The 115,343-nt window shown below is 52.4% G+C and carries 92 protein-coding genes and 3 pseudogenes (2 of these 95 only partly in view); 53 read left to right on the forward strand and 42 right to left on the reverse strand.

All coding sequences use genetic code 11. The features are described from left to right. From AC2FCQ_RS02675 to dsdC, 5 genes are all read right to left on the reverse strand, one after another. A protein-coding gene (locus AC2FCQ_RS02675; protein WP_490307505.1) for a fimbria/pilus outer membrane usher protein crosses the window boundary here: on the reverse strand, window positions 1–1,038 show its beginning. Its footprint begins 1,371 nt before the window's first position; 1,038 of the gene's 2,409 nt are visible here — the first part of the coding sequence; its start codon is at window positions 1,036–1,038; its stop codon lies beyond the left edge, outside the window. Then, window positions 1,028–1,804: a fimbrial biogenesis chaperone gene (locus AC2FCQ_RS02680; RefSeq protein WP_490307506.1), complete on the reverse strand. Its 777-nt coding sequence runs from the start codon at window positions 1,802–1,804 to the stop codon at window positions 1,028–1,030. The genes AC2FCQ_RS02675 and AC2FCQ_RS02680 overlap by 11 nt, the downstream gene beginning before the upstream one ends. Before the next feature lie 869 nt (window positions 1,805–2,673). Continuing rightward, a complete protein-coding gene (locus AC2FCQ_RS02685; protein ID WP_490307734.1) occupies window positions 2,674–4,674 on the reverse strand; it encodes a TonB-dependent copper receptor in 2,001 nt (666 codons plus the stop codon). A gap of 307 nt (window positions 4,675–4,981) precedes the next feature. Continuing rightward, on the reverse strand, window positions 4,982–5,449 hold the full coding sequence (locus AC2FCQ_RS02690; protein ID WP_265553255.1) for a DUF2946 domain-containing protein: 468 nt from the start codon (window positions 5,447–5,449) through the stop codon (window positions 4,982–4,984). A gap of 321 nt (window positions 5,450–5,770) precedes the next feature. After that, a complete protein-coding gene (gene dsdC, locus AC2FCQ_RS02695) occupies window positions 5,771–6,712 on the reverse strand; it encodes a DNA-binding transcriptional regulator DsdC (protein ID WP_265553253.1) in 942 nt (313 codons plus the stop codon). A gap of 207 nt (window positions 6,713–6,919) precedes the next feature. Here dsdC and dsdX point away from each other — a divergent pair. Further along, window positions 6,920–8,256: pseudogene (dsdX, locus tag AC2FCQ_RS02700) on the forward strand (D-serine transporter DsdX). A 478-nt stretch (window positions 8,257–8,734) separates the two neighbouring features. Further along, a complete protein-coding gene (locus AC2FCQ_RS02705) occupies window positions 8,735–9,343 on the forward strand; it encodes a class I SAM-dependent DNA methyltransferase (RefSeq protein ID WP_490307507.1) in 609 nt (202 codons plus the stop codon). Between the two features lie 681 nt (window positions 9,344–10,024). On the opposite strand, the gene AC2FCQ_RS02710 is transcribed toward AC2FCQ_RS02705, so the two are convergent. The 8 genes from AC2FCQ_RS02710 to AC2FCQ_RS02745 form a co-directional block, all read right to left on the reverse strand. Next, the gene (locus AC2FCQ_RS02710) at window positions 10,025–10,420 is read right to left on the reverse strand and encodes a nuclear transport factor 2 family protein (RefSeq protein WP_490307735.1); all 396 of its coding nucleotides are present in this window, start codon (window positions 10,418–10,420) and stop codon (window positions 10,025–10,027) included. A gap of 563 nt (window positions 10,421–10,983) precedes the next feature. Beyond that, window positions 10,984–11,313 (reverse strand): cupin domain-containing protein, encoded by a 330-nt coding sequence (locus AC2FCQ_RS02715; RefSeq protein WP_490307508.1) that lies wholly within the window; start codon window positions 11,311–11,313, stop codon window positions 10,984–10,986. Window positions 11,314–11,384: 71 nt separating this feature from the next. Further along, the gene (locus tag AC2FCQ_RS02720) at window positions 11,385–14,447 is read right to left on the reverse strand and encodes an efflux RND transporter permease subunit (RefSeq protein ID WP_490307509.1); all 3,063 of its coding nucleotides are present in this window, start codon (window positions 14,445–14,447) and stop codon (window positions 11,385–11,387) included. After that, window positions 14,440–15,540 carry an efflux RND transporter periplasmic adaptor subunit gene (locus AC2FCQ_RS02725; protein ID WP_490307510.1) on the reverse strand — a complete coding sequence of 367 codons (1,101 nt, stop codon included), beginning with the start codon at window positions 15,538–15,540 and terminating at the stop codon, window positions 14,440–14,442. Before AC2FCQ_RS02725 ends, AC2FCQ_RS02720 begins: the two co-directional genes overlap by 8 nt. A gap of 80 nt (window positions 15,541–15,620) precedes the next feature. Then, a complete protein-coding gene (locus tag AC2FCQ_RS02730; RefSeq protein ID WP_490307511.1) occupies window positions 15,621–16,223 on the reverse strand; it encodes a TetR/AcrR family transcriptional regulator in 603 nt (200 codons plus the stop codon). 340 nt (window positions 16,224–16,563) lie between these two features. Continuing rightward, window positions 16,564–16,881, reverse strand: a complete 318-nt coding sequence (locus AC2FCQ_RS02735) for a cupin domain-containing protein (RefSeq protein ID WP_209633448.1) — start codon at window positions 16,879–16,881, stop codon at window positions 16,564–16,566. 261 nt (window positions 16,882–17,142) lie between these two features. Then, window positions 17,143–17,394 carry a CsbD family protein gene (locus tag AC2FCQ_RS02740; protein ID WP_209633446.1) on the reverse strand — a complete coding sequence of 84 codons (252 nt, stop codon included), beginning with the start codon at window positions 17,392–17,394 and terminating at the stop codon, window positions 17,143–17,145. Window positions 17,395–17,524: 130 nt separating this feature from the next. Next, window positions 17,525–19,021 carry a PAS domain S-box protein gene (locus tag AC2FCQ_RS02745; RefSeq protein ID WP_490307512.1) on the reverse strand — a complete coding sequence of 499 codons (1,497 nt, stop codon included), beginning with the start codon at window positions 19,019–19,021 and terminating at the stop codon, window positions 17,525–17,527. A 237-nt stretch (window positions 19,022–19,258) separates the two neighbouring features. Between AC2FCQ_RS02745 and AC2FCQ_RS02750 the strand changes: the two genes are divergently transcribed. After that, complete coding sequence (locus AC2FCQ_RS02750; protein WP_490307513.1) at window positions 19,259–20,230, forward strand: hypothetical protein; 972 nt, start codon at window positions 19,259–19,261, stop codon at window positions 20,228–20,230. 304 nt (window positions 20,231–20,534) lie between these two features. On the opposite strand, the gene flhA is transcribed toward AC2FCQ_RS02750, so the two are convergent. The 6 genes from flhA to hypA all read right to left on the reverse strand — a co-directional run bounded on the left by flhA (window position 20,535) and on the right by hypA (window position 26,280). Further along, window positions 20,535–22,601 (reverse strand): formate hydrogenlyase transcriptional activator FlhA, encoded by a 2,067-nt coding sequence (gene flhA / locus AC2FCQ_RS02755; RefSeq protein ID WP_490307515.1) that lies wholly within the window; start codon window positions 22,599–22,601, stop codon window positions 20,535–20,537. Window positions 22,602–22,691: 90 nt separating this feature from the next. Next, window positions 22,692–23,705: a hydrogenase expression/formation protein HypE gene (hypE, locus tag AC2FCQ_RS02760; RefSeq protein ID WP_265557090.1), complete on the reverse strand. Its 1,014-nt coding sequence runs from the start codon at window positions 23,703–23,705 to the stop codon at window positions 22,692–22,694. Continuing rightward, entirely contained in the window at window positions 23,702–24,829 is a 1,128-nt protein-coding gene (hypD, locus tag AC2FCQ_RS02765; protein ID WP_490307517.1) for a hydrogenase formation protein HypD, read from the reverse strand. Before hypD ends, hypE begins: the two co-directional genes overlap by 4 nt. Then, window positions 24,816–25,109: a HypC/HybG/HupF family hydrogenase formation chaperone gene (locus AC2FCQ_RS02770; protein WP_265557092.1), complete on the reverse strand. Its 294-nt coding sequence runs from the start codon at window positions 25,107–25,109 to the stop codon at window positions 24,816–24,818. Before AC2FCQ_RS02770 ends, hypD begins: the two co-directional genes overlap by 14 nt. Continuing rightward, entirely contained in the window at window positions 25,100–25,894 is a 795-nt protein-coding gene (hypB, locus tag AC2FCQ_RS02775; protein ID WP_209633432.1) for a hydrogenase nickel incorporation protein HypB, read from the reverse strand. The genes AC2FCQ_RS02770 and hypB overlap by 10 nt, the downstream gene beginning before the upstream one ends. A gap of 41 nt (window positions 25,895–25,935) precedes the next feature. After that, entirely contained in the window at window positions 25,936–26,280 is a 345-nt protein-coding gene (gene hypA, locus AC2FCQ_RS02780) for a hydrogenase maturation nickel metallochaperone HypA (RefSeq protein ID WP_490307519.1), read from the reverse strand. A gap of 263 nt (window positions 26,281–26,543) precedes the next feature. Here hypA and hycA point away from each other — a divergent pair, with 263 nt between their 5' ends. From hycA to AC2FCQ_RS02845, 13 genes are all read left to right on the forward strand, one after another. Continuing rightward, window positions 26,544–27,011, forward strand: a complete 468-nt coding sequence (gene hycA, locus AC2FCQ_RS02785; protein ID WP_490307520.1) for a formate hydrogenlyase regulator HycA — start codon at window positions 26,544–26,546, stop codon at window positions 27,009–27,011. An 87-nt stretch (window positions 27,012–27,098) separates the two neighbouring features. After that, entirely contained in the window at window positions 27,099–27,713 is a 615-nt protein-coding gene (locus tag AC2FCQ_RS02790) for a 4Fe-4S dicluster domain-containing protein (protein ID WP_265557095.1), read from the forward strand. After that, window positions 27,713–29,581, forward strand: a complete 1,869-nt coding sequence (locus AC2FCQ_RS02795) for a proton-conducting transporter transmembrane domain-containing protein (RefSeq protein ID WP_490307521.1) — start codon at window positions 27,713–27,715, stop codon at window positions 29,579–29,581. The genes AC2FCQ_RS02790 and AC2FCQ_RS02795 overlap by 1 nt, the downstream gene beginning before the upstream one ends. Window positions 29,582–29,590: 9 nt before the next feature. Then, window positions 29,591–30,526 carry a respiratory chain complex I subunit 1 family protein gene (locus AC2FCQ_RS02800; RefSeq protein ID WP_490307522.1) on the forward strand — a complete coding sequence of 312 codons (936 nt, stop codon included), beginning with the start codon at window positions 29,591–29,593 and terminating at the stop codon, window positions 30,524–30,526. 22 nt (window positions 30,527–30,548) lie between these two features. Further along, window positions 30,549–32,252, forward strand: a complete 1,704-nt coding sequence (locus AC2FCQ_RS02805; protein ID WP_209633421.1) for a hydrogenase large subunit — start codon at window positions 30,549–30,551, stop codon at window positions 32,250–32,252. A gap of 12 nt (window positions 32,253–32,264) precedes the next feature. Further along, on the forward strand, window positions 32,265–32,810 hold the full coding sequence (locus AC2FCQ_RS02810) for a formate hydrogenlyase complex iron-sulfur subunit (RefSeq protein WP_209633418.1): 546 nt from the start codon (window positions 32,265–32,267) through the stop codon (window positions 32,808–32,810). Continuing rightward, a complete protein-coding gene (locus tag AC2FCQ_RS02815; protein ID WP_209633417.1) occupies window positions 32,807–33,604 on the forward strand; it encodes an NADH-quinone oxidoreductase subunit B family protein in 798 nt (265 codons plus the stop codon). Before AC2FCQ_RS02810 ends, AC2FCQ_RS02815 begins: the two co-directional genes overlap by 4 nt. Then, entirely contained in the window at window positions 33,601–34,017 is a 417-nt protein-coding gene (locus AC2FCQ_RS02820) for a formate hydrogenlyase maturation HycH family protein (RefSeq protein WP_209633415.1), read from the forward strand. The genes AC2FCQ_RS02815 and AC2FCQ_RS02820 overlap by 4 nt, the downstream gene beginning before the upstream one ends. Beyond that, window positions 34,010–34,480 (forward strand): hydrogenase maturation peptidase HycI, encoded by a 471-nt coding sequence (gene hycI, locus AC2FCQ_RS02825; protein WP_209634204.1) that lies wholly within the window; start codon window positions 34,010–34,012, stop codon window positions 34,478–34,480. Before AC2FCQ_RS02820 ends, hycI begins: the two co-directional genes overlap by 8 nt. Window positions 34,481–34,641: 161 nt before the next feature. Then, window positions 34,642–35,184, forward strand: coding sequence for an electron transport protein HydN (gene hydN / locus AC2FCQ_RS02830; RefSeq protein ID WP_209633413.1), 543 nt, complete (start codon window positions 34,642–34,644; stop codon window positions 35,182–35,184). Between the two features lie 11 nt (window positions 35,185–35,195). Continuing rightward, window positions 35,196–37,352: a formate dehydrogenase subunit alpha gene (gene fdhF, locus AC2FCQ_RS02835; protein ID WP_490307523.1), complete on the forward strand. Its 2,157-nt coding sequence runs from the start codon at window positions 35,196–35,198 to the stop codon at window positions 37,350–37,352. A 97-nt stretch (window positions 37,353–37,449) separates the two neighbouring features. Beyond that, window positions 37,450–39,747 (forward strand): carbamoyltransferase HypF, encoded by a 2,298-nt coding sequence (gene hypF, locus AC2FCQ_RS02840; RefSeq protein WP_490307524.1) that lies wholly within the window; start codon window positions 37,450–37,452, stop codon window positions 39,745–39,747. Between the two features lies 1 nt (window position 39,748). Continuing rightward, a complete protein-coding gene (locus AC2FCQ_RS02845) occupies window positions 39,749–40,780 on the forward strand; it encodes a HoxN/HupN/NixA family nickel/cobalt transporter (RefSeq protein ID WP_490307525.1) in 1,032 nt (343 codons plus the stop codon). A gap of 115 nt (window positions 40,781–40,895) precedes the next feature. Here the strand turns inward: AC2FCQ_RS02845 and AC2FCQ_RS02850 are convergent, their stop codons facing one another. After that, complete coding sequence (locus AC2FCQ_RS02850; RefSeq protein WP_490307526.1) at window positions 40,896–42,773, reverse strand: diguanylate cyclase domain-containing protein; 1,878 nt, start codon at window positions 42,771–42,773, stop codon at window positions 40,896–40,898. Between the two features lie 662 nt (window positions 42,774–43,435). Here AC2FCQ_RS02850 and AC2FCQ_RS02855 point away from each other — a divergent pair. Then, entirely contained in the window at window positions 43,436–44,827 is a 1,392-nt protein-coding gene (locus tag AC2FCQ_RS02855) for a diaminobutyrate--2-oxoglutarate transaminase (protein ID WP_404760275.1), read from the forward strand. A 5-nt stretch (window positions 44,828–44,832) separates the two neighbouring features. Then, window positions 44,833–46,305, forward strand: coding sequence for a pyridoxal phosphate-dependent decarboxylase family protein (locus AC2FCQ_RS02860; RefSeq protein WP_265557103.1), 1,473 nt, complete (start codon window positions 44,833–44,835; stop codon window positions 46,303–46,305). A gap of 108 nt (window positions 46,306–46,413) precedes the next feature. On the opposite strand, the gene AC2FCQ_RS02865 is transcribed toward AC2FCQ_RS02860, so the two are convergent. Then, window positions 46,414–47,121 carry an SDR family NAD(P)-dependent oxidoreductase gene (locus AC2FCQ_RS02865; protein ID WP_490307527.1) on the reverse strand — a complete coding sequence of 236 codons (708 nt, stop codon included), beginning with the start codon at window positions 47,119–47,121 and terminating at the stop codon, window positions 46,414–46,416. Window positions 47,122–47,258: 137 nt separating this feature from the next. Here AC2FCQ_RS02865 and AC2FCQ_RS02870 point away from each other — a divergent pair, with 137 nt between their 5' ends. The 7 genes and pseudogenes from AC2FCQ_RS02870 to AC2FCQ_RS02900 all read left to right on the forward strand — a co-directional run bounded on the left by AC2FCQ_RS02870 (window position 47,259) and on the right by AC2FCQ_RS02900 (window position 57,903). Beyond that, window positions 47,259–48,179 carry a LysR family transcriptional regulator gene (locus AC2FCQ_RS02870; protein ID WP_404759621.1) on the forward strand — a complete coding sequence of 307 codons (921 nt, stop codon included), beginning with the start codon at window positions 47,259–47,261 and terminating at the stop codon, window positions 48,177–48,179. Window positions 48,180–48,689: 510 nt separating this feature from the next. Further along, on the forward strand, window positions 48,690–49,547 hold the full coding sequence (bla, locus tag AC2FCQ_RS02875; RefSeq protein WP_404759622.1) for a class A beta-lactamase: 858 nt from the start codon (window positions 48,690–48,692) through the stop codon (window positions 49,545–49,547). A gap of 138 nt (window positions 49,548–49,685) precedes the next feature. Continuing rightward, a pseudogene (locus tag AC2FCQ_RS02880) lies at window positions 49,686–49,880 on the forward strand (Tn3 family transposase); the annotation flags it as partial. A 549-nt stretch (window positions 49,881–50,429) separates the two neighbouring features. Next, window positions 50,430–52,865, forward strand: a complete 2,436-nt coding sequence (locus tag AC2FCQ_RS02885) for a glucose/quinate/shikimate family membrane-bound PQQ-dependent dehydrogenase (protein ID WP_490307528.1) — start codon at window positions 50,430–50,432, stop codon at window positions 52,863–52,865. 290 nt (window positions 52,866–53,155) lie between these two features. After that, window positions 53,156–55,243, forward strand: coding sequence for a putative bifunctional diguanylate cyclase/phosphodiesterase (locus AC2FCQ_RS02890; RefSeq protein ID WP_490307529.1), 2,088 nt, complete (start codon window positions 53,156–53,158; stop codon window positions 55,241–55,243). A 914-nt stretch (window positions 55,244–56,157) separates the two neighbouring features. Then, the gene (locus tag AC2FCQ_RS02895) at window positions 56,158–56,790 is read left to right on the forward strand and encodes an AidA/PixA family protein (RefSeq protein ID WP_490307530.1); all 633 of its coding nucleotides are present in this window, start codon (window positions 56,158–56,160) and stop codon (window positions 56,788–56,790) included. 186 nt (window positions 56,791–56,976) lie between these two features. Further along, on the forward strand, window positions 56,977–57,903 hold the full coding sequence (locus tag AC2FCQ_RS02900; RefSeq protein ID WP_209633384.1) for an ABC transporter substrate-binding protein: 927 nt from the start codon (window positions 56,977–56,979) through the stop codon (window positions 57,901–57,903). Between the two features lie 39 nt (window positions 57,904–57,942). On the opposite strand, the gene AC2FCQ_RS02905 is transcribed toward AC2FCQ_RS02900, so the two are convergent. Further along, window positions 57,943–59,742: a sigma-54-dependent Fis family transcriptional regulator gene (locus AC2FCQ_RS02905; RefSeq protein ID WP_490307531.1), complete on the reverse strand. Its 1,800-nt coding sequence runs from the start codon at window positions 59,740–59,742 to the stop codon at window positions 57,943–57,945. A gap of 280 nt (window positions 59,743–60,022) precedes the next feature. Here AC2FCQ_RS02905 and exaC point away from each other — a divergent pair, with 280 nt between their 5' ends. The 3 genes and pseudogenes from exaC to AC2FCQ_RS02920 all read left to right on the forward strand — a co-directional run bounded on the left by exaC (window position 60,023) and on the right by AC2FCQ_RS02920 (window position 63,357). Beyond that, window positions 60,023–61,543: an acetaldehyde dehydrogenase ExaC gene (gene exaC / locus AC2FCQ_RS02910; protein ID WP_265556857.1), complete on the forward strand. Its 1,521-nt coding sequence runs from the start codon at window positions 60,023–60,025 to the stop codon at window positions 61,541–61,543. 237 nt (window positions 61,544–61,780) lie between these two features. Beyond that, window positions 61,781–62,380, forward strand: coding sequence for a DUF2239 family protein (locus AC2FCQ_RS02915; RefSeq protein ID WP_265556858.1), 600 nt, complete (start codon window positions 61,781–61,783; stop codon window positions 62,378–62,380). A gap of 183 nt (window positions 62,381–62,563) precedes the next feature. Next, window positions 62,564–63,357: pseudogene (locus AC2FCQ_RS02920) on the forward strand (alpha/beta fold hydrolase). Between the two features lie 99 nt (window positions 63,358–63,456). Here AC2FCQ_RS02920 and adhP read toward each other — a convergent pair. Both adhP and AC2FCQ_RS02930 read right to left on the reverse strand, forming a co-directional pair. Next, window positions 63,457–64,470, reverse strand: coding sequence for an alcohol dehydrogenase AdhP (gene adhP / locus AC2FCQ_RS02925; RefSeq protein WP_209633373.1), 1,014 nt, complete (start codon window positions 64,468–64,470; stop codon window positions 63,457–63,459). A gap of 154 nt (window positions 64,471–64,624) precedes the next feature. Then, window positions 64,625–64,831, reverse strand: a complete 207-nt coding sequence (locus tag AC2FCQ_RS02930) for a hypothetical protein (protein WP_209633371.1) — start codon at window positions 64,829–64,831, stop codon at window positions 64,625–64,627. Between the two features lie 319 nt (window positions 64,832–65,150). On the opposite strand from AC2FCQ_RS02930, the gene AC2FCQ_RS02935 reads away from it, so the two are divergent. The 5 genes from AC2FCQ_RS02935 to AC2FCQ_RS02955 are packed head-to-tail and all read left to right on the forward strand — an operon-like array spanning window position 65,151 to window position 70,276. After that, window positions 65,151–66,257, forward strand: a complete 1,107-nt coding sequence (locus tag AC2FCQ_RS02935) for an ABC transporter ATP-binding protein (RefSeq protein ID WP_490307532.1) — start codon at window positions 65,151–65,153, stop codon at window positions 66,255–66,257. 32 nt (window positions 66,258–66,289) lie between these two features. Continuing rightward, the gene (locus AC2FCQ_RS02940) at window positions 66,290–67,576 is read left to right on the forward strand and encodes an ABC transporter substrate-binding protein (RefSeq protein ID WP_209633367.1); all 1,287 of its coding nucleotides are present in this window, start codon (window positions 66,290–66,292) and stop codon (window positions 67,574–67,576) included. Between the two features lie 11 nt (window positions 67,577–67,587). Next, window positions 67,588–68,499 (forward strand): carbohydrate ABC transporter permease, encoded by a 912-nt coding sequence (locus AC2FCQ_RS02945; protein ID WP_490307533.1) that lies wholly within the window; start codon window positions 67,588–67,590, stop codon window positions 68,497–68,499. Then, complete coding sequence (locus AC2FCQ_RS02950) at window positions 68,496–69,338, forward strand: carbohydrate ABC transporter permease (RefSeq protein ID WP_209633363.1); 843 nt, start codon at window positions 68,496–68,498, stop codon at window positions 69,336–69,338. The genes AC2FCQ_RS02945 and AC2FCQ_RS02950 overlap by 4 nt, the downstream gene beginning before the upstream one ends. Before the next feature lie 17 nt (window positions 69,339–69,355). Beyond that, window positions 69,356–70,276 (forward strand): metallophosphoesterase, encoded by a 921-nt coding sequence (locus tag AC2FCQ_RS02955; protein ID WP_490307534.1) that lies wholly within the window; start codon window positions 69,356–69,358, stop codon window positions 70,274–70,276. Window positions 70,277–70,320: 44 nt separating this feature from the next. Here AC2FCQ_RS02955 and AC2FCQ_RS02960 read toward each other — a convergent pair whose 3' ends face one another. From AC2FCQ_RS02960 to AC2FCQ_RS02970, 3 genes are all read right to left on the reverse strand, one after another. Next, the gene (locus tag AC2FCQ_RS02960; RefSeq protein WP_490316605.1) at window positions 70,321–72,093 is read right to left on the reverse strand and encodes an ATP-binding cassette domain-containing protein; all 1,773 of its coding nucleotides are present in this window, start codon (window positions 72,091–72,093) and stop codon (window positions 70,321–70,323) included. 236 nt (window positions 72,094–72,329) lie between these two features. Beyond that, complete coding sequence (locus AC2FCQ_RS02965; RefSeq protein ID WP_490307536.1) at window positions 72,330–73,109, reverse strand: Fic family protein; 780 nt, start codon at window positions 73,107–73,109, stop codon at window positions 72,330–72,332. A 149-nt stretch (window positions 73,110–73,258) separates the two neighbouring features. Continuing rightward, window positions 73,259–74,365, reverse strand: a complete 1,107-nt coding sequence (locus tag AC2FCQ_RS02970; protein ID WP_404759630.1) for a succinylglutamate desuccinylase/aspartoacylase family protein — start codon at window positions 74,363–74,365, stop codon at window positions 73,259–73,261. A gap of 14 nt (window positions 74,366–74,379) precedes the next feature. Between AC2FCQ_RS02970 and AC2FCQ_RS02975 the strand changes: the two genes are divergently transcribed. Next, the gene (locus AC2FCQ_RS02975) at window positions 74,380–74,835 is read left to right on the forward strand and encodes an Lrp/AsnC family transcriptional regulator (protein ID WP_265556865.1); all 456 of its coding nucleotides are present in this window, start codon (window positions 74,380–74,382) and stop codon (window positions 74,833–74,835) included. A 6-nt stretch (window positions 74,836–74,841) separates the two neighbouring features. Here AC2FCQ_RS02975 and AC2FCQ_RS02980 read toward each other — a convergent pair whose 3' ends face one another. From AC2FCQ_RS02980 to AC2FCQ_RS03000, 5 genes are all read right to left on the reverse strand, one after another. Continuing rightward, window positions 74,842–75,564 carry an ABC transporter permease gene (locus tag AC2FCQ_RS02980; protein ID WP_209633351.1) on the reverse strand — a complete coding sequence of 241 codons (723 nt, stop codon included), beginning with the start codon at window positions 75,562–75,564 and terminating at the stop codon, window positions 74,842–74,844. Next, window positions 75,564–76,256 (reverse strand): ABC transporter permease, encoded by a 693-nt coding sequence (locus AC2FCQ_RS02985; protein WP_209633349.1) that lies wholly within the window; start codon window positions 76,254–76,256, stop codon window positions 75,564–75,566. The genes AC2FCQ_RS02980 and AC2FCQ_RS02985 overlap by 1 nt, the downstream gene beginning before the upstream one ends. A gap of 55 nt (window positions 76,257–76,311) precedes the next feature. Further along, a complete protein-coding gene (locus AC2FCQ_RS02990; RefSeq protein ID WP_490307537.1) occupies window positions 76,312–77,085 on the reverse strand; it encodes an ABC transporter substrate-binding protein in 774 nt (257 codons plus the stop codon). Between the two features lie 27 nt (window positions 77,086–77,112). Then, entirely contained in the window at window positions 77,113–77,874 is a 762-nt protein-coding gene (locus AC2FCQ_RS02995) for a dimethylarginine dimethylaminohydrolase family protein (RefSeq protein WP_490307538.1), read from the reverse strand. Between the two features lie 147 nt (window positions 77,875–78,021). Then, the gene (locus tag AC2FCQ_RS03000; RefSeq protein ID WP_490307539.1) at window positions 78,022–78,960 is read right to left on the reverse strand and encodes a LysR family transcriptional regulator; all 939 of its coding nucleotides are present in this window, start codon (window positions 78,958–78,960) and stop codon (window positions 78,022–78,024) included. Window positions 78,961–79,056: 96 nt separating this feature from the next. Between AC2FCQ_RS03000 and AC2FCQ_RS03005 the strand changes: the two genes are divergently transcribed. Next, window positions 79,057–80,265 (forward strand): MFS transporter, encoded by a 1,209-nt coding sequence (locus AC2FCQ_RS03005; protein ID WP_490307540.1) that lies wholly within the window; start codon window positions 79,057–79,059, stop codon window positions 80,263–80,265. A gap of 48 nt (window positions 80,266–80,313) precedes the next feature. On the opposite strand, the gene AC2FCQ_RS03010 is transcribed toward AC2FCQ_RS03005, so the two are convergent. The 3 genes from AC2FCQ_RS03010 to AC2FCQ_RS03020 all read right to left on the reverse strand — a co-directional run bounded on the left by AC2FCQ_RS03010 (window position 80,314) and on the right by AC2FCQ_RS03020 (window position 84,672). Beyond that, complete coding sequence (locus tag AC2FCQ_RS03010) at window positions 80,314–82,029, reverse strand: amino acid ABC transporter ATP-binding/permease protein (RefSeq protein ID WP_490307541.1); 1,716 nt, start codon at window positions 82,027–82,029, stop codon at window positions 80,314–80,316. Next, the gene (locus AC2FCQ_RS03015) at window positions 82,019–83,716 is read right to left on the reverse strand and encodes an ABC transporter ATP-binding protein (RefSeq protein WP_490307542.1); all 1,698 of its coding nucleotides are present in this window, start codon (window positions 83,714–83,716) and stop codon (window positions 82,019–82,021) included. The genes AC2FCQ_RS03010 and AC2FCQ_RS03015 overlap by 11 nt, the downstream gene beginning before the upstream one ends. 101 nt (window positions 83,717–83,817) lie before the next feature. Then, a complete protein-coding gene (locus AC2FCQ_RS03020; protein ID WP_209633334.1) occupies window positions 83,818–84,672 on the reverse strand; it encodes a helix-turn-helix domain-containing protein in 855 nt (284 codons plus the stop codon). A 262-nt stretch (window positions 84,673–84,934) separates the two neighbouring features. On the opposite strand from AC2FCQ_RS03020, the gene AC2FCQ_RS03025 reads away from it, so the two are divergent. Continuing rightward, window positions 84,935–85,228 (forward strand): Rdx family protein, encoded by a 294-nt coding sequence (locus tag AC2FCQ_RS03025; protein ID WP_209633332.1) that lies wholly within the window; start codon window positions 84,935–84,937, stop codon window positions 85,226–85,228. Here AC2FCQ_RS03025 and AC2FCQ_RS03030 read toward each other — a convergent pair. The 3 genes from AC2FCQ_RS03030 to AC2FCQ_RS03040 all read right to left on the reverse strand — a co-directional run bounded on the left by AC2FCQ_RS03030 (window position 85,225) and on the right by AC2FCQ_RS03040 (window position 90,275). Next, complete coding sequence (locus tag AC2FCQ_RS03030) at window positions 85,225–86,043, reverse strand: heme/hemin ABC transporter substrate-binding protein (RefSeq protein WP_490307543.1); 819 nt, start codon at window positions 86,041–86,043, stop codon at window positions 85,225–85,227. The two genes, AC2FCQ_RS03025 and AC2FCQ_RS03030, sit on opposite strands and share 4 nt — an antisense overlap. Before the next feature lie 94 nt (window positions 86,044–86,137). Beyond that, entirely contained in the window at window positions 86,138–88,495 is a 2,358-nt protein-coding gene (locus AC2FCQ_RS03035) for a TonB-dependent receptor domain-containing protein (RefSeq protein ID WP_490307544.1), read from the reverse strand. A gap of 319 nt (window positions 88,496–88,814) precedes the next feature. After that, a complete protein-coding gene (locus tag AC2FCQ_RS03040; RefSeq protein ID WP_490307545.1) occupies window positions 88,815–90,275 on the reverse strand; it encodes a serralysin family metalloprotease in 1,461 nt (486 codons plus the stop codon). Between the two features lie 287 nt (window positions 90,276–90,562). Between AC2FCQ_RS03040 and AC2FCQ_RS03045 the strand changes: the two genes are divergently transcribed. The 13 genes from AC2FCQ_RS03045 (at window position 90,563) to AC2FCQ_RS03105 (ending at window position 107,795) form a co-directional block, all read left to right on the forward strand. Next, window positions 90,563–91,057 (forward strand): TIGR00645 family protein, encoded by a 495-nt coding sequence (locus AC2FCQ_RS03045; RefSeq protein WP_209634202.1) that lies wholly within the window; start codon window positions 90,563–90,565, stop codon window positions 91,055–91,057. Window positions 91,058–91,314: 257 nt separating this feature from the next. Then, a complete protein-coding gene (gene fabZ, locus AC2FCQ_RS03050; RefSeq protein ID WP_265556874.1) occupies window positions 91,315–91,770 on the forward strand; it encodes a 3-hydroxyacyl-ACP dehydratase FabZ in 456 nt (151 codons plus the stop codon). A gap of 36 nt (window positions 91,771–91,806) precedes the next feature. Continuing rightward, entirely contained in the window at window positions 91,807–92,595 is a 789-nt protein-coding gene (locus AC2FCQ_RS03055) for a spermidine synthase (protein ID WP_209633321.1), read from the forward strand. 45 nt (window positions 92,596–92,640) lie between these two features. Then, window positions 92,641–92,835 (forward strand): ribbon-helix-helix protein, CopG family, encoded by a 195-nt coding sequence (locus tag AC2FCQ_RS03060; RefSeq protein ID WP_037415083.1) that lies wholly within the window; start codon window positions 92,641–92,643, stop codon window positions 92,833–92,835. 518 nt (window positions 92,836–93,353) lie between these two features. Next, complete coding sequence (locus AC2FCQ_RS03065; protein WP_404759638.1) at window positions 93,354–93,878, forward strand: NUDIX hydrolase; 525 nt, start codon at window positions 93,354–93,356, stop codon at window positions 93,876–93,878. Window positions 93,879–93,954: 76 nt separating this feature from the next. Further along, window positions 93,955–95,544 carry a Hint domain-containing protein gene (locus tag AC2FCQ_RS03070; RefSeq protein WP_490307546.1) on the forward strand — a complete coding sequence of 530 codons (1,590 nt, stop codon included), beginning with the start codon at window positions 93,955–93,957 and terminating at the stop codon, window positions 95,542–95,544. A gap of 4 nt (window positions 95,545–95,548) precedes the next feature. Next, on the forward strand, window positions 95,549–97,300 hold the full coding sequence (locus AC2FCQ_RS03075; RefSeq protein ID WP_490307547.1) for a hypothetical protein: 1,752 nt from the start codon (window positions 95,549–95,551) through the stop codon (window positions 97,298–97,300). Continuing rightward, complete coding sequence (locus tag AC2FCQ_RS03080; RefSeq protein WP_490307548.1) at window positions 97,297–98,727, forward strand: hypothetical protein; 1,431 nt, start codon at window positions 97,297–97,299, stop codon at window positions 98,725–98,727. The genes AC2FCQ_RS03075 and AC2FCQ_RS03080 overlap by 4 nt, the downstream gene beginning before the upstream one ends. 24 nt (window positions 98,728–98,751) lie before the next feature. Next, window positions 98,752–100,902 carry a hypothetical protein gene (locus AC2FCQ_RS03085; protein ID WP_490307549.1) on the forward strand — a complete coding sequence of 717 codons (2,151 nt, stop codon included), beginning with the start codon at window positions 98,752–98,754 and terminating at the stop codon, window positions 100,900–100,902. 68 nt (window positions 100,903–100,970) lie between these two features. Further along, window positions 100,971–102,803 (forward strand): hypothetical protein, encoded by a 1,833-nt coding sequence (locus AC2FCQ_RS03090; RefSeq protein WP_490307550.1) that lies wholly within the window; start codon window positions 100,971–100,973, stop codon window positions 102,801–102,803. A gap of 13 nt (window positions 102,804–102,816) precedes the next feature. After that, window positions 102,817–104,472 carry a hypothetical protein gene (locus AC2FCQ_RS03095; protein ID WP_209633307.1) on the forward strand — a complete coding sequence of 552 codons (1,656 nt, stop codon included), beginning with the start codon at window positions 102,817–102,819 and terminating at the stop codon, window positions 104,470–104,472. A gap of 10 nt (window positions 104,473–104,482) precedes the next feature. Further along, window positions 104,483–106,393, forward strand: a complete 1,911-nt coding sequence (locus tag AC2FCQ_RS03100) for a hypothetical protein (RefSeq protein ID WP_490307551.1) — start codon at window positions 104,483–104,485, stop codon at window positions 106,391–106,393. Then, entirely contained in the window at window positions 106,374–107,795 is a 1,422-nt protein-coding gene (locus AC2FCQ_RS03105) for a hypothetical protein (protein ID WP_265556883.1), read from the forward strand. Before AC2FCQ_RS03100 ends, AC2FCQ_RS03105 begins: the two co-directional genes overlap by 20 nt. Window positions 107,796–107,802: 7 nt before the next feature. Here the strand turns inward: AC2FCQ_RS03105 and AC2FCQ_RS03110 are convergent, their stop codons facing one another. Beyond that, complete coding sequence (locus AC2FCQ_RS03110; protein WP_209633302.1) at window positions 107,803–108,414, reverse strand: TetR/AcrR family transcriptional regulator; 612 nt, start codon at window positions 108,412–108,414, stop codon at window positions 107,803–107,805. Between the two features lie 122 nt (window positions 108,415–108,536). Here AC2FCQ_RS03110 and AC2FCQ_RS03115 point away from each other — a divergent pair, with 122 nt between their 5' ends. Both AC2FCQ_RS03115 and AC2FCQ_RS03120 read left to right on the forward strand, forming a co-directional pair. Next, the gene (locus tag AC2FCQ_RS03115) at window positions 108,537–109,553 is read left to right on the forward strand and encodes an SDR family oxidoreductase (RefSeq protein ID WP_490307552.1); all 1,017 of its coding nucleotides are present in this window, start codon (window positions 108,537–108,539) and stop codon (window positions 109,551–109,553) included. A gap of 108 nt (window positions 109,554–109,661) precedes the next feature. Beyond that, complete coding sequence (locus AC2FCQ_RS03120) at window positions 109,662–110,063, forward strand: VOC family protein (protein WP_265556885.1); 402 nt, start codon at window positions 109,662–109,664, stop codon at window positions 110,061–110,063. Here the strand turns inward: AC2FCQ_RS03120 and AC2FCQ_RS03125 are convergent. Continuing rightward, on the reverse strand, window positions 110,042–111,478 hold the full coding sequence (locus AC2FCQ_RS03125) for an MFS transporter (RefSeq protein WP_265556886.1): 1,437 nt from the start codon (window positions 111,476–111,478) through the stop codon (window positions 110,042–110,044). The two genes, AC2FCQ_RS03120 and AC2FCQ_RS03125, sit on opposite strands and share 22 nt — an antisense overlap. A gap of 182 nt (window positions 111,479–111,660) precedes the next feature. Between AC2FCQ_RS03125 and AC2FCQ_RS03130 the strand changes: the two genes are divergently transcribed. Then, entirely contained in the window at window positions 111,661–112,551 is an 891-nt protein-coding gene (locus AC2FCQ_RS03130; RefSeq protein WP_490307553.1) for an alpha/beta hydrolase, read from the forward strand. Between the two features lie 92 nt (window positions 112,552–112,643). Here AC2FCQ_RS03130 and AC2FCQ_RS03135 read toward each other — a convergent pair whose 3' ends face one another. Then, window positions 112,644–112,778 (reverse strand): AcrZ family multidrug efflux pump-associated protein, encoded by a 135-nt coding sequence (locus AC2FCQ_RS03135; protein ID WP_209633291.1) that lies wholly within the window; start codon window positions 112,776–112,778, stop codon window positions 112,644–112,646. Window positions 112,779–113,238: 460 nt separating this feature from the next. On the opposite strand from AC2FCQ_RS03135, the gene osmB reads away from it, so the two are divergent. Continuing rightward, window positions 113,239–113,451: an osmotically-inducible lipoprotein OsmB gene (osmB, locus tag AC2FCQ_RS03140; protein ID WP_037415059.1), complete on the forward strand. Its 213-nt coding sequence runs from the start codon at window positions 113,239–113,241 to the stop codon at window positions 113,449–113,451. Between the two features lie 315 nt (window positions 113,452–113,766). On the opposite strand, the gene AC2FCQ_RS03145 is transcribed toward osmB, so the two are convergent. Next, window positions 113,767–115,343, reverse strand: the 3' portion of a protein-coding gene (locus tag AC2FCQ_RS03145; RefSeq protein ID WP_209633289.1) for a penicillin-binding transpeptidase domain-containing protein. The gene runs 142 nt beyond the window's last position; 1,577 of the gene's 1,719 nt are visible here — the last part of the coding sequence; its start codon lies beyond the right edge, outside the window; the stop codon is at window positions 113,767–113,769.

The following is a 115,343-nucleotide window of genomic DNA, read 5'->3' on the forward strand; positions in this document are numbered from 1 at the left end:
ATCGTCGTTTTTGCTGCCGTAGTTAAAACGGGGAACCCCAACGTCCAGCGAGAATTGGAACAGCTCTGGCTGCAACAAGCTGGCGGTATAGTAGTAAGGCTGAGTGGTGGTGATTTGCCGACCGGTAGCATCGGTCGCGACCAGGGTTACATTTCCCCCCGAGACATAAGGCAGTGATTTGATATCAAAAGGGCCTGAAGGCACAGCGCCTGAGTAAACCTTTTGTTGGTTGACAAATAAGTCGAGCGTGGAAGGTAATGCCGCAGAACTGGAGAACTCCGGCAAGGCGACCGTGACCAAATCTGAGCGTTGATCGAAGGCGCTGGCCCACTGGAAACCGGCCAGTCGGACGCTACTGTTCCAGGCTAAGGCATTACTGACAAAGTCACCGGCGGTATAAGCCCGTACGCTCTCGGGGTTGATATAGCGCCAGTAGCTATCCAGGCGTACCTGTTTGCTGCCGTTATAGTTACCACTGTTGTTATACGATCCACTGGTTGAAACCACGCCCATTCGCCCGGTAAACAAGGCCTCGGCCGAACCGGCCAACTGATTTTTACCCTCGGTGCGGCTGTGGTAAACCCCGTAGTTTAGAATGGCCGCTGGCGCGGCGCTGATCTGCGAGAAGTCAGGTGCCAGATTCGCTTCACCAATATTGACCGCGTAGGCGTTCAATTGGCTCTCAGGGATCGACAATGCCAATGTCTGCGTTGCTTCATTATATTGCACGCGGATGCCAGGCAACTCGTTTAGCGCCTGCGGTGCCGTATCCGCAATAGCGGCAGGCACTTTTATACGTAAAAGGCGTAAATCGCCCGCAGACGCGCTGAAATGCCCATCGGGAAAACGCTGAACCGCAAGCAGTTCTCCGGTGGATGACCCATTGAGGGTAACGGCTAAAAGCAGCGATTGGGTGCCCGTGAGGTGCCCGGGTTCAATCTGGCTGGCAAAAGCCAGAGGTGTAGCGCTGAACAGCAAGCCAATCATCGCCTTGTTCAGTGCACCATACCAAGGGCACGAATTTGGATTACTGCGCATACAGCGTTTCTTCAATCGGCAGGTAGCCATCCTTGGCCCTCAGGGTGACTGATTGACCTTTTGTCAGTTTCACCCGTGCGTTTGGCTGCGTCACGGTGAACGTCCGTGATGTCCCCGCCAGAACATAGCCGTTTAAACCCGCGCCAAAGCTGACGGGAACGTTGTTGACGCTCAGTGTGAGTTGGCTGATTTTGGCGTGACGCTTACCGGTGTTGTGGACTTCGGCATGTATTCCGTTGGCATCTTGCCAGGTGCGCCAGACCAGTTGGGCGAAGGCTTTGTCGTCAACCACGAAAACCGGAAGGGAAGTCCGCAGTATCATTGAAATACCTGGATTGAACGTTCTTGGATCAACCGGGCGGGGTAATTCATCAATCAGTAAACGATAACTTAACTCAGAAGACGCTGGGGCCACGGCAGTACGTGCCACACGCACGGTATAAGAAGCGCCCGCAGGTACGGTGACGGCGGGGGGGCTAATCATGAGTTCTGAGGTTGGAGCAAGATGATCCTGCCCATTTTGCTGCGACCAGGCGAAGGCGCGTAACTGCAAACTGACGGCTTCAGTGCCAGAGTTTGTTAGGTTCAAGGCGGTTGCCTTCTGCGACGCCTGCATCTCGATATTAACCGGAGAAATTCTGATTGATGCTGCCTGCGCAGGAAATAAAGAAGACAATAGAAAGCATAGGCCGAGAGACATTCCCGAAGGGATTGTCATGCTATTTTTCGCTTTCATTACCGTTATTGAAATAAATTTACAAATCATAAAAATCCCAATCTTTCCGCGTTGTTTTCAGGAAAAAAACACAAAGGCGTGCCGTATTAACTTGATAGCGTCGTCTTTATTTGTAGGGTTTTTATTGATTTTTAAAATCTATATTTTTGTGGGGCTCACTATAATGACTCGAATGTTGAATGTCAGGTTGTTTAAACCGATCTTAAATCAACCTAACGATAGGTGGTGTCTATTAAAATTTGGTCTTCGATATGAAATCTCGATCGATTGATTCGGTGATATATGCCGTAAAATGCTAATTAACCAGTCAAATTAATCTGCACTTTAGAGTGAATCCAGTTTATTCGTGTTGCGAATTTGACTTATTCAAATGCCATGATCCATAAGATTAAGTGCCGAATTCTTAAGGTTTTAGGACTGGTCGGAAAGGTTGGAGAAATTTATTTTATAATATATTTCTGATGGGAACGATTCCGTAATGCTGAGCTTTTGAATTATTAGGTTTACATGATTATAGCCTGACGCATGAAATGCAATAGCCATTGCTATTTTCAATCGACAAAAATGTCTTTCTAAAAATACCAATGAATAATGAGTGGTTTTTACCGGAAAGAACCAATGGAAAATGAAAATATTATTATATTCGGTTCGGGATTCAGCACGAGGAATGACACCGATTCTCTCATTTTTCTAATGTGAATTTATTGACGCGACAGGATAACATTCTGTCGTGGCGTATTGCTGCGCCTTGTTGTAGTAAGGTGGGAGAGAAAACATAAGACATTATTCAGGGTTCATCCAGGCAATTCAACGTGCCTGGGAGCGAAGACACAGCCTACATTGATAATGTACCCTGAGGGGTATTTGCCGGGCGATGACGGCGCATCGCCCGGTTCTGCTTAGAAGGTTACATTAACCTTGGCCCAGAGTGTGCGCCCAGGCTCGTTGACCGGCGTATTGGATGAATAACCGAAGGTGCTGTTACCCGCCAGGTTGAGGTGCTCGCTGTAGGTTTTATTGAGGATATTATCCAGACCCGTGCTGAGTTTGACATGTGGATTAACCTTATACGCCACATTAGCAGAAAGTACGCCAAAGCCAGGGCTGTCGGCAAAGTCTTTGCCCACAACGTTACCTTGGTTGATCGCTACGCGATGCTGGCTGCTAACCACACGCCAAAGGCCCGTGCTGCTCCAGTCGCCGCGCTCATAGGTCAAACCAAAGCGTGCTTCCAACGGTGGGATCTGCGGCAACGGTTGGTTATCCGTGGTGTTTTTACCCCAGGAATAGGCCAGGCTGGCATCCGTTTTCCAATGTTCGGTCAGTTGGTAACCCATACCCATCTCACCACCCATAATTGTGGCGTTGACGTTATCGGCCTGGCTGATACGCGCGTGGTGCGGATCATACTTGAACAGAATAAAGTCATTCACATGGCCAAGGTATGCCGAAACCCAGCTGTTAAAGCGTTTGTCAGTATACTGCGCGCCAATGTCGATTTGCGTGGTCTTTTCGCTCTTCACGCTATCAAACGGGTTTTTACTGCCGTTCGGGCCAAAGGTCGGAGAGAACAGCTCCCAATAGTCGGGGAACCGCTCGGTATAGCCTATCCCGGCGTACACCATCAGCGGAAGGCCAGATAAGGTATGCTCGATACGGGTAAACCCGCTCGGCAATGTGTCTGAACGCTCAGTGTCATTACCGTATTTATCGTTATCGACCAGGCTGCGATCGATGCGAGCACCGCTGATAACCTTGCTTTGTTCCGTTGCGGTCCAGGTCAGCTCGCCAAAGGCGCCGTAGTTATGGAATTGCGCATCTTTTTGCCAATCGTTGCCCTGTTTATTGCGGTGCGTGTTCGTTTGGGTGTCCATACCGCTTTCCAGCTTGAAATCTTGCCACAACCAGGTGCCCATCACGCGGCCGCCGACGGTACGTCGATCCAACTGCATGGCCATACCGGCGCTGTGCATTGGCATGGACATCCCCATATGCCCCATTGCCATACCGCCTTGCCCTGGAGAGCGGAGGGTCATGTTATCCATAATGTGGTTGGCGTAGTTGTAATACACCTGAGCTTCCACTTTATCTAACACCTCGCCGATATTGGATTTCTCCACGCGCATCCCGAGGCTTTCACGCTTGAACTGTGATCCGTCCATACTGCGGCCAGCATAGCGGGCCTCTCCATTGCCGCGGCCCATGGTCACTTCCAGCAGGGTGTCGTTGTCTGGCGTCCAGCCAATGGCCAGATCGCCATTCCATTTGTCCCAACGCGACGGCACGCGCTCGCTATTACCGTCCTGATAATCGTTGGCGCGGGATTTGTTGCCCATCAGGCGCAGATAACCTTGTTCGCCCCCCAGACTGGCATCGATATTTTCATCCCAGCGCCCATTAGAACCGGCCAACACGCTGGCATTGCCTTTGATACCCGGTTGATCAAAGCGCGGGCGTTCGCGGTCAAAACGCACGGTGCCTGCCGATGAACCCGCCCCCCAGAGTACCGTTTGTGGGCCTTTGGTGATGGTCAGCACGTCGTAGCTTTCTGGTGAAATATACGAGGTTGGGGCATCCATTCTTGCTGGACAGGCACCCAGCATTTCCCCCCCGTCGGTGAGAATCTTTAGCCGTGAGCCAAACATGCCGCGGAACACCGGATCGCCATTGGTACCGCCATTTCTGATCTGCGAGAAGCCAGGGATGGTTTTCAGATAATCCGAGCCATCACTGGCGGGTACCGGCTGGCGTGGCGTTTTCGGTGATGTCACTATGGTCATGGGGGAATAGAGCGGTGCAGTCACGGTGATCACGTCACCGTCATTCTTTTTAACCGCCGAGTCATGCTGGTGCTGTTCTGCTGCATGCGTATTAAAGGCCGACAGAAGAAACAGGGGCATTGCCGCGCTAATGTGCAGTGACAGAGGGCGCTTGGTATAGTTTTTGGTTTTTCCGAACATCATCGTTCCTTAATGCAAATTTCGACGCTAAAAATAGTTTTCATCACAACCGGGTATTATTGAGGCGTGAGTACGCCCGGAGCATAACGCCGCCGTTAATAAAGGGTTGGCCCAGTTCCGGCGTAAAAAATAACGTCAGAAGGGGGGTGATGAATAATGACTGGCAGCGGTGGAATTTATAGGCATAAGTAACCCACCTGGTTGAATAGTTTCAACAGGCGTCATTTGGCTGCGGTCTATTAATTTTTTAAATCAGAGGAAGTGATGCTGGTGGAGCGCGGGGTTGCGACTCAGCGTGAATCACATGGGCGAATAATGGAAAGATATAATGGGCCGGTGGCGCGCGCGACAGCAACGATCCTGACCAAAACAGAGGGGAATAAGCCAGGTCCAACAGCGGTACATGGATAAGTAATACGCAATATCCACAGGCGCTGTCATCCATCATCATCGCCATATTATGGCTGCCGGTCTGCATGGACATCGGCATGCTGTGCGAGCTGGCCTTACTGGTCTGATCCTGCGGCGGCTCATGATGCATGGGCATCGACATATCCATACCGCAATCAGGCATACCCGTAGATTCAGACTGCCCGACACGTGCATGCTCCAGCGATCGAGAGATCACCGGGGCAATGAACAACATCAGGATCGCAAAAATCCCCAAACAGGCAGGGAGAGAACTTCGCGATGTGGCAGTTCGAATTAACGACACATATATCCTAAAATAGCGCGATATTAACGGGCAGGATTGTACTGTTTTATGCCGTAAATGTTAAAACATTTTATGCATACCGAGCTAATTCGCAAAGTAAAATGCCATTCATCTCACGTTATCAACCATTTTCACCATTAAAAGACACCTTGGTTACATTGATAAATAATACTGGCAATAAAATTGGTGTTATATCTTTACCGGTGAATTTTTCACCGGTAATGCCACGTTAATTGAAGAAACAATCAACAAGGGAAATTAACGCCTGCTTTACGACGTGTGGCATTATTTTCGGGTATCATTTCTACGCGGCGTCGCTAATTACAGGGGGTGCTCTCCCAATGCCTTTAGCCAAACAATGAACGCATCTATTTTTGGCCACTGGCGGTCGGAAAGGGTCGACACATAGTAGTGCTGATCGCATTTCAACGCCATTTTGGGGAAGGGTGCCACGAGCTCACCGGTACTGAGTTGTTTACCGATCAAGCGTTTACGGCCCATAGCAACGCCGACGTGATTCATCGCTGCTGTGACTGCCAAATCGGAACGATCGAATCCTATTCCCGGAGAGGTATCCAGATTCACGCCGAAATGCTGAGCCCAACTGTGCCATTCATCGGTGCCGGAGTCATAGCTCCAGGCTTGCCTATCATGGAGTAAGGTGCAATGGGAAAGGTTGCCTGGAAAGTTGACCAGCTCAAATTTATTGGCATATTCCGGGCTACATACGGGGATGATCGCCTCGTCCATCAGGTATTGATAATGCAGCTGTGAAGACGGCGTCGCATCAAAGTACACCGCCAGATCGATCCCCGCCCGCTGGAAGTTCACATTTTCATTGCCGGTTAGAATCGTCAGATTAATGGCAGGGTAACGGCGAGAGAAATCCGCCAGTGCCGGCACGATCCAACACTGAGCGATCGATGGCCGTGAGTAAACGGTTAATGACCCGGACAACGCCTGATTTTTGATATCCAAAATCTCTTGGTTCAGAGTACCGAACGACGATTTCAGCGCCCAAAAAACCCGTTTGCCTTCTGTGGTGAGTTCCACCTTACGATGAGAGCGGACAAACAGCTGAATACCCAGATTCGCCTCAAGCTGATTAATGTTATGACTGACGGCGCTAGGGCTGACCGAAAGCTCATCAGCTGCCATCGCAAATGATTCATGACGCGCTGCCACTTCAAAGGTATACAACCGTGATAATTGCCAACCATTAAGTGAACGATGCTGACCCGTTAACGGGTGATTTGCCGCCATAACGCCCCCTGGAGCTTAAAAAATATCTTCGCTTAACGCACTTGTTTGGTGAGCAAACTTGACCCATGTCGCTAAATTGCACCATTTCTTGGCGTAAGTCACTCGTTTGATTCTGTTTTACTCATGTGAGCGTGGATTTTTATCGTTTGTCACCGTTCGTCGTTTTCCTGTCCAATGAAGGCAGGTTAATTGCAGGGGATAGAGGCTATGGATTCACACGTTTGGGTTGCTGTCACGCTGATCGCGAGTATTGCGCTTATCATTTTGACTATCGTTAGGTTTAAATTTCACCCGTTTTTGGCGTTGTTGCTCGCGAGCTTTTTTGTCGGCGGCATGATGGGCATGGGGCCGATTGATATGGTCAATGCCATCGAAAACGGCATCGGCAGCACCTTGGGCTTTTTGGCGGCCGTCATCGGGTTGGGTACCATCCTAGGCAAGATGATGGAGGTTTCTGGGGCGGCAGAGCGAATTGGTATTGCGCTACAGCGCTGCCGTTGGCTTTCTGTCGATGTCATTATGGTGTTGGTCGGTTTGGTTTGCGGCATCACCCTATTTGTTGAGGTGGGGGTCGTTTTGCTGATCCCGCTGGCATTCTCCATCGCCAGAAAAACGGGAACCTCATTGCTAAAGCTGGCGATCCCTCTGTGTACTGCATTGATGGCGGTGCACTGCGTTGTTCCTCCTCATCCAGCAGCGTTGTTTGTAACGAACAAGCTGGGCGCAGACGTAGGCACGGTGATTGTCTATGGGCTGATCGTCGGGCTGACGGCGTCATTGGTCGGGGGGCCGCTGTTCCTAAGTTGCTGGGCAAGCGCCTGCCGTTTAAAGCGGTACCACCAGAGTTTTCCAATCTGGCCGTGCGGGAAGAACATACATTGCCATCCCTTGGCGCAACCTTGTTTACCGTTTTGCTGCCGATCGTGTTGATGCTTGTCAAAACGGTCGCCGAACTGAATATGAATAAAGAAGGGCACTTGTTTGCTGCCATGGAGTTTATCGGTAACCCGATTATCGCCATGTTTATTGCTGTGTTCGTGGCTTACTACGTGCTTGGGATCCGTCGACATATGGGGATGAGCGCCCTGTTAAACCACACAGAAACCGGTTTTTCTTCCATCGCCAATATTTTGTTGATCATCGGTGCTGGCGGAGCATTCAATAGCATTTTGAAAACCAGCGGTTTAGCTGACACCCTGGCAGTGATGCTGTCCAACCTGCATATGCATCCGATTCTGCTGGCGTGGTTAGTCGCGCTTATTTTGCATGCCGCCGTGGGCTCAGCCACCGTAGCCATGATGGGGGCGACGGCCATTGTCGCGCCAATGTTGTCGCTTTATCCCAATGTGAGCCCGGAGATTGTGACGATTGCCATTGGGTCTGGTGCTATAGGCTGTACCATCGTGACGGATTCGCTATTCTGGTTGGTGAAGCAATATTGTGGCGCAACGTTAAATGAAACCTTCAAGTACTACACCACAGCAACCTTTATCGCTTCGGTATTGGCACTGGGCATGACTTTCTTGCTTTCATATGTGATCTAAGGTCTTGCTGGTAAACGGTTATTTATAGAGTGATTAACAGAATGGGGTGAGTGACACTGTCACGCAATCCCATTCTGCGTAACCTTGATTAAGTTGTTATTACGCCGTAATAGGTCATAAATGCATAGCCTACATAGACACCCCATGGTTGATAGCCATGTTACAACGTCACAAATATAAATGGCATTGTTGACAGCTGGAATGCATATATTGGGTCAGGCATCCTGATACGCAGCCAGGGTAAAAGCCTGGTTTTATGCCTTCGGTAGCGGATTAGAACGGTGCGTTTTGATGAAGTCTGCAAGGAGAATGTAGCCACCGCTCCTCAGATTTCACGTAGCGCGATCTAAAAAGAGGGTGTTTTGAGGCTATATTTAAGCCATGAGCCGTGATTTGCGGCAAATCAATGCCCGGTCATCATAACATGTTGGTCATTACGTATAGGATTCAAGCATATGTTGAAAGTATGGGAGGGCAAATGACACATTTTTCAGCCGGGAGCATCATGGCTTTATACGAACGGCATGCAGAAGCCTGGGGAAAACTACGTTCAACGGATCTCTTTGAGCAGCCATGGTTGGACAGGTTTTTGAGTTTAGTGCCAGCCACCGGTAGGATTCTGGATATCGGATGTGGAAATGGAATGCCAATCGCTGCGTATTTTACTCAGCGGGGTTTTGACGTGATGGGGATTGATAGTTCGCAATCGATGATTGATGCATGTCAGAAAAAACTCCCACATCAACAGTGGCGTGTGATGGATATGCGCACATTGGCGCTCAGTGAAATGTTTGATGGGCTGATTGCCTGGGATAGTTTTTTCCATTTGCCGCGAGATGACCAACGCCGGATGTTTACGATTTTCGCAGCGCATGCCAAAAGCAAAGCGGTATTGATGTTTACCAGTGGCACCAGTGATGGCGAAGCCATTGGTATGTTTCAAGGGGAGCCGCTGTATCATTCAAGTTTGGCACCAACAGAGTACCGGCAGTTGCTGCATGAAAATGGTTTTGATGTCCTGAAGACGGTTTTCGAAGATCCTGAATGCGGAGGACGTACAGTGTGGTTGGCGCAAAGATCAGCCTGAAGCATTATATGGGTGAAAGCCATGACAAAGGCCAAAAGCCCAGATTCTACGTACCACCACCTTGGTGCGCATAATGTATATTATGTTAAATTGTATTGATGATTACGCACCAGGCTATCTGTCTTGATTGCATCCCACCTCACCTTCAATTCTTGCCCGTGTTTCTTAAGATATGACGTTCTTCTACGAAGGTTTAATTGTTGGCTATGATTGAGACTAACATCTCCCATTTCTTCCATTCCGCTAGGGTCGCAACACTCGCTTGTGTTTCAATGCGCATAGCCAATCCGACTTATGCTCTGCAATAAATGGTTCTGCTCTTGGTCTTTCAACCTTCGGCAGTTCTAGACATGGCCACTGTGCATTTCTAACATTGCGACAGTTTTGAACATTCTGAATGACGGCTCTCTGCCAGGTCGCGATGCCTTATATGAAGGCCAACTATGTAACCTTTGCGTATCGCTGAAAGATAAACCTGGCACCCGTAATGACATCACTGCTTGTAAATAGGCGCGAATTGTTCAAAAACCCCCTTCTTTTTTGATCGCGCTACGTGAAATCTGAGGAACGGTGGCTACAATTCACCCTGCAGATTTCATCAAAACGCACCGCCAAACTGTGCTTAATCAACCAAGAAATCCGCACATCAATCCTGAGTTCTTCTATGTAAAGGAAAAAGCACTATCTGGCGTCGACCGTCGGAGTACCCTGGTGAAAACGCATTTGCCAATGGTCGCTACCATTTTCTGAAGATAACACCCAGATCGACGATCGCAATGTGCAGCCAGTAACAACGCCATCAGCACTGCGATGAAAACTTCGGTATGTCAGCAACACAGCGCCTTCGGCAATGGTGGCCAACATGAACCCTTCGGAAAAAATCTCAGCCTGGCCATGTTCTCGTAAAAGTGCGGTCACAGTTTGCTGTTTGTCATAGCACTGGCCTGAACGCCCAATCTCTTCAAAGTCATCATGCAATAATGCACCGACTGCGCTTGCATTAGTGCGTGTCACGGGCTGGTGCAATTTAACCTCAAGTGATTGAATCGTGGCTAGCAATTCTGCCGACTCGGTCAACATTTCCTCCTTTGGGTTATCTTTATCTCCCCATTAATGCTGGGGTATTTAACATAATGCAATGACAACGTCACTGATGGCGTATCTCCCCTCCTTTCTGTAACCTATAAATATTGCAAACAACTAACAAAATAGCCAGCTAACCAAACAAACCGTTAAAAATGCAGGTATGATTGAATATATTGTATTTAACCACTTGCATTTACAGCTCAAAAATTTAAATGTAAAAAACCACATAACGTAAATAAAAACAATATAAATAACGTTCAAAATAGAACTCCTTTAATGACAAGCAGTGCATCTTTGCTTCATTAGCTTTCGCCATGATGCTGGATCGTCCACAGCTTTCCGTAAAGCTTCCTTATAACGCCCACCTGTAAGACCTAGCATGTTTTTAAAATGATTGTCAGCCCAGTTAGGATCGTTTTAAATTTTATTTTAATCACCTTGCGATGGAACCGAATCCAGAGCTGGACCTATCTTGTTTTTTGTTTTTCCCAAGACTATCGTTACCCTGCTATCGTACGTTTTCGTTCCATTGGTCCTGAAACCCCTAGACTGATTCATCCATAATGGACAGCCAACCAAACGGTCGGCGTGTTGGGATCTGTCCATTCAACCCTATGGCGACGTTGTGCCGGAATATTCACAAAGTCGCCGATATTCATTATCCGCACCTCAGGTTCATCCTCGAACCGCAAACCGGCAGAACCCTGTAAAACGATGACCCACTCATTTTGCGGCTGGCAGTACCAAAAATCTGGCGGGCTTGATTGCCCGCTAGAGATGATACGTTCAATCTGCACGTTTGGCTGAGATAACAGCGTCTCAAAGGTTTCTGCTTCCGCCTTAAGTGCGGCCTCAGGAAAATGTGTGAACAAATTCGTCATCATCTTAACTTATCCCTTGTGGGTCTCGCCAGGTGAAGTCTTGGGCTGCGTAAGTAGGTGACAATGTCACCAAATCACACCTTGCCAGGGCGGATCTTAAACCAGATGGCATACATGGCAGGCAGAAATACCAATGTCATGATGGTTCCACCGAACGTACCGCCGATCAAAGTGTATGCCAGAGTGCCCCAGAATACCGAATGGGTCAGCGGAATAAACGCCAATATGGCTGCCAATGCCGTAAGCAACACCGGTCTGGCACGTTGCACTGTGGCCTCCACCACTGCATGGAACGGGTCCATGCCCTGCTTTTGATTGTCAGTAATTTGGCCAATCAGGATCAGGGTATTACGCATTAAAATACCCGACAGTGCGATCAGGCCGACCAGGGCGTTAATGCCAAATGGCTGTTGGAACAGCAGTAATGTGGGTACGACGCCAATCAGGCCCAAGGGTGCGGTGAGAAACACCATGACCATTGCCGATATCGAGCGCACCTGCAGGATGATGACCAACAACGTCAGCGCAATCATGATTGGGAATAACGGCAACATTGCTTGGGTCGCCTTGGCTGATTCCTCAATGGATCCCGCTTGCTCGATGCGATAGCCGGCAGGCAATTGGTCGATGATCGGCTTGAGCTCACTCAGTATCGCAGTGGAAACATCGGGTGGTTGCAGCCCCTCATCAATGTCACCTCGCACGGTCATCGTTGGGGTACGATCGCGACGCCGCAGGACAGGATCTTCCATACGTACATCGACCTCGCCCACCTGCGACAGCGGAATACGTTGCCCGGCAGAGCCCACAAGGGTAAATCCTTCTATTTGGGCCGGATCGAGACGAATATCCCCCGCCGCGCGCCCTACAACCTGTACCGCGCGAATGTCCTCTCGCACCACGGTGATCGGGACGCCAGAGAGCAGGAACTGTAATTGTTGCGCCACGCTGTTTGACGTCAGACCCACCGCTTGCAGCCGGTCCTGATCCAACGAGAAATGCAGCGTTGGCACGCGTGGCCCCCAGTCGGTATTGACGGTACGCATCATTGGGCTGGCTTGCATCACGGTCTCGACCTGTCCTGCAATCTCACGCAGTTTGTCGGGGTTCGGCCCCGAAACGCGATACGCCACGGGGAACGGTGAATACGGGCCAAACACCAGTTGCGTCACTCTCACTCGCGCTTCGGGTGCCAGTCCGTCTGCCGCCGCCGCTCGCAGGCGGAATTTTAGGGCTTCACGGGCTGCCGGGCTGTCGGTGAGCACCACAATTTTTGCAAACGAGGGATCGGGCAGCTCCGGCGCCATCGCCAGATAGAAACGTGGCGAACCCTGGCCGATATACGACGTAACGATCTTGGCCTCACCCTGCTTTTTCAGCCAGGTTTCAATTTTCGCGGTGGCCGCGCTGGTCTGTTCGATAGAGGTGCCATAGGGCATCTGCACCTCAACCAATACTTCAGGACGGTCGGAAGTAGGGAAAAACTGCTTTTTGATCAGCCCCATGGAAAGGATGGCCAAAACAAAAGCACTCACCACGGCCCCTGCCACCCACCATTTGCGAGTAATGACGCGGGCCAATAAACGGCGAAAACGATTATAGTGGCGAGTGTTATAGATAGCTTCGTGGCCGCCTTCAACCGTCTTGATGTTCGGCAGCATCTTTACCCCCAAATAGGGTGTAAAGATCACCGCAACCACCCAGGAGGCAATCAGCGCGATGCCGACAATCCAAAACATATTACTGGTGTACTCGCCAGCCGTTGACTGTGCAAAACCGTTAGGCATAAACCCAATGGCTGTTACCAGCGTCCCGGCCAGCATGGGGGCTGCGGTGTGGCTCCAGGCATAGGCAGAGGCTTTGATACGGTCGTAGCCTTCCTCCATCTTTACCACCATCATTTCAATGGCAATGATGGCGTCGTCAACCAGCAGTCCCAGCGCCAGTATTAACGATCCCAACGTGATGCGGTCAAAGTTCTTGCCTGTGGACGCCATTACGACAAACACCACGGCCAGCGTCAAAGGGACAGCGGCAGCGACAACAACGCCCACTCGCCATCCCATGCTGACGAAGCAAACGACCATCACAACCAGGAGTGCGACGAAAAACTTCACCATAAACTCATTGACCGCCGAGCCGATATTAACGGATTGATCGGTGACTTTGGTTAACGTCATGCCCAACGGCATATCCGCGTTTATTTTGCTGGTCTCAACATCAAGCGCTTTCCCCAAATCCAGTCCGTTCCAGCCTTCGCGCATCACAATGCCCAGTAACAATGCCTGTTCGCCGTTGTTGCGAATAATGAAGGTCGCCGGGTCTTCATAGCCGCGCTCAACAGTCGCGACATCCGAAAGCGTCAAGGTGCGCCCTTGGGCCACAATAGGTGTCGCGCGGATCTTGGCCAGGGTATCGAAAGCACCGTCAAGGCGAAGAAATACCTGCGGCCCGTGGGTATCGATCGAACCTGCGGGCGTTAAGACGTTCTGACTGTTCAGCGCGGAGAAAATCTCCTGTGGGGTAACCCCTAGCGTGGCGAGCCGATCGTGGGAAAATGAAACGAAGATGCGCTCGGCCTGCTCCCCGATGATGTTGACCTTCTTCACGCCAGGTACATGGAGTAAACGTTGGCGCAAGGACTCCGCATCACGGACCAACAGACGTTGCGGTTCCCCTTTGGCTTTTAAAGCAAACAGCGCAAAGGTTACGTCAGAGAACTCGTCATTGACCATCGGCCCAATGACGCCGGCAGGTAAGTTTTTAGCTTCGTCACCCAGCTTCTTGCGCGCCTGATAGAAGGCTTCCTGCACCTCGGCAGGCGGTGTTTTGTCTGCCAATGACACCATAGTGAAAGCCAGACCGGGGCGGGTATAAGTCTCGGTGCGGTCATACCACTTCAGCTCTTGCATCCGTTTTTCGAGCGGTTCGGCGACCTGATCCTGCATTTCCTGCGCGGTCGCGCCCGGCCATGCAGTGATGACCGTCATCTGTTTAACCGTAAAGGGGGGATCCTCCGCCCGTCCCAACTCAAAGAACGCAAGAACACCGGCTACCGCGATAAGAAGAATCAGAAACAGCGTAATGGCACGTTCGCGAACGGCAAGTGCCGAGAGATTGAAACGCCCTTCACTCATGAGCGGCTCCTGGCAAAACGGGTGCCACCCTGACCTGTTCACCGTCGCGCAGCAAATGGGCACCCAATGCCACAACCTGATCACCCGCCTTAAGATTGCCGGCAACCTTGGCGACATCGTCGCTGATGCTCAGAACCTGTATGGGGTGCCAGGCGACAGCCGCCTGCTGACCGGCAATAACCCATACGCCGGTACCCTTACCGGGATCAAACAGTGCGGCAATGGGGATCTGCAGCAGTGGCGCGGTGCTTTCGTTTTTGGCGATATCAAGGGTGACGGTTGAACCTAAGGGGGCCCCTGCCAGCGGGCCGTTAAGTACATACCTGGCCTCGAACGTCCGTGTTGAAGCATCGGCTGCATCAGAAAGCAGGCGTAATGTTGAAGGTACCGCTCCCGTGTCGCGCCCATACAGACGGGCCATAGCCACGCTGCCGATGGCCGGACGCAAGTTTTCCGGTAGATGCACTATGGCTTCGCGTTGCCCCGCACGCGCCAGTCGCACCACGGCTTGCCCAGCACTGACAACTTGTCCTGGCTCGGCCAGCGTGTCCACCACCACGCCATCGGCGTCAGCCAGCAAAACGGCATACTCGGACGCATTCCGGGCTACATCTGCCTGCGCTTCTGCGGCACTGAGTTGTGCCTTTGCGGTATCCGCCGCCGCCTTGATCTGATCATAGGCCGACGCCGAAACTGCGCCGGTTGTGACCAGCCCGCGATAGCGAGCCTCATCGGCCGTCGCCTGCCGAGCCTGCGCCCGTGCGGCAGCCACCGCTTGTTGCTGTGCCCGCGCCTGCAAACCAAGATCAACCGGATCCAGCCGCATCAGCGGCTGGCCGCGTTTGACGGACTGGCCGGTATCGACCAGACGCTCAAGTATTTTGCCAGAGACACGGAATCCCAAGTCACTTTGGGTTCGGGCGACCACGACGCCGGTGAATGCACGGGAGATGTCGACCGCATTTTCTACCACAGCCGCCCTCACTAGCGGCGGCTTATTTCGCGGATCGTCGACGGTTGATACGTTATCACAGGCCACCAAGGCCAGGGGTAACAGGCAAGCGCCAATAGTGGCAGGTCTGAGCCGGAGCATGGGGTTCCCTTACGTCATTGACAGGACAAGAACCGCATTCTGCGACTAGTGACCAATTAAGTCAATGGTCACCATTCATGTTAAGGCGACAAACTGCGCAATATCAGGCCCGACAACAGTACCGCGGCTTCCCCGGCGGTTTCCAGGTTGTATTGCAGCTGTACGGGGTTGATATAGGGACACATCACCAGATAAATCGCACTGGCAGCCTCGTCCATCGGGGTCTTGCGTTCAAACTCTCCGGACTCACGCCCTTCGCGGAGGATCTGTTGGATGATTTGCAGCAGATGAGTTTGATGTGCTTTCACCGAAGGCCATTGATCGCGTGCGGCGACGGCGGCGATATCATAGAGTTTTCTGTCATGGAAGAATAAGTCGCTACTGGTCTCCGACAGCGCCTTGAACAAGCGTCTTAGCTTCTCTGACGCGGTTGGCGAATCGGCTATGGCTGAGTCCACCAGCGCCATAATCATCGCCAGGCGATTAGAACAGATCACCTCGCCAATGGCCTGTTTGGATTCAAAGAATTTGTAGATGTAAGCCTTCGAAAAGCCGATCGCTTTGGCCAGATCGGACACCGTGGTTTTTTCATAACCGTAGTGCCCGAAGTATTCGGTAGCGGCTGCCACGACCTGATCGCGAACACTGTGGTCCGAAGGGCCCCGCGTCTGTGGTGTATTCATTTTTTCATTCATCTGTATAGCTTATCTTGGTAAGCGTCGATCCGCAACGAGTGACCAAATGGTTATTTGGTCACTTACGTGTTTTATATCCCCTGCCTGATCATTCAAGGCGTTGCAGTGAGAGACAAGGACAGGGTGATGTTCTGAAAGCAACGGGATACGCAAGATGGGGGATATCGTTTCAGAAAACTGCGCCAGATAGATCTCAGCAGGTAAAAAGGGATGCCTTTGTTGAGCCCAGGCCGTTTTCCAGCGTAAATCAGAACTCCCCGCGGCTTGACGGGGAATTCCACCAGATAAGCCCATGACACCCACCAGGCCAATCTGATAAGTACACTCTTTAACGAGCCAGTTCTACCCCATCGAGTTCAGATATCGCCAGACAGAACACTTCCGTTATCGCTTCTACCGTATACGCGGTTTTGGCCGGGATCATCAACATTTCATGAGACTGCAAAGTCTGGTCCCCAACGTTGAGCTCACCGGACAGGACCATCAATTTAACCCAGCCCGGATGCATACGGGCCGACTGCTTACTGCCAGCATCAAGTTTCAACAGCGCCGTGTGCCCTTGCGCCTCACGTTTTAAGATATGGTAGTACACCCCGTCGTAAGGCATATTCTCGTAGTGCAATGTCGCCAGTGTTCTTTTATGCATGATAGCTTCCTAGTAATCGGTGACTAGTTGGATCAAGAATCACTATTCCCTAACGGCCTCAGGGCCTATGAATAAATATATAGGACGTATGCGCCAGACGCAAAACAGAGCCCAAGATGGTTTTGGTTCTGTTCAGGGAAGGATAGCGGACAAAGATGACTGCGGGGCGAAAGGCGATGAATAAGTCAGGCTGTCAATGACCCGCCCATTTTGAAGCAGTTCGCCCGCGAAATGCGGGCGATATCAGAAGTTAAACCTGTCTTAACGGCGACGTAACAGCAGGCCAGCCAGTAAACTCACGCCGGCAAAGATAGCAACGGTAGCGAGCGGCTTCTTCCTGACGGCATCACTGATGCAGTTCAGAGCATCACCGTATTTTTCTTGCACTGCACCAGCAACGTAACGGGTGGTTCCTTCGGCTTGTAACTGCTCGTCGCCCGTCACGTCACCCGCCACTTCTTGTGCTTTACCCACAACTTTGTCCATAACACCATTGATCTTATCGCTGTTCATTATGCTCTCCTGAGGTTAGGTCAGCTTCGGCATCGGTAGAGACAGATGCCGTGACTTGTCCTCAATGTTAAGCCGCAAATCACGGGTTCATAAGGCCAGTTTGCATGGGAAGAACTAGTCCATTTGCACCCTATTTGCCGTTTTTAGGCTGCCGTTCACCCGCAAACAGCCCCCGCTCTCTGGCCCAAACGATAGCTTCGCTGCGGCTATGCACGTCAAGTTTGGAATACACCGTAGCCACGTGATTGCGTACGGTATTGGGGGCAAGATTGAGCCGGGTCGCGATTTTCTTGTCCGGCAAACCTTCACAGATTAACCCCAATACATCGCGCTCGCGGGCGGTAAGATCGGTAAAGGAAAACCCTGAAAGATTGGGCTTGTTGATGCTTTTTACATTGGCCAGTTTCTCAAGCAGGGTTTGGCTGAACCAGGACGCATCTTGCATCACCTCCTCGATAGCCACGACCAATTCAAGCTCTGAACGCTTACGCTCAGTAATGTCCATCAGCACAAGCAGGTAACAAGGGGCATCCTGAATACTCACCGCATCGGCTGAGACCACACAATCGATCACATCATTGCCCTTTTTCCGGATTTTGAAATCCTGACTCTCGACGTTGCCGGTTTTCCCCAACGCGGCAAACAAGCGCTGGCACTCCCCTTGCCCGTCAAAAAAATTGATGTCGTCGACCGACTTACCGATGAGCTCCTCAGCGGCATATCCGGTGGTCTTCATAAAGGCTTCATTGATATCCAACACCTGCTGTTTGTCAGCCGTGCATACCAGCGTGGGAACCGGGCTCAAGCGAAAGGATTTGGCAAATCGCTCTTCGCTCTCACGCAAGGCTGACTCTGCCTTACGCCGGGGCTCCAGATCGGTAAAGGTAAACAGCATGCACTCTTTTTCATTAACGTCTAACGGCTGACCGGCGACGATGACCAGCTTGGTTCCCCCCTCCGGTAATTTCAGCTCTGCTTGCATCTGCGGAATGGTTTCCCCGTCAATCAGGCGCTGTACGGCTTGCTCTTTATGCTCTGCCTGCTCCAGTACATCCAATGCGTAGACCGAGTTGCCCATGACCTGGTCGCGGCTATAGCCGGTCATGTCGAGAAACCCCTGGTTGACCTTAATGTAACGCAGATCGCTCAGGCTGCAGATCACGGCGGGTGCGGGATTGGCGTTGAACGTTTTTTCAAAACGCTCCTCCGCACTCGCCCATTCAGTGGCATCGCTCAAGATCAACACCAGCAACTCGGGCTGCCCTTGGCTGTCGGTGATAATCAGGCTGCGTAACCGGTGAACCCAAATGAAGTCTGGCTCCGTGGTGGGTTTCACCTCCACCAGCACATCGCTAAACGCCTCCCCCTTGGCAACCCGGCTGATCGGGTATTGATCCGCCGTTAACGGATGATTGTTGCGATACCGCAGGGCAAAACGTTCAGCGTACTCTCGGGCATTTGCCCCCAGTTCACTCAGATGACTCAATCCATGCATGCTTAGCGCGGCTTCATTAGCCCAAAGAATAGTCTGGTCGATTTCAATCAACATCACCCCTTCGGTCAGCCCTGAGATGATCTGTTGTAATTGGCTACGGTTAGTTTCGCTGGCGAGTACGGCCTGGCTCATGTTTTCTCCAAAATACGAAAGGTCCCGGGCCGCCGAGCGGCGATCGGAGCTCCTGTAAATTACGCGACTTCAGGATCAGCATAGTGCGTAAGTCATGCATTCGCGGGGTGTGAATGCACTAGGTTTAGCAGTGCAAATGAACCGGGACGATCGATGGTGCACAGCGGCAGACTGATTCTGTCGGCGCGGTGGATGCTGCGCGTACAACCACTTGTCCAGTAAATATAAGGAAGAACAATGACCACTGTCTATGAATCCAATCGCTTTGCGTTTCACGTTTCATGGGGCTCAATATTGGCCGGGAGTGCCATGGCGCTGGTGACCTATTTAATATTAAGCGTCCTGGGTACCGCTGTTGGCGCATCTGCCGTGGACCCGATGCATGAAGGCAACCCGTTAAGCGGCTTCGGTGTAGGGACCGGGATTTGGCTCTTTGTCTCCACGCTGATCTCGCTAGCTGCGGGGGCATTTATCGCTGGCCGAACCGCACCTGATCGTGGCGGCTTGCACGGCTTGTTGAGCTGGGCGGTGACCACATTGCTGACGACCTGGTTGGTGGTTTCGTTGGCGAGCGGCGTTGTCGGTTTGGCCGGAAACGCCGTGGGTAAAGGGTTATCGCTGGCGGGCAATGGCCTTGCGGCAGCCGCACCGGGTATTGGTGATAGCGTCAAGCAGCAACTTGATAAGAAAGGTATTAGCCTGGACTGGGGGGATTTGGAGGATCAGTTGACCACCACACTCAAGCAAACAGGTAAGCCTGAATTAGATCCATCGACGCTGACGCAAAAAACCGAACAGGCAGCAACGGACGGCAAGCAATCAGCCACTGATGCCACCACCGATCCAACGCAGGCCGCGACAGAGCTTAAACAATGGTTCGAACGCGTTAAACAATCCGGCGAACCTGCTTTGAACGCGGCGGATAAAGATGCGTTGGTGAACATCGTTGCTGCACGTACCGGTAAGAGCCGCGCCGAAGCGACTCAAATCGTTGATAATTACGCCCAGGCATATCAGCAGGCGGTGCAAAAAGTCGAAAAACTTAAGGCTCAGGCAGAGCAGAAAGCGCGTGAAGCTGCGGACGTGGCGGCCAAGCAAGTGTCCCGTGCCGCATGGAGTTCCTTACTGATACTGTTATTGGGTGCCGCACTGAGCTTTGGTATCGGACGGATTGCTGTGTCAACTCGTCGCCCCCTCGTTGTGAGCTGATGGATCATGGGTATTTTCATGAAAAGAGACCTGTCATCTATCTCATTGAACTATCAACACGTCGTCGGGGCTTCGGTCCCCGTGCTTCTCATCGAATTCGTCAATGAGAAAAACGAGCGTTATAGCTTACGTTATAACTTGCCACCGGATAGCCCGGAACGGACAGAGCGACGCGTGTCCTTACTGTTGCATTTACTGCGCAAGCAAAGGCCCGAGGAAACAAAACTGAACGGCCAAGGGTAAGTGCATGACGGGGCCAGAGTCCGATATTCAACCGGGCTCTGGCCTTTTATTTACCTCCCCCTTACTTGACCAAAATGCCCCATTTTTTCATCCGTGAAAGCAATGTGGTTCGCTTCAGACCCAATCGCTGCGCAGCGCCCCGCGGGCCGGCGACCACGCCATTGGTTTCCTTCAGCACGCGGATAATCCGCTGACGCTCGTCTTCTCCAGGCTGACTGGGTTCCGGCGTAGGGAGGGGTAACGCCATCGAAGGCACGGGATACTGAATTTCCGGCAGTTGCAGATTAAGCACCGTGCCGTGCGTCAGTAACACCGCGCGCTCGATGACATTCTCCAGCTCGCGCACATTACCTGGCCACGGCATTTGGCTCAGCAAACGCAGCGTCTCCGCTGGAATGCTATCGATCGTGCGTTTCATCCGACGCGCGATTTTATAGGTCAGGAATTTCACCAATTGGGGAATGTCTTCGGGCCGCTCCCGAAGCGGGGGAATAACGATAGGGAACACGTTCAGTCGGTAGAAAAGATCGCTACGGAATTCGCGGTCGGCCACCATTTGCTGCAAATCACGGTTGGTTGCCGCAATCAAACGCACATCGACCGAAATCACTTTGTTGCCACCTACTCGCTCAAACTCCCTTTCCTGCAATACCCGCAGTAACTTAGGTTGCAGTTCAACGGGAATTTCACCGACTTCATCCAGAAACAAGGTACCTTTGTCCGCCAGTTCAAAACGCCCCATTCGTTGGTTCGTCGCTCCCGTGAACGAGCCCTTTTCATGGCCGAACAGATCACTTTCCAGCAACCCTGTTGGCATCACGGCACAATTCATTTTCACCATGCGTTGGTCGCGACGCTCGCTCAAATTGTGGATAGCGCGAGCGATAAGTTCTTTACCGGTGCCGGTTTCACCCAGGATCAACACCGAACAGTCGCTTTTAGCCACCATTTCGACCTGTTTTAGCACCGCAGACATCACGACGCTGCGTCCGACAATCTCACCGAAATCCGGGTTGTTGCCGTTAATCTGCTCGGTCAGATAGAGGTTTTCATGCACCAGGCTCTCTTTAAGCCGGTTGATCTCCTGGTACGCCAGTGCGTTATCAACCGCAATAGCAATACGTTCGGCAATCTGTTGCAACACCCGCAAATTGGCAGCGTTAAAATTGTCCGGTTGACACTGCGCCAGTTTCAGAACGCCCAGGGTCTTTTTGCCAAACACCAATGGCAGCACGCAGAGCGTTTGAATTTGGTCATGCCACAGATCGAACAGCTGGCGTTCATACGCCGCCAGGCGATCGGAATGCCTCAGATTCAACAGCAGCATTTCGCCACTTTGCATTACCTGTTCCGATAACGTGCCTGCCAATGGGACGCTGTATTGCTGCCGTTCAACGACGTCGTCTTGCAAATAATGGGTGGAGTAAATGGTTACCTGTTCTGTTTTATCTACGTACAGCACCATACTGATGGCATCAATTTTGAAAAAGCGGTGAATTTCCGTGGAGATCTCGCCGATCAAATCGTCCAGATCAAGCTTCGACAGCACTGCGTTGGTGACGTCGACCAAAATACGGTAGTCATCTCGCTCATGGCGTAACTGACGTTGCTGCGCTTCCGCTTCTTTGCGTAACGTGAGCTGCTCAGTTGCCAGTGCAACCAACTCCATCAGTGTCTGCAGTTGCACCAGACTGCTATCACTGAAAGGCTGTGGGTTAGCGTGCAGCAGTTCACACCCGCCGATGAGGGTACCGCCTGCATGCAGCGGCATCAGACAGTACTGGCTAAAGGGGGGATACAGCGCCAGTGCGCCGATTTGCGGGTAACGGGCGTGTAGGTCATCGCTCTGCCAACACTGCGGTAAGGGACTCTGCCGTAGCCGACTGACCGGCCCATTGGCCAACAGAGTCTCATCCTGGTAGTTCAGCGGTTGCCGACGGGCATCCAAACCGTAAAAACTCACCCGCTCACTGTGCGGATCAAACAACACCAGCGTCACATGTTCCGCCAACTGCAGGCGTTGCAACACCTGACGCAATTGCATCAGTAAATCAGTGAAGCTGTGTTGACTGAGTAACGTGCGGGTAATTTCAAGTAGCGCTTGTTTTTCTAATTGTGCATTCGACATTGTTTATCACTTGCCTGAGTCGCGATGATGATTTGTGTGAGTCACGTCGCAAAGTGTAACGCTGAGCGACGGCGTTCTCCCCCGACAGGATCAACAAATGCGCGGCAAAGGTTCGGCATGGGGCAAATCCAGTAAACGGCTGATGCCGTAAGCACCCTGCATCCTCACTTGCCGCCCACCTGTCACACGGCCAATTACCGCCGCGGCGGTGCCCAAGGGATGCGCCTGCAATGCGGTCAGAACCGCGTGTTCAGCCTCTGGCGCGGCAACCACGACCAGTTTTCCCTCATTGGCAAAATTGATAGCGTCCAGCCCCAGCAATTCACAGATCCCTCGCACCGCCGGGGCTACCGGCAATAGACGCTCTTCAACCTCAATACCGACATGTGCTGCACGAGCAAACTCATGCAGAATGGCGTTCACGCCGCCGCGGGTAGCATCACGGAGTGCCCGCACGCCATTGATGGCGCGCAGCGGTGAGATTAAAGGGGTTAACACGGCACAATCGCTGATAACATCCAACGACATTCCCAGATTTTCCCGCAAATTGAGGATAGTCGCCCCATGGTCACCTAACGTACCGCTAACAATGATGACGTCTCCTGCCTGGATATTTTGAGCAGCCCAATTCAGATCGTTCGGGATCACGCCGATACCGGCAGTATTGATAAACACTTTGTCAGCAGCGCCACGTTGCACCACCTTAGTATCCCCGGTCACGATACGCATACCGGCCTGCTGAGCGGTCGCGGCCATAGAAGCAACCACCCGCTGTAAATCGACCAGGGGTAAGCCCTCTTCGAGGATAAAACCGCAGGAAAGATAGCCTGGCCGGGCGCCGCTCACCGCCAGATCGTTCGCCGTGCCGCAGACGGCCAGTTTGCCGATATCCCCACCCGGAAAGAAAATAGGATCAATGACGTAGCTGTCGGTGGTAAACGCCAGTCGATCGCCCTGCTGCGTTAACCCCGCCAGACTTAGCCGAGCCTGATCTTCACGCTGATCCAATAGCGGGTTGGCGAAAGCGGGCAGGAAAAGCGTATCCAATAACTGCTGCATCGCTGTGCCGCCGCTACCGTGAGCCAGAGTAATGACGTTATTCATGCCGGAGTCTCCTCTGTTTCACGGCGGTATTGATACCAAGCGGCGCAGGCACCTTCTGAAGACACCATCAGGGCACCAAAAGCATTTTGTGGTGTACAGCCGCGGCCAAACATGGGGCAATCCCGCGGTTTGCAACGCCCGGTGAGCACATCCCCGCAGCGAGCATGAGGATCATCTGCCACCTGCCGATATTGCGGTTGAAAACGGCGCTCTGCATCAAAGGCGCTATAGACGGGGGTTAAGGCAATGCCGGAATTGGCAATGGTGCCAAGGCCTCGCCATTCACTCCCACCACCCAGCACAAACACTTCACTCATAGCTTGCTGAGCCAGCGGGTTTCCTTGCTCCGGTACCACGCGTCGGTATTGATTTTCGGTCCGGCTCTGCTGTTGAAGGAATTGCTCAACCAGCATCATTACTCCCTGCAAGATATCCAGCGGTTCAAAACCGGCCACGACCAATGGTTTGCGGTACTGCTGGCTGATAAAATCGTAAGGTTCGGTACCGATCACCATGCTGACATGGCCGGGTGCCAGAAAACCGTCGATACGCACATCTGGCTGTTGCAACAGGCTGCGTAGCGTCGGGATCAGACTGATGTGCTGGCAAAATACGCTAAAGTTGCGTTGGCCTTCCTGTCGGGCCTGCTGCAGGGTTATCGCCGTAACCGGCATGGTGGTTTCAAAACCAAGGGCAAAGAACACCACCTGCCGGTGTGCGTTTTGTCTTGCCAGTGCCAGTGCATCCAATGGGGAGTAAACCACCCGTACATCGGCCCCGCGTTCACGGGCCTGCAACAATGAACCCTGTTTGCCCGGTACCCGTAGCGCATCGCCGAAGGTGCAAAAGATGACCTCCGGGTGCTCGGCGATTTCACAGCAGGCGTCTATGCGCCCCATCGGCAACACGCACACCGGGCAACCCGGGCCGTGGATAAACTCAATGTTGGGCGGTAGCAACTTATCCAGGCCAAAACGGAAAATGGCATGAGTATGTCCCCCACACACTTCCATGATTTGCAGCGGTCGTTCGGTGGTAAAAGACAACTGGGCAGCGCGGTGCCTGATATGCTGAAGCAGCGATTTTACCCGGTGCGGATCGCGGAATTCGTCAACGTAATGCATGCTGGCCTTCCCCCGCTAAAAACAGCGCCACATCCTCTTCTACTTCGCCCATCGCGTGCAGCGCCGCCAACATCTCTTCGGCTTCGTGCCGATCAAGTCGGCTCATCGCGAACCCTACGTGGATCAATACCCAGCAGCCGATCATCGCTTCTCTGGGTTCATCATCTTTACGTACCAACGCAATATTCACTTCACGCTGCACACCGCAGACGTCGGCCCAGGCATGTTGGGGCTGGTTTTCATCCAACGCCACGATTTGCCCGGGAATGCCTATACACATAACTCTTTCTCCAGCCAAGCCAGCCAGTGTTCCATCCCTTCACCGTGGGTTGCCGACAGGGTTATCACCTCAATGGCGGGATTGACCTGACGGGCATTGTCGATACAGGCCGCCAAATCGAATTTCAAATACGGCAGCAGATCGATTTTGTTCACGATCATCAAACGTGCGGCGGCAAACATATGCGGGTACTTGAGGGGTTTGTCTTCCCCTTCGGTAACCGAGAGCACTGCCACCTTATGGCGTTCGCCAAGATCAAAACTGGCCGGACAAACCAGGTTACCGACGTTTTCGATAAACAGCAGGCTGCCGGGTTTCAACCCTAAACGCTGGGTGGCTTCATGCACCATTTGTGCGTCCAGATGACAGCCTTTGCCGGTATTGACCTGAATTGCCGGGACGCCGGTCGCGCGAATGCGTTCAGCATCGTTGGTGGTTTGCTGGTCTCCCTCCACCACCGCGCAAGTATGATGGCCACGTAGCCGCAACAACGTTTCTGTCAGCAGTGTGGTTTTGCCTGATCCGGGGCTGGAAACCAGATTCAACGCCAGGATATGTTGTTCGGTGAAATACTGACGATTACGCTCTGCCAGGCGATCGTTTTTATCCAACACCCGGGTTTCGATTTCCAGCATGCGGCGCTGGCTGATGCCCGGCGCATGGGTGCCTGCCAGCCCCAAGCCATAATGCAAATCGCCTTGCCTATTCCGTTGCGGACGGAATGGGACTTTTACTTCCCCTTCAATCGTCAGTTCACCGTGGGCACAACCGCAGGTACTGCACATGTTCGTCCTCCTAGACCCTTTCTCTTCTTTGGGCATGTTGTCTATTCAATTTCCAGGCGTTTTATGTGTAAGCCATCATCGGCCGCCACACGCAGGTTTCGCCCGGCACAGTGCGGGCAGACCAAGACCTGTGGCATCAGCAACTGGACATCGCGCTGGCAGTCATGACACCAGGACTGCGCACGTTGCTCTATCAGATGCAACTCGCAGCCTTCAGCCAAGGTGTCTCGACACACCATGTCGAAACAGAAGCGCAAAGACTCCGCTTCCACGCAAGAAAATGCGCCAATTTCGAACCACACCGCAGTAATACGTTGCGCATGATGCAGGCGAGCCTGTTGCTGCATTATTTCCATCGCATGTTGGCACAAGGTTATTTCGTGCATCCGGTCTCCGCCAAGGGTGATAAAACGCGTCGTAGTAATAACATTGCAAATATGATGCCAAACCGAAATTGACATATTTGTCGATCGTCATGTCATCGGCAGCAATTACATAAACCCTCCTCTGAAAGACCGGGTATTTAATTTAACGCTACAGGTTGAAGTTAAAGGGATAAATGAATAACTCGAAGCTTTGGCACACTTTATGCTTTAACTCGTTGACCCAGAGCTGTTTCGACAATGACCATTAATGTTGAGTGAGGACAATGAGTACAATCAGTGAAGTAACCAGCCAGGCCGATTATATCGCCAGCAAAAGCAACCGCCTGATGGCGCAATGGCAAACCTATCACAGCACATTAATTAAAGCGGTCACCACCACTAAAAAGAAGATTAATCATCAGTTTACCTACGGAAAGGAGGACGACCTACGCTTTGTCTTGTTCAACCACTTTACCGTTAGTATTCAATTAAGTGAGGGATTTTACAGCCGAGACATTTGCTACCGCATTAATTTGGCGACGGCGCATGAACCGGAGAATTTTGCCGCTTTTGCACATGCTACCCTGGATGAAAACGGCAATGTCGACGAAATAATAAGCAATCGTGATACACAGGCAGTTTTTGAACATTATCTGGATAAGATCGCCATTATTTATCAATGCCTGTTCGACTCCCTTCATGATGGATGTGCCATTCATGACGCACTGAAAAAAATAACCTTACCCGTCTGACTGTCGGCGTTAATCACTGACGGAAAACTGTCGAAACGTCATTTTTTACTGACGATGTCGTCATAAATGACGAAGCAAGGAGTGTGCATGAACCGCTTTATTATTGCGGACCCTAAATTGTGTATTGGCTGCAATACCTGTATGGCAAGTTGCTCTGCGGAACACCGGCAATACGGCTTGCAGGCATTACCCCGCTTGCAGGTAATACGCAGTGCCCGCGATTCGGCCCCCGTGATGTGTCATCAATGCGAAGATGCGCCCTGTGCACAAGTCTGCCCAGTCAACGCGATTCGCCATCAGGATGACGCCATCTCACTGAACGAAAGCCTGTGTATCAGTTGCAAGCTTTGCGGCATTGCCTGCCCATTCGGGGCTATTGGTTTTGGTGGTAGTACCCCGCTGGCGATACCTGCAGATTGCAATACGCCGCTTGCGCTACCCGCTGCCACAGCGCCACGCCCCATTAGTGCTTTTCTTGACTGCCTGCCCGGCGTCCGGGCTGTGGCGGTGAAGTGCGATCTCTGCGATTTCAGCGCAGATGGCCCCGCGTGTATCCGCACTTGCCCCACTCAGGCCATCCGCTTGGTGACTGACCGTGACGTGCGACTCGCGAGCGAACAAAAAAGACGTAACGCCATGCAGGCACTCAGCGCCGAGTTGCCGTTCGTTGCTGCCCCTGACTTCCGCAAGGAGCCGAATTGATGATGTATACCATTGCGCCCGATCCATTGTTGCTACTGACATTGGCATTCGGGGGATACGTGCTTTGTGCGTTGTTGAGCTGGCTAACCTCGCCCTGGGCATCGGCTAGCAGGCCGCTCAGTGGCGGCACTTTGTTGTGCGCTCTCGCCGCATTGTTGGCGGCCTTATCCATGTTGTTTACGCCACTGCACAGCGCCCGATTACCCTGGCTGCATTATGCCGTGGAAATCAGTGGCCCTAACGCACTGCTACTGCTGGTGATTGCCCTTAGCGGTGTCTTTACCGCGCTATATCACGCGGGGTACATACACAGGTTAAACCCGCGCGCGCGTGGACGAATTGGCGGGCTGACCAATCTGATGTTGGCGGCATTAAGCGCCGCAGTGATGGCCGATAATGCCATTGCTCTGCTTTTACTGTTGGAACTGGCGGCGTTGTGCGGCTACTTTCTGGTTGCCCATTCCCCGGGAGCCAAAAGCCTGCGTGCCGGGCATAACCAGTTCTTACTGATGCGATTAGGCTCGCTGCTATTGGTTATCGCGTTCACCCTGATTTATGCCCATAGCCACAGTTCGGTATTTAGCGTAATTCGCGCTACGCCATTGCCAGACGCACTGCGTAATGGCGTGTTCCTGTTGGCACTTGCCGGGTTTGGCATCTTTGCCGGAGTGATGCCGTTACATGCCTGGGTACCTCAATCCCATAGCAGCTCGCCTGCCTCTGCCGCCACGTTGTTTTCCTGCGCGCTGATGAAAGTCGGTTTGCTGGGTATTTTGAAAGTCGGGTTGGATCTGCTGGGCACTCCGCCACTGTGGTGGGGCTTGCTGGTGTTGCTGCTTGCTGCCGGGACTGCGTTTTTTGGCGGGCTGTATGCGTTGATGGAACACGATTTGCGTCGCTTATTGGCTTATCACACGCTCGAGAACATCGGCATCATTCTGCTGGGGATTGGTGGCGCTATGGTCGGTATGGCACTGCAACAGCCTCTGTTGACGGCGTTTGCTTTGGTGGGGGGCTTGTTCCACTTGCTCAATCACAGCCTGTTCAAAAGTGCATTGTTACTGGCTGCAGGCGCTATTGAGCAACAAACCGGCCTGAAAGACATGGAAAAAATGGGGGGCTTAGCCCGGCTGATGCCCTGGACCGCCGTTTCTCTCTTGATTGGTTTGGTGTCGATGGCGGCGTTGCCACCCCTGAACGGTTTCGCCAGTGAATGGTTGATCTACCAAGGGCTTTTCCATTTCAGCGCCGCACCGGGCTTTATCGGGCATCTGGTGGGTCCGCTGCTGGCGGTGGCGTTAGCCCTCACCGGCGCACTTGCGGTGATGTGCGTCAGCAAGGTGTTTGGTGTGGCTTGCCTGGGAGCTCCGCGCAGCGACGCTGCCGCGAATGCTGTTCAGGCCAACGTGTGGCTGACGCTAAGCCATGTCGTGCCTGCATTACTGTGTTTGCTATGCGGCCTGGGGGCACTCTGGATTGTCCCGCTGTTTACCCGCTTGATTGGCACTATGCCAGAACACAGCGTCTCCGTAACAGAGACGCTGGTTTCCACTCCGCTGATCGCCATTTTATTGCTGGCAATGCCGTTGTTGCCGTTGCTGATTGCGGCACGTTACCAGACTCGTCGCCAGCCTCGTCGCACACAGGGTCAAGCCTGGGCCTGTGGTTATGGGCATGAGGATGCCATGGTGATCACGGCCACCGGATTTGCTCAACCGCTGCGGGTGATGTTTGCCCCGCTCTATCAACTGCGCCGCTGGGTGCCGAAAACGATAAGCGATCAGTTACACCGTAACAAATTCGTTACCTTCTGCCGTGGCCTGGCCGCAGTGGAGCTTGCGACGCTGTTGGTCGTGGTTTTTGCCTGAGGAGATGAAATGACTTATCCCAGCCTGTTACTTGGTCTGGTGCAAGCGCTGCTGTTACTGGCTATTTCCCCGCTGTTTGCCGGAATCAGTCGAGTACTGCGTGCGCGTATCCATAGCCGTTGCGGTCCCGGTGTCTTACAGGAATACCGGGACATCGCCAAATTACTCAAGCGCCAGAGCATAGCACCGGCAGCGTCCGGCCTGGCCTTTCATGCCATGCCGTATTTGCTCACCGGCACCTTGCTGGCCATCTCCTGTGCGCTGCCAATGCTGACCACGACATCACCGCTGCCCGCTATTGGCGACGTGATCACGCTGATCTATCTGTTTGCCGCGGTGCGCTTTGTGTTTGCCATTGCCGGGCTGGATACCGGCAGCACCTTTACTGCCATCGGTGCCAGCCGGGAAGCCGTATTAGGCATTTTGGTTGAACCCATTTTGTTGCTCGGTTTATGGGTAGCGGCATTGGTTGGGGGCTCCACCCAACTTAGCGCGATAGCGCAGAGCATGTTGGCTTTGCCGCATCACGCCGGGCTACCCCTGTTGTTGGCCGGCTTGGCCTGTGCATTCGCGACCTACATTGAAATGGGAAAATTGCCGTTCGATATGGCTGAAGCGGAACAAGAGCTGCAGGAAGGCCCGCTGACGGAATATTCCGGTGTTGAACTCGGCATTGTGAAATGGGGCATCAGCCTTAAACAACTGGTGGTGCTACAGCTGTTCCTTGGTGTTTTCCTCCCCTGGGGACAAGCAGCGGAACTCAGCGCTTCGCAACTGTTGATGGGGCTGGTACTGGCGCTGCTCAAGTTGCTGTGTGCTGTGGCACTGATTGCGGTTATCGAAAACAGCGTGGCGCGTTTGCGTTTCTTGAAAACCGCTTATACCACCTGGACGGGTTTTGGACTGGCATTTCTGGCGCTGGTTTCCTGGCTGGTCGTCAACTGAATGAATCATGACAGAGGCAATAATGACTAACGAACATCAAGGCCAACACTACCTGGCGGCATTGCAGCAACATTTCCCTGCTGCCATGCTGGCTGCCGAGTGGCAAACGGCCGATCAGTTGACGGTCACCGTGAAACTCAACGCACTGCCGGACGTGGTGGAATGGCTGTACTACCAGCAAGGCGGCTGGTTGTCAGTGCTGTTTGGCAACGACGAACGTACGCTGTGCGGTAATTACGCATTGTATTACGTGCTGTCGATGGAAAAAGACACCCCCTGCTGGATCACGGTACGTGCCGAGGTAGACGCCCAGACACTGGAGTTCCCTTCTGTGACACCACGGGTTCCTGCGGCGGTCTGGGGAGAGCGCGAAGTGCGCGACATGTACGGCCTGCGCCCAATAGGCCTGCCGGATGAGCGCAGACTGGTCCTGCCGGACGACTGGCCGGACGATCTCTACCCTCTGCGCAAAGACGCCATGGACTATCGCCAGCGCCCCGCGCCCACCACCGACGTGGAAACCTACCCGTTTGAGAGCCTGGCAGGTGCCAAAGCCAACGTGGTGCCGATCGGCCCTTTGCATATCACCTCGGATGAACCCGGCCATTTTCGGCTGTTCGTCGACGGTGAAGACATCATCGATGCCGATTACCGTCTGTTCTACGTACACCGTGGGATGGAGAAATTGGCCGAAACCCGCATGGGTTACAACGAAGTGACTTTCCTGTCAGACCGGGTGTGCGGCATTTGCGGTTTTACTCACAGCGTGGCATACACCAGTTCGGTAGAGAACGCGATGGGTATTCAGGTACCGGAACGCGCCCAGATGATCCGGTCGATCCTGCTGGAGGTGGAGCGCTTGCACAGCCATCTTCTGAATTTGGGGCTGGCCTGCCACTTTGTCGGTTTTGACTCTGGTTTTATGCAGTTCTTCCGGGTACGCGAACAGTCAATGAAAATGGCCGAGATACTGACCGGTGCGCGTAAAACCTACGGCTTGAACCTGATTGGCGGCATCCGTCGCGATATTTTAAAAGACGACATGTTGCAAACCTTACGGCTGGCGGCGCAAATGCGCAGTGAATTGGTGGATTTGGTCGATATCTTGCTCAGTACGCCAAATACTGAACAACGTAGCCGAGGCGTTGGCCGTCTTGATCCTCAGGTCGCTCGTGACTACAGCAACGTAGGCCCGATGATCCGTGGCAGCGGTCACCGTCGCGATACTCGCCTCGATCATCCCTTTGCCGGCTATGCCAAACTGCCGGTGGAATTGTGCGTGGAGGACGGCTGTGATGTCTATTCACGGCTCAAGGTACGCATTCACGAGGTCTTCAACTCGCTTGGCATCATCGAATTTGGTCTGCAAAACCTACCAACCGGCCCCTTGGCGGTGGACGGGTTCACCTATGTTCCCCACCGCTTTGCCCTTGGCTTTGCCGAAGCGCCGCGTGGCGATGACATCCACTGGAGCATGACCGGCGATAACCAAAAATTATTCCGCTGGCGCTGCCGTGCCGCGACCTATGCCAATTGGCCCACCCTACGTTACATGCTGCGCGGCAATACCGTTTCTGACGCCCCACTGATCATCGGCAGCCTGGATCCTTGCTACTCCTGTACCGATCGCATGACCATCGTCGACGTGCGTAAACGTCAGTCCGTCATCGTGCCGTACAAAGAGATTGAGCGTTATGGCATCGAACGGAAAAACAAACCGTTCTAACCGGAGCCCATCATGCTGAAATTGATTAAAAAAGTACTGAAAACCGGTCCCGCTACCCTTGCCTACCCGGCCCAGCCGTTGACCATCGACCCAAACTTCCGCGGCAAACCTGAATACACCCCGCAGCAATGCATTGCCTGCGGGGCTTGCGCTAACGCCTGTCCGTCTAATGCGTTGTCCATGTCAACCGATCTGACCAGCGGCACGGTGCGTTGGCAGCTGTTTCTTGGGCGTTGCATCTTCTGTGCGCGCTGCGAAGAGGTCTGTCCGACCGCGGCTATCCGGCTTTCGCAGCAGTTCGAATTGGCGGTGTGGCGTAAAGAGGATTTGTACGAACACGCCGACTTCGCTATCTGCCATTGTCGGCAATGCGGCAAGCCGTATGCATCGCAAAAGGAGATTGATTATGCCATTGCGCTGCTTGGGGTGAGCAGTACAGAAATAGCCGCCCGTCGCCAGCAGTTTGAAACCTGCCCGGCCTGCAAACAACAGCAAAACCTGACCCAGGCCGATCGTATTGACGTTGGCCGTCATTTGACCCGGGAGGTCATGTCATGAATCAGCCGCTGATTGGTCCACGCGATGAGAATGGCCTGCCTGTGCCAATCACTCTCGACGACAGTATCGCCAAATTAAAATCCACCTTGCTAAAGGATATCCGCCGTTCAGCTTACGTTTACCGGGTGGATTGCGGCGGCTGCAATGGGTGTGAAATTGAGATTTTCGCTGCCATTTCACCCCTATTCGACGCTGAGCGCTTTGGTATTAAAGTGGTTCCTTCACCACGCCATGCCGACATTCTGCTGTTTACCGGCGCGGTGACGCGGGCCATGCGCATTCCTGCGATTCGCGCCTGGCAGGCCTCGCCCGATCCGAAAATCAGCATCTCTTACGGAGCCTGTGGTAACAGCGGCGGTATTTTCCACGATCTCTACTGCGTATGGGGCGGCACCGACCGCATCGTACCGGTCGACGTTTATATCCCCGGTTGCCCGCCAACGCCCGCGGCAACCATTTACGGTTTCGCCATGGCACTCGGTCTGTTGGATCAGAAAATCAAAGGCCGCCAGCATGATGAAACTCAGGGGGAAGCGACACGCTTGCTGCACCCTGAACTGCCTCAACCACTGCGAGTGTTGCTGGATCGGGAGGCGCGGCGGATGGCCGGTTACCGCTATGGACGCCAAATCGCCGACCACTTTATGCAATTGCTGGTGACAGACAGCGCGCTCCCAGTCGAACAACGGGTTACCGCATACCTGCAACAGCAAGACGACCTGCGCCTGAACGAAATTGTCGGCAACCTGCTCAGTCTTTATCAACGGGTGCTGCGTGGGGAGTTGCGACTATGACCGGTTCTCAGGCCCAGGTGGTCTTTTATTCCCTGAGCCGCAAATTTGTGCAGGAGAAAAAAGCCCCGCCAAAAGCACAAGAGGTGATCTATTACAGCCTGGCCATTGGTCACCATTTGGGGGTGATTGACTGTCTGGAAGCCAAACTCCGTTGCCCGTTAGCCGGTTTCCACGCGTGGGTGGCCCAACTGCCGGCTGGCAGTACCGCACGGCGCAAACTGGAAGGTGTCGATCGCTTTGGTGAAATCTGTATCGACAACAGTCACACCCACCTGTTAGCCCTTGCCTTGGATGCCGCTGCTCCGAAGATGAATGCAGAGCAGCAAGACTGGAGCCAACGGCTGATCGCCCTGCTGCAATCGATCGAAAACGAGCCTGCCATTTATCTGATGGTTCGGAGGCATGATGACTGATGTTCTGTTGTGTGTAGGTAACTGCATGATGGGTGATGACGGCGCCGGGCCGCTGTTGGCGCAATTGTGTGGCAGCCACCCGCCTGCAGGTTGGACGGTGATTGACGGCGGTGCAGCGCCGGAAAATGACATCGGCCATATCCGCGAGCTGCGTCCTGACCGATTGGTGATTGTCGATGCCACCGATATGGGACTGGCTCCGGGAGAAACCCGAGTGATCGATGAGCAAGACATTGCCGCCATGTTCATCATGACCACGCATAACCTCCCGCTCAATTTCCTGATCGACCAACTGCGTGAAGATATCCCTGACATTACATTTATCGGCATCCAACCTGAAGTGGTGGCGTTTTACTACCCCATCGGCGCGGCAGTGCAACAGGCGGTGACCACGCTGCACCAGCGGCTGCATGCCTGGCCACACCAGGGCGGCTATCCGCAACTGGTGGTGACGAATGTCTGACGCGATATCGTCATTTATGTCGATATGCCGCCGCCCATGTCGCCAAAACTCACTAATTGCATGTTTTTAAAGAATTTTAATTATTGGCATGCTTTATGCCTAAACGAAGGCACGATGTTTCTACTGCCTGACCAAAATGAAGGGTAATCCAGGAGTTATTGATGAACCGGTTTATCATCGCCGATCCTAAAAAATGTATCGGCTGCCGTACCTGCGAGATCGCCTGTGTGATCGCGCACAGTGAAAGCCAGGATATCTCAGCGCTAAATGCCGCCAGCTTCGCCCCGCGCTTGCATGTGATCAAAGGCGTCAACGTCAGTACCGCCGTACTGTGTCGCCAGTGTGAAGACGCACCGTGCTCCAACGTTTGCCCCAATGGTGCCATCAGCCGCACCAACGGCATGGTACTGGTCATGCAAGAACGCTGCATCGGCTGCAAAACCTGCGTTGTCGCTTGCCCTTACGGCGCAATGGAGGTGCTCACCCGCCCGGTTATCCGCCAAAACGGCGCCATGATGAGTGCGACGACGGAAAAAGCCGAAGCCCACAAATGCGACCTGTGCATCGGGCGAGATAGCGGCCCTGCCTGCATGGAAACCTGTCCAACCAATGCGTTGCACTGCGTTGATCGCAATATGCTGCAGGAAATGAACGCCGAGAAACGTCGTCGCGCTGCACTCGACACTATGTCGTCACTGTTTTAGGAATTGAACCAATGAAAAAAATCACAACCGTCTGCCCCTACTGTGGTGCAGGTTGCAAAATGAAACTGGTGGTCGACAACGGAAAAATCATCCGCGCCGAGGCAGCTGACGGCGTGACCAATCAAGGTGAGCTGTGCTTGAAAGGGTATTACGGCTGGGACTTTCTCAACGATACCAAACTCTTGACCCCTCGCCTGAGCCAGCCACTGATTCGCCGAGAGAAAGGCGGCAAGTTTGAGGCGGTCAGCTGGGATGAGGCGATTCGTTATACTGCGCAACGGCTACAACAGATCAAAGATAAGCACGGTGCCAGTGCGATCATGCATACCGGTTCATCACGCGGAACGGGCAATGAAACCAACTACGTCATGCAGAAATTCGCCCGTGCAGTGATCGGCACCAACAACGTCGACTGTTGCGCCCGTGTCTGCCACGGCCCTTCGGTAGCAGGCTTGCAGGCTACGCTGGGTAACGGCGCGATGAGCAACTCCATAGGAGATATCGAAAACTCCAAATGTCTGCTGATCATTGGTTATAACTGTGCCGATTCACACCCTATCGTGGCGCGCCGGGTGCTGAAGGCCAAAGAAAAAGGGGCACAAATTGTTGTGTGCGACCCGCGCCGTATTGAAACCGCACGTATCGCAGATCAGCATTTGCAAATCAAGAACGGCTGCAACATGGCGTTGGTGAATGCCTTCGCCTATGTATTGATTGAAGAAAATCTGTATGACCGCGACTACGTGGCCAAATACACCGAGGGATTTGAAGCTTACCGTCAACAGTTGGCGGACTACGCCCCAGAAGCGGTCGAACACCTCACCGGCGTCACCGCCCAGCAGATCCGCCAGGCAATGCGAACCTACGCCAGCGCCCCTTCCGCTACCATTATGTGGGGAATGGGCGTGACGCAATTCGGTCAGGCCGTCGATGTGGTCAAAGGCCTCGCCAGCTTGGCGCTGCTTACCGGCAATCTGGGCCGAGCCAACGTGGGCGTCGGGCCGGTACGCGGGCAGAACAACGTTCAGGGTGCCTGTGACATGGGCGTACTGCCCAATGAGTTCCCTGGCTATCAAGCCGTAACTGACGCGGACGTCCGTGCCAAATTCGCTGCGGCCTGGGGCATTGACGCCGCCAGGATGGATCCCAACGTCGGTTATCGCATTACCGAAATCCCGCATTTGGTCCATGAAGGCAAAGTGAAAGCCTACTACATCATGGGTGAAGACCCGTTGCAGACAGAAGCCGATCTCAGCCTGGTACGTGGCGCGTTCGAGCGGCTGGACTTTGTGGTGGTGCAAGACATCTTCATGACCAAAACCGCCGAGCAGGCCGATGTGATTTTACCGTCCACCTCGTGGGGTGAGCATGGCGGCGTATTCTCCTGCGCCGATCGCGGGTTCCAACGTTTCGAGAAAGCCATCGAGCCGCAATACAACGTCAAACGGGATTGGGAAATCATCAGTTTGCTGGCCACCGAAATGGGTTATCCGATGCATTACGATCATAACCAGCAGATTTGGGACGAAATGCGTGAACTCTGCCCGCTGTTTTACGGTGCTACGTACGAAAAAATGGGCGAGCTTGGCCATGTGCAATGGCCTTGTACCACGTTGGAAAGTCAGGGAACGCCTTATCTGTATCAAGGCAACCAGTTCACCACGCCATCCGGTAAAGGCCAATTATTTGCCACTGCCTGGCGTGCACCCGCGGAAATCCCAGATGCCGACTACCCACTGGTGTTGTGTACCGTGCGTGAAGTCGGCCACTACTCTTGCCGTTCAATGACCGGTAACTGCGCTGCGCTGCAAACCTTGGCCGATGAACCCGGGTTCGTGCAGGTCAATCCGCAAGACGCTACTGCGTTGGGCATTGCCGATCAGCAATTGGTGTGGGTCAGTTCACGCCGCGGCAGAGTGATCAGCCGCGCCAACTACAACGCACGTATTAATCTGGGGGCGGTGTATATGACCTACCAGTGGTGGATTGGCGCCTGTAACGAGCTCACCCAGGAGAATCTGGATCCGATCTCCAAAACGCCGGAAACCAAATACTGTGCGGTAAAACTGGACGCGATCACCGATCAAAACTGGGCAGAAAACTATGCGCAACAGAGCTACAGCGACATGAAAGCCCGTCTGCGCCGTGCGGCTGAAGACGTGATGTAACGCCCCATGATTGTCAGGGGGAGCAGTGGATGACTGCCCCCTTGAGGAAGAGGTTTTTCGGGAGCCGACCAACAGCCCCCGCAGAAGGTAATCAACAATGTCCCATCCCGGATTACTGCTACGTGTCAGTGGAAAAGTACAGGGCGTCGGCTTCCGACCTTTTGTTTGGCAGCTGGCCAAACAGCTCAACGTGTTCGGCGAGGTTTGGAACGACAGTGCAGGCGTTGAAATTCGTCTGCTCCACCCCGTTGATCTGGCGGTTTTCCTACACGTATTGCACCAACAGGCTCCGCCTTTAGCGCAGATCGAGCGCATCCAGCAATGGCCGTTTACCTGGTTACACGCGCCCAGCGACTTCAGTATCCGTTCCAGCGAATGCGGTTCTTTGGCAACGCATGTCGTTCCAGACGCGGCAACCTGCCCGCAATGCCTGCAGGAAATGAACGATCCTCAAGATCGGCGTTACCGTTATCCTTTTATCAACTGCACGCATTGCGGCCCACGTTTTACCATTATTCGCGCTATGCCTTATGATCGCCCGGCGACCAGCATGGCACCATTTGTTCTCTGCCCTAGCTGCAAGCGAGAGTATCACTCCCCGCAAAACCGTCGCTTTCATGCTCAGCCGGTGGCCTGCGGCGATTGCGGGCCGGCGTTGTTCTGCTCCGAGGCACAAGGGGCCCCTCAGCATCGGGGCGACGCGGCACTGCAACAGGCCGCCGTTGCCCTGGCTGCCGGGGACATTGTGGCCATCAAAGGCCTGGGCGGTTTTCATCTGGCCTGCGACGCCACCAACACCCAGGCCGTCGAACGTCTTCGCCTGCGTAAACGGCGACCGAGCAAACCGCTGGCAGTGATGTTACCGGATCCCCATTGGCTGGCGCGCTGTGCGACGGGGGTTGACCTGGCACAGCTACAGGCATTATTGACCTCGCCGGCAGCCCCTATCGTGCTGGTGAAGCAGCACGCCAACGCACCGCTGTCCAGCGCCATTGCCCCACAACTGGGTGAAGTGGGCTTAATGTTACCGTCCAATCCGATCCAGCATCTCTTGATGCAAGAAATACAAAGACCGCTGGTGATGACCTCTGGCAATAATGCAGGCCATGCGCCGGTATTAACCAATGAGCAGGCGTTGTCCGACCTGTCTGGAATAGCCGATTTGTGGCTCATGCACGATCGCGAAATCCTGCAACGGGCGGACGACTCTCTCGTCCGTTTGCTGCCGGATGGCCATGAAATGTTACGCCGGGCGCGCGGATTTGTTCCTGATGCCCTGCCGCTACCGCCCGGTTTTCCGTCTCAACCCCCCTTGCTGGCTGTAGGTGGCGACCGCAAAAATACTTTTTGCCTGGTAACCGGACATAACGCCATGCTCAGCGCCCATTTTGGCGAGTTGGAGCGGGAGGATATCCAGCAACAGTGGCAACATGCGATGCAACATTTCATCGGCCTATATCATTGCCAACCGCAGCGGCTGGCAAGTGACGCACACCCCAGTTATGTCAGCCATCAATGGGCCGCGCAGCAATCGCTGCCGGTAACCCCGGTGTTGCATCATCATGCACATTTGGCCGCTTGCCTGGCCGAACACCACTGGAAATTAGACGGCGATGCCGTGATCGGTCTGGCGCTAGACGGTCTCGGTTATGGGCAGGATGGTGCCTTATGGGGCGGAGAGTGCCTGTTAGTGGATTACCGTCGGTGCCGTCATCTGGGGGGGCTGCCAGCCGTCGCGTTACCGGGTGGCGATCTCGCCGCGCAACACCCCTGGCGTAATCAGCTCGCGCACTTTGCGCGTTTCGTGCCGGACTGGCAACGCTATCCTCAGGCTAAGCCGTTATTGGCAATCCCTTGGCAACCGCTGCTGCATGCGATTAACGCCAGCATTAATGCCCCTTTAGCCTCTTCCTGCGGCCGCTTGTTTGATGCCGCGGCAGCGGCGCTGGGCTATGCACCCGCACAGCAAAGTTGGGAGGGCGAAGCGGCCAGCATTTTTGAGGCAGTTGCCCACCAAAGCGAGCCTTGCGCCCACCCGGTTACGTTGCCGCTTCGTGGCCATCAGTTGGATTTGTCCGTGTTCTGGCAGCAATGGTTGAACTGGCATGCCCCCGCCCCGCAACAGGCTTGGGCGTTTCATGATGCGCTTGCGCAAGGATTTGCCCATATGGCGAAACATTTTGCTGCTCAACACGGCATTCGGCATGTCGCGGTAAGCGGCGGCGTGCTGCATAACCGTTTACTGCGCCAACGGCTGCAGTTTCATTTAGCACCGTTGCAGGTGTTACTGCCACAGAAACTGCCTGCCGGTGACGGCGGGCTGGCCTTTGGTCAGGCACTGGTTGCCTGTGCCCAGCGCTCCCCGGTTTCTTCTTCACATATTGACAGGATATAAAATGTTAAACTCTGCGTTTTTCCATACCCATACCCGCGCATTTTGGTTATTAGTGGCGTTAGTGATCCTGAACCTGATGGCCTGGGCCGCCGCTTTTTTTGCCTTCAGCCATCACCCTACGTTGATCGCCGCTGCAATACTGGCTTATGGGTATGGCCTGCGCCATGCCGTAGATGCCGATCATATTGCGGCCATAGATAACGTTACACGTAAACTGATGCAACAAGGCCAACGTCCGATTTCCATCGGGGCGTTTTTCTCCTTGGGGCACTCCAGCATCGTGATCCTGGCGTGTATTGCAATTGCCGCCACTTCATTGGCCTTTGGCGATCGCATAGGTTGGTTGCATCAATACGGCGCCACGTTGGGGACATTGATCTCCTCCTTGTTCCTGCTGGCGATGGCGTTGTTAAACTGGATGATTTTTCGTGATGTTTACCGCATATTCCGCCAGGTAAAGCGCGGTGAGACACTACGGGAAAAGGATGTTGATCTTCTGGTGAGCGGCACTGGCGGCATAATGACGCGTTTGTATCGCTTTGCCTTTAATCTGGTGAATAAAAGCTGGCATATGTATCTGGTCGGTTTTTTGTTTGGCCTAGGATTTGATACTGCCACCGAGGTCGGTTTACTGGGTATCTCCGCAGCCGGTGCAACCTCTGGGATGTCAGTCTGGTCAATCATGGTGTTCCCATTGCTGTTCGCCAGTGGCATGGCGCTGATTGACTCGTTGGATAATTTTGTGATGGTCGGCGCTTATGGTTGGGCATTCAACAAACCGATCCGCAAGCTGTATTACAACATGATCATCACGGCAACCAGCGTGGTCATCGCCCTGGTGATTGGTGGATTGGAAGGTTTGGGTTTATTGGCCGACAAGCTGGGATTACAAGGCGGCCTGTGGCACGGTATTGAGATCCTCAATGACAATATGGGGCGCGTCGGTTACGCCGCCATCGCACTGTTTGTGGTGCTGTGGGCATGGTCCGCGATTAATTACCGCCGCAAAAATTATGATTCGCTCGCCGTTTAGCACTCAATCGACAGCTTCGTCATCACCGACAGAAGCTGTCACTTCCCTACCTAATGACACAAAAACTCAGGGCTCCATTCTTTTTGGGCATTCTGATCGTTATGCTTGATCCCCATCACTCACGGATTGCATAGGTTCCTTTGCCCGCAGATTTCGCACGATACATAGCATCGTCTGCTCTCGTCAGCAGAGCCTCGGCCGTAATATTGCCCCCCGGGGATATGGCTGCGCCGATACTGGCTGAGAGACACACTTTTTGATTGCCGACCCGTTCTGTTGCCGCTAGCGCTGCCAATACACACTCGCAAAAGGCGCGTACCTGCTGATGAGGTTGCGTCAGCGGCCAGAGGATAACCGTAAACTCGTCGCCGGCAAGCCGCGAAACGCTGTGATGGGGACCTGCACAGGCACTGAGCAGATCAGCAAAGGTCTTAAGAATAAGATCGCCAAAATCATGACCAAAACTGTCATTCAGGTTTTTAAAACCATCAAGATCGATAAACAGCAACGCCATCTGTTGCTGTGGGCAGCACGCTTGTAAGGTTGCACCTAACCGAAGTAAAAAAGCGCGCCGATTGGTTAAGCCTGTCAGCATGTCATGAGAGACATCGTACTCCAACCGCCGTTGTAACCGCTTAAGCTCGGTAATATCCATTGATAGAATATAGAAGCCTCGGGTTTCACTGGGTACCAGCGTGGTGTGAATCATCAGCGAGCCCTGGCGTGTTTGCAGTTCATTCTCGAAGCTCACCGTTTGTCCCCGCAGCGCCAGCTCAATCATGGGTTTCGCCATTTCATATGCGCTCTCGCCCATAAAGGCTTGCACGGTCATGCCTTTAAGACGTTCTTCTTCCAGACCAAACCAGGTTTTGTAAGCGCTGTTAGCAAAAAGATAGCGTTCATCGGCATCAATCTGGCTGACCAACGCCGGCATATTGTCGGTAATCGCCCGCAGGCGCTCTTTTTCAGTACTGAGCTGCAGCTCGGTGAGCGCTCGATTTGCAATTTCCTGGTTGAGTTTAGTCACAACAACCTTAAGTTCCCGAGTACGGGCCTCTACCCGGTCTTCGAGTTCATGTTGCAGTGAATAAAGATCGGCTTCTGCCGCCTTGCGCTCGCTGATATCGACAATGACAGAAATAAAGTGATGCGGATTTCCGTTCGGTAAACGATTGAGCGCAACGGTCAGCTGAACCCAAATCGTTGAGCTGTCCGCGCGGATATAGCGCTTCTCCATCGAATACGTGTCGATTTCATTGGCTAACAGCTGTTTCAACAACCCAAGGTCGGTGTTTAGATCATCGCGATGCGTGATGTCCTGGAAGGTACGCTCCAACAGTTCCCGTTCCGAATACTGCAACATCTCACAAATCCGCGGATTGACGCGCAACCAGTATCCTTCCAGTGAGATAAGCGCCATCCCCACGGCTGCCTGAGAAAAGGTTTGTTCAAATAACGCTTCTGTACGCTGTAGGTTTGACCTCAGGCTTTCGGTATAGATGTCACGCTCAATACTGTGCAGATATTCTTCGATAACGGCGGCAAAATCGCGTAAGTCGCGCATCATCTCCGAAGAGAATGTCTGAGGGTGTCCGTCAATAATACAGAGTGTACCCAGCGGCAGACCGTCCAGTGAACGCAAGGGTTGCCCGGCATAGAAGCCTATCTTTGGCCCGCCGGTGACCAACGGGTTGTCAAAGAACCGGGGATCGGCTGCAGTATCGGGCACGACCAACATGTCTCGTTGCAAAATGGCGTGACCGCAAAATGAGATGTTGCGAGGGGTTTCGCGGGCATCCAAACCAAAGCGTGACAGGAACCATTGACGCTCACGATCGATCAACGAGATTAAGGCAATGCTGACGCCGAAGTACTTGGCGGCTAACCGCGTAACGCGGTCTAACTTTTCTACCGCATTCGTGTCCAGTACATTCAACGAGTTCAAAACCGACAAACGTTCGGCTTCATTCTCTGGAAAACATGGCTCGAACATGTGTTGTGCTCCGGATGACTGTTCCTGGGCGATGTTGGTTCAAGCCGCTGCCTTATTGCCTTAACACCGCACCCTAAATGACTTATTTGCATTGAGCTTAGACGTTTTTCGAGGTTTTTCCGGATTCTTGTTTGGAATCGGTCATCATGACGAAGGCATGCGCCGTTCTTCACGCAACAGTAACCCACTGGGAGTGTGCCTAAACGACACTAAAATTCGCTGTTCGCCACAGCGGGCCCCTGGAAATTGTCCGGTTATCATGGAAAAAAGCCCGGCCTGTTCGCTAAAGTGGGTTAATGTCTAAGCAACGGATTATTTATAATAAGTCGTTGCTTCAAAAATCCCTTCGTAAAATAGGGACCCGTCCCCGAAAATTACCTTCAAAATAAATGCATTGGACCTGTACCCCTACTTTTTCTGAGGGGGATTTTTGTGCCTTGTCAAGCATCATAGCGAACCCAAAATACGTCATTATTGGCCAATAAAGCAGCAATTTGTTGATTTTTATCGAAAAAACAATAAATTTTTACCGGCCAAATAACTATTGAGCCGGGGGGTAAAAAGCCATATATTGGGCGCGTTTTTCTCACGGTAGTTAATTGTTGCATTCAATAATTCAATTCGGGCGGTATCGCGATACCCCCAGTTGTAGGAGAGATATGATGACGGATAAAGTCCGTATTGATAATTTAGGTGTGAGTTCAAAAAATGTAAACAACGAAACATATTTGGCGAGGCAAGCTGAATTTGAATCGAATGTCAGGAGTTACCCCCGCAAATTGCCGTTAGCAATTGCGAAAGCCCAAGGCGTGTGGATCACGGATGTTGAGAATAATCAATATCTTGATTGCCTGGCTGGTGCGGGTACGCTGGCTCTGGGTCATAACCATCCTGACGTCCTCCAAAGCATCCAAAATGTCATTACCAGCGGCTTGCCGTTACATACACTCGATCTGACAACACCGTTGAAAGATGAGTTCTCAGCTTATTTACTCTCTTTATTGCCAGGACAGGGCCAGGAATATTGCCTGCAGTTCTGCGGCCCATCGGGCGCAGATGCGGTAGAAGCCGCGCTGAAACTCGCCAAAAAATACACCGGCCGTTCTGGTGTGATCAGCTTCTCCGGTGGCTATCACGGCATGACGCACGGTGCGCTGGCGGTAACGGGCAACCTGTCACCGAAAGAAGCGATCAACGGCATGATGCCGGAAGTCCAGTTTATGCCTTACCCGCATGAGTACCGTTGCCCATTGGGCATCGGCGGCGAAGCTGGCGTTAAAGCACTGACTTACTATTTCGAAAACCTGATTAACGACGTCGAAAGCGGCGTGCGCAAACCTGCGGCCGTTATTCTTGAAGCCGTTCAGGGTGAAGGCGGCGTTAACCCGGCCCCTGTCGAGTGGTTGCAGCGTATTCGCAAAGTCACTCAGGAACACGGTATTTTGCTGATCATCGACGAGGTTCAGGCTGGTTTTGCCCGCACAGGTAAATTCTTCGCCTTTGAACACGCCGGTATTGAGCCAGACATCATTGTGATGTCCAAAGCCGTTGGCGGCGGTTTGCCACTGGCAGTATTGGGCATCAAGAGAGAATTTGACGCCTGGGAGCCTGGCCACCATACCGGCACCTTCCGTGGTAACCAATTGGCGATGGCGACCGGCCTGACCACCCTGCAGCATCTCAAAGACAACCAGGTAGCGGATAAAGTTGCCGCTCAAGGTGAATGGCTGAAAGCCAAACTGACCGAGCTGCAAAAACGCTATCCGGTGATTGGTCATGTGCGTGGTCTGGGCTTAATGATTGGTATGGAAATCGTTAAACCAAACGAAGCGCAGGATCATATGGGCTGCTACCCGGCTGACGGCCAGCTGTCTGCTTTGCTGCAGAAGAAATGCTTCGATGCAGGCCTGATCCTCGAGCGTGGCGGTCGTAACGGCAACGTACTGCGCCTGTTACCTTCCCTGCTGATCACCAACGATGAACTGGGTATTTTCCTGGATAAATTTGAACAGGCCCTGTTAGCCGCCGGCATCAAGCCTGTGGATGTGGAGTGAAGTCGATGTCCCGGTTAAACCCGATTCTGGCCGCGTCAGCGCAAAGCACTGACGCGTACCAGCAAGCGATCGAACAGACAAGCCAAGCCGTAGTGCAGTGGCTGCAACAACCCGAAATGTACCAGGGGAAAACCGTTGCTGAACTGCGTGAACGCATTACGCTTGATTTTAATCCTCAGGGCCTGGGTAACCAGGCGGCAATCGAACGTGCGATCGAGTACTTTTTAAAAGACAGCCTGTCGGTGCATCACCCACAGTGCGTCGCACATTTGCATTGCCCAAGCCTGGTGATTAGCCAAGCTGCTGAGGTGTTGATTAACGCCACCAACCAAAGCATGGATTCCTGGGATCAAAGCCCGTCAGCCACCATCATCGAGATGAAACTGATTGAATGGCTACGCACCCAGGTCGGTTATCAGCCTGGCGATGCCGGCGTGTTTACCAGCGGCGGGACCCAGAGCAACCTGATGGGTCTGATGCTGGCACGCGATGCCTTCTTCGCCAAGCAAGGCCACTCTGTGCAACAGGATGGATTGGTCGGTAACCTGCGCAAGATCAAAGTATTATGTTCTGAAAATGCCCATTTCTCTGTGCAAAAGAACATGGCGCTGCTTGGCCTGGGTTACCAATCCGTCACGCTGGTGAAAACCGATCAATTCGCCCGAATGGATCTGAACGATCTGGCTGAGAAAGTGGCGCAAGCAAAAGCCAACGACGAGCAGATCCTGGCGATTGTCGCCACTGCGGGGACGACGGATGCCGGCGCGATCGACCCGCTGCGCGGTATTGCACAATTGGCTGCGGAGCACCAAATTTGGGTGCATGTGGATGCCGCCTGGGGCGGTGCGTTGCTGCTTTCCGAGAAGTACCGTGATTATCTGGATGGCATTGAATTGGTGGACTCCATTACTCTGGACTTCCATAAGCAATTCTTCCAAACCATCAGTTGCGGCGCTTTCTTGCTGAAAGAAGCTCGTCACTATGAATTGATGCGCTATCAGGCGGCTTACCTGAACTCCGAGTTTGACGAAGCTCAGGGCGTGCCTAACCTGGTCTCTAAATCCTTGCAGACCACCCGCCGTTTTGATGCATTAAAACTGTGGATGGGATTAGAGGCGTTGGGGCAACAGCAATACGCAGCGATCATCGATCATGGCGTTACGCTGGCGCAGCAAGTTGCACACTATATCGGCGACCAACCGTCGCTGGAATTGGTGATGCAGCCGCAGTTGGCCAGCGTACTGTTCCGCTACCGTCCAGACGCCTTGGCGGCACGCGGCGACGCGGCAGTCGCGTTGATGAACCAGCGGATTGGCGATGCGTTGCTGGAATCGGGCCGCGCCAACGTTGGTGTGACCGAATTTAATGGCGTTACCTGCCTGAAAATGACGTTGCTAAACCCAACGGTCAGCCTGGACGATATCAAAGTCCTGCTGGCGCTGGTGGATAAAACCGCGCAGCAGTTACCTGCCGCCTAATCTGCCGGCATTGCCTTAACACGCAGTGAAAAGCCGATCGCCGTTGAGGCGATCGGCTTTTTTGTCAATGAGCCGCACGCGCCGAGATGGCAGACTGACCAGCCCCCATCACCAGGGCACAATTTTGCCCAGATAGTCGAGATAATGCAGCCCTGAACGTCCGGCATAGGCTTCAATCGTATTGAGCAAATTCGGAATGCTTTCTTCGATGCTCAAACGCCCTTCTGCCCCCCCTAACTCGGTACGCACCCAGCCGGGGGCCATCAGCAGCAACGTCCGAGGATCGTCACTGTTTCGTGCCGCATAGCTACGCATCAGCATATTTAGCGCGGATTTACTCGCCCGATAGACTTCAAACTTGCCGTTGGTGTTATTGGTGAGGCTCCCTTGACCTGAAGACATCACGCCGATCGTGCCGGTGGGCGCAACCAGGTCCTTAAAGGTTTCAATGACGCGCATCGGGCTTAGCGCATTGGTCACCATTACCCGAGTGAACTCTTCGGTCGAGACGTCCGCGATTGTTTCACGATCGTCATTTTTAACGCCTGCGTTAACAAACAACAAATCAACGTGCCGATCGCGGAGCCGTTCATGTAAGGCACTGACCTGCTCAGGCACCGTGATATCGGCAGTCTCTACCTCAAGGGTGTCAGGGTGCTTTTCAGCCAAACGGTCAAGCGCATCTTTAGACGATGCGCGCCCAGTGGCAATCACGTTGTGACCCCGTTTTAGACACTCTTCCACCATTGCAAACCCCAGACCGCGGGAAGCACCAATAATCAGGACAGTGTTTTGTTGTGAAGATACTGTTGGCATTGTTCACTTCCTCTGCATTTCAGTTGTTTTGTCGTGTAGAAAATATAACTATGCGGAGTAGATAGCGGAAGACGCAGCATTTGCACTTATAACATGCGCCAAACGCCTACCTTCATTGACCGCTCAGGATGACAGACATGACAGAACCCGACCTCAACTTACTGATTGCTCTTGATGCGTTGCTTACCTTGGGCAGCGTGGCGGGTGCGGCTCGCCGCCTTAAACTCAGCGCGTCAGCGATGAGCCGCACACTGAGTCGCCTGCGGGCGGTGACTGGCGATCCTTTACTGGTCCGGGCGGGTCGCCATATGGTGTTAACCCCCTATGCTGAGGAAATACGCGAACGCACGCAAAACGCGGTATTCGAGGCACGCGCAGTCCTTCGCCCTGCGACAACGGAACTGAGTTTAGCCGCGCTTGAACGGACCTTCACCCTGCGCGCCAACGACGGATTTGTCGAAGCCTTTGGTGCAGCGCTGATCGCTGCGGCGGCACAGGTCGCTCCTTTGGTTCGCCTGTGTTTTGCCCCCAAGCCAGAAAAGAGCTCACGGCATTTGCGGGAAGGCTTGGTCGATCTTGAGATTGGCGTATTGGGAGACATGGGGCCAGAGATTCGGTTACAGACGTTATTTCGTGACCGCTTTGTGGCCGTCGTCAGAAAGGGGCATCCATTTGAGTCGCTATCCGAGATTACCGCCCAGCAATATGCCTCCTGCGGTCATGTCGTTGCCTCGCGACGTGGTTTATTAACCGGACCCGTAGATGACGCGCTGACTGCATTGGGTCTGGAACGGAAGATCGCCGCCGTGGTTCCTGGCTTTCCCGCCGCGCTGGCCGTGGCCGAGGCATCCGATCTGATAGCGCTGGTACCCGCCTCTTTTTTGATCAATCAACCGATAGGCACCGCACTTTACCCCTTCGACCTGCCGGTAAAAACCCAAGGTATTACCGTTTCTCAGATGTGGCACCCTCGTCTGGAGGCCGATCCGGCCCATCGCTGGTTGCGACAACTGGTGTTAAGTGTGGTTAAACAGCGTTTCGCGACAGTCAATGTCTGATGGGCACCGCAATGCCCTGAATCAATAAACGAATTCCCTTCAGGTATTGTGCGCGCTATTGATGAACAGATCGGAGGCGCTTTTGTATCCCTTGAAAACTACCATCGGGATGTACTAATCAAGGGGGAGCAGGTCACAGGAATGTAGTGATCTGATCCTGATTGCAGTCAGAAGTTCGATTTATTCAACAAAGCCACAACATAGCTGAAACCAATGTCATCACAGCATATAAATATATTACTAACATCAAGGGTATTAGCCTTAATGCGATAGATCCCTCTTCCTGATACTGCTTGTGCTAGGGTGTTAGATTTTCTTAAGTCTAATAAAACTTTTACTTGCTTGTAAAATGAGGTTAGAGCAGTGATTATGTCATAACTAAATGGACGGGATCACCGTTACAGAAACAAAACCGGAAGTAATCGGTAATAACTCCAATTAGTAGCTTGCAAAAAAATCCATCATGTTTTGCACTTGACAATTAATAAATATAATTCCGAAGGGGATTTCATGAGAGTATTTCTTCAATCCGTTGCTAGTGTGGTTGTTTTTTCTTCATTTATACCTTTATCGTTCTCTGCGACGCTTGATGATGAGGTAAATAAACTTAGCAAAGAAGGTTGGAGTATTGGATTATCAATACTCAATATGGATGGCAAGATGGTCTCGATAAATGGGGATGAACGTTTTCCTTTAGACAGTACCGTCAAAGCCTTAGCTTGCGCAAATATTCTTGCTAAAGTAGATGAAAATAAAATTAATTTAGATGATTCGATATTAGTTAAACCGGAAAATATCGTAGAATACTCTCCAATTGTCAAAAATTATATTAATAAAAAAATAACTTTGCAGCAATCCTGTGAAGCCACAACATCTTATAGTGATAATACAGCAGCAAATATAGTTATTTCCGCCGGTGGCGGACCTGAAGGACTCACATCATTCATGCGCTCTATCGGTGATGATATAACACGCTCTGATAGGTATGAACCTGAATTGACGGTAAATCCTGATCATGATTTAAGAGACACTACGACACCTAACGCTATTAATTCCAGTCTAAAAAGGCTACTTACTGGCAAGGTTTTATCGGATAGTTCTAAAGTTCAATTGAAAAATTGGATGATGGGCAATAAGGTTGCTGATGATATGTTACGAGCGACATTACCTCAAGGATGGGAAATTGCCGATCGTTCTGGAGCGAGTGATTATGGTGTCCGTGGTTTGATTTCAATGGTATGGTCAGAAAAATCCTCACCCATATTCATAAGTATTTATGTTAAAAAAAATGGCACTTCACTTGAAGAACGTTCAAGTGTAATAAATTCTTTAAGCAAGTATGTCGTAATGGAATATCTACCAAAGTAATATAAATCACAAAGAACTCCCCTCCTTCGCCTGCAGACAAATACCGTTTATATTTTTAGTATGTTATTTGTCTGTGGGAACAACGCAACTTACTGATAAAATTAAATAGTAATCTGTCCGACACCTCTGTCAGTGTTGTCGTTTACTGAGATTGAATCTCATCACCAACTGCGTGCCGCAGTGGCAAAAGTCGGCGGAAAGAAGGAGTTAACCGGGAAAAATGACATTGAAACAGAGGTCAGTAACCCGTGTGGGCGGCTGATTTCCAACGCGATCGTTTATTACAACTCGGCGATCCTGTCGCGATTGCTGGAACGACTGGAAGCGGAAGGCATTGAGGCTCTCAAGGGGAGGATTGTTGATTTAGGGCTTTAGGATATTTATAGAATATAGAGTGACCACTATGCAGTACAGTATAACGATGACGCCCAATCAATCGAAGCACTGCATAGTGGAATAGTAATGTTAACGTATCTTATTAAGATTTCTAACCTTATGTAACTAAAGAAACCAAAAAGCTATCCAATGGTATTACAAAGGTTCAATAATAGAAAAATATAATTACGAGCCTGTTAAATACCCACAATTTCCATTATCCATTTTATTTACATGGTTTATTATTATATTTCCCGTCTAGAACACCCCCATTGACAGTGAGTCGATCACTGGAGCCCGGTCGCGCTCAGCCGCATCAATTGTTGCAATTCGGGCTAAGGTCTGAGTTATCGGGCAACATATTCTTAACCTCATAATGAATCAAATGGTACAATATGGACATTCCATCGTTTGATTTACACTCTGCTCTCATTCCACCAGGGAACAGCAAGGTCGGGATCACTCGGGGTAAACATGAAAAAAACATTATCTTGGAGTTTGCTCGCTATGCCTGAATCAAATACCCGGCCGGGTATAAAACTTAAACTATCATGCTGTTTATTAGGGATAATTCTTACTGTCGTCGGTCTGTTCTTTGCCATTGCCGGTGGCAAGCTAGTCTCACTGGGCGGCAGTAGCTACTTCCTGATCGCTGGCATTGTCACCCTGCTTTCGGCCGTGCAATTCTTCCGTCGCAAATCTTCGGCGGTGATGCTGTTCTTGCTGGTTTTCATTGGCACGCTGATTTGGTCAGTGGTCGATGCCGGTTTTGATTTCTGGCCGTTGGTATCACGGCTTATGGTGCCTACCGGTTTAATGCTTCTGGCCTTCTTGAGCTGGCCTACGCTGCGTAAATCGGAAGGTAAAGCCCCGCTGGCCACACCGTCCTACCTGTTCAGTGCCGTACTGGCGGTTGGCATGGTTGGCACCTTCGTACAGATGTTCCAGCCACACCCTACCGTCGCTTTCAGCAGTAAACAGCTGCCGTTAATCCCCGTGGATAAAGCCAAACAGCAGAAAGACTGGGACAACTACGGCAACACGCCGGGCGGTAGCCGTTTCGTGGCGCTGGACCAAATCACCCGCGACAACGTAAAAGCATTACACGTTGCCTGGACCTTCCATACGGGTGACATTCCGTTAAGCCCGGACGGCAATGGCGCAGAAGATCAGCAAACCCCGCTGCAAATCGGCAACCGCATTTTCCTGTGTACGCCGCATAACAACGTGATTGCCGTCGATGCTGACAGCGGTAAAGCGATCTGGACGCGCGAAGTCAATGCAAAATCCCAGGTCTGGAACCGTTGCCGCGGACTGGCGTATTTTGATGTTACAAAACCGCTGCCACAGCCAACCGTTCCAGGTTCAACGCCTGCGATCCCGGCCATCCAGGCAGCCGGTGATAGCTGTCAGCGTCGTATTCTGATGAACACCATCGATGCTCGTTTAGTGGCAATCAATGCTGATAACGGCGAATACTGCCAACATTTCGGCAACCAAGGCGTGGTCGACCTGAAAGCGGGCCTGGGCGATGCCGCTGATCCAAAATACCAGCTCACCTCTGCGCCAACGTTGGCAGGCACGACCATTGTGGTCGGTGGTCGCGTGGCCGATAACGTGCAAACTGATATGCCTGGCGGCGTGTTGCGCGGTTTCGACGTGATCACGGGTGAAATGCGCTGGGCGTTCGACCCAGGCAACAAAGATCCAAATTCGGTATTGAAACCGGGCCAGACCTTTGTGCGCAGTACGCCGAACTCTTGGGCACCGATGTCCTATGATCCTGCGATGAACACCGTGTTCCTGCCAATGGGGAGCTCTTCCGTTGACCTGTGGGGTGCGAACCGTAACGCATTGGATCACAAATACGGTGCCTCTATCCTGGCGCTTGATGCCACTACCGGCAAAGAGAAATGGGTTTATCAGACCGTCCATAATGACCTGTGGGATTTCGACCTGCCGATGCAGCCAAGCCTGATCGACTTCCCAATGAAGGATGGCACCACCAAACCTGCCGTCGTGATTGGCGCGAAAACCGGCCAAATTTTCGTTCTGGATCGCCTTACCGGCAAACCCCTGACAGAAGTCAAAGAGCTGCCAGTAAAAACGCGCACCATTCCCGGTGAACAATACTCAGCCACCCAACCCTTCTCAGTCGGCATGCCGCAGATTGGCAATGAAAAGTTAACCGAGTCGGATATGTGGGGCGCAACGCCGTTCGATCAACTGATGTGCCGCATCAGTTTCAAATCCATGCGCTATGACGGTCTCTTCACTGCACCGGATACCGATATCTCACTCAGCTTCCCTGGCTCGTTGGGTGGCATGAACTGGGGAGGGTTGTCGACTGATCCTAACAACCATTATATCTTCGCCAACGACATGCGATTGGGCCTGTGGGTGCAGATGATCCCGCAGAAAACCGATGCCAATACGCCGGCCAGTAATGGCGGTGAATCAGTCAACACAGGAATGGGGGCTGTTCCGCTGAAAGGCACGCCGTACGGCGTAAACAAAAACCGCTTTATGTCCCCACTGGGCATCCCGTGCCAAAAACCGCCATTCGGTACCCTGTCTGCGATCGATCTGAAAACGCAAAAAGTGGTTTGGCAAGTTCCCGCCGGGACCGTTCAGGACACGGGGCCGTTCGGTATCAAGATGCGGGCGCAAATGCCGGTGGGTATGCCAACGCTGGGGGGCACCCTGGCGACCCAAGGCGGCCTGGTCTTCATTGCCGGCACTCAGGATTACTACCTGCGGGCGTTTGACTCTTCGACAGGTGAAGAAGTATGGAAAGCGCGCCTGCCCGTTGGCAGCGGCGGTACACCAATGAGCTATATTTCACCGACCACTGGCAAGCAGTACATTGTGATTTCCGCCGGTGGCGCACGTCAGTCACCCGATCGTGGCGACTACGTCATTGCCTATGCGTTAGATAAATAAATTTCAGCGCGCAGGATAATGTCCAGCCCCCGCCTGACCGCGGGGGCTTTTTTATATCCAGTCCCTGCCGATTCGCGATATTTAATGACGAATGAGACTCAATAAGCGGACGTCATTTAACGCGTAAATACGAGAGTATTCCTACTGTGTTGCTCTGAATTATATCTCATTCTCTCTGGCGGCTTTTTATCGCGCAGACTAGGCTACATAACGATTTGCCGCTGACTACAATATTATAAAAATGGTTTCTTTTAGCGTAAATGTCGGGCAGCTTTTAGAGGAAATGACAGATGAATGTTTTACCCGAGCACAGCGATGAAATTCATCCTGTTGATATCGCTTATGATATCTTCAATGGTTTACCCAATCTCATTGGCGTTGGTAAGGGGCTCGGCGGACATTTCAATGCATTGTGGTGTGAATATACCGGTCTTTCTTCCTTTGATCACAATGACGTCGGCTGGTTAGAAGCGCTGCACGTCGACGAATACGCCCACATTGCTCTGCTGCAGCAACACGCCATGCTCAACGCCGATTCATTCGTACAGGAAGCCAGGCTGCGCAATAACAACGGTGAGTATCGTTGGTTTTTACTGTCGTTTGGTGCAAAGCAAGATCGGGATTCTGCGCAGATGCATTGGTATCTTAGCTGCACCGATATCCATGAAAAAATGCTGAAAAAGCAATTAACGACGGAAACACTGGCAGCACAAAAGAATATGCTCGACGCCAGCGTCGACTGTATCAAGGTCATTAATAATGACGGTTCGGTACTGCATATGAACAAAGCAGGCAGCATCGCTTTGGGCCTGGATGAGAACCCACAACAATTTGGCATGCCTTGGTTGGATCTGTTGCAACCCGAAGTACGCAACCGTGGCAGAAAGGCACTGCGTAAAGTTTTAAACGGAAAAAGCGCCCGATTCGCCGGACTCAGTGCCTCACCAACTGGCGCGCTTCAGCATTGGGATAATATCCTTAGCCCCGTTTTCGGCGAAGATGAGCAGATACAAAATATATTATGCGTTTCGCGCGATGTAACCTCACAGCGAATAGCTGAGAAACGTTTGCTGATAGCCAGTGAATATGACGAATTGACCGGTTTACCCAATAGACGCTTATTCAAGCGGAAATTAAAACATGAAATGAAACAGGCCCTGAGCAAAAACACGTCTCTGGGATTGATTTTATTGGACCTCGACCACTTTAAGCTGGTTAACGATACCCTGGGGCACGCTGCAGGTGATCATCTTTTGCGCGTCTTATCGCGCCGATTAACGGCATACCTAAACAATAACTCTTTCGTCTCCCGCTTAGGGGGCGATGAATTTGCGATAGTGATTAGCGACGTCGAAAACGAACAAGATATTTTCAAGATCGCCAATACCTTTTTAATGCAGCTTGAATCACCGATCACGCATGGGGGTAAGGCACTGCATTGCGGCATGAGCATCGGCTGTGCGATCTACCCTCAAGACGCGCGTGATGCGTCGGAACTGATGAAATGCGCCGATACCGCCCTGTACGAACTCAAAGACGGTGGCCGCGGTGGCGTTTATATGTTTAATCAAAAAATGATGGATAAGGCAAAGGAGCGTGCAGCACAGCTCAATCACGCGCGCCAAATTGTCCGTAATAATCAGATCCGCCCCAGCTATCAACCCAAGGTCAGCTTGAGCAATGGCGCGATCATTGGATTTGAAGCCTTGCTGCGCTGGTATTGTCCGTTAAAGGGCATGCAGATGCCTGACACGGTCAGTGAGGCGTTTAACGATTACGAATTGGCCACCAAACTCAGTGAAACCATGCAGATGAAGGTGTTTGCCGATATGTCGGGTTGGCTGGCCTCGGGTGTCGATGTTTTGCCGGTGTCGTTAAACGCGTCCCCCATCGAGTTTTTACGTGATAACTACGCTGAAACCTTCCTGAGACGTTTGCAGATGTTCCACATTCCGCATCACCTGATCGAGCTGGAAGTCACCGAACATGCCTTCAACAAACACGGTTCGAAGTATGTACTGCGCGCATTGCAGATGCTCAAGGAAATGGGGGTCAGAATATCGCTCGATGACTTCGGTACCGGGCACTCCTCCTTTACACATCTCATGGACTACCCTCTGGACTGCATTAAACTGGACCGCGATTTCATCCGGCGTATGAATCACGAACCGGCCATTCTGGGCATCGTGGAAAGCATGGGGATCCTGGGACAAAAATTGTCGATCGACATCATTGCAGAAGGCATCGAGACCGAGCAGCAACGCCAGACGTTGTGTGACTCAGGCTATCACCTGGGTCAGGGATTTCTTTTTAGCCAGGCCGTTGAGGCACCAAAGGTACTCAATATGCTGCAGCAACATGCCACTTTAAACCTGTAAACGAATAAATATAGCCCGGTCAATGATACCGGGCGGCCGCTCTCGCCGCGCAAAGATATTATTATCATTGGGCTATCACCTATCCCAATGTATATTTTAATGAAAATAAATATCGCATATAAAAATGTGGGTGGCATAATACTTAACACCGTTGATAGTGGTATTTGATCACTCACTCTCGTTCCATTTCTTAATAATTAGCCACGGCAACAAAAAAGACAACAAATCACCTCCAACCATAATGCGCCAGAAAAACAACAGACTGGAAAATCCACGCATAAATAAGAACTTCCAACCCTTGCCTCTCCAATCATTTAGAATTAATAAAAAAACCATTAATAACAATGGAGTATGCTCGCACTACGGTTGCACTTGTCTATAGATATAAATTTTCAGGGCGTTACTTAACGAAGGTTGAAATAATTTCACGTAAAATAAGTGTTGTTTTTATTCTTTTCACTCTAATTATTTTTATGTCGAGCAAATGAATTATATTTAACTTTCGTTATTGCTGTTCCAACACGCCTACTCTATCTTTCAATAACCATCATTTTATTATCGATGGTTATTTCCTCGCATTTTATTGCGAGAGACAATTTATTATCATTAATAAACCACTGATAGAGAATGCCTTTCGGAATGACTTGTTGATTACTCTCATTTTAATCATGTGGATAATCACGCCGAAAAATACCTTTCACAGTAGTTCGTGTTCAAGTATGCGACAAAGCACGTCAGCTTCAGATCGTGATAAACGATATGTGCTGATAAATATTAACTATTTTGTAAAAGGGTGAATGCTGAAAGTTTGCGAGGCCGTCTGAGTAATGGCAATAACAGATGAACGGTAACTGCCGCCGTCAATGTCAGCACATTGGCAACCTTTCAAACGGGATGTGTTCATACAGAGATCAATGAGAACACAGATAATTTTTACTGTTGATATTAGTACCCTGCCTTCTACGGGGGGGAGCTTCGATAACCCTGTGGCGGTCGCACATCCCGTTATGCTTGTTAGCCAAAATAACGGTCCATCGACGTCCCACGATGGGGATTACCCTGTGCCGGTCTCGCAGGAAGAACAGATACAGATCTGGCTGGAAGATTTGGGTCGTCGACAAAACATCATTATTGCCCCGGTTAGGTTCATCGCACACAGCTGGAAAGACGGAGCACAAGTGAAGACTTTTGTGACAGGTGAACCGACCGATCCTGATACGCAGATTAATATACTTGGAGAAAATAAACCTCTCGATTTACCTGCGTTTATGGAAAGGCATGCGGACGCATATGGGTTTGATTATGCTGCCACACAGCCTCAGTGGGCCGACGATAATGCTCCCTTCACCTCATACTGGAAGGATGGTGGCGTGCTGGCGGGTCAGGACGGAACCTCTTCGACACCACGCATCTACAACCCCTATGTTACGTTCGATATAGCAGATTCTATTGGCCTCCTGAACTACGGGCTGGAATTCGTGGTGTATAACAGTGGTAAATCCATGGGTTACTTCTGGTTTGATCCGTACATCAACGTTGTCTCTTGAATAACCCAAAAAACCGCAACGACGGTGTTGCTGAAAAAGGAGGCCTTTGCCTCCTTTTTGTATTTAAGGACGGCACCAACGTCGCATTTCTAAAATTAGTTAGCCAATTTTGTTCGTTCACAGATTTAACGGCTTAAAGGATAGTGCATTGACCGCCCCAACAACATAATAATGCAGGTAATCATGATGATGTATAGCGCAAAACTCACCGCAGCGGCGGCACTCCTGAGCCTTTCCGCGCTGGCTAATGCCGCGCCGGGCATTGATTTGGTCGCCAACGAAACGCCCATTAATACGGCGAAAAGCCCTGAGGCTATAGCCAAAATCCCGTCCGGGTTTACATTCGTCGAACCCGGTACGTTGACCGTTGCGGTATCAATTTTGGGCAGCGGCCCGCCCTTTGGGTTATACGCACGTGACAATAAAACGGTGATTGGCAGTGAGTCGGATATCGCACGGCTGGTTGCTGATGGGCTGGGGCTGAAACTCAAACTGGTACCGACGTCTTGGGAGGATTGGCCACTGGGTGTCACCTCAGGAAAATACGATGCGGCGATTTATAACATTACCGTGACTCAGGAGCGTAAAACCAAGTTCGACTTTGCCACCTATCGCCAGGATACGCTGGGCTTTTATGTGAAGTCCGGCAGTAAAATCACCTCGATAAAATCGGCACCGGATATTGCCGGCAAAAAGATCATCGTGGATTCAGGAACCAATCAGGAAGCCGTGCTGCTGGCCTGGGATAAGGAGAACCAGGCCAAAGGGCTGCCAGCCCTGCAGCCAATTTATGTTACTGACAAGGCCGCCGCGACGCTGGCCATCCAATCTGGCCGGGCGGATGCGACCTTTGGGCCCAACGTGTCCGGCGCTTATCAGGCGAAGTTGAACGGCAAAACCACACTGGTTGGCATCGTGCCTGGCGGGTGGCCACGCAGCGCGAACATTGCGGTCACGGTAAAGAAAGGCAATGGGTTGGTTGATGCCGTGCAAGCGTCACTCAATAGTGCGATTGCCAATGGCAGCTACCTGAAAGTGCTGGATCGTTGGGCGGAAAGCGACGAGAAAATCGAACATTCTGAAATTAATCCACTGGGGTTGGGGGACAAGTAGTTTCAAGACCAAGGCCCAATCTGTGGGCCTTGGTTACCCTCAGTCAGCCACACGTCCCCTGCTTTTCTCCATTTTGCGATAAAGCGTACTGCGTGATACCCCCAACCGCTTCGCCGCCTGGCTGATGTTACCGTTGGCATTTCTGATGGCGTCGAGCATGTCCTGCGGTGCCGACTGAGTCTCCGTACTGAATGAGGGGACGACGCTGAACGGTTCAGGCAGATCGTCGAGTGTAATCATGCTGCCATCATCGGTCAGTGCCAACAGCACCTTGAGCGTGCTCAACAACTGCCGCACATTCCCCGGCCACGGATAACGCGCCAGCACCGCGACGGCATCCGGTGCCAACGTGATACCACGCTGCTCGCCCCCCAGTTCGCGCCAAAGGTTAAGAATAAAACGATCCACGTGTGCCCGTTCACGTAGCGGCAATATGCGTAAGCTGAATTCCTGGATGCGGTACAGCAAGTCTTCGCGGAAGGCCCCCGCCGCAACCTGCTGGTCCAGATCCTGATGGGTGGCGCAGATCAGTGAAAAATCCACCGCATAGGACATGTGGCTGCCGAGCGGCGTAACCGTTTTTTCCTGTAGAACACGTAACAGCCGGGTTTGTAAGCCTAATGGCATATCGCCAATTTCATCCAGGAATAATACGCCACCGTCGGCTTCTCTGATCTTGCCCAGGTATCCTTTTGGATTGGCACCGGTAAACGCCCCTGGCGCATAGCCAAAGAGTTCGGATTCAATCAGGCTTTCAGGCAGTGCCGCACAGTTAATCGCCACAAAATGCCCCTGCCGACGCCGACTTTCCTCAAACAACCGTTGGCTGAAATACTCTTTGCCGCAGCCGGTTTCCCCCCGAATGCACAGCGCCAGGCCGGCATTGAGAATGCGTAACGCTTTCTGCCTGTCAGCCCCATCGCGATCAAAAGGCGGTGCCAGCGGCTTAACCCCCTGTGAATGCCTTTCCGGCATCTGCAACAAGGAGTAATAGTGGCGATTATTGATTGCCAGCGTCTGACGTGGCGCATTCATCGCCTGGCGTGACATATCCGGGAACAGTGAGGCAAAGTCTAGCGTGCCGAAAGAAGCCACCGAGAGATTAAATTCTTGCATCGCCAGCCGGTTGGCGGCGGCTAGGACGTCGTCGTGGAACACCAGTATCAGTTCGTGTGCACTGCCGAGAACACGTGCGTCACTGTGCAGGCGCAGCGTCCAATGTTGAGACGTCACGCTACTCGTCACCCACTGGTGCTCAATGTGCCTGACTGCCTGTAAAATCAGTGAGTGCGCATCATTATACGGGCGCTGCGCCGGTGTCGAGATATCAAGCACCCCGGCTATCACGCCGTTAGGGCGGTAGATCGGCGCGGCGGAACAATAAAGCCCTGCATTCTGATTAAGGAAGTGTTCATCACCGTTGACTTCACACTGGCTCCCCAGCGCCAGTGCCGTACCAATGGCATTGGTGCCACGCTCCTGTTCCCCCCATAAATTGCCCGGGGCCAGAGAAATGCGCGACGCCTTATGCAGAAAGTCAGTATTCCCACAGGTTTCCAACACCAACCCGCTGGCATCAGAGACCACCACAATTGAGGGTTGCCGGTTAATTTCGTTGCCTAAACGCGCGATCAGCGGCTGTGCCAGTTGTGCAACCCAGCCGTTTTGCCCACGCACTTCATTGAGCAACGCAGGCCGGACAAAAGGCACCAGATCGTCAGCCCGGCTCAAGCCATAGTGTTGGCTACGTAGCCAGGATTCTGAAAGTCGGCTGGGGAGAGACAGACTATCACTGTCAGAGTCAAACCCGGTCTGGGTGGTCTGGTCTTTATGCAACATACCCAACTCCCGCCAATAAAGTGTTGCATTTATGTATCATAAATGTGTCCCATGCGTTGCGACGTGGAACACAAAAAATAATAGAAATGAATAATAAGACAGGGGTTTTATTGCCCGAAACAGGTATTTTCTGTTTTTAATTAGATGATATTAAACATTTTTATGTTTTCTAGCTACCGAGCCAGCACAAAGTGGCATAGGTAATGCTTATGGTTTTAGCGATGGCGTCGTGCATCCAGGCGTCAACCCTACAGTGTCAGTTCTCATGAGAGGTGTTTACATGAAATACGTTCATCCTGGTTTACCTGGCTCGTTGGTTTCTTTCAAAAAACGCTATGGCAATTATATCGGCGGCAAATTTGTCGAACCCGTTTCAGGCAACTACTTCACCGACACCTCCCCAATGACAGGCCAAACCGTCGCCGAATTTCCGCGCTCAGATGCAAAAGATATCGAACTGGCGCTGGATGCCGCACATGCCGCGGCTGAAACCTGGGGCAAAGCCAGCGTACAGGAACGTTCCAACGTGTTACTGGCAATCGCCGATCGCATGGCGTCGCAGCTAGAATTGCTGGCGCTGACTGAAAGCTGGGATAACGGTAAGCCAATTCGCGAAACGCTTAATGCTGATATCCCCCTGGCGATTGACCATTTCCGCTATTTTGCCGGTTGCCTGCGTGCGCAAGAAGGGACTGCCGCTGAGATCGACCAAAATACCGTGGCCTACCATATTTATGAACCACTGGGCGTGGTTGGACAGATTATCCCCTGGAACTTCCCGTTACTGATGGCTGCCTGGAAACTGGCCCCTGCGCTGGCTGCCGGCAACTGCGTCGTACTCAAGCCCGCAGAACAGACCCCCCTTAGCATCTGTGTTCTGCTGGAAATGATTGGCGATCTGCTGCCACCTGGGGTGCTCAACGTGGTTCAGGGCTTTGGGAAAGAAGCCGGCGAGGCACTGGCGACCAGCAAACGCATCGATAAAATCGCCTTTACCGGTTCAACGCCGGTGGGTAGGCATATTCTCGCCTGCGCGGCTGAAAACATCATCCCCAGTACCGTGGAGCTGGGCGGCAAGTCGCCTAACATCTTCTTTGAAGACATCATGCAGGCCGAACCGGAGTTTATCGACAAGGCCGTTGAAGGGCTGATCCTCGGCTTCTTTAACCAGGGTGAAGTCTGCACCTGCCCTTCACGCGCACTGATCCAGGAATCGATCTACCCGCAATTTATGGAAAAAGTGTTGGCCCGAATCACCACGATTCGTCAGGGTGACCCTTTTGATACCGACACCATGATTGGTGCACAGGCGTCTCAACAGCAGTTTGACAAGATCCTCTCTTATATTGAGATCGCCAAAAATGAAGGGGGGAAAATCATTGCCGGTGGTGAGCGCGCCAGCCATGAACAGACGTTGCAGAGCGGTTTCTATCTTCAACCCACGCTGATTACCGGTAATAACAGCATGCGTTTCTTCCGCGAGGAGATCTTCGGGCCTGTGATCGGCGTGACGACCTTTAAAGATGAAGCCGAAGCGCTGGCGCTGGCAAACGACAGTGAGTTCGGGCTGGGTGCCGGCCTGTGGACCCGTGACGTCAACCGTGCCTATCGCATGGGGCGTGCTATTAAGGCCGGGCGCGTATGGACTAACTGTTACCATCTCTACCCTGCGCACGCTGCCTTCGGGGGGTATAAAAACTCGGGCGTCGGCCGCGAAACCCACAAAGTGGCACTGTCGCATTATCAGCAGGTGAAAAATCTGTTGGTCAGCTACGATTCCAAACCGCTCGGGCTGTTTTAATTTGTTGTCTAACGCCCATACGTTAGTTGCTATATAGCTAGTAGACTTTGACCGTGCAAGGGGCCCAAGGCGGGGTCCCTTGCAACCTGTACTTGTGTATCTTCCCGCGTTTGGTGCCTTCAAGGGCGACCAACCTCGTCGGTAACCAAGCCGCGTCTAAATTTTATCCGGGTATTAATTGATATTTAATTTTACCCGGATATAATTATGCGACATTGACATTCTGACGATATCGCCATGACAACGGTAGACTCCCCCTCCTTTACCAGCTTTGACGGCTTAAAACGCATTGCCTGTGGCAACCTCGAAACCAACGTGCTGGCTGTAAAGCGGGCTATAGCGTCGGGTTCCACTGAGCCGGTATTGATCTTTGATGACCGGACAGGCCGTGTCCAAGAGGTTGATATCCGTGGAACGGACGCGGAAGCGATCGCACGGTTAACCAAAGATCATCAATCTGACTCAGTCGAAAATGCGCAATCCTCGCCTCAGCCACGTGGGCGTGGCAGGCCAAAGCTCGGCGTGATCCCACGTGAGGTCACGCTACTTCCTCGCCATTGGGATTGGTTGTCAACGCAACCGGGGGGAGCCTCTGTCGCTTTACGCAAACTGGTTGAAGAAGCCAGGCGCAACACGGTGGATCGTGATGATAAGCGCAGGACGCAGGAACGTGCTTACCAGTTCATGTCGACAATGGCAGGCAACATGGCCGGCTTCGAAGAAAGTTCGCGCGCATTATTCGCTGGTGACTCAGAGAAATTCATCCAGCTAACTGTCGAGTGGCCTTCCGACATTCGCAATTACGCATTGAGTTTGGCGGCCTTCGACGTGGTATGAAGCAATTCCACTGAACCCTAAATGACGTCTGCATCGTAAATCCTGGGTGCAGACATCCAGGATGTTTCAAATCTGGACGGGCAAATGATCACTTTCAACGTAAATGGCATCAATCTGAGTTGCGATAGCTTCGGCGATAACCATGCCGACACCGTGCTTTTACTTGCCGGTCTTGGAACACAAATGATCCGCTGGCCGGTGTTATTTTGTGAACGTCTGGTTGCAAAAGGTTATCGAGTGATTCGCTTCGACAATCGTGATGCGGGTTGCTCATCACATTTTACAGACCACCCTGCACCTGATTTCGCTGCGTTGGCGGCTTCTCACTCGGCCGGGCAACGGCCAAATGTGCCTTACACACTGTTCGACATGGCCAGCGACGCAATGGGATTGCTTGATGCACTCGGGATCCCTCGCGCGCACCTCGTCGGCAGATCAATGGGGGCATGATTGCTCAGATTGCCGCTAGTAAATATCCGCAGCGGGTTTTGTCGTTAACTTCGATCATGTCCAGCACGGGGAATCCGAATCTTCCATCAGCCTCACCAGAAGTGATGGCGATGTTGACTAAGCCAGCCCCCGATCCACGGCGAGATGAAGCCGGTTTTCTGGCACACAAACTCGCTTTTGCACGACGGATAGCAAGCCCTGGATATCCATTTGACGAAGAGTACCATCGAACCCTGATTCTGGAGGAAACCAAGCGTGTCTATGACCCATCCAGTGTAGGTCGACAGATGGGGGCGATCGTCGCTGCTGGCGATCTACGGCCGCTGTTAGCCAAGATCACCGTCCCATCATTGATTGTACATGGTGCCGACGATGCGCTAATACCTGCAGCCTGTGGGAGAGACACCGCCTCTTCAATTCAGAACTCGACGTTTATGCTTATCGATGGAATGGGGCATGATCTGCCGCCTTCGCTTTTTGAGACAGTGGCGGACGGAATTGATCGGGTTGCGCGTCCGAGTGATTGAGAACGGTGGGAGCCGGCTGCTTTTAAAGTGAGATCCTGTTTAAAATAATGCTTGCCCGTCGCGACCGGCAAGCATTACCCCTTCCGTTGACTTATTGCATTAAGACGCGGAAAGATCGATAACCATACGACCACGAATGGTGCCTGACTTCATCTCTTCGAAGATCGCGTTGATATCCCCCAGCGGTCTTTTCGTGACTTTCGGCGTCACCTTGCCTTCGGCGGCAAACTGGAAAGCCTCTTTAAGATCTTCCCGCGTTCCCACCAGCGATCCCACGACCTGAATACCATCCAGCACCAGGCGCGGAATGCTCAGATCCATACTCTCCGGCGGCAGCCCCACGGCGACCACTTTGCCCCCGGCGCGGACGGCATTCACGGCTGAGTTGAAGGCTGAGCGCGCCACGGCGGTGACCACGGCGGCATGAGCACCGCCGACTTTTTGCTGAATAATCTCTTCGGCGTTCTCAGTTTTAGAGTTGATCACAAGATCCGCACCAATCTCTTTTGCGAAATCCAACTGCCCTTGGTTAACGTCAATGGCGATCACTTTGGCGTTAAACACATTTTTGGCGTACTGCAATGCCAGGTTACCCAAACCGCCCAAACCGTAAATTGCGATCCACTGCCCAGGTTTGATGTCGGAAATCTTCACCGCTTTATAGGTGGTGACCCCAGCACAGGTAATGCTGCTGGCGGCAAAGGAGTCCAGGCCATCAGGTACCTTGACGGCGTAATCTGCCACTACGATGCATTCCTCTGCCATGCCGCCATCGACGCTGTAACCGGCATTTTTGACCGAACGACACAGGGTTTCGTTGCCATTGACGCAATATTCACAGTGGCCACAGCCCTGGTAGAACCAGGCAACGCTGGCTCGGTCCCCCACTTTTAACGAGGTCACGCCTTCGCCCACCGAGGTGACAACACCAACCCCTTCATGGCCTAAGGTGATGCCGGGTACCTCACCGAAATCCCCATCTTTGACATGAAGATCGGTATGACACACCCCACAACACTCCATCTTGAGTGCCGCTTCGCCGTGTTTCAGTGGGCGAAGCTGTTTTTCCTGAATATCTACACTGTGGTTTTTGGTGACTACGGCAGCTTTCATAGGACATATCCTCTCAGGTTACGTTGAAAGTACAGTTGTTAATGTAGTTACTGTCATTGCTGAGGGCAAGGTACGGGCTGTTTGTTTAAAAACAGAGGGTTAAATAATGCGGGTAGCAAACGCGATAAACGGGGTTCTTAAGCGAAAATAAAGATTAACGCTTGGTTTTCGTGATTTTTGTCGCCTTGGCTGGGTTACCGGCCACAAACTCCAGCGTCGGTGAATAGTAGAACGGCAGCCAGGCATGAAAACTGCTTTCCCACTCCCACTTAACCGGGCAAGGCCACAGAATATCTTCATGCAGAATATAGTAAACCCACCGTCCGTGCGGGCGGCGTGGTTTAGCTGTGCGCTTAGTCACTGACGGCTCAGGCTCAGCGTGATTATCGATGATATTCACCCTCCCGTAGTGACATGGCCATGTTACTCCCCCTGGTCAGCATACACCCGACTGAAACGCCCATCGCAATGGAACAAAAATAGCCGTTCATCATGTTAAATTCTCTTTGTCATCAGGGGCTACGGAGTCTCTCTGTTAAATTTAACATGGACGGCGGCGAGCAAGCCATCTTTCCTGCCTGGGGGGTTGCACCGGGCGACATACAACTGTCATTAATTATTCATACCAGATAAATACGCGGCAGCTAGGGTGGGTTGAACACGCCACGTTAAGAAGCGCCATGAGCTATTTATCACTTAATAACATCAAGAAAACCTGGGGCGACAAAACCGCGCTGGATAACATCAGTTTTGACGTACAGGAAGGTGATTTTGTTGCCCTGCTGGGACCTTCCGGCTGCGGAAAATCAACCCTGCTGCGTACACTGGCCGGGTTAGAGAACGCGGACAGCGGCATCATTCAGATCCAGCAACGTGACGTGACGGCCCTGCCGCCGTCACAACGTAAACTGTCAATGGTTTTCCAGTCTTATGCGTTATTCCCGCACCTCAGCGTGCGTGAGAATCTGCTGTTTGGCCTGCGGGCTCGGGGCGAAGACAAGCAGCACTTTGCCGCTCGATTGGCAGAGATCAGTAAGCTGATGGAGTTGGAGCCGCTGCTGGATCGCCTGCCGGCTCAGCTTTCTGGTGGGCAGCAACAGCGTGTGGCATTAGGCCGTGCGGTGATAGCTCAAAACAAGCTGTGTCTGATGGACGAACCCTTATCCAACCTGGATGCCAAGCTGCGTCAGAGCATGCGGCGTGAAATTCGTGCGCTGCAGCGCAAGCTGGGTTTGACCATGCTGTATGTCACCCATGATCAAACTGAAGCCATGAGCATGGCGGACAAAATCATTCTACTGAACGATGGTCGCATTGAGCAGCACGACACACCGGACAATTTATATAACAACCCAGCCAGCATTTTTGCCGCACAGTTTATTGGCGCGCCACCGATGAACATCGTCCCATTAACACGCAAAGGCAGCGGATACCATATCGGTAACGCCCCACTGCCCGTGGTGTTCGGCAACCAGGAGGACGCGTTGAGTTTAGGCATCCGCGCCGAAGATATTCGTCTCTGCGCACCTGGCCACGGCAACCTCACCTGCCAGATCCTCAGTGCTGAATATATGGGCGCCGATACGCTCGCCGTTTGCCATCTGCCTGCGGTTCAGGGGCAAATCACGGTGAAAATACCCGGTATGCAGCATTTTACTGAGGGCAGCCTGGTTGGCCTGCAATGGGCAGAGGCGGCGCAGTATCTATTTTCAACCCACAGTGGTGAGCGTTGCCACCAGATGGAACACGCCTTTCAGCCCGTGACACACCAATACGCAATTCAATAATCAAAAGCACCATTTTATTTCAGGGGAAAACCATGTCCGTCTCTATCCGTTTATCCACATTAAGCGCTGCCGTGCTGTTATTGGCTGGCGTTTCTGTTTCTGCTCTGGCGGCAGATGCCGTGAAGCTGCAAATGTACTACCCGATCGCCGTCGGTGGAAAAATTAGCCATACCGTTGAAGGGCTAGTGGCTGATTTCGAGAAGCTGCACCCCGATATCAGTATTCAACCCGTGTATACCGGTGACTACGCCACCACGGTCACCAAGGCACTGACCGCCTTCCGCGGCGGCAATGCCCCGCAAATCGCCGTGATTGGCGATATTGAAGCCTATTCATTGATCGACGCGGGTGCCATTTTACCGGTCAGTGATTTGGCAAATGATGAAGCGGGCAAAGCCTGGATCGACGGTTTCTACCCGGCGTTTATTCGCAAAATTCAGGGTAAGGTTTGGAGCATTCCCTTCCAACGTTCCACCGTGGTGTTGTATTGGAATAAACAGGCCTTTCAGCAAGCGGGGCTCAATGGCGATACCCCGCCAGCCAACTGGCAACAGGTGGTTGATTTCGGTCAGAAACTGGTCGTCCGTAACGGCAACGACGTTAAGCAATGGGGGATTGAAATCCCGTCGACCCCGATTGGTTACTGGACCTTCCAGGGGATTGCCGCCACCAATGGCAGCCATTTGGATAACGGCAAGGGGACGGCCGTGACCTTCAATACCCCGGCTAATGTTGAAGCGCTGACCTGGCTGACCGATTTGGCACAGAAATATCAAGTATCGCCAAAGGGGGCCATTACCTGGAGCACCACCCCGCAGGACTTTATCGACGGCAAAACCGCGATGATGGTTACCACGACCGGCAACCTGACCACCGTACGTGAAAATGCCAAGTTCCCATTTGGGGTCGCCATGCTTCCAGAGAAAACGCAGCGCGGTAGTCCAACCGGCGGCGGCAACCTGTACCTGTTCAAAGGGACCAGCCCGGCACAACAAAAAGCCGCAGTGACCTTTATGCGCTGGCTTTCTGCGCCAGAACAAGCTGCCCGCTGGAGCATCGCCACGGGCTATGTCGCCACCTCACCGGCCGCCTGGGAAACTGCGACCATGAAAGACTATGCCGTCAAGGTCCCGCAAGCGACCGTCGCGCGTGAGCAGTTGAAGTATTCACAACCGGAGCTATCAACCTATAACAGCGTGCAAATTCAGGAATTACTGAACCGCGCCGTAGAGGCCGCTGTGACGCAAGGCAAAACCCCGGCGCAGGCGTTAGACAGCGCGCAAAAACAGGCTGACCGCCTGTTGAAACGTTACCAATAACCGGGGCCGGCATGACCATATCGCACTCTGCTTTGCCCGCCGCACGCCATAAGCGCTTCTCTTTACAGCTTTATGGCTATTTGTTGGTACTGCCGGCATTGGTTTTCCTGATTACTTTTACCCACTACCCGGCGCTGGCTACGGTGTGGGAAAGTGTATTCAGCGCAGCGCACAATAACCAACCGGCCCAATTCGTTGGGCTGGAAAACTACCGTGCATTGCTGGACGACGAGACCTTCATCCTGGCCTTACGCAATAACCTGTTGTATGCGGCAATCACCATCCCGCTGGCCGTTGGGTTAGCACTACTGATGGCCTTGGCGGTAAATCGGCGCATGCGCGGCACCGCACTTGCCCGCGCCGCCTTCTTTATTCCATCGCTGCTGCCGATGGTCGCCATCGCCAATCTGTGGTTGTTTTTCTATACACCGCAGGTGGGATTATTGAATCAATTGTTGGCGCTGTTTTCATTGCCGGCGGTGAACTGGCTGGGCGATCCGGACTCTGCGCTGTATTGCCTGATGGCCGTGTCGGTGTGGCGTGAAGCCGGTTTCTTCATGATTTTTTATCTGGCCGCGTTACAGCAGATTGATCCCAAACTGGCTGAGGCCGCCGAGATTGAAGGTGCTTCCCGCGGCTACTTCTTTAGACGGATCCAGTGGCCGCTGCTGATGCCCACCACGCTGTTTATCCTGATCAACGCCTCAATGAATGCTTTCCGCATTGTCGATCAAGTGATCGCCATGACCAACGGAGGGCCGGACAACAGCACCAGCCTGCTGCTGTTCTACATCTACCGTACGGCGTTCAGCTATTGGGATCTGCCGTATGCCTCGGCAATGACTGTCGTGCTGCTGGTCATTCTGGCCTCTATTGCGTTGGTTAAATTCAATTTGCTGGATAAGCGAGCCCACTATCAATGAGCCTTTCCCTCACTGCCGCGCCGGCACAAACCGGCTCATTACGCCGTATTGGCTGGAATTTACTGACCTGGGGGGCTGCCCTGCTGTGGGTCTTCCCGATCCTGGTCGCGACCTGGGTGGCGATTCATCCCGCAGCCGATCAAGGCGGGTTTTCACTTTTTGCCCCATTGACCACCCAAAACTTTATCAATGCCTGGCATGCTGCCCCGTTTGGACGCTATTTCCTCAACACCGTTTCGCTGGTACTGCTGATTGTTTTCTTCCAACTGATACTGGCCACCATGGCAGCCTATGCGCTGGTACGGTTCCGGCTCAAAGGTGCGGGCATCCTGTTCGCCCTGGTGCTCTTGCAGTTGATGATCAGCCCCGATGTACTGATCCTGAATAACTACCAGACCATTGGCGCCTTGGGGCTGCGCGATACCCTTTTGGGGATTGCCCTGCCTTATTTTGCCTCAGCATTCGCCATTTTCCTGTTACGACAAACGTTTAAAAGCATCCCGCTGGTGCTGGAAGAAGCGGCCATTGTCGAGGGTGCCAGCCGGTTTTACATCTTGCGCCGTATTTATATTCCGCTGGCAAAACCGGTATATGTCGCGTTTGCCTTGGTCTCAATCAGCTTTCACTGGAATGATTTCCTCTGGCCGCTGGTCATTACCGACTCGGTCAATGTACGGCCGCTGACCGTGGGGCTACAGCTGTTTTCGGCACCGGAGCAAGGCGTGCAATGGGCGTTGATCGGTGCCGCAACGTTGATGACCTCTGTGCCGTTATTAGTGCTGTTTTTAGTGTTTCAACGTCAGTTTGTTCAATCCTTTATGCGCGCCGGCATTCGCTAGCGCTGAGCAGGTAACCCATGACTACACACCTCACCGCAGCACAGTCACTGGCCCTGGGTCAGGTCAGTTCGCTTTACCAACACCCTCAGTTTTCCTGCGACCCCATGGCACCTGGCACCCTGCGCTTTGGGCTCATCGCCGATCCGCAATATGCCAACGCCGATCCCAACCTGGAATATAACCGCTACTACCGTAACAGCCTGCGTAAACTGACCCAGGCTATTGCTCAGCTTAATGACTTGCCCTTGGCCTTTGTCGCGACGCTGGGAGATTTAGTCGATGATAACTGGGGCAGTTATGCTGAACTGCTGCCGGTATACCAGCAGTTACGTCATCCGCATGCGGTGGTTATGGGTAACCATGATGCTGATGTGATTTCCCGCCATCTGGCAGCGCAATCCCCTGTACTGGCACTGCCCAAGCACTATTACCAGTTCAGCCTGAAAGGCTATCGCTTTATCGTGATTGACGGTAACGACCTCAGCCTGTATTGCAATCAAGCCAACGGCGATGAACACGCGCAGGCACAGCGCCTGCTGGCCCGCATCCGTGCCGAGCATCAGCCGCAAGCGCAAAGCTGGAACGGCGCAGTGGGTGATGAACAACTGCATTGGCTGGCGTGCAGTCTGGCGGATGCACAAAGCAAAGGGGAAACCGTTGTGGTGTTTGGGCACTACCCCTTAGCACCGGCCAATGAACATAATCTGTGGAACTGCGATGCGTTGGTGGATTTGCTGTGCCGCTATCAGGTACGTGCATACTTTGCCGGTCATTATCATTTGGGTGATTATGTACGGGTGGAAAATACCGACTTTATCACCCTAAAAGGCATGGTCGATGGCGACAATTTGCTCCCCTTCGCCGTAGTGGAACTGGCAGAAGAGACGCTTTCGGTCACGGGTTATGGCCCGGAAATTAGTCGGGTGCTGACTCGATAGAATTCCTACTGCTAATTAGCAATTAGGGGGTTAGGGAACTGGGGTCACTCTACCCCAGTAACTTCTTGCGCTTCCTTTAACGCCTCCTGCCGTAGGATCGATTGTATATAAGCATTTCTATTTTTTAACGAAGTAAAGTCACCTCGATCAATAATACGACCGTTTTCCATTACGATGATTTCATCCGAGAAGTTAAAGGTAGAGCTGCGGTGACTTATGTTAAGTATCATTGCCTCTGGATAACAAAGCTTAATGTTTTTTATCACTACCCTTTCATTGATAACATCAAGAGCCGATGTTATTTCATCAAGGATAATGACACAGGGATTCCGAAGAAATAACCGGGCCAGCGACAGCCTTTGGCGCTGGCCGCCAGAAAGCGTCATGCCGTCATCTCCAATATTCATATCCAGTAGTTCCTGCGAATTGTCAACGGCAAGATCATCAAGCCTGGCTAATTTAAGCGCCGTTTTCAATTGCTCATCAGTTGCTTCCGGGCAAGCGATTCTTAAGTTAAACCTTAGTGTGTCCATAAAAATATAATCATTCTGCGACAGGTGAAAAATCGTATTGGCTCGTTGACTTTGTGATAGATTATTAATATTTATTTCGTCTAATAAAACCTCACCAGTCTCGGATTTCAGATCGCCAGCCAAAAGTTTAGCAATCGTGCTTTTTCCTGACCCACTGCTACCTGTCAACGTGATGAAATATCCTTTTTTAATTTCCATATTGAAGTCGTTAATAATAGGATTTGACATTCCTTCATAATTAAAGCCAAGGCCTTTCATTTTAACGCGCTCAATAGGACCAATCAGGCCTGAACGGCTGCCCTGTGCTGCAGTCACATCAGATAATGAACTAATGAATACATAAAGTGATGTTGTCGATTTTTGTAGGGCCGTAAACATTGATCCAATACTTTCCAAAGGAGATGACAATAAGAATATATAAGATGAAATCATCACAAAATGCCCAATGCTTATTTTGCCGTGACTTACCTGGTATAGTGAATAGAAAAATGACATTCCAAAGAAAACAATATTGCAAACTGATTCAACAATAAGAAACCTCATATCAGCTTTAAGTAAACCCTCATGTTTTTTTTCTATTTTATTAAGGAGTTTTTCATAACGGCCAAAAAGATATTCATAGGAGTTAGATACTTTTGCAGCCCCCATATTCTTAACACTATCTGTAATTAAACTGTATTTTTTTACTGATGTATTGTAAAAGTCATTATATAACCCTACGATTTCAGGGTTGAAGGCATTTTTAATAAAAAAATACAAAATGAAGTACAAGGTAAAAAGCAAGGCGACAACATAATCACCAGAGATGATAATGAATACCACACTAAAAGTTAATTGTAATAATGGAGGGATGAAATTATGAGATATATTCCTTAACAAAACCGTCAGCTCATCTATTGCCTGATTCAGTTTTTGAGTGATATCCCCAGTATTTTCACTTTTTTTTATGGCATCCTCTCTATAGAAAAGGCTTTTTAAATAATGATTGGTCATGCTGATTACAAGGTTGTTTCTCAAAGAAGTTATTAATATGAAATTCAACGCAGAAGCAAGTTTTCTGAGACTCATTATGACAATGTAGCTAAATGCAAGCAGGTAGACAACAGCCTGAAAATTCGTAAGCCTGGTATCAATTACACCGATCAATCGCGCCATGATAACGGGTTGTATGGAAATCAGAATGGTAGATAAAAATGAAATGACGATAATCACAAAGAACTTGGTCTTAGCTGACATTCCTGAAGTATTTTTAAAGTACCTGAGTATAAGCCAAAACTTGTTCATCTAGATTCCTTATATTATTCAATACTAAGACATAACGGGGGCCCCCGTTATGTCTTAAATGTTAGATCTTGACAAACCGTTTAAAACCTAGAGTCGGGTCTATTTTATCGACCTGAGTATCAGTCATGGTCGTCGTTTTAATCAGTAAAAGATCTTTTTCAGTTAACATACAATCCCCTTTAAAAAATTAAAATGATCTGTATAGTATGTAATCATATAATCACATACTAGAAACATCACTTTAAATGATTTAAGTGAACAATCTCGATGCACTTACAATAAAACACAATAATCGAATCCCACTCCGAAAATAAAAATGCCTCGCGCAAACTTATGACATACCCACTCCTTGCGACATGACATAATTCTGTCAGCGGAATATAATTAATTTCTCCTCTATCTAAAATCAGATTGAATAACACTCTAGATACACGACCATTTCCATCATGGAGTGGATGTATGTTCATCAAGAAAGCCGCTGCAATAATTGCACAAAACAAAGTGTTTTCTTTGTAATTATCTGAGATAAATGTTCTCAACTTGCTCAGATCAGAAGGTAGGCATTGAAAGTCCAGGAACTCTGTATAACTGCCATCTTTTTCAGGAACAGTCCTTACATTGATCTCACGAATTCTATTACTTCGATTGAACTCAGTCCCAGCCAAACAAATAAAATCACAAAAACTTTTATCATCATTTAAAATACTAGAAAAGTTAACACTTAAAAAATCAAACGCTTTAAAGTCATTGTCGCTACTTTTATTTTCGTTGGCGAACATTATATCATCCACATACGGACTGAGACGGTGTTTCAAAATAGATACACTTCCATTTTCAATGGAAACTTCAACATTCCTGATAAATTGATGATAATTGCAATCTGAAGAAATTCCATTTTGTAAAGTAGATATGCTGCGATTTAGAATGGTAAGTGTATCCCCTGTTATGTCCTCATCCTTAGGAAGCCCCAATGGCAGTAGCTTGATCACGTTCCCTTGCAACATATAGTTTTCCATAAACGTCTTTCCTTAGCGTAGCCCCCTAAAATCTGTTTAAATTTTTTAATCTATTCACATGACTCTCAAGTTTCATATTTATTAATTTTTTTTAACAATCATGCCCAAATTTGCCCTGGCCGCTGCAGTTTGCCAAAGTGAAATCCTCGTCAAGACGCCAGCCCACCGCCACCCTGGTATGGCGTCTTTCCGGCAATCTTCATCACTTCTGCCCCCAGGGTGACAAAAGGTGCTTGCCGGCAGGCATAGATAAGTCCGCCTGCTTTGGCGCGTACCGCTTTTACCGTATCGGTGATCGGGTCAACAATTTCAGCCACGGCTTCATCTGCCTCTACCCACTCCCCCGGCTGGCGCAGCAACAACAGAATACCGCTGGCGGGCGCTGTGACAATCTCCCCGGCGGCGAACGGTAACATTGTCACGTCTCGCTGCGGTATTACGGGGGATTCACCGGTAACGGCACCCCGGTGTTGCAAATAACGATAGAGACGTTCAGCGTCGGTGCTGGCCAGCTCGTGGCTAATATCCCGTTGCCCACGCAGCTCCAGCGTGACCGCCATACAGCTGGGTGCCAGGTCTTTCAGCGCAGCATGCTGCGTTGCCAGTCGGTGCCAAGGCAGGCCGCAAGCCTCGTCGAAGGATCCGCCACCGCTGTCTTGTGAAAGCAGCACTGCGCCGATATCCATAAAGCACGCCAATACTTCTGCCTGTTCACGCCAGGCGGGATCGGCATACATATGCAAGATTGCACGATCATCACAGTGCAGATCCAGAACCACATCCGCATCGCAGGCGAGCAGAAGCAATTGGCGACGTAATGCCGTGACTTCGCTGGTGTCCTGCAGCGCCTGTAACGCGTCACACATTGCGGCACGCACCTGCAGAGGTAAGGGCTTTCCGAGACTGAAGTCCTGGTTTTTTAACAGCAGTGCCAAGTCGGGAAAGTCTCGGTTGAAGTTGCGGCCGCTAACCAGATCGAAGCGCCCCACGCCGCCATTGAGCAGCACCTGAGCCAATCCGGGCGGGTTGGCAACCGGAACAATGATTATTTCACTTTGCAGTTCCCCACGCCGTTCCGCCTGGCTGAGTAATCTTTTAAGATAATGCAACACCAGCATGCCGGGCAGTTCATCGGCATGTAAACCGGCCTGCAGGTAGATCTTTTCCCCTTTACCCGGCTGGCCGAAATGAAAACTGGTAATTTGGCGCTGCCCACCCAGCGCATGTTCAGGTAACTTATGATGTTTACTTTTCATTGGACGCCCTCTCTGTGGAAAAAAAAGCCCGGCTTGATCGCATCGACAAAAAGATCCTTGAAATACTGTGCCGGGATGGCCGCATTTCCTATCAAAAGCTGTCCGAGCAGGTCAATCTGACCGCTCGCCCTTGTCTGGAACGGGTACGTGGGTTGGAGCGCGACGGCATTATTCGTGGCTATAGCGCCATTATCGAATTGCCTGAGCCGGAACATGCGTTTGTCATTCAGGCGCAGATCGCGCTGGCCGACCATGGGCATTCCCAACCGGCGTTTGAGCAGGAGATGCGCAATACGCCGGAAGTGCTGGACTGCTGGCTGGTCAGCGGCAATTTTGATTTTCTGGTGCGAATCGGTTGCCGCAGTATGGAAAACTACCGGCTGTTGGCCGATGCTTGGCTGACCAGCAAAAAATTCCGGGTGGATAAAATTGTGACGTTAACCGAATTGCAGTCCATCAAACGTTCCTGAGCCGGATTAATCGCGGCGAATAAACGCCAGCCAACGCCGTTCTGCCCGTGAAAACAGGAAGATCAGCAGGAAGGTACACAGCAGGTACAGCGCCGCTGCCATCAGGAACGGAACAAAAGGTGAATAGGTTGCGGCATAAAGGGCGCGCGCCACACCGGTGATATCCAACAGCGTAACGGTACTGGCCAGCGACGTGGCATGCAGTAAGAAGACCATCTCGTTGTTCAGTGCAGGAATGCCACGCCGCAGCGTCGCAGGCAGGACAAGCCTGCGAATGATCTGCCACTGGCTCATGCCATAGGCTTCGCCGGCAATCCACTCCTGGCGCGGGAAAGTTTCCATCATACCGGCCAACAACTGTGCGACGTAGGCACTGGTATTGAGCACCAGCGCCAGCGTGGCGCAGAACGTCGCGTCACGAAACAGCAGCCAGAATGGCTGATCGTTCTGCCAGCCCAACTGCACCACATCAAACTGCGACAGGCCGTAGTAAATCAGCATCAACTGTAGATAAAGCGGCGTACTGCGAAAAAAGTAAGTGATGCTGCGGATGAGCCAAGCCACCGGCCGTGGGCCATAAACCTGGCCGATCGCCATTAGCATCGCCAACAATAAACCGGGTACAACCGACAGCAAGAATAACTTGGCGGTCATTGCCAGCCCGGTCACATCAGAGCCATCACTCCATAAAAAGCTCGGCACCGCTTCCAGCATGTTTTGCAGGTTCATCAGCGTGCTCCTGCCGAATTCGACGACGCCAGCGCATAACGCCGCGACAGCAGGCTAAAGCCCCAACTGGTGATCGCGGTGATCACCATATAAATCAGTGCCACCAGGAAATAGAACAGGAAAGGTTTTTGCGTTGCGCGCCCCGCTTGCTCCGCCAACCACACCATGTCCTCCAGCCCGAGGATCGACACCAGCGCTGAGGCCTTCATCAACCCAAGCCAGTTATTATTAATGCCGGGAATGGCGAAGCTCAGCATCTGCGGTAACAGCACGCGCCGGAACACCTGGCCGGGGCTCATGCCGTAGGCCATCGCCGCCTCAAGTTGGCCGCGCTCCACGGTGAGAAATGCGCCGCGGAAGGTTTCGGTATAGTAAGCGCCAAACACGAAGCCTATCGCCAGTACCCCGGAGATAAAGGTGTTGAAATGCAGGGGGCCCAGCCCCAGCAAACCAAGCGCGCCGTTAACCAGCATCTCACCGCCAAAGAACAGCAGCAGCATGATCACCAGTTCAGGAATGCCACGCACCAGGGTGGTATAACCCGTTGAAACCCAACGCAGCCAGCGCGGACCGAACAGTTTGATCACCGCATTAATCAGCCCAAGCGCCAAGGCAACGGCCAACGAAACCAGCATCACGCACAGCGACAGCGCCGCGCCCTGTATCAGCAATGGCAAATACTCTACGACCATTCCCGGCCTCCCCAATTTAACTGAATGCCGGGTCAGCCGGCGTTAGCGAGCCGGTTTAGTCACCGTAAATATCGAGGCTGAAATATTTTTTCTGGATGGCCTCATAAGTGCCGTCGGCGCGAATGGCTTTTATTGCACCGTTAAGCGCATCTCGCAACGCGGGGTTGTCTTTACCTACTGCGATACCCACGTCGGAGGAAATACTGCTGTCGTTGATCACCGGACCGGCGAAGGCAAACTTCTGTCCGCGAGGTGTATCGATAAAGCTGCTGGCAGCCTGAGTGTTATCCTGTAACGACGCATTAATACGGCCGGACATCAGATCCAGATAGACATTATCCTGATTGGCATAGGAAACAATCTTCACGCCCTTCCCGCCCCAGTGCTGTTTCGCATAGGCCTCATGGATTGAACCTGTCTGGACGCCGACAGTTTTCCCTTTCAGGCTTGCGACCTCTGGCAGTAAATTACTGCCCTTGCGTGCCACTAACTGGGCGGAACTGCGGTAATAGCGATCGGTGAAGTCCACTTCCTTTTTACGCTCATCGGTAATGGTCAGCGAAGCAATAATCGCATCGAACTTATGCGCATTGAGCGCAGCGATCATGCTCTCAAAAGGTTGTTTGACGAACACGCATTTGGCATGCAGTTGGGTACACAATGCATTGGCAATATCAATATCGAAACCGGTGATCTCCCCATTGGGTGCAAGCACATCAAAGGGCGGATAACCGCCATCAACGCCAAAACTGATGGTGTCAAAGGCCTGGGCCGCCGCTGGGCCACCCAGTGCCAGGCTGGTCAATAAAACGGCTAATGTTTTTTTCATGGCTGAGATCCCCGGTGAAAGAAAATACTAGAAACGAAGTGACAGGCAGGTCAGGCCGCCGTCCATTTTTTTGAATTCACTGGTGTCGAGCTGAACGATCGGCATCCCTAACGTTTCAATTTTCGCCAAGGTCTGCGGATAGCCCTGCGGGGTAATCAACGTATCGTTGATCCACAGTGTGTTACCGGCGTAGGACTCGGCTTCTGGAATGACAATGCTGCTGTAAGCGCGAAAGTCAGGATGGTGCTGGTAATCTTCCGTCAGTAACAGGGTATTGCGGCCAACATAGTTAACTATCGATTTCAGGTGCAGCCCGGCACTTACCTCAATCGCAGTCACTCGGTAACCATAGGGTTCTACCGCTGCGGCAAACTCACCAATACCGATATCATCCGTACGTGACGTCAGACCGACAAAGAACTGGCGATCAACCAACAGCACATCACCGCCATCGAGATGGCCACTTGTGCTCATCCGCACCACTGGCCGCTCACCGGCAAACAGGGGGGCAATAGTGTCAACCTCGCCCTGACGGCTGGGTGCCCCGGGATGAGTGATTACCGCCAACTCCGGCATTACCACCGCCGTGTCTTCGACAAAGTGTGCATCAGGAAAGGCCGGCGCAGCGGGCAACACCGTCACTTTGAGCCCCAGGCGGAGCAAGGTGTCCACGTAGGCCAAAAACTGCTGAGCGGTGGCGGCGACATCCGGCGCGCCCAGTTGCGCGGTAGTTTGTCCGCTGCCGCAGCTATCGGCAGGGAGTCTGGCAATGGCTTGAGTAAAGTGCATGGCGATTCTCTCGTTTGAAAGGGACGGTCACTGTTGATTCGATTATCAAACAGATACCGCCGCCAATCAGGTTGAATCCCGCCACCACGACTCTACATTTGCGCTGTTTATGCCTTCGGCAACGACCAATTCCGCTGTGTGCCCCTTTCACGGAATGGGCGGCTGAGCCCCCGTGATGCGTGGCATCACCTCTTTCATCAACGCCAGAAATTTACGCAGACGCGCCGGGTAGTAACTGGCGTACGGGTAAAGCAAATAGATCGGTAATGGCGCCGCACGCCAGTCCGGCATCAATGGGATAAGTCGCCCCTGCTCCAGATCCTGTTTAACTACCCAGGACGACAACATTGCGACCCCAACACCGTTTAACGCGGCTTTACGCACCGCGTAAAGGCTGTCGGTGCTTAATCTGGGCGCAATGTCAAAACGGCAGGTCTCCCCGGTGTCGTGATGGGTCAACGTGACTTCATTGCGATAAAAGCTGTTTAGCGCCAGCCAAGGCAGTTGCGCTAAATCGCCGATTTGATTCAGCGGAGTGCCTCCTGGCAATAACCCTGGCGCCGCTACCACGATGCGCGGCACTTCCGCCAACAATACGGCAACCACCGAAGGATCGGTCACGGCACCGACGTGGATCGCACAATCCACGCCCTCAGGAATGAAATCGGGCGAGTGATCGTTGAGCGTCCATTCCACACTGGTCTGGCGATAACGTTGCAAATAATCGCCCAACGGCCCAATCAACTGGTCCTGACCAAAGGCGTGCGGCGCCCGCACCCGCAATATGCCCACCGGCTCATCGCGCGCACCCCGCAGCTCATCCTCCATGATCTGCCACTGTTCAATCAGCTTACGCGCATGCTGATAACAACGTTCGCCGTCATCCGTCAGCTTCATGGTGTGCGTCGTGCGTTGGATTAACTTAACGCCCAGCAGTTGTTCCAGCACCTGTAGGCGCCGGCTAACGGTGGGCTGCGACGTCTGCATTTGCGCTGCCGCCGCGGAAAGGCTGCCGCTGTCAACGATACGTACCAGCGTTTGCAACATGGCTATGCGGTCGCCATTCGAAAATGAGTTTTTATTCATACGTAATACGTATAACAGTTTTACCTGTCCTGGGGCTACAGTTGGCGGCGAAGAACGGCAAAAATAGCCGCACTTAACCTGTTCTGGATAACCAACATGCGCCTACTTTCATCAGTCGACACCACCACCCTTTCCTCCAACGTTGTTTTTCTGCTGGCAACGGGGGCCGGTCTGAGTGTGGCGTCCATCTACTACAGCCAACCCATGCTGAGCATTATGGGTGATGCATTCCACACCGGAGTGAGTGATACCGGCCTGGTGCCGACACTGACACAAATAGGCTACGCGCTGGGGATATTATTATTGGCCCCGCTGGGTGATCGTCACGATCGTCGGCAAATCATCCGGATTAAAGGCGTACTGCTGGCGCTGACCTTGCTGCTTTGTGGTTTTTCCGCTTCATTCCCGCTGCTGTTGCTCAGCAGTCTGGCGATCGGGTTGGCCGCAACGGTAGCGCAAGACATCATACCGGCAGCCGCTACGCTGGCTTCTGACGCCAACCGGGGAAAAACCGTGGGGACAGTGATGACCGGGCTATTAGCCGGCATTTTGCTATCGCGCGTTTTCAGCGGCGTGGTCGCGGAATATTTTGGCTGGCGCAGCGTTTACCTCCTGGCGGCATTAGGGGTACTGGCCATTACCCTCGCGATGGGGGCTGTATTACCGCGTTTTAAACCCAATACCACGTTGAGCTACCCGGCGCTGCTGCGTTCATTAGGCACGTTGTGGACAGAGTACCCAGCCTTACGGCGTGCAGCCCTGGCGCAAGGTTTATTGTCGGTTGCGTTTAGCGCTTTCTGGTCAACACTGGCGATAATGCTGGCGGAACGGTATCAGTTAGGTAGCGCAGTGGCCGGTGCTTTTGGACTGGCTGGCGCGGCGGGAGCACTGGCGGCCCCCTTGGCCGGCACACTGGCAGATCGTCATGGCCCCGACTATGTCACTAAAATCGGCGCCGCCATGGTGGTGTGTTCATTTGCCCTGATGTTTTTGTTGCCGTTACTGTCAGTACCCGCGCAGTTGACCCTGATCGCCATAAGTGCGGTAGGTTTTGATCTCGGAATACAGGCCACGTTGGTGGCGCATCAGACGATCATCTACGCCATTAACCCGGCCGCCCGCAGCCGCCTTAATGCCATCATGTTTACTCTGGTGTTTATCGGCATGGCGAGCGGCGCCGCTTTAGGCAGCAAGATCCTGGAAAGTGCCGGTTGGCCTGGGGTGATCGCATTGGCAACGTTGGCGGCGACCGGAGGGCTGGTACTGCGGCTGTTAGCCAAGGTCCCCTCGCGTGCCGCTGCCTGATGGTATAGAACGTCAAACACATAGCCGCAGCCTCTGCGGCTATGTGTTTTAAGCGTGTCCGGCCTCTTGGCCATTTTCAGCACAAAACTCTCGATACCAGCGATCTTCGGCTAACAACTGAGTATGGCTCCCCCTGCGGCGTAACCGCCCCGCGGCCACAATGACAATACTGTCGGCCAGCGCCGCCAATCGAGGGTTATGAGTGACATAAATGCAGCTGGCACGCCCACGCTGACGTGCCAGCAATGCCATCACGCGGTTAACGCTGAGTGAGTCCAGGCTCGCGGTGGGTTCATCCAGCAAAAGGATGGGCGTTTTGGCACACAGGCTCCGCGCCAGACAAAGGCGCAGCCGTTGCCCCCCGGACAATGCCGTACCGCCCACGCCAACATCGCTGTCCAACCCCTGCGGTAAACGGGCGATCTCCTGTTGCAGGCCTACCGCCGACAGCGCCTCCTGCATTTCATGTTCTTTTAACGCCGGGTTCGCTAATTGGAGGTTCCAGCGAACACTTCCCCGGAACAGCGGCGTATCTTGCAATAACACATTGCGACACCCTGCCAAGGTTGGTGCGTCAAGCTGACGAATATCCACCCCACCAACCGTGATCAGCCCTTCGGTAGTGTCGGTGTTACGCGCCAGAACACTCAATAAAGTGCTCTTACCCGCGCCGGATGGGCCGACGATGGCCAGCAATCTACCCGGTGGAATATCAAGATCAATATTGCTAAGCAGCACCGGGCCGTCCGGCAAGCGGTAGCTGACCTGCCGCGCGATCACATGGCTGTCCGCCGGCGTCTCACCGGGTTGTACGAATTGGATTGCGGGTGTTTCCAAAACCCTGAGCACCTGCATCAACGCCTGCCAGGCATTGCGTAGCGACTGGCCAAGCTGCGTCATTGCCGCCAAGGGTTCGATAAACCGGACTAACAGCACCATTTCGGCAATCCACAGCGGGATGGTCAGTTCACCTCTGCTGACCCGCCAGGCCCCCAGCAGTAACACCAGTAAGAATACCGCCTGTACCGCACCGGCAAAGATCAACGTGATAGGTAATGAGCGTCGTTGAAGTTGCACCACGTTCCGGTACTGCGCGGTCAGTGCCTGCACCAACCGCTGTCCGGCCTGTTGATTCAACCCCGCAGTGCGCAGTAACGCCTGTTGTTGCCCAAACTCGGCCAGCTGCACGGCGCTGTTCTGTTCTGCCAAATGCCGTTGATCTTCCAGGGCAAGCGTCCGTTGCCCTCCCCAACGTAGCCCCATGCCTAACAGTACCGCGGCGATCAACAGGCAACAGGCCAGCGGCAAATCGATAAACGCCAACCCAACAATAACCGTTGCAGGGGTCACAACCGCCGTAATCAATGGAACCAGCAAATGCGCGGGGATTGCCATGGCCGTCAGTACCGGCCCCCGCACCAACCCCGGCAAATTCACCCTGCCAAGCAGGTTGGCGGGTATACGCGGAATATGCTGGATCAAAGCACCGATCAGTATCCGTACTACCGTACAGCCAGCCAAATACCCTTTCAGCGTCGCCCAAAACATCACGCCGCCATACACCGCGGTGGCCGCCAGCAACGCCCCTAATGCCGACCAAATTTGCGCGCTGGTGCCGCTGAACCAGGCGACGATCAGCGGCACTAACATCAGACCGGCGACACCATCCAAAACGGCGCACAGCGTCATCCACGACAGTGTCTTCACCAGCGGCGTCCGATCCCGAGATGGCAAAGATTTCAGGCGTGTCATATTAATAGCCATAACTGTCTCCCTGGCTGTCCCAAAGCCGGCGATAAAGGCCCCCGGCGGCTAATAATTGCCGGTGGTTGCCACTGGCGACTAACTGCCCGCGCTCCAGCACGAGAATACTGTCGGCATCCATGACATCGGCCAATCGGTGACTGACGATCACCGTGGTGCCCGGCCGCTGACGCAGGCGACCTAATAAGGCCGCGGCAGTTTGTGGATCAAGCGCCGACGTGGGTTCATCCAGCAGTAAAATCGGTGCCGGAGACAGCAAGGCCCGTGCAATAGACAAGCGTTGCAGTTCTCCACCTGAAAGCTGTAAGTCTTGTCCCGGTATGCTTTGGTAACCCAACGGCCGTGCCATGATGTCCTCGTGCAGACAGGCAGCCTTTGCTGCGGCATGGACAGTGGCCTGATCGGCATCCGGACGGTAGAGCGCGATGTTTTGATCCAACGGGCGTGCCAGTGCACATCCCTGTTGCAATACCGGGGTGATCAGTTGAAAACGACAGGCATCGGACAGACTCGCCAAAGGGTGATTCTTGATCCGGATTTGCCCGCTGTCCGGATCCATAAACCGCGCCAACAGCAACAGTAAGCTGCTTTTTCCGGCCCCCGACGGCCCAACAATCGCGGTGACACTGCCGGCTGGCAGCGAAAAATTGATGTTCTGTAGAACCGGTTGATCATCGTAATGAAAACAGAGTTCGCGCACCTCAATATCGACCGGCGCAGTCATGTCGGGCTGTTGTGTTCCGCTCACCATGTCTGGCGTAGCGAGCAACGTATTCAACCGCTCTGCCGCCAATTGGGCACTACGCAGGGCATCACCGCCGTGCCCCATCGCCTGAAGCGGTGCGGCAATTGCCTTAACCAACAACAAAAATACGCACAGTTGCGCGGCTGGCAGAGGCGTCTCGCCCAAGCTCAACGCGCCAGCAATGACCCAAATCCCCAGCAAGGGTGCCCCCAGCAGCAGTTGCATACCCGCGCTCAAACGGCCGATACGCTGAACCCAATGGCTGAATGCCGTCACAAAAAGATCGGTTGCCGCCTGTGCCTGCGCTTGTACCCCGGCCTGCGGATATTGCCGCACGGCAACCGGATGACTGGCCAGCGTGCCGTAGCTTTCCAGCATATCCTCCATCGTACGATCGCGCTGTTCGACATCGGCCCGGAACCGGGGAGCTCGCATCGCCACAAACAACCCAATCGCAGCGCTAAGGGGCAGCAGCGCAAACAGCGCCAGCGACATATTCAGTGAGAACAAATAACCAAAGGCCACCAATGGCACAATCAGCAAATTCACCAAATCCGTCGGCGCATGGGCGATCAACTGATGCAGCGCTCTTACGTCCTGCTCAACGTAACGGGCTACGCCATCCTGGCCTTGATGTACAAACCAGTTCAACGGCAAACGCTGCAATTTTTCCGCTAATGTTAAGCGCAGCTGATGGCAAAGCCCGGCATCTACGCTGTGCGTCAGATACAGTGCCAACGTCTGGCCGATCAGCCACACCAAGCCGCTGACGGCGATAAGCCACAGCCAACCCCTTTCAGCAATAGGTTGAGTTTCTGCTGCGATATATCCCAGCAGGATCCAAGGGACCAATGAACATAGACCTGCCAACGTCTGCAAAAAAATGGCCGCTGCCAGTGGCCGGTAATACGGCCGTAACAGGCAGTGTAATGCCCCTTTCATCGCGCACTCTCCTTAAAATTCCATACCTTACGATAGCGGAAAATCAGGTGAGCTCCGGCGGGGATACTTTTGACAGCGGGACTTTTTATATCGCCCGCCGGTTAGCGTGCCCTCACCGCTCGGGGAGAAATGCCAAAGCGTTTGCGGAATGCGATGGATAAATGTGCGGGGCTGTAACCCACACGATAGGCAATGGTGGCAACATTGGCCTCTTCAGCGCTGAGCATGCGGTGCGCCTGTTGCAGGCGATACTCTTGCAGCCATGCAAAAACGCTGTTGCCGAAGATCTGACGGAAGCCGTTGGTGAGCTTGCGGGTGTTAATCCCCACCTGTGCCGCCAGACGATCCAGTCCTGGAGGATGTGGCAGGTTGGCAATCAACAGATCGCGCGCGGCATGGAGACGCTCAATGTCCGATCGTGAGAGGCGTAGATCGGCCGCCTTTGACGGGGCATCGGACAGGTGTTGCAGGCTCATGGCGATGAGCTCCATCGCCTTACCCGCCAAGTACAGATCGCGCGTGGCACCTTGCAACGGGCAAGTGGCAATCTGTGTGGATAACGCCAACAACAGTTTAGGTGCCGGGCCGATAAGCATTTTCGGCGGTTGCCCTGCCCGAGACGTTAATGCCGCCGGAAGCAGTTCAGCATGTTGATCCTGGCCGTCGCTCTCTAATTGCAAAATGGTGTAGCGCAGAGGGGTGTTGCGTTTAAAACGGTGTGTGACGGCGAAGTCGCCAAGGTTACTGAATGCACAAAGTGAAGGCTCAGCGATATGCCGTTCGGCCTGCCCTGTAACCCGGCATTGCATCTCGCCACTGTGCACCAGCGCCAGTTTGATACCGTTGATCAACGGATCATCTTCCCAGGCAGACTGCGGTTCCAGCCAGGTACCGCTATGTAACAGGATGTGCGGTGCAAATTTTAGGCGCTCGGGGTGCGGAACGGGGGTGATCATTGGCTGATGCTGTGCTGTGGAAAACGGCAGGGTTGTCATAGTGTGCACGGGGTCAGATAACGGGCAACAAGGCTTTCACTATGGCATAACGGCCGGCAAATGAAAGTAATTCTTATTCAATCCACCAACCGCCAGGGAGATGCGCCAACTTCTGAGGTTGATTTCAGCCCGTTACTCTCATATGCCGCCGTTTTGATCGCCTTGACAGGGTTACGGCGGCCACTGATGATGCTTAGCTACCTCATCCGTTTAGGTTCAGATAATGAAAACATCCCCCGCCGTCACCATTCACTATTGTTCGCAATGCAACTGGCTACTGCGCGCAGCGTGGATGGCACAAGAGCTGCTGCACACCTTCAACACCGATCTGGCTGCCGTTACGCTGGTTCCGGGTACCGGCGGCATTTATGAAATTTCCGTCGATGGCGTAGTCATTTGGGATCGAAAAATCGACGGTGGGTTCCCAGAGGCATCTGCGTTAAAGCAACGTCTGCGCGATCGCTGCTTCCCCGAGCGTTCCTTGGGCCATGTGGATAATAAAGGGGCTAAAGGTTAAGGCACTATCGTTTGCGCAGCCTGCCGTAATTGGCTCATGGCTGCCGGCATAGCCAAACCAAAGTTCAGCAAGGCACTGTCATCAATCACCAGCAGGTGCCGCTGCTTACCCGCAGGCGTAAACGCCAACCCAGGTAATTTCCAGAGATTCACTTCGCCGCCCAGCCTGCGCAGACTGCCCTTACCTATTACCAGTAACTGTGGTGCTGCGGCAATTAACCCTTCCTGGGTCAGCAACTGATAGCGAGTCACGTTGGCCATCGCGTTCTGTAAACCGGTGCTGCGAATCGCGCCATCAGCCGCGGTGCCTTTACCGGCACCCATCGCCGAGATACCGGTGTGTGCCATAATGAACAATACCCTGATGGGCAGCGGATGGGTTGGCACGGCATCCAATTGACGAGCCAGTTTCGACTGCAGAACCTGCCCCTCTTTTTCACGCCCGAGCGCGGTGGCGATCACGGCAATTTTTTCATTAATTACGCTCAACGCGGGTTTGCCCGTCACCGTTACAACGGTAATGCCAACCTGCTCAAGCTGCTGTAATACCAACGACGGTTGTGCCAGTTCACTGGCGATCACCAGCGTAGGTTTCAACGCCAAAATGCCTTCGGCATTGAGCTGACGCATATAGCCGATATTCGGCAACTCTGTGGCTTGCAGCGGTTGTTGACTGGTGCTGTCACGCGCGACCAATGCTTGCTGTGCACCTAACGCATAAATAATTTCCGTGACGTCTCCACCAATCGATATCACACGTTCGTTGGCAAAAACCGAAAACGGCAGCGCCAATAATCCTAGAATCCAGGCTCTCATTGGTTTTTTCCTTCATGGGCAGGATAATCAGGTAACAAGCGCCTTCCGATAAGAAAGGTGCTTGTTGGGCTAAAGGTGTATCCAAGGACGGGGCTTAGAAATCGACGTTTACGCCAAGTTGGAAGGTTCTTCCCGGCATAACGGCCAGCGCATTATCGTAAGCATCCTGTTTGGTAGAGTTCGTGAGTTCACGGCTGCTCAGATAATCACGGTATTTTCTGTCGGTGATGTTATATACGCCGCCGCTCAGTTTCACATTACGGGCAACCTGCCAGTAAGCCGACATATCCACCAGACCGTAACCCGGCACCCGCAAATACTCGGCCGTTGCGTCAGTGAGCGTACTGCCGCTGGCGTTGCTATAGCTTTCACGGTTGGTGGCTGCCGCCTGTTTGCCTTTCACAAAGGTCGCAGTAATGGCGGCACCGTAGCGTTTCGCCGGATCATCCCACGCCATCCCTACAATGGCTTTCATTGGCGCGACGCTGTCAATATCGACATATTTGTCGCCTGAATAACTGGACTTGGATTTCCCTTGGTTGTAACCCAGCGCAAAATTCGCGCTCAGACCGTTAACCTGCTCAAACCAGGTGCCGAAATTCAGTCGAGTACTGATTTCGCCGCCGTAGATGTAAGCCTTGTCGCGGTTTTCTGCCTGGTAAATGGTGTAGATATTGGAAGGCACGTTAGTGAACTTGCCCGGGCTGCTGGCACGTTGATAGCGGGTATACGCAATAAAGTTTTTATAGGTGTTGTAGAACAGCGACGTACGCACCGTAACACCCTCAACGACGTCTCCCTTCATGCCCCATTCCAGGTTATTGCTGGTCTCGGTTTTCAGATCGGCGTTACCAATCAACGCATACTGTGCCGTACCTGCATAGCTGGAGCCAAGGTTCCATGAACCATACAGCTGACTGGCGTTAGGGAACTGCGCCCCACGCTTGTACTGTACATAAGTCATCAGCGTTGGCGTAATGTCGTATTGGAAACTGAGTGACGGTAAGACTTGCGTGTCAGTATTGCTTTTGCCGTACAGCGTTTCCAGTTCAGACTCCGTGAGCACCGCGCTCCCCGTGGTCAGACTGCTCAGGTTTTGCGGTTTCGTGCTTTGGTGAGCCACGCGCACACCGGGTACAACGGCAAAGCCATGTCCGTCCAGATCAAACTGGATCCGGTCCTGTACATACCCACCCAGCACGTAACTACGGCTGTCAGACTCTGGCTGCATGATGGCGGTGAACGCGCTTGGCGCCGGTTCTTCCCGGAATGGTCGCTCGGTATCCGCCACGCGTGCATTAACCCCACCACTCAGCGTATGGCGACCCAACGTTTTGGCGATCTGTGTTTCAAAACCGTAGGTGTTAACGTTGTAGTCGGAGTAAACCCGCTCCATGCTGCCGGTACTGGTCGGCATGTAGGTGTTATCATGTGCTTGAGTCTGCTGGTAATAGATTTTTGATGTCAGGGTATCGACAAAATCATTGTATGGCGTCCATTCATCTTTCAGGCTGACGCCCCAACGGCGCGTATTGCTCTGCTGCTGTGCGGTGCCCAGAATGGCGCTTCCGGCCGAATTCCAACTGTCGTAATGGGTATGGTTGGTTTTGTCGTAGTAATCTACCGTGCCGGTGAGTTTGTGCTCGTCGCTGGGTTGCCAGATGCCGGAAGCCATCAGCGCATTGGAATGCCAGTTGGCCGGATAAGCCTCATTGGTACCACTGTTATTTTGCGTTTCCTGCCCATCCCGGCGGCTATACACAAACACCCCTCGCAACTGCTCATCGCCTGCGGCAGCGGTGATGCCGTTATGCCAACTGCGATTGGATGAGTCGTAATCGCTTTGGTAACCAAAGTAGGTCTGCTTGGTGGGTGACAGATACTGGTCCGCCGTCTTGGGTGAAAACGATACCGCGCCACCGATAGAGGTATTACTGCGTTCTGTTGACGTCGCCCCCGACTCAATGTCCACTTGGCCGTACATGTAAGGGTCAAGATAGTCCCTGCCGATACCGAAAGTGTTGAGCCCCGCACGGCTAACATAGCTACGCCCAGTCGCATCTGGTTGTGGGATCCCATCGACATCCAGCCCTACACGGTTACTCTCCAGACCACGGATGTTATATCCGGTGTAACCACTGCGATCGAACCCGCTTTTCCCGGAAGAAGAGCCACCACTGACACCCGTTGCACCAATCAGCGTTTCATAACGCATTATTGAGCCAAAATCATTCCCCCCTTTTTTTTGCATATCTTGTGCAGAAATCGTGGTTATTGTTCCGGCTTTTTTTTCAATTACCGGTGCAACAACCGTTATTTCCTCTTCATTTTGCGTGGTCTTTTGTATTAAGGGTTTATTTACTTCACCATTAACGTAAAAAGTGGTGCTGACCAGAGCCCCGCATAGGACGGACTGCCCGATAATTCCCCGGTAATTAAAAGTTTTGCGCATGTATTAACCCTGCATTAATTATTAGTATAAGCTCGCAGTTGCTTCGTCACCCGGGAGTTAACCGGGATCAACAATATTAATGAAAAGTAATAATGTAAAAATAAAGGTCTTTCTACGTAGACTTGATGAAACACATGATAATGATAATGCTTATCATAAGCAATATCATCACAATATTGATTGATGTATTGACGCACTATTTCCCTATTGCTTACGCAATCCTTACATAGCGGTACTACAGTAGGCCGGAGACGGAGGTTCAAGCATGCAGGGATGAAAAACCCTGAGAGAACGGTGGGCATAACCCACCGTGACTGAGTTAAACAATAAAGTCTGTCGCCGTATTCGCCTGCCCTACAATTTGAACCAGGAAGTCTGGAGAGGCGTGACCATTTATATTCAGCGCTAATTCACTTAAATTGCTTTGTGAATTATAGGTCAGCAGTGCTTCCCCTGCCTGGCCACTGAAATTGTCAACAAAATGAATAAAGTCCGCACCTTTAGCGCCGTGATTAAAGAAGGACAGATCAATTTTGTCGATGCCGGTTTCAAAGTCCACGATCTTATCAGGGGATGCGAAAGGTGAATCACTCACCGCTGCGAAAACAAAAATATCGTTGCCGCTGCCACCATATAGCTGATCCTGCCCCCCACCGCCGTAGATCACATCATTACCGGCACCGCCGTAGAGAATATTGGCGGCGTTATTACCGACGATAACATCATTACCCGAACCACCGATGGCATTTTCAATAATTGCACCCAGTGCAATGGACACGTTCCCCTTCAACCCACCGACATCAGAGAAGGAGCCTTCTGTCAGGTTGATGCGCTGGTTCTGCGTATAGCCGGAGAAATCAAGGGTATCATTACCGCCCGCATCCCAAACGGAGAAAACCAATTTCTGGCTGCTGTCCGTCGCCGTGTAGAAGTCCCTGCCGGTATTGGAGTTGAACCCGTATACCGTATCCCCGGTACGGGTACTGGTATTCGCGCCATAGAGATGTTGAATAGCGGCAATATCGTCAACCAGAGGCGCTGCGGCAAAATAGCCGCCGTTATCACCACCGGTAACGCCTTCATCCCAATAGCTCATCACGCTGAACTGGCGAGTGTCTTCGGCATAGGTCCCCTTCGCATAGCTAGGGTTTTGGCCGGCATTATAAGCACCTGGGTGATCTAACCCCAGCGTGTGCCCTAATTCATGCGTGATGCTCAGGCGGCCGTAGTTGCCCAACTCAGGGTATAAGTTGGCGTAAACCCCGTCGCGGGGATCCGCGTAATCGTAATTGATGTTGAACCAGCTTTGGCCATCGGTATTATGCCCACGATAGTCATTACCCGCTCCGGTAAAGGGCTTAATTGCATAAGCCTGGCCGTCGCCTTCGTAATTACCAAAGGTAATATTGGATTTTTGTCCGGGGGCAACTTCGACAAAATTCAGGTTAGCCACATCTGCCCAAGACTGTAAGGACAGTTTTGCCTGGGCTTTTTGCTGCGCGGTAAAGGCACTTAGGCCAGTGTCTTGGCTGCCGAAACGGGCATTCAGGTTACCCTCGTTATAATCCCAAACCGGGAAGGAATAAGTCACCGTCGCGCCTTGTCCCGTAATATGAACGCCATTCCAGGTCTGTTCACTGCGCGCTATTTGCTTACCTGCCGCCTCCACATCGAAAGAAGGCTTATTATTAATCGTTAATCCATTACCTCTATTATGGTAATTGAGCAAATCATTAACACTGTCCCAACCGCTTGTATTTCCATTCAGGGAATTTTCCATGTCCATCTCCAGTAGGTTAATTCATTCCGTTATATATAATTCAATTGCGATATAAACAACTGCTGCCGACTTATATTGCAGCATTTAAATCGTAGTATGATTTTCAGATTGCTCAATATATATCGCGAAAATAAATGATAATGATGTTAATACCTAATGCGATTCACGGCATGTGCCTTTCCCCGAATGCCCGTGGAACACCCCGCATTCATTTCACCGTCACTTGCCTTTTGCCAGGCCTCTTGCGTTATACTACGCCCCACTTTTTGTAATGAACTCAGATGACTATGGAACGCTTTCTAGAAAATGCGATGTACGCCTCTCGCTGGCTGCTTGCCCCGGTTTACTTCGGCCTGTCCCTGGCCTTGCTGGCACTGTCGGTAAAATTCTTCCAGGAGATTCTTCATGTTTTGCCGAACATTTTCTCCATTGCCGAAGCAGATCTGGTTCTGACGCTGCTCTCATTGATCGACATGGCATTGGTCGGCGGCCTGCTGGTGATGGTGATGTTCTCGGGGTACGAGAATTTTGTTTCGCAATTGGATATCAGCGACGACAAAGAAAAGCTGAGCTGGCTGGGTAAGATGGACGCCACCTCGTTGAAGAACAAGGTTGCCGCGTCGATTGTCGCCATTTCCTCCATTCACTTGCTGCGCGTGTTTATGGATGCCAAGAATGTGCCGGACAATAAGCTGATGTGGTATGTGGTTATCCACCTCACCTTTGTGCTTTCCGCATTTGTCATGGGCTACCTCGATAAACTGACCCGCTACAAGCACTGATCCCCTTTAGCCGCCATGCCCCAATGGCGGCTAACCCTTCTGCCCGCCATTACATTAAAACATTAAAAATCAATTTGTTGAGCAGGCGCTTTAGGCGCAATTAAAGTGACATCGTCACTAAAGTTGGCTTCACTTGCCACGTTACCCATTTCTATTAGTGCCATCTGATGATAATAACATTATAATGTTATTACACTTCGATAAGCGCAGAGGCGAGCGTAAGCCGAACGCTTCCGCTGACAGGACCTAGATAAATCATGCCGCTGAATGGTAATCCACTGCAGTACCAGGACGTTCAATCCATCCTGCCACACCGATTTCCCTGTCTGCTGGTCGATCGCATTCTGGCTGACGGCACTTCCATTGCGCAGGGGCGTCTCAGCGCCATCAAAAACATTACTGCCAATGAGCCCACATTTTGGGCCGGTCATCATCAGGTAAATGTATTTCCCGGAATATTGATGGTGGAAGCGCTGGCACAAAGCACCGGGCTATTAGCCCATTACTATCTCAGCCCGCTGTTGCCGGGTGAACACTACTATTTTGCGGCCATTCATCATGCCCGCTTCTATCGTTCTGCCCGCCCCGGCGACCAGCTTCGTATGGACGTCGCCTTTGTTCGGCAACGTTCGGGCCTTGCCCGCTTTACAGGCCGCGCCACGGTCAATGGCCGCCGTATTTGTACTGCCGAATTTATGTGCGCCCGCAAGTAAGGTTGTTTTTTCTAATGGAGGCTCAACGAAAACGTTATGTCTTTGGTTGATAAATTGCTTAATACGCTGGATTTCTCTCCTCGTGGCCAGGTCATCGCCCGGGAACAAGATCACTGCGGTGAAATTATTGTGTCCGACCACAAAGGCTACCGAACCCTGCGTTTCGACGGTATCTGCGAGCAGAGCAAAATGTGTATTAGCGCACCGCAGGTGCCGGTTCACAATTACATTAAAACCATGCTGATGGCCGTGGCCTGGCAACCCCCTTCTGCTGCACTGATTCTGGGGTTGGGGGGTGGCGGCTTGGTGCGCGCACTGCACGCCTATGACGACAACATACTGCTGGAAGTGGTAGAGCTGCGTCAGGCAGTGGTGTCCGTTGCGCGTCAGTATTTCACGCTACCTGCCGACCAACGGGTGATTTTGCACGTCACGGATGCCGCCGATTATCTGCGGGCTAACGTAACGCGTTATTATGATTTGATTTTCTCTGACCTCTACAGCGCCTTTACGATGGATCCTCAGCAGGGCACCCAGCACTTTCTTGAACAGTGTGCCGCGCGGCTTTCGCCACAGGGTTGGCTCGTGCTGAATTACCATGAGGTCCCGGACGAGGACTCACTGCTGTACCACAGTTTGCACCGCGTATTTAACACCGTTTTGTACTGTGTAGCGCCCAGCGGCAATGTGATTATCTATGCGTCACCTGCCGATGTTGAAACGCCGCTAAACTTGCTGCGCCGCCTTTCTGCCGAGATTGGGCCGAGCTTCAATTGCGATCTTGGCTATCTGTCACGCAAGATTGAGCGGTTGCATTTTAGCTGAAACAACACGGCGCTCTTATTATTATCAACCTCTGGAGTCACCCTCATGGAAAAGAAAACGGCGCGTTTAACCGTACTCATTGATCCGGATAAGAAAAAAGCGTTGGAAGAGCTGTGTTTGCAGCAAGATGTCACCCCTTCCCAGGTGATCCGCCAGCTCATACGCGACTATCTGCACAAACACCAGGTTGAGTATCCTAGCCAACCAACCCACTCTAATCCGCGGGTAGATAACGTCTGAAAACAGCGCCAGGCCAGAAACGTTCACCGGTCAACACCTGGCGAACGTTTCAGTGTCCTTTCTGATTTTATATAATTATCAACGTATAAATATAACTATCGATGTATTTTTATGACTATTTTCGCTGCTTCATTAATTATTCATAAGAATTATGATTAACGAAATTCCTACCATGCAATTAATTCCCACGCTAATAAATTCAAATTATTTAAACCACCACAATCATTTCTTAAAGATTACCCTCCCCAATTCATTGATTTAATTTACTTAAAATACAAGTTTAACAAATTAAAAACAAACCCCTTCTGTTTATTTGATTATTTAAAGTTTTTTTTCCTGTTTTTTAACGTGGTGATTTACATGAGTATCTCTCTTGAAAACAAAAAATACTTCATTTCTTTTTATGTGTCAGTTGATTTTTTAGTCGCCATTGCTATTGTTGAAGATGAGTAATTCATCGCTCCCAAAGCGACTCAAAAACCTTATTTTTATACTTAAAAATGTATAAGGACCTGACTATGCCTATAAAAAAATACGTCATTCTCGACAGTAATCCGGCTGCTGTTGGAAATAATGATTTCATCCTGTTAGGTTTAAAAAACACCGGTTTTGCCAGAGGTTGCCCAATGTTATTCGGGGGTACCGCAGATGCAAAAGACGGCCCGGTTGACGGTAAGAACTTCGCATTAAACGTAATCAAAAGAGAAACCTGGGAAGAGACTCTGCAAAATATTGAAGTCCAACAGGTTGTTCGTTATCAGGTTTACCCTAACGACATTAGTTTTTATACCAGTAAAGACTTTATCTTCACCGGGAAAGTTGCCCTGGGTGGTGAATTTGCCTGGATACGAAAAGTCAGCAAAGGAAAGTTGAAAGCCTATTTTAAGAGTAAACCTTCAGCGACCAAAGCGATGTTTGCACAAGAGTTATATGCCATGACGCTGGATCCTGATATTGACCCTACCGACGGTGAATTTGAGCAATATTTGGGTTCTGACAGTCTGAGCGCCATTTACTCTTACTGCAAAGAGACCTGTAAATAAGCACAAGGCCAAAATTCTTTTTATCTCACACATTATCCCCTGCGTTTACATCTAAATATTATTGGGTGCTGATATTATGATCACACAAGGTTATACATCAGATGAAAAGAATATTGTCAAAAATGTCATCAGCAAATATACCAACACCGGGTTGTTTGTTATTGATCCCGGTGACCCCTTGCTGGCCAGTTTTTATGATATTCAACTCAAACTTGCCGGTCTCACCTCAGGGTACTCTCCGCAGTTCACCCAATGCTGGCAACAGACAAAGCAACTTAAACGCAGCGGCGGCCTGTTGAACGAGGCCAATAATGGCTCCGCTCAACCGGTCTACAGTATTGTGCGGCTGGATTCAACAGACGGCCGCAATTACCGTGCCGACGCTATTGGTTCCTTGCCGGTATCCGCCGCCAACGTGACGCAAACCCTGGGGTTGTTTGACGGCGAAGCGGTTAATGTCGGTACGGTGAACTACAACCAGGCTTATGTCTATGCCGCAGACTGTACCCTCAGCGCCAATGGCGTCTACCCAGGCAGCCAGATCGCTACCGACTATCCGGTCACGGTGATTTATACCTTTGCACAGACGATTGACAGAAACACAGTATACGGCGCAGAAATTATCACTACGCAAAGTTACCCCAAAGATATTTTCAATGAATCACCTCGAAGTATTATCAATCCGAATGAAATAAAGATTTGTTTAACCCGTGATGAACCCGACTGCGATTATCGGAATACCTATGACGGTTCAGTCAGAGTTCCCATTAAGGGAAACATCACCTATTTTGGCCAAATTGAACTCAACGGCGGCCAGCCGGTGAACGCCAGTAACACCATTTATCTGATACGCACGCGGGCGGGTGGCGATCCCGTCACCCCTTTCGGCAACTACAATATTTTCACTTCCCCCAACACCCGAATTAATGGTAACAACATTTCCTGGGATTTGGACTGGCTTAAATTTAATCAGGTCAATTTCGAATCAGGTGAATGGATCTATTATGTTTTCAAGGTCATTCTTAACGTTGACGGGAAAAGCATCGTTGCTTTTATTACCAATGCGCCGAAAGAGATCGAGCCAGATCAACGTTTTTTAAATACCGTACAGTTAAAACCGATGCGTATTGTGTACGGATGCCTGGCTGGTGACAGCAAAATTCTAATGCAGGATGGCAGTGAAAAATCGATTTCCGCGATTGATATTGGTGAAATTGTATTATCGAAAAATAATAAACCGCTCACCGTTGAGGCGGTCACCCGCGGCCAGGAACAGCATTATCTCGAGATCAACGTACGTAATAGCGCAGGTCAGACAAGAAATATCACTGCCAGTCTGGGGCACCCTTTCATTACACCGTCAGGCGTAGTCATCGCCCGAGAATTAACCCCATCCAGTAAATTAATTACCCTGGATGGCGAAAGCGAAATCATTAGCATTGTTCAACAGCAGGGTGATCTGAACGTCTACAATCTGCAACTCTCCTCCGCCGACGGGCACTACACCGATAACACCCTGTACGCCAACGGTATATTGGTGGGTGATATCCAGATGCAAAGAGTCTATGAGGATGAATATCATCAGCGGCCCGCGAACGTGCTGAACAAACTGCCAAAAGAATGGCATCAGGATTATCAGAACCATCTCAATAAAGCGGGGAAATAATCTCATGTATGAGGGATACCCGGACTTTCAGCAGATTATCGTCACTGACAAGCAAAGATTTATTGCCGCTTATCGGCAAAACGACGCCTACTTTTTATACCCCGAATCCGTCAGCATTCTGGTGGCAGACCCACTGGCATTTTCTTTGGATATTGTCCGCAGCCCCAGTACCGACAGCGTCTATGGCTGGTTGAATTTCACGACCGAATTGCAGTATGCCGGCGAGCAAAGTCTGGCTGACTTCAAACGGCAGCACCCGGATAAAGCCATTAAGGTACTGCCCATATTACCCGGCAGCCTGGGGTTTGACGTCCCTATTGACTATCACAGCCCCCTCAGCGGGCAAAGCTATGACGCCACCTGGTATTCGGCGCAGTGCGCTCAATTTATTATTTTGCTCAATTCGGCCAGCACCGAGCTGATTGAGAAAACGCTGCGGGATGAAACCCTCGGTTTTAATGCCCGTCTGGACGGCTTTGTTGAGGGCGTCTCGCCCCGTCTGGCCTACTCCGTCGAATGTGATCCCAGGGCGTTGATGCTTGATTTAGCCGCCGGGGTCAAGGGTTCACAGGCGCTCGGCGACAATCGGGTAGCCTTTGATTACGGCCAGCTAACACAGTATCTCTATCAAAATATTGCTTTGTTGCCGCTGCAAATCAGCCCCCCTTTACCGATAAAGGATCCCGAACACAACCTGCTTTTCAGCCAGGCATTACTTGATCGGCTATACAATCTGCTGGGCTCCCCCTACGCCGGTCCGGCCTCCAGTAACACGGCGATGATCGCCCTGACGGTTCCTGCTCAAGGCGGCCGGGTGATTTTCAACCTCGATTCGCTGGTGCTGAGTCGACGTCCTCTGTGCTTCATACTGGATCCCTTTGCCGCTGCGCAGCAAATCGTCAAAGCCACCCCCGATGCCATTATTCACCGTTCAACGGCCCCACCATTGCCCTCAGGCGAGAGGGAGATCAACGTCTTTTACGCCTACCCGCCTGGGCTGAAAAGCAGCGTGTCTATCGATATTCAGCTAACCGTACCGGGTGGTGATATTTACCCCGTGGAGCAGACGCAAACCAAGGTGCTGACGCCGGAGCAAAGTCGATTGATTTTCCGCTTCAGAACCAGCGCGCTGGAAGCGGTGCCTTTCTTCTACCAAATTCGGGTCAACTATTCACAGGATGGCCGTTGGCTCACGCTGAGCAGCGAACTGCGCTCCTGCGCCCAGCCTGCGCTGGTACTCGATTACACCGCGCTGCCCTGCCAATTTATGACGATCAGTATTGATCCGGGCTTTGCCCGGCAAAGCCGAATTAGCGGGCTTTATCATTCCGCCGGCTGGCTGCAGGATTTGGCGTTAACCGCGGCAGCCCCCTATTTCAGCTGTCCCATTCTCGGCGACGAAACCTATGCCGAAGCGACGGCCTACCAGCTAGGCGACACCGGCGTTGTCGTATTGCCCATGCCGATAACCCAAGCCACCACCATTGGTGCCTATAGCTTCCCGCAATTTGGTGCACAGCAGGCGCGTATCACCGTCCATTTTCCGGACAACCTGCCCACATTCAAGGTGACGTTCCAGCAGCAAAACGAAAGCCGCACGACGGATCACATCTTCACCCACCAGCAGGACAGCTTCAAATATCAATGGAACGTTACCTCTATTTTTGCAGCCGGATTTCGTTACAAACCCGAGGGTAGCCCATGGTCCGAGATTGTGACCGGCGATCAAACGATTGATGTCAAAGGTGAAAAATGAATACTGACGAGTTGAACCCGCAACAAACATTGCAGAATTTTTTCCTGCTTGGCCGGACCTTTGCGTTCCACGACCAAAGCCTGCCTGCTGAGTGCTACACCTACGGCAGTTTCATACCCCAGGTGGTGCTGGACACCCCGGGTGGCAAGGTCAGCGCACTGCATTTGCTGACCAGCCCCGGTGGCGGCCTGGCGACCTTCATCGCTCCTAATATGCCGGTCGATACGGCGGCGATAGAAGCTTATATCCGCCAGCATTTCATTCCTGCGCCGAAACCGATCCGCCTGGAACAAGGGGATATTCGCCAGACCTTGTTCCTGCGTTTTGCTCGCCAGCCTGAATCTGACAGTTATAACGTCGAGTTTGAACAGTCCAAAATGCCCCTGACGCATACCGAGTCAGCGTTGTTGGACAATGCCATTCGCGGAGCCAAAAACCAGGTTTACCTGGTGACGCACAGCAAGTTCAACGTCAGCAGCCGCGTCACCGCCAGCCTGGAAACGGACTGGGTGGCCTTTTTGACCCTGGCCTTCAACCAACAGGCTCGCCAGCCAGAGGCCATTGCCATTCTGCTTAACCAACAGATTGACGCCGGCGTGGTCACTCTGCTGGAGCAGTTCGACAATGCCCCGTCGGAGCAGACCCGCGAAATGGTCAGAAACGCGCTGGTGAAAACCGCATCGCAATTGGTCAGCAACACGCTGCGAAATATCCACTCCATAGATGAAATCCCCAACCAGCTCAGCTATGACGTGAAATACAGCAATAGCGTACCGCAAAGCTATTTGCTCGCGCAGCAGCAGGATATCGCCGCCCTGCTTGGTCAACTGCCTGCCGACAGCATTATCACCTTTACGCCAACGCCGTTGCCGGAGCCCAGCCGACCGGACAAACCGATCAAAAATCGGCAGTGCGTGGTCAGCCTGGGGTTCAACCCTAATGGCTTCAATATTATGTCGATCGAACTGCGCTATGCGGGTGAACAAACGCCTATGCCATGGCCCAGCTTCCCGCCAGTGACGTTAAAAACGCCATCCCCGGTCAGCGAAATCACCCTCAAAGTGACCTTTTCCGACTATTCAAGCTATGAAAAATCGCTCGTCTGGCAAGACGCTATCGCACTTACCCCGCAAGACCTGGGTTTTTACAGCGTGCTGTTTGAGGCAGAACACCTGAAGGCTGATTTCAAAACCCTTTCCGGCAGTGCCAGCTACACCCCCGCCGGCCAGGGCAAAAAGCAGAACTTTAGCTTTGCGTTTACCGCCCAGCCCTGGCTGGCCAACTGGTGGATCAATGCGCATTCAGCCGGACTGAACGGCCGAATCGAGTACCGCTGGCAAGGAAAAACCGCGTCGATCTTCCCGAAAACCTACGACTCTGGCCCGCAACAGGCCAGCGCAAGCCCCATCAAACTGCAATACAAGTAGTCACATAAACAAGAGGAACACCCTATGTTAACCACCGCTTTGCAGCAATCGGTCAAAATTCCCACGGATAAATACCTGGGTATTAAAGAGTGCGCCTATACCTGTTACGGAGACAGCCTCGACAAGGACATTTTTTACGTGGTGCCTGAAACACCAGTGTTTGTCGCCAGGGATACGAACAGTCCGAGCTTTATGTTTTACAAGTATCGCAGCGAAGATACCCAGGGCGGTTATGCGCAATTTACCGTGATGTTGCCGTTCCCACCGGTAGACCTGCAGGCCAAAATCCGCGCCCAGCTATTTGGCAATATCCAAAGCCAACTGGAGGCGAAATCGGCCCTGATCGTCAAGTATGTCAAAGCAGAACAGGACTACGCTGCAGATCCCGAAAATGCGACCAAAAAAGCGACAATGGACACTGCGCTGCGTAACAGTGGCCTGAACGATGAACAGGCCAGCAAGTTTGTCGCCCTGTACGATCCCAACAAGGGTCCTGACCAGTTCCTTGCTCAGTTATTGCCGGAAAATGCCGAAAAAATCAAACTGATGCAACCTAGATATACTTCGGCGCAGGCGTCTTTGATTCTGGACAGCAACGACAAATTCTACCGCCAGATCCCGACCACGCTGTCGCCATCCGGCCTGGGCGATAACAATACCGTTTTCAGCCTGTCGCTGACCGGTGAAGGCGCGACCTTGTTCGAACAGGTGCTGCAAGGCACGGATAAAAACTCCAGCGTGGGGATTCGCTTCGACTTCAACCTGGATGCCTCTTTGCCGGCGGCCAAGGTCACCGTCAGCTACGACAGCGAAATCACCAAGTCGGTGACGCAAAGCATCAGTTATCACACTTGGTCGGCCGATGAGAAAAAGATCGAGCGTGAATATATCGAAAAAGGCGCCATCAAAATCGACGTTCAGGTCGGGCTGACCGCGAAGGAAATGGGAATGGACGATGCCCAGTACATCAAGTGGAAAGAGGGTCTGACCGCCTGGGGCCAGAAACAGGTCGAACAGATTCTAAGCAGCCAAACCGGGCTGGACATGAGCCTCGAACTGCTCAATGACGCCGACGGTTTTGATAAATTCCAATCCAGCCTCAAAGAAACCAAAAGCTTTACCCGCGTCTATGATGAAAACTCCGTGGTTTCCTTCGCTATCGCGCCACAGACCCAGTTACCCTCTATCCGGTCCATCGTCGGCGAAGCCAATCTTAAAGAGTACTTTAAAGAGTACGACCTCAACGATCCTTTCTACCAGTACATACAGCCCGAATTTTTCGTTACCGACGATTTGGCGCAATATAACGTCGCCAATATCGTGGTGACCGCCATCTACGATAAGGACAACCAGAGCACCCTGCAGTTTTCCCCCAACGACAGCACGCCGAAAAAAACCGGCAAATGGTTTATCAAACCCGAGCTGGGCCGTGCATTTAAATATTCCTACACCGTCAACTTTACCGGTCTGCAGGCTAAACCCTACCATTCTGGCGAAATTCAGAGCGATCAGGATTTGATTATCTCCATTAACGTGGCCGAATGCGGCATCGTGTATGCCGATATCTCTACGTTACTCAACCCTACGGGCTGGAAAGTCTTCAGCCAGGTGGTGATCAAAACGCAATATTCCGATCCGGACAAGGGGATCAAACTCAAGACTGACAATCAGGTGGTTAATGAATCTACACCGCCCAGACCCTTTATTTATCCGATTGGCGTCGACGTGGATAAACCGATTTATTTCTCCACCGACTACTATGCCCTGGATGGCGATAGCCTGACCTATATTCCCAGCGGGGTAGAAACCAGCCCGCAACTGCCGGGTTATGGGTTGATCCGCGGTCATCAGATTCTGGTCGCCAATGCCCTGCCGAAGGCGCAGAAGTACACCATTATCTTTAAGCCAAGTCAGAAAGATATCTCGCTGATCACCTATGAGATGGTGATTTACTACCCCAAATGGAATTTCACGCAGTCCCAATCCCTGGCCCTGACCGAGTTCGATACTAAATCCCTCACCCAATATCTGACCTTTGATCTGATGCAGGTCGAAGCTGACAACGTACCGCAGATCAAATACATCGCCACGGTGTACTACGGCGACAACAACCAGGAAAAAACCGTCGAAAAACCTGTGACGGGCACCAGCACCATCGTCGTGGTGACGTTCTAATCGGTACACACAACGCAGGGCAACGTGATGTTGCCCTGCCTTCACCTTTATCAAATGGGATTGTCGCTATGAACAGCCAAATCGTAGTGCAAAACATCTGTTTTATCCGAGCCGACCCGGACAGACCCATTTATTACTATTGCGCGGCTGCGCCGGGCATTAGCGTTATCGATGGAAACCAGCCCGCCGTCCAACTGCAGATTTTCCGCAACAGCAGTCAACCGGCCACGGTTTACTATGCCATGCTGTCGCTGCAAACCCAGTTGACCAGCAGCCTTGAGGCCGCCCAGGCGGCGGCAGCAGCCAGCTCGGAGATGCCTCGCGATGCGATATTATTGCCATTACAGGCCATAGCCTGCAGCGCCACTCTGGACATCCCCGGCTTTGTCGCCGGTCAAACCAGCAAAACGTCATTGAGCGACCAACAAAACTGCTATCTGCTGGCCAAACTCCCCGCTGAGGCCGATATCGCCCTGCTGGCGAGCCTGATGGCAACGCCCGCCACCGCGCCCATCGCCATCAGCTATAAAATTGACTACCTGCAACAGCTGCCGCCGGCCACTTTCGAACTGGAGGCCCGCTGGGACCAGGTTTATCAGTTTCTGCAGGAGTCTGTCGGCTTCAACCTGTTGATATTCTCCGTCGATATCGAGGAAACCTCGTCGCGACTCATCAGCGAAAAAGTCGTGACCATTAAAGTCAGAGACACCGATCCCGACGGCCACTTTGCGCAGGCGGCGGCTGAGCTGACGCAGATCCTGACCAGTGAGTTTTTTACTCCGGTGTTTGCCGAGGTGCCGCAACAAGCCAAGCCAAAGGCCGGGTTTTATTTGCAACGGCTGTCGGTTGAGGATATCGATCAGCGACGTTTAAGCGGCAAGCTGAGCGAAACCACGGTAGTGAAACGCTCGCTCTATCCGCAGGCGTTATTCGCCGAGTTGGTCGCCGGTACCGACTATCAGGCCGATCGGGTGATCAGTCAACGCGATCTGCAGGATGACTTCTTCGCCCACCGTGAAGTTCGGATCCATCTGCTGTCGGATGAGTTGGATGCGAATGTCCAACTGGTGACGGCCCGTTTGCGTTATGGCAAGGACAACAAGCAGTTCACCTTCCGTAAAGACGATGTCGAGCCTAAAACCTTCAGGTCGCCCAGTATTACCGATCCGAAAACAGGAAAAATGCTGTGGCCCGTCGACTATGACTTCACCGTCTATCTCAATCAGGCGGTGGGCGGCGTGAGATCGGTCAATTCCGGCCCACTGCACACCGAATTGAATGACGTCTATCTAGACATTGAGTCGCTGTATGGCCGTTATGATTTTGTCATCAAGGCAGCCAGTCAATTTGACTGGCGCTGGTACCAGTCAGTGTTGGTCACCCTGCGCTGCCGCCATATGAAACTGCCGGCATCCAGCCTGTCGAAAAGTTTCCAGATTAGCGAGACATCGCAGCAGCATGACTATCCGGTCATGCTACCCAACCCCGACCTCTACCTGTTTGAGGTCATCAAAGAGTACAGCTGCGCCGCCAATTCGCCCCATATCCCTGCGGTGCTGAGCGAACCCACCAGCCAGGATGTGTACCTGTTCTCCCGCCTTTACCAGCAACGGGTATTGACGCTGTCCGCCAACATGGACTGGCAGCAGGTCGAAATGGTGCTGGTCTCAGCCAGCTATGCCTACCTGCCTGGTGATGACGACATTTTGCAGCAGGTGTTTCAGTTTACCGAATCCGATGCCGCTCCCCAGCGGTTCAGCGCCGACCAAATCGACCCGCTACGCCTTAGCGTCGACCTGGAGATCTGGTTCACCTACCAACCGGGCCAGCAAGGGGATAAACCCGAGTACGTCCAAACCTCAACCGTTCAAGACGGTATCGATATCGCCAACCTCAATTAATTAAGGAAACGCCATGTTATTACTCAGAGCAAGAACCGCTACCATCAAAAACATCACCTTCTTTGCCGATGACTCCGATGACAATCAGTTCTGGTATTTACCCGGTGATATCCATATCGCAGAAAAAGATGGAAAACCGATTTTTTCACTGATTAAGTACACCGGCGACAACACCGGTCAACAAGGGGGTTACCTCAATTTCGAGGTCAACACCGCCATCGATCCCGCCGTACTGGACAGCGCCTTCAACGAATACCTACGGAAACTGAAAGTTGACCCGAAAACCGCCCGTAAGGCGCAGGTCCCCTATGACAAAGGCACGGTAAACTTTTTTGTGCTTGATGTGGGTAGCACCAACGGCGAGTTGATCAGCGCACAGTGCCCCAGCCTGTTTGGCAATAACAGCGCCATTTTCAGCGCTAAACTGACGCCGCAGCAGGCGGTGATCCTCGAATCCGCGTTTAATAAGGCGCAGGCACCGGCCGCCGTGGCCTATAACCTCGGCTTTACCGGCATCACTCCGGCGTTAAAAGTTGAAGTCGAGGCCAAGTTTGAAAGCCTCTACAAGGAATTTGATCTTAAATTTGGCGCCAACATCCCAATCCCGGTTGAAACCCCCGCCAGTTTCTGGCTGGGTTTTGACAGCGTGATCAAGAAGTTGCAGCAGGATCAGAAGTTGATCATCAAAGTGACCGAAAGCATGCCAAGCGAAGAGGCAGCCAAAGAAAAAGAATGGGCGCTGCAATTCGTCAAAGAAGAGATCTTGAAAAGCTTCTTCACCGCCTCGCTCAAACCTAATGACGACAGCAATACCCAGGCCAAATCGGCCAGCGACTCCATTTTGGACTCGCTGATTTCGAGCAATAAAGAGGGGGAAGAAGGCGGCAAAGGTGGGCTGTTCCCCAGCGCCTCTCTGGAGATAAAACTGGTGCGGATCGAAGAAACCAAGAGCCTCAACTTCAATTACGTTTCCTCGAAGGCCCTCAGCCAATCTGCCGTGCCGCAAAACTTCATCGGCAGCGATATCCTGCGCGCCAAAAAGGAGCCTCCTTACTTTATTGAAGTTAACGTCAACGACCCTTTCTACCAAAAAATCGATTTCACCGTGCTGGGGCCAGACGGTTTTGACGAGTACGGTATTAAAGCGGCCACCTTCAAAATCAGCTACAACCAGCAGGTTTATACGGCAGAGCCCTTCATCGCCGACGACGGTAAATGGAGCAAGGTCATTTCCCGCAGCAGAGACATTAATGAACTCTTTGTGATCGACAGCGAATATGCCTTCAAGTCTGCCGCGACCACAGGTTGGGAAGGCAGCAGCAGCTATCAGCCGCGGTCGGTCTCAGCTTCCACCCTGCTGAACCTTGATCCCGGTTCGGTGTTGACCTTCAACGAGATCTCGATTTTCCTCGACCGAAAATTTTCCTGGGAAAATTACAATCAGGTGATTGTCGAACTGACCTATCTGGACGACAAACAGAGCCGCAAAACCAAAAAATACCTGTTTAACCCAGATAAGACCGAAGAGCAGACTTTCAAGTATCGCTGCCTGACCGAGAAACCCTGGAAGGTCGGCTACAAAATCACCTACCTGCTGGTCGGCGGTGACAGCGTCACGCGGGATGGCACCGAAAACCCACCGGCCATCGTTATTCCGGCCGTGGCATAGGTGACTGACGATGGTCGAACGCAATGCAGTATTACCAGCGGCATGGAACGCCCTGGTAAGTGCCCTGTGCCAAAAAGCACCCTATTTACGGACCACGCTGGTGCCCGAGATCGCCCGTTTCAGCCAGGCTCGCCTGGCTTCCGGCTGCCTGTCCGCCGCCTTTAACACCAGCCTGCTGGGGTATAACGGTTGCCCACTCGAGTTCACCGTTTCGTCATCAAAGCCGCTGGCGCTTGCCTGTACCTTGGATCCTTTCTTGCCTCGCTACGCGGAAAACCGCGGCATCGACGCTTTTTATCGACACAGCCAAAAGATCACCGCCTCACCCGTTGAGCCGGATGTTGAACGCTGTTTTGCCGAGATAGGCCATATGCAACGCGAAAGCGCTCAGCCCTTGAGATTCGGCTCTTGGTTGGGGCGAAAATATACCCCGGAGGGGGTTAAAACCAAGGTGTACTCGGAGGTGCCTGCAGATTGTGCCTGGCCAGGTGGCGTGGCGGATTATCCTGCGGCCTGTCGAGACGTGGGTTTGTCTTTATTGATGATCGGCTATTATCCGCAGCTGCCGGCCTCACCCCGTGAATACTATTTTCAATGGGACAGCGCGCTCATCACCCACGCAGATATTGCTGCGGTAATGGCCTTTTTTGGCTGCGGGACGCTGTTCTCTACGCTGGCCCCCTTGCTGGAATCTGCCCTACTGCAAACCTTGTGTCGCGAGGGTTTCCCCCCCACGACCTACGGTTTTAGCCTGGTCTACGCCCCAGGCGGTGAACTGGAAAGTTTTACCTTGTTCACCATGGCGGCCAGTTTCTTTGGTGATAACCAGCACGTATTCCCGGCACTGCAAGCCTTATTGGCGCAAAGCGGCCAGGCCTTGCCCTTATTGCAACAGGCGGTGGATAAGCAGCTTGACCTGCAGTTTAACGTGGTCGGTTTTTCGGTTGATCTGCAAGGGCATCACGCCACCAGCTGTACCTTCAGCCCGCAAAATACCTGTTTTGAGGCGTTGCCGCTGGAGTCTGCCCCGGTGGTGATCACGCCTGGCAAACCGGCGCTGGCGATATTACTGGCGCAACAGTGTGCCAGCGGCGCCTTTGCCGCCCATGTCAGAACGCCTGACGGACGCTGGCATCAGGATGAAAACGCCTTTGTGACTGCACAGGTGTTGCGCACCCTGGATTACACCTCGCAGACCGCCCCCTTTATTGAGAAGGCGCTCGATTTTTTGCTGGCTTGCGAGGCCCGCCCGTTCCACTTCAGGTTTTGGCCGAACGCTGCCCATCCGCGCTGGATGGCGAACCAGAGTATCTGCGCAGATATTGACGACACCGCCATTATTACCGAGCTGTTGTACAAGTTTGGCCGCATTTCGTTGTCGCGGGTTAGCCAGACGATTTCACAGATGAACGGCTATCAGGTACGCCGGGTCGATCCGCGGCAGCCCGCCGAACAGCACCAATGGGCGGAATGTCAAAGTTTTCATACCTGGATGAAGGACGACAACGACATCCGCCAGTTGGATTGCTGTGTAAATACCAACGCGCTGATCCTGCTCAACACGCTGACAAGCGGAAACGGTGCCGTATTGCCGGCCTACCGACGCATTATTCAGATGTTGAATCAGGCAGTGCAATGGAGTGATGGCCGTTACGATCGGCTCAGTAGGCTAACCCCCTATTACGCTCATCCCGGCGAATGGCGCACCACCCTGGAGTACGCCAGGCAAACGGGGATCCCGCAACTTTCACCCGTGATTGACGCATTGGCCCGCTGGCAATGGCCCGCTGAATCCTTGGAGAGCCCGCTGTACCGTCGGCACGACGGGCGCTTTCTCTGGACCTCTTCCTGCCTGAACCAATTCAGAACGCTGGCCCAAACCGAATGTACTGAGGATAACCATGAATACCTTTCTCAATGACCTGGTGACACTGAACCAAATTATTCTGCAGAATGCGCGCGAACAGTTTCCTGACGTCGCCGCCAAACAGTTGCGCTATCGGCGAGCAGCGCCGATGGCGGCAAATGACCTCACCGCCGAGGTCTGCACCGAGATCGTTTCAGGCGAAACGCGCTACCAGATTGCCACCAGCACCGACGGCACCCATTGGAGCATGAAACTGGACTTCACCCTCAGCCGTCAGGTGCCGCAAGTTCCCTATGTGGTGCTGAGTTTCACTTCCTTCGGCAGCGCCGAAGAGATGATCTTCAATCAGGTGCTGCTGACGTCACAGGAAAACCGCTACCATGCGCAGCTTGACCTGCAGCGACTGGAGCAACGTGACGCCTTACTGCGAGCCTTATCCGACTACGATGCGCAGACCACGCTGGTGGTCGCGATTAAAACCGAGCACGGCATCACCAATACCGTCACCGATCCCAAGATTTTCTACTTCGCCGAAAACTACTACCCGTATATTTATCAGGGCATCCTGCCGCCACCGCCACGCCTGCAACTGATCCTGACTCCGCTGGAGTATCAGCAACTGTGGTACAACTACTACCAGGATTATGTACGCAAAAATTATCTTTACTACCTGCCCGATACCTTCCTGTTGGCCACCGATACCGACGGTAAACCCATGCTGTCGATCGCCTTCTCAGCCCCTGAACACGCCACCTCATTGGGAGACGTCCAGGTGACCTTTGACTACTTCCTGTTACCCAAGGTAAGTCAGGGCAGAATTGCTAACGCCACAGAACAGTTTTCGCAAATGCAGGCGGACGCCAGGCTGGTCCCGTTCGCTAATGCCGATACGCTGACGTTGCAGTTGGCGTTGCCCGATGGCAAAACGGAGGAGAAGAATGCGCTGATCAATCTGCAAAGTGGCATTGTCGATTCCTTCACGCTGCCCGCTCAGCAATTTGCGCTGATATGGGACGCGTTATTCGATCGCTCACCGCAAAACCTGCTGCTCAAAGGTTATCTGGCAGTGCAATTCATCGGTTTCAATCCGGATCATTTGCCGGTGATGTTGGCGCTGGACGCCAAATACCAGAACAAGGTGCGCGACTTTATCAAACAGACCGCGCCGGTGGACATCTACAAAACCCTGGAGTTCAGAAGTGACAGCGGGGCTTACGACCCGTCAGGGCCACGCCCGATCAAACGCATTTTGGTCAACATCGACAATCAAACGATCGAGCTGAATAAAGAGCACCCCAACCATGACGTCACGGTCAAAGTTTCAGCACTGGATCTGATCCTCAATCCGGATAAAAAGCTGGTTTATCATTATGATTTGCAGGTTTACTACGTCGACGGTGGCATGACGCCCTACTACGATAAAACCTCCAGCTTTGAGATTATTTACGTGCCGTGATGACTTGTCAGTCTGCCGCTGAAAGCAGGCTACGTAAAAACAGCATGATCAACCGGCCTGTTGGATCGGCGCCCGGGCGACTGCGCTGCAAAGCCAGCCCGTGCGCCATTGCCATCAAGGCCGACGCCAATTCATTAGGGTCTGCCGGCGGCGTCTTTCCCCTTTGCTGAAACAGCGAGCCAATCACCGTGCCAATTTTTGCCTGGTGCGCATCCCAAACACGTTGATACTCAACGGCAAAGGCCGGGCTGCGCTTCGCATGCAATTGCAGTTCAATCGATAATGTACACCAGTCGACCTCCTGATTCAGGGTTGCCGACCATCCTTCAAGCGCGGCTAACACCTGGCTCGCATCAGCGGTGCGATTTTGGGTCAGGCGAGAGAGTTGCGCGGCCTCCGCTTCCATATGCCGCTGCAAAAGCTGCAGCAGCAGATCTTCCTTGGAAGCGAAATTGGAATAAAAAGCCCCCTGTGAGTAACCGGCCTGGTTGACGATATCGCGGATTGAGGTACCACCGTAGCCCCCAGAAACGAATAATTGTCGGGCGGTCTCGATCAAGCGTTCGCGGGTCTGCTGTTGGCTCTCCTCGCGGGTTAGCCGTTTTTTTGTCGTTTTCATCTGGGTCAACTTTACGCGGATTATCCATGCTCTTAATGCATTTAAAATATCACTTGATATTTCAAACCGCCACCTCTAGATTTAAATATCACTTGAACTTTGAAAGCCCACTCAAGATATCCATGATGAAAACAAAAACGGCGTTTGTGACCGGAGCAACAGGCCTGCTCGGCAATAATCTGGTCCGTGAACTTGTCTCCCAGGGGATAGCGGTCAAGGCACTGGTACGCTCTCTGGAAAAAGGCCGCAAACAGTTTGGAACGACCGAAGGTATTGAATTAGTTGTCGGCGACATGACTGACGTGAATGCCTTTGCCGAACACCTGCACGGCTGTGACGTCCTGTTTCATACCGCCGCCTATTTTCGTGATAATTACAAGGGAGGCAGTCACTGGGCTCAATTGAAAGCGGTCAACATCACCGGCACTGAGCACCTACTGAATCAGGCTTACCGGTGCGGCGTGCGCCGTTTTGTCCATGCCTCCTCGATAGCCGTGCTCAACGGTGAACCAGGAGCGCCGATCGACGAAACCTGTTTGCGACGGCCCCAGGATGCCGATGATTATTACCGCAGTAAAATACTGGCGGATGACATAGTCTTAGAATTCCTGCGGCAGCACCCGCAAATGAACGGCAGCCTGATCTTGCCGGGATGGATGTGGGGCCCAGGCGATCTTGGCCCTACGTCTTCCGGTCAGTTAGCGAATGACGTCATGCACGGTAAACTGCCAGGCTTGGTCGCGGGGAGCTTTTCCGTGGTCGACGCGCGGGATGTCGCACTGGCGATGATCCTGGCAGCAGAGCGAGGTAGACGCGGTGAGCGCTATTTGGCTGCTGGACGACATATCACCATGCACCAGTTGGTGCCACTGCTGGGGAAGATTGCCGGAGTCAAAACCCCCAAACGCACGCTGCCAATGCCGCTACTCTACGTGCTGGCGACACTCCAGGAGGCCTATGCTCGCCTCAGCGGCAAACCCGTCTTACTCAGCATGGCTACGGTACGTCTGATGGTAAAAGAAGCTAATCGCTCCCATTTCAATCACGCGAAAAGTGAGCGAGAGCTGGGCCTCACATTCCGTCCGCTGGAGCAGACACTTCAGGATACCCTGGCGTGGCTGCGCAATAATGGGCAGTAAACACCGAATGTCATCATGCTTTTTGGGCAGTCACCTGTATCGCCCATTTGGCTTGATCTAAAACATCTCAACGTATCGATGCCGTTCACTGGCGTGGAAGGAGAATACATGTTTAGTCATATCACCGTCGGCGTCAGCGATCTGGACAAAGCCGCTGCGTTTTACGATGCCATTTTGCTGCCTTTAGGGTTAACACAACGCCCGGTCACGCCGGATGGCGGCCCCGCGGCACGTTGCTGGGTTGTGCCGGAACACGCCTTGCCACGATTTTACGCTTATCAGCCCTATAATCGGCAGCCGGCCAGCGCGGGCAACGGCAGCATGGTGGCGTTCGCTGCCCACAGTGAGCAGCAGGTTCGTGACGCCTATGCCGCCGGGATCGCCGCGGGCGGCATATCGGAAGGCGAGGCTGGCGAGCGCCCTCACTATGGCCTGGGCTATTTTGGCGCTTACCTGCGCGATCCGGATGGCAATAAAATTCATATCGCTTACCGGGGGGACCTGCTGTAATCGGGCCCCTGCTTACCGATCGTATTCGTCCTGAGGGTCATCACCAGCGCGATGGCCGCTAAGGCTCCAGCCGCCAGGAACGTCACACGCATGCCATTTGACACGGCATCCGCTGTTGCCAGCTTAATGTCACCGGTGTTCGCCGCCAGCATGAACAGTGCCCCCATGGCGGAAGCACCGGTGATCAACCCAAGATTGCGTGAGAGATTGATCATGCCAGAGATCACGCCGCGCTGTTCAGGGGCGGCATGCGTCATCAGTGACGTATTGTTGGCGACCTGAAATAACGCGTATCCCAGGGTGATCAAACACAGTGGCACCAGATAACCCAAAACGCCCTGTTTTATCGACATCATCGCCATGACGCCTGCCCCGGCGGCCATGATCGCCAGACCCGCAGCAGTGACGCTGTATACGCCCATACGATCGACCCACCGGCCTGCAGGCACACCGAGCAAAGCCGCCACGGTCGGACCGGCAGACATTGCCAACCCGGCCTGTCCCACCGGCAGTCCCAATCCACGCGTCAGATAGAATGGCCCCACGACCAGCGTTGTCATCATCACCGTCATCACCAGCGCACTCATCGTCAGCCCAATACCCAACCCCGGCTGCCTGAACAGCGCCAGTTGTATGAGGGGAGATGCGGTGACGTTTTCCAGCCGCACGAATAACCCCGCCCCCAATGCGGCACACAGCAGCAATGCCACATTAATCACGCCAAAATCACCACGCCCCAGCGTCATAGACAGGGCATAGCAGGCCAGCGTTATCCCCAGCAGCAGGGTGCCGGGCAGATCAAACCGGCCGCACTCTTTTTGTGAAGGCTGGCGCCTCTTGGGCAAAAAGCGATAAGCCAGAATAAACGCCAGCAGACCCACAGGAATGTTAACCAGGAACATCGCTCGCCACCCAAAAGCATAAAGCAATGCACCGCCGAGCGACGGGCCCAACGCCGTGCCGATCGCCGACATGCTGCCAAGCAGCCCCATGGCACGCCCGGTGTTTTCTTTATCGACGGCCTCACCCACCAACGCCATGGTCATCGCCATCATGACTGCGGCTCCCAACCCTTGCACAATCCGCGCCGCCAACAGCGGCCACACACCCGGTGCAACGGCGCACAGGCCAGACGCGAAGGTAAAGAGTGCAATTCCCAGCAACAATAGACGTCGTCGCCCTATTCGATCCCCCAAACGCCCTATGGCGATAATGGATGTAGTGATAGCCAGCAGATAGACAATAACGACCCACTGAACCGCCTGGAAAGAGGTATTGAATGCCTGTGCCAGCGTAGGCAAACCCACGTTGGCAATGCTGGCCCCCAACGATGAGACCAACATTGACAGGGACAGGCTGGTGAGAAGCCCGCGTAGGTGTGTACTGCCGGTGGCGTGTTGAACATTAAGCTTCATCGCGTTTTCTCCTGAAAGAATCTTTCAGAAGCCTATGCCAACGCAGGACATGGCGGAAGACGCAGCACATGCAGTTTATTAATGCATCCAACGCCATGTCATGGTTGCCAGAAACCCGCATTAAGGCGCAAGCACCAAAACCACTTCAGGCAGATGATGGGGAAACTGCTTAAGGAGACGTGATGAAAATAGACCTGATCTTTGATGACCTGTCGGCACGCGCCGTGCAATACAATGCGCGCGCTTCGGTCGATGATTTTGACGCCTGTATGGCGCAATACGCAGCGCTGGCTACCCAGGCCAAAGCGCAAACGCCAGGGATCTATGACCTCCATTACGGCATGGGTACCGCAGAACGCCTGGATCTGTTCCCGGCAGCCAATCAGCCTGCACCGCTATTGGTGTTTATTCACGGCGGTTATTGGCATTCCCAGCGCAAAGAGGAAGCCTGTTCAATGGCAGCCAATTTCACGCGCCACGGTGTTGCCGTTGCCACCGTAGAGTACACCTTGCAACCGGAAGCCACGCTGGCTGAAATCGTCCGTGAGGTGCGCAGTGCCATCGCCTGGCTCTATCACCATGCCCATCAATATGGCGTCGATCCTGAGCGCATTTTTGTCAGTGGCAGCTCGGCGGGCGGTCATCTGGCTGGCATGTTGATCGCCGATGACTGGCAGCACCTTTATCAGGTACCGGTCAATGTCATCAAAGGTGCACTGGCGCTGAGTGGCTTGTACGACATTCGTCCGTTATGTGATATCTACGTGAATGACTGGATGCGTCTCACGCCAGAGCAGGCAGCAACGCTCAGCCCACTGTTTATGCTGCCGGAAAAGGCCAATGCGCCGCAGATCCTGCTCGACGTCGGTGCCAAAGAAACGCAGGGGTTTAAAAACCAAACCTTGGCCTATTACACCGCCTGCCTGGAAAAGGGGCTCGACGTCAGGCGGCTGGAAGATCGGCATAGCAATCATTTCACGCTGGTGAACGCACTGGCTAATCCTGACAGCGACATGTTCAAACACGTGATGGCGATGATTATGTCATCTGCGCGTGCAAGGCAGACGGCATAACATGGGGGAGATGGGTATCTAAAACCTGCGGTTTTGTGACGACGCTGCTTTAAACCTGCATCGGGGGGCATTGCGCCCCCTGAGCATGAAAATCAGTCTCTTTTTTTGCCAATGGCAGAGAAAATATTACACAGCTCACCCAAGCCATAAATCGAGCCGAGCAACACGGCTATCATTACCGGCACCAGGATCACCACGGTTGCCAAACTTTCAATCATTTCTAACATCGCTTTCTCCTGGTTTTTAAGCAGAGGAATACCTTTCCAGAAAGGGGTATTTCCCTGGAATTTCTTAAGGTTATTTTTGCTTGATTTCAATCTGTGACGGAGATCACAACCTTACATCGCTAATGTAACTTACACAGTTGCATTACCGCAATGCAAAAAAATGCTCTCTCCCGGGGTTTGGGGGGCGTTCGCCCGATGGCCTGAAAAGGCATAATAATGATGAGCCTTAGGATTTTTAACGGATTTTAATGACCACCCTGCCCATCCCACTGAACGGCACGCTGATGTTTTAATCGCCAAGTACACCATCAGCAACGGCGAAATAAAAACGCTTTCTCAAAATTAAGAATATTTACCTATTCTATTTTCTTCCGGAAGAATACATTCATCTCAACTTTTACTGGCCGATTAATCAGTACTTTCTTTGTCTGTTAATTAGGCAATTTACCAGGAAGATCTTATGAACCTTAAACGTGCCGCAGGCGTAATGGTTGTTATCATGGCAACGCTGTCCGTAACGGCCTGTGGGAATATGTCTCACCGCGATCGCAACACCGCTATCGGCGCTGGCGTCGGCGCGCTGGGCGGTGCCGTATTGACCGACGGCAGTACGCTGGGAACCTTGGGTGGTGCGGCCTTGGGCGGTATCATCGGTCACCAGACCAGCCGTTAATATTTCCAGGCCGGGCACTTTTTCTTGAAAAGAACCCGGCCTGATCTATTTTAAACATCCATAGAGATTAATGGGTGTATTTTATATTCAGTGAATTTAAACAGATTAACGCACCTATAAATATTTCCGCAAAAAAACCTATTCGTACGCTAAAAACACGTCCTATTTAATAACCTCATCCTGTTCACCGCAACAACACATTTGGCTTTTATCGATGAGATAAGGGAATACTCGTCCGGGGCACCCTATCAATGCAGGTCAATCTACAATCATTGAAAAAGCGGCTGGACTCCCCCTCCGCAGAGGGGGTTCACGCTACCCCTTAACCTGGGATACCACGTTCAGCGGTTGCGCGTCAGGCAGGATATTCATATGTTCCAATACCTGGGCCATAATCTTGCCAAACACAGGGCCTGCCACCGAGCCGCCAAAGTGCTTACCGGCCTTCGGATTATTGACCATGACCACCAAGGCGACTTGCGGATCGCTAGCGGGTGCCACACCGGCGGTGTAGTTGATATAGCCTCCGTCATATTTACCGTTAGCCCCCATCTTCTCTGCCGTGCCGGTTTTAATCGCCAACCGGTAACCCGGCACGGCGGCACTGAGCCCACTGCCGCCTGGCAAGGCGTCGCTTTCCATCATGTGCACCACCGTTTTTACCGTATCTTCCGGTAAAATGCGTTGCCCCATAACGGGCGGCGTCACCCGGGTAATCGACAGTGGCCGATAAACACCATAGGAACCGATAGTGGCGTATTCACGGGCCATCTGCAGCGGTGTCACGCGCAGGCCATAGCCAAAGGAGAAGGTCGCACGTTCAATGTCCGCCCAACGCTCGCGGTGCTGTGGCAAGTAGCCGCTGCTTTCGTTCCCAATGCCCAGATCCGTCGGCAAACCCAGACCAAAGCTCTTGTACACTGCGGGGAGTACGGTGGCTGGCAGGGCTAACGCAATGTGGGACACGGCGATGTCACTGGATTTTTGCAACACACCGGTAATGGTCAGTTTCGACCAGTGCCCCACGTCCTTGATCAAGTGGCCATTCACGCGATAAGGCGTGGTGTCCAGCACGGTATCCGGCTTGATCAAATGGTGTTCCAGCCCCACCATCACCACCACCGGTTTCACCGTGGAGCCCGGTTCAAAACTGTCGCTACTGCACACGTTGCGGATATCTTTGGCCGGCGTATTGGCATAATTATTCGGGTTGAACGACGGGTAGCTTGCCATCCCCAACACTTCGCCGGTGTTTACTTTCACCAATACCGCACAACCAGAATCAGCCTGGTTAGCCACCACACCGTCGCGAATTTGTGCGTACAACACATATTGGATGAATTTATCGATACTCAGCGTCACGTTCGGTGGCGGTACGGGATCGACGCTCTTGATTACGCCAATCACCGCGCCGCTGCCGTCTTTCTGATATACCCGCAGGCCATTTTTGCCCTGTAGCAGGTGGTTAAAGCCGAGCTCAATGCCTTCCAGCCCCTGGTTGTCCTGGCCAACAATGCCAATAAGCCCGGCAGCATCCTGGCTCATCGGGTAGAAGCGACTGAAATCCTGCTCTGTGCTCACGCCCGTTAGATGCAATTTGCTGATATAGTTCGCGTTATCGTCTTCTACCTTACGTGCCAGATAGACGAAGCGCTTATGGGCATTGGTCTGTATTAGCTTCTGCACGTCGCTCAGCGGCATTTTCAGTACATTGGCCATACTTTGCCAACGCTCATTGCTGAGATCGGTGTTGGTGTCCAGAATATGCTTGGGATCCAGCACAATATCTCGTGATGACACACTCACCGCCAAAGCTTCGCCATTGCGGTCAGTGATCATTCCGCGATTGGTCGGCACCACTTGCGTGCGGATCGACCGCTGGTCCGCCTGAT

It is taken from the genome of Serratia sp. CoH_134_PS_4 (assembly GCF_058190535.1).

Excerpts from the sequence above, each read along its gene's own strand:
- osmB (WP_037415059.1), top strand. The coding sequence starts at position 113,239 with ATGAACCTTAAACGTGCCGCAGGCGTAATGGTTGTTATCATGGCAACG.
- fdhF (WP_490307523.1), top strand. The coding sequence starts at position 35,196 with ATGAAAAAAATCACAACCGTCTGCCCCTACTGTGGTGCAGGTTGCAAA.
- AC2FCQ_RS03025 (WP_209633332.1), top strand. The coding sequence starts at position 84,935 with ATGAAAACATCCCCCGCCGTCACCATTCACTATTGTTCGCAATGCAAC.
- AC2FCQ_RS03030 (WP_490307543.1), bottom strand. The coding sequence starts at position 86,043 with ATGAGAGCCTGGATTCTAGGATTATTGGCGCTGCCGTTTTCGGTTTTT.
- adhP (WP_209633373.1), bottom strand. The coding sequence starts at position 64,470 with ATGAAAGCTGCCGTAGTCACCAAAAACCACAGTGTAGATATTCAGGAA.
- AC2FCQ_RS02845 (WP_490307525.1), top strand. The coding sequence starts at position 39,749 with ATGTTAAACTCTGCGTTTTTCCATACCCATACCCGCGCATTTTGGTTA.
- hycI (WP_209634204.1), top strand. The coding sequence starts at position 34,010 with ATGACTGATGTTCTGTTGTGTGTAGGTAACTGCATGATGGGTGATGAC.
- AC2FCQ_RS02915 (WP_265556858.1), top strand. The coding sequence starts at position 61,781 with ATGACAACGGTAGACTCCCCCTCCTTTACCAGCTTTGACGGCTTAAAA.
- AC2FCQ_RS02790 (WP_265557095.1), top strand. The coding sequence starts at position 27,099 with ATGAACCGCTTTATTATTGCGGACCCTAAATTGTGTATTGGCTGCAAT.
- AC2FCQ_RS03120 (WP_265556885.1), top strand. The coding sequence starts at position 109,662 with ATGTTTAGTCATATCACCGTCGGCGTCAGCGATCTGGACAAAGCCGCT.
- AC2FCQ_RS02730 (WP_490307511.1), bottom strand. The coding sequence starts at position 16,223 with ATGAATACACCACAGACGCGGGGCCCTTCGGACCACAGTGTTCGCGAT.
- AC2FCQ_RS03015 (WP_490307542.1), bottom strand. The coding sequence starts at position 83,716 with ATGAAAGGGGCATTACACTGCCTGTTACGGCCGTATTACCGGCCACTG.
- AC2FCQ_RS02685 (WP_490307734.1), bottom strand. The coding sequence starts at position 4,674 with ATGCCCCTGTTTCTTCTGTCGGCCTTTAATACGCATGCAGCAGAACAG.
- AC2FCQ_RS02820 (WP_209633415.1), top strand. The coding sequence starts at position 33,601 with ATGACCGGTTCTCAGGCCCAGGTGGTCTTTTATTCCCTGAGCCGCAAA.
- AC2FCQ_RS02860 (WP_265557103.1), top strand. The coding sequence starts at position 44,833 with ATGTCCCGGTTAAACCCGATTCTGGCCGCGTCAGCGCAAAGCACTGAC.
- AC2FCQ_RS02960 (WP_490316605.1), bottom strand. The coding sequence starts at position 72,093 with ATGAACAAGTTTTGGCTTATACTCAGGTACTTTAAAAATACTTCAGGA.
- AC2FCQ_RS02720 (WP_490307509.1), bottom strand. The coding sequence starts at position 14,447 with ATGAGTGAAGGGCGTTTCAATCTCTCGGCACTTGCCGTTCGCGAACGT.
- AC2FCQ_RS03005 (WP_490307540.1), top strand. The coding sequence starts at position 79,057 with ATGCGCCTACTTTCATCAGTCGACACCACCACCCTTTCCTCCAACGTT.
- AC2FCQ_RS03070 (WP_490307546.1), top strand. The coding sequence starts at position 93,955 with ATGATCACACAAGGTTATACATCAGATGAAAAGAATATTGTCAAAAAT.
- AC2FCQ_RS02890 (WP_490307529.1), top strand. The coding sequence starts at position 53,156 with ATGAATGTTTTACCCGAGCACAGCGATGAAATTCATCCTGTTGATATC.
- AC2FCQ_RS02740 (WP_209633446.1), bottom strand. The coding sequence starts at position 17,394 with ATGAACAGCGATAAGATCAATGGTGTTATGGACAAAGTTGTGGGTAAA.
- AC2FCQ_RS02800 (WP_490307522.1), top strand. The coding sequence starts at position 29,591 with ATGACTTATCCCAGCCTGTTACTTGGTCTGGTGCAAGCGCTGCTGTTA.
- AC2FCQ_RS02955 (WP_490307534.1), top strand. The coding sequence starts at position 69,356 with ATGACTACACACCTCACCGCAGCACAGTCACTGGCCCTGGGTCAGGTC.
- AC2FCQ_RS02735 (WP_209633448.1), bottom strand. The coding sequence starts at position 16,881 with ATGCATAAAAGAACACTGGCGACATTGCACTACGAGAATATGCCTTAC.
- AC2FCQ_RS02815 (WP_209633417.1), top strand. The coding sequence starts at position 32,807 with ATGAATCAGCCGCTGATTGGTCCACGCGATGAGAATGGCCTGCCTGTG.
- AC2FCQ_RS02865 (WP_490307527.1), bottom strand. The coding sequence starts at position 47,121 with ATGCCAACAGTATCTTCACAACAAAACACTGTCCTGATTATTGGTGCT.
- AC2FCQ_RS02795 (WP_490307521.1), top strand. The coding sequence starts at position 27,713 with ATGATGTATACCATTGCGCCCGATCCATTGTTGCTACTGACATTGGCA.
- AC2FCQ_RS02855 (WP_404760275.1), top strand. The coding sequence starts at position 43,436 with ATGACGGATAAAGTCCGTATTGATAATTTAGGTGTGAGTTCAAAAAAT.
- AC2FCQ_RS03100 (WP_490307551.1), top strand. The coding sequence starts at position 104,483 with ATGGTCGAACGCAATGCAGTATTACCAGCGGCATGGAACGCCCTGGTA.
- AC2FCQ_RS02705 (WP_490307507.1), top strand. The coding sequence starts at position 8,735 with ATGACACATTTTTCAGCCGGGAGCATCATGGCTTTATACGAACGGCAT.
- hypD (WP_490307517.1), bottom strand. The coding sequence starts at position 24,829 with ATGCATTACGTTGACGAATTCCGCGATCCGCACCGGGTAAAATCGCTG.
- AC2FCQ_RS03085 (WP_490307549.1), top strand. The coding sequence starts at position 98,752 with ATGTTAACCACCGCTTTGCAGCAATCGGTCAAAATTCCCACGGATAAA.
- hypE (WP_265557090.1), bottom strand. The coding sequence starts at position 23,705 with ATGAATAACGTCATTACTCTGGCTCACGGTAGCGGCGGCACAGCGATG.
- AC2FCQ_RS02870 (WP_404759621.1), top strand. The coding sequence starts at position 47,259 with ATGACAGAACCCGACCTCAACTTACTGATTGCTCTTGATGCGTTGCTT.
- AC2FCQ_RS02725 (WP_490307510.1), bottom strand. The coding sequence starts at position 15,540 with ATGCTCCGGCTCAGACCTGCCACTATTGGCGCTTGCCTGTTACCCCTG.
- fabZ (WP_265556874.1), top strand. The coding sequence starts at position 91,315 with ATGCCGCTGAATGGTAATCCACTGCAGTACCAGGACGTTCAATCCATC.
- hycA (WP_490307520.1), top strand. The coding sequence starts at position 26,544 with ATGAGTACAATCAGTGAAGTAACCAGCCAGGCCGATTATATCGCCAGC.
- AC2FCQ_RS03000 (WP_490307539.1), bottom strand. The coding sequence starts at position 78,960 with ATGAATAAAAACTCATTTTCGAATGGCGACCGCATAGCCATGTTGCAA.
- AC2FCQ_RS02905 (WP_490307531.1), bottom strand. The coding sequence starts at position 59,742 with ATGTTGCATAAAGACCAGACCACCCAGACCGGGTTTGACTCTGACAGT.
- AC2FCQ_RS02945 (WP_490307533.1), top strand. The coding sequence starts at position 67,588 with ATGACCATATCGCACTCTGCTTTGCCCGCCGCACGCCATAAGCGCTTC.
- AC2FCQ_RS02885 (WP_490307528.1), top strand. The coding sequence starts at position 50,430 with ATGCCTGAATCAAATACCCGGCCGGGTATAAAACTTAAACTATCATGC.
- hydN (WP_209633413.1), top strand. The coding sequence starts at position 34,642 with ATGAACCGGTTTATCATCGCCGATCCTAAAAAATGTATCGGCTGCCGT.
- AC2FCQ_RS02935 (WP_490307532.1), top strand. The coding sequence starts at position 65,151 with ATGAGCTATTTATCACTTAATAACATCAAGAAAACCTGGGGCGACAAA.
- AC2FCQ_RS02895 (WP_490307530.1), top strand. The coding sequence starts at position 56,158 with ATGAGAACACAGATAATTTTTACTGTTGATATTAGTACCCTGCCTTCT.
- hypF (WP_490307524.1), top strand. The coding sequence starts at position 37,450 with ATGTCCCATCCCGGATTACTGCTACGTGTCAGTGGAAAAGTACAGGGC.
- AC2FCQ_RS03080 (WP_490307548.1), top strand. The coding sequence starts at position 97,297 with ATGAATACTGACGAGTTGAACCCGCAACAAACATTGCAGAATTTTTTC.
- AC2FCQ_RS02900 (WP_209633384.1), top strand. The coding sequence starts at position 56,977 with ATGATGTATAGCGCAAAACTCACCGCAGCGGCGGCACTCCTGAGCCTT.
- AC2FCQ_RS03040 (WP_490307545.1), bottom strand. The coding sequence starts at position 90,275 with ATGGAAAATTCCCTGAATGGAAATACAAGCGGTTGGGACAGTGTTAAT.
- AC2FCQ_RS03010 (WP_490307541.1), bottom strand. The coding sequence starts at position 82,029 with ATGGCTATTAATATGACACGCCTGAAATCTTTGCCATCTCGGGATCGG.
- AC2FCQ_RS02980 (WP_209633351.1), bottom strand. The coding sequence starts at position 75,564 with ATGAACCTGCAAAACATGCTGGAAGCGGTGCCGAGCTTTTTATGGAGT.
- AC2FCQ_RS02940 (WP_209633367.1), top strand. The coding sequence starts at position 66,290 with ATGTCCGTCTCTATCCGTTTATCCACATTAAGCGCTGCCGTGCTGTTA.
- AC2FCQ_RS03055 (WP_209633321.1), top strand. The coding sequence starts at position 91,807 with ATGTCTTTGGTTGATAAATTGCTTAATACGCTGGATTTCTCTCCTCGT.
- AC2FCQ_RS02950 (WP_209633363.1), top strand. The coding sequence starts at position 68,496 with ATGAGCCTTTCCCTCACTGCCGCGCCGGCACAAACCGGCTCATTACGC.
- AC2FCQ_RS03090 (WP_490307550.1), top strand. The coding sequence starts at position 100,971 with ATGAACAGCCAAATCGTAGTGCAAAACATCTGTTTTATCCGAGCCGAC.
- AC2FCQ_RS02805 (WP_209633421.1), top strand. The coding sequence starts at position 30,549 with ATGACTAACGAACATCAAGGCCAACACTACCTGGCGGCATTGCAGCAA.
- bla (WP_404759622.1), top strand. The coding sequence starts at position 48,690 with ATGAGAGTATTTCTTCAATCCGTTGCTAGTGTGGTTGTTTTTTCTTCA.
- AC2FCQ_RS02680 (WP_490307506.1), bottom strand. The coding sequence starts at position 1,804 with ATGATTTGTAAATTTATTTCAATAACGGTAATGAAAGCGAAAAATAGC.
- AC2FCQ_RS03060 (WP_037415083.1), top strand. The coding sequence starts at position 92,641 with ATGGAAAAGAAAACGGCGCGTTTAACCGTACTCATTGATCCGGATAAG.
- AC2FCQ_RS03065 (WP_404759638.1), top strand. The coding sequence starts at position 93,354 with ATGCCTATAAAAAAATACGTCATTCTCGACAGTAATCCGGCTGCTGTT.
- AC2FCQ_RS02770 (WP_265557092.1), bottom strand. The coding sequence starts at position 25,109 with ATGTGTATAGGCATTCCCGGGCAAATCGTGGCGTTGGATGAAAACCAG.
- hypA (WP_490307519.1), bottom strand. The coding sequence starts at position 26,280 with ATGCACGAAATAACCTTGTGCCAACATGCGATGGAAATAATGCAGCAA.
- AC2FCQ_RS03130 (WP_490307553.1), top strand. The coding sequence starts at position 111,661 with ATGAAAATAGACCTGATCTTTGATGACCTGTCGGCACGCGCCGTGCAA.
- AC2FCQ_RS02995 (WP_490307538.1), bottom strand. The coding sequence starts at position 77,874 with ATGCACTTTACTCAAGCCATTGCCAGACTCCCTGCCGATAGCTGCGGC.
- AC2FCQ_RS03035 (WP_490307544.1), bottom strand. The coding sequence starts at position 88,495 with ATGCGCAAAACTTTTAATTACCGGGGAATTATCGGGCAGTCCGTCCTA.
- exaC (WP_265556857.1), top strand. The coding sequence starts at position 60,023 with ATGAAATACGTTCATCCTGGTTTACCTGGCTCGTTGGTTTCTTTCAAA.
- hypB (WP_209633432.1), bottom strand. The coding sequence starts at position 25,894 with ATGTGCAGTACCTGCGGTTGTGCCCACGGTGAACTGACGATTGAAGGG.
- AC2FCQ_RS03045 (WP_209634202.1), top strand. The coding sequence starts at position 90,563 with ATGGAACGCTTTCTAGAAAATGCGATGTACGCCTCTCGCTGGCTGCTT.
- AC2FCQ_RS03095 (WP_209633307.1), top strand. The coding sequence starts at position 102,817 with ATGTTATTACTCAGAGCAAGAACCGCTACCATCAAAAACATCACCTTC.
- AC2FCQ_RS02745 (WP_490307512.1), bottom strand. The coding sequence starts at position 19,021 with ATGAGCCAGGCCGTACTCGCCAGCGAAACTAACCGTAGCCAATTACAA.
- flhA (WP_490307515.1), bottom strand. The coding sequence starts at position 22,601 with ATGTCGAATGCACAATTAGAAAAACAAGCGCTACTTGAAATTACCCGC.
- AC2FCQ_RS03075 (WP_490307547.1), top strand. The coding sequence starts at position 95,549 with ATGTATGAGGGATACCCGGACTTTCAGCAGATTATCGTCACTGACAAG.
- AC2FCQ_RS02965 (WP_490307536.1), bottom strand. The coding sequence starts at position 73,109 with ATGGAAAACTATATGTTGCAAGGGAACGTGATCAAGCTACTGCCATTG.
- AC2FCQ_RS02850 (WP_490307526.1), bottom strand. The coding sequence starts at position 42,773 with ATGTTCGAGCCATGTTTTCCAGAGAATGAAGCCGAACGTTTGTCGGTT.
- AC2FCQ_RS03135 (WP_209633291.1), bottom strand. The coding sequence starts at position 112,778 with ATGTTAGAAATGATTGAAAGTTTGGCAACCGTGGTGATCCTGGTGCCG.
- AC2FCQ_RS03105 (WP_265556883.1), top strand. The coding sequence starts at position 106,374 with ATGAATACCTTTCTCAATGACCTGGTGACACTGAACCAAATTATTCTG.
- dsdC (WP_265553253.1), bottom strand. The coding sequence starts at position 6,712 with ATGGCGGCAAATCACCCGTTAACGGGTCAGCATCGTTCACTTAATGGT.
- AC2FCQ_RS03125 (WP_265556886.1), bottom strand. The coding sequence starts at position 111,478 with ATGAAGCTTAATGTTCAACACGCCACCGGCAGTACACACCTACGCGGG.
- AC2FCQ_RS03110 (WP_209633302.1), bottom strand. The coding sequence starts at position 108,414 with ATGAAAACGACAAAAAAACGGCTAACCCGCGAGGAGAGCCAACAGCAG.
- AC2FCQ_RS03115 (WP_490307552.1), top strand. The coding sequence starts at position 108,537 with ATGATGAAAACAAAAACGGCGTTTGTGACCGGAGCAACAGGCCTGCTC.
- AC2FCQ_RS03020 (WP_209633334.1), bottom strand. The coding sequence starts at position 84,672 with ATGATCACCCCCGTTCCGCACCCCGAGCGCCTAAAATTTGCACCGCAC.
- AC2FCQ_RS02715 (WP_490307508.1), bottom strand. The coding sequence starts at position 11,313 with ATGATGACGAATTTGTTCACACATTTTCCTGAGGCCGCACTTAAGGCG.
- AC2FCQ_RS02985 (WP_209633349.1), bottom strand. The coding sequence starts at position 76,256 with ATGGTCGTAGAGTATTTGCCATTGCTGATACAGGGCGCGGCGCTGTCG.
- AC2FCQ_RS02990 (WP_490307537.1), bottom strand. The coding sequence starts at position 77,085 with ATGAAAAAAACATTAGCCGTTTTATTGACCAGCCTGGCACTGGGTGGC.
- AC2FCQ_RS02750 (WP_490307513.1), top strand. The coding sequence starts at position 19,259 with ATGACCACTGTCTATGAATCCAATCGCTTTGCGTTTCACGTTTCATGG.
- AC2FCQ_RS02810 (WP_209633418.1), top strand. The coding sequence starts at position 32,265 with ATGCTGAAATTGATTAAAAAAGTACTGAAAACCGGTCCCGCTACCCTT.
- AC2FCQ_RS02970 (WP_404759630.1), bottom strand. The coding sequence starts at position 74,365 with ATGAAAAGTAAACATCATAAGTTACCTGAACATGCGCTGGGTGGGCAG.